This is a genomic window from Bradyrhizobium sp. Arg237L (assembly GCF_029990105.1).
Lineage (GTDB): Bacteria > Pseudomonadota > Alphaproteobacteria > Rhizobiales > Xanthobacteraceae > Bradyrhizobium.
The window spans coordinates 1-107,630 of sequence record NZ_JAQMIL010000002.1 but is presented as its reverse complement, the minus strand read 5'-3'; the positions used below and the strand labels follow the sequence as shown (position 1 = coordinate 107,630).

Here is a 107,630-nt window from a genome sequence, read left to right as displayed (position 1 = left end):
TGAAACGGCCGCGCCGAGCGCGGCAAAAATGATGAATTTGCGCATGTTCGACCTCCGGTCGTATCGATCATCATTAGAGAAGCTCGTTCGACGTTGACAAAGATCAAGCGGCCGGCCGCGCACGTGATCGTGATTGTTCGCATCGCCAGAGCGTTTTCGAGCGAAGTGGATGCCGGTTCGCGTGAAGAAAACGCGTCAAAACAATAATCTAGAGCTTCGGTTCTGATTCAATCAGAACCGAAGCTCTAGTTCGACGCCGAGCTGAGCGTGGACCGGAAGCGCAGCAGCGACAGCATTAGGAACAGCGAGGCGATGCCGGCGACGGCGAGGAATTGCGGCCACACCACGTCGAGGCCGGCGCCGCGATAGAGGATCGCCTGGGCGAAGGAGACGAAGTGCGTCGAGGGCGATGCCTGCATCACGGTCGCGAGCCAGGGCGGCATGCTCTCCAGCGGCGTGGCGCCGCCGGACAGGACGTTCATGGGCACGGCGACCAGCATGTAGAGCAGGCCAAGCTGCGGCATCGACCGCGCAACCGTGCCGAGGAACAGCCCGATGGCGGTCGCGAAGAAGAGATAGAGGATCGCTCCAAACATGAAGAGCGGGATCGAGCCGGCGATCGGTATCTTCAGCAGCAAGCGGACCACCAGATAAAGCGATAGCCCGACCGCGCCCGCAATGACGAACCCGTTGGCCCAGATCTTCGACATCGCGATCTCGAACGGGCTCAGCGGCATCACCAGGAGATGATCCATCGTGCCATGCTCGCGCTCGCGCACCAGCGCAGCACCCGCGAGGATGATCGCGAGCATGGTGACGCTCGAGATGATGCCCATGACACTGGAGAACCAGGCCGTCGTCACGTTGGGATTGAACGCGATCCTGACCGCCAGGTTGACCGGCGAGTCGGGCACGCGTTCTACCTGCGACACGAACTGGGCGATCTCGGTATTGATGATCTGTTGTGCGTAGCCCGATCCCAGGCCGGCCTGGATCATTGCGGTGGCATCGACATTGATCTGTAGTCCGGGCTGGCGCCCCGCCAAAACGTCGCGCTGGAAGTTCGGGGGAATATCGATGACGAAGGTGTATTTTCCGGTATTCATCAGGTGCTCGATATCACCCTGCGCGATCGCCACCGGCTCCTTGAAATAGGGCATCAGGAACGCATGCGTGATCCGGCGGGATAATTCCGAGTGATCTTCATCGACCACCCCGATCGAGGCATGGAACACCTCCTGCGAATTGCTTTGCGCTTGGCTGATCACGGCAAGCGAGAAGGAGTAGATCACGAACCCGAGCAGCACCCAGTCGCTGAAGAAGCTGCGCAGTTCTTTGGTGCCGAGCCAGAAGATGTTGGAGAGGGAGCGCATCGTTTCATCGCTCCTGCTTGGGGAGCAGCAGCATGCTGAGCGACGTCAGCACAGGGACAAAGACAAGGAGCATGAGGATGCTCGAACCGAGATCGGCAAGGCCCAGTCCCTTGGTGAAGGCGCCGACGCTGATCGGGCGGTAATAGCTCATCGGAAAGCAAAGCCCGATCAGCTGCGCCGATCCGGAAAGCGAAGAGACAGGCGTCATCATGCCTGAAAATTGCTGGGCCGGAAGAATGGTGAGGATCGCGGTGCCGAACAGCGCGGCTATCTGGGTCGTGCAGAAGGTCGAGATCAGCATGCCGTAGCCGGTCGTCGTGAAGACGTAGATCACCGTGCCGGCAAAGAGCGCCACGAAGCTGCCCTTCAGCGGCACGTCGAAAATGAAGACCGCCATCGCGAACATGATGATGAAATTGATCAGCGCGACGGCGACGTAAGGAAGCTGCTTGCCGACGAGGAATTCCAGCCGCGTCACCGGGGTGACGTAGAGGTTGGTGATCGAGCCAAGCTCCTTCTCGCGAACGACTGCGAGCGCCATCAGGATGGCCGGAAACAGTGCGAGCATCATTGCAAGTGTCGACGGCACCATGGCGTAGATGCTGTCAAAATCCTGGTTGTACTTGAACCGGACTTCGATATTGGCGGGCAGGGGGGAAGCCGCCTGCGTCGTGTTCAGCACGGGGTCGCTCAGATAGAGCTGGTGCATGCCCTGCAGGTAACCTCGAATGGTCGAGGCGCGAAACGGCATGGCGCCGTCGATCCATGCCGACACGTAGGCCGGCCGCCCGCGCTTGATGTCGAGGCCGAAGTTCGGGGGAATCTCGATGCTGACACTGATGTCCCCATTCTTCAGCCGGCGATCGAGATCGGTATAATCGGTCAGCGGAGGCTTTTCGAGGAAATAGGGCGATCCTCTCAGCTCCGACAGATAAGCGCGGCTTTCGGGCGTCTGATCGCGATCGAGCACGGCAAAGCTGAGATTGTTGACGTCGGCCGAAATGCCGAAGCCGAACACGATCATCAGGAGCGCGGTGCCGAACAGGGCGAACATCAGCCGGATACGATCGCGCATCAGCTCAAGGCCCTCGCGGATCGTATAGGCGAACAGCCGCCGAAAGCTGAAAAAGGAACGTCGGTTCTCGCGGCCGACCGTCTTGTCCGGCGCGGCGGTTATCGCTTGCGGCTGGTCGAGAGTCACGGTCGAGGCCGCGCCCGGCTTTTCCTGCTCGAGGAAGCTGATGAACGCATCCTCCAGGCTCTTGGCGTTTCTCGCCTTGACCAATCCGGCCGGCGTTTCGGTGGCAAGCACGCGCCCTTCGTGCATCAGCGACAGCCGATCGCAGCGCGCCGCCTCGTTCATGAAATGCGTCGAGACGAAAATCGTCATCCCTTGATTGCGCGACAGGTCGATCAGAAGCTGCCAGAACTGGTCGCGCGCCAGCGGGTCGACGCCGGAGGTGGGCTCGTCCAGGATCAAGAGGTCCGGCTTGTGGACGACAGCGACCGCAAGCGACAAACGCTGCCTGATCCCGAGCGGGAGCGAAGAGGCGAGATCATCGAGATAGTCGGCGAGGTCGCATTTCTCGATCAGCTCCGCGATGCGCGCCTCGGCAAACGCCGGAGGCAGGTGAAACAGGCGCGCGTGCAGGACGAGGTTCTGGCGAACCGTGAGTTCCCCGTAAAGGGAAAAGGATTGCGACATGTAGCCGACACGGCGGCGCGCTTCGAGATCGCCGGCGCGCAGCACCTCGCCGAAGATCAGCGCCTCGCCCTCGGAGGACGGCAGCAGCCCGGTGAGCATCTTCATCGTCGTCGTCTTGCCCGATCCGTTCGAGCCAACGAAGCCGAAGATCTCGCCGCGGCGGATCGTGAAATTCACGCGGTCGACGGCGGTGAAGTCGCCGAACCGGCAGGTCAGGTCCTTGGCAACAATGACGGGCTCGGCGTGACCGTTGAGCGGCGGACCGATCGGCTTTTCGTTGCTGGCACGCTGTCGCTGCGGGAGCAGGGCGACGAAGGCGTCTTCGATCGATTCGGTGCCGGTTTGTTGTTTGAGATCGGCGGGCGAGCCGGTCGCGAGAATCTTGCCCTCGTTCATGGCCATCAGCCAATCGAACCGCTCGGCCTCTTCCATATAGGCGGTGGCGACCAGCACGCTCATTTTCGTCGTGCGACCCCTGATACGGTCGATGAGATCCCAGAACTGGCGACGCGACAGCGGATCGACGCCGGTCGTGGGCTCGTCGAGGATCAGGAGATCTGGGTCATGGATCAGCGAGCAGCAGAGCCCGAGCTTTTGCCGCATTCCACCCGACAACTTGCTGGCCGGCCGGTCGGCGAACGGCGCAAGCCCTGTGCTTTCCAGCAGTTCATTGATGCGCCACTCGCGCTCCTTGCGCGATTGCTCGAACAGCCGGGCGAAGAACTCGACATTCTCCTTAACGCTGAGGTCGGGATAGAGATTCTTGCCGAGCCCTTGCGGCATGTAGGCGATGCGCGGACAGATCAGGGCGCGCTCGGCGGCCTTGGAGATGTCGGTGCCGAGCACGGCGACCGCGCCCTCCTGGATCTTCCGCGCGCCGGCGAGGATTGCGAGCAGGGAGGATTTGCCGACGCCGTCGGGCCCGATCAGGCCGACCAGGCGTCCGGCGGGAATGTCGGCCGATATGCTGTCGAGCGCCGTCACCGAACCGTAGCGATGGGACAGGGCGCGAACGACTGCGACCGGATCGTCGCCGTTCATGGAGCACCCTGCAGCGTCGCCGGCCATGCAATCGCGGGATCCCAGCGGACATAGGCGACACCGGGAAGGCCACTTCTGACAGCGTCCGCACGCGCAAGCAGGCGTTCCGGGTCGATGCGGACCCGGATACGGAACATCAGCTTGTCGCGCTCGGTCTTGGTCTCCACCGTCTTCGGCGTGAACTGCGCCTGGCTTGCGACAAAGGAAACCTTCGCCGGGATCGGATGATCGGGGTAGGCGTCGAGAACGATGCGTGCGTCAGCGCCGACCTTCACCTTGCCGGCTTCCGTCGTCGGCAAATAGAGGTCCATGTAGACGTAGGTCAGATCCAGCATCGTGAAGACCTTGCCGCCGGCCGCAAGGACTTCGCCGATATTGGTAAGGCGGTACTGGATCCGGCCCGCCTTCGGCGCCACCAGCGTGTTGTCAGCGATCTGCACCCTGTAGAGACCGGCATCGTGCTGAGCAGCCTCCAGCGCATGCTGCGTTTCGAGCACCCTGGCTTGCGCCGCGGCAAGCGCGCCATTGGCGGCGTCGAGCTGCTGCTTGCGCTGGTCCATCAATTCCTTGGTCGCCCAGCCATTCTTGTGCAGGTACTCGGTCCGCTGGTTTTCCTGCTCGGCCAGCGTTTTCTGCGCCTGCTGCTGGGAAAGCACGGCCTGAGCTTCTTCGATGGCGCGCTGCGCCTGCCGGCCCTGAGCAACCGATTTGGAGAGCGACTGCTCGAGATCGCGCGTATCCATCCGCGCCACGACCCGTCCGGGCGCAACCATGTCGCCGATATCGGCCAACAGCTCGTACACGCGCCCGGCATATTTCGTGCTGATGTCGATTTCATCAGCTTCGATGCGGCCATTGCCGACGCTGATGCCGACGGGCAGCGGCGGATGCGCCTGCTTCCAGATGTAATAGCCGCCGCCACCGGCGCCGAGCGCAGCGAGGAGGAGCGCCGCCGCGATCCGCAAACCGCGCCGCTTGCTGTTTCGATGGACCGGCACGGGGAGATGCGAGGCGGGCGCAGGCGAGGGCGAATGAGGCACATCGCCGGATTGCGCGCCTCCTTTGATCTCTTCGATTTGATCTTGCATCGGTCAGTGCCTTGGGTTGCAGAGCTTGTCCGCAATCTTGCACCGCCGCATCCGCGGGCTGTTGACGTAACGCAAATTCTGTCGCCGACAGTCTCGCGAGCCAGGTTCCCGAGCGACCGGCGCATCGATGCGCGCGGCAAAGTTGATTTCGCTCAACCCGCGTCACCGCGGATGCCTCATGCTCTGCCTAGCTGCGCACGGCGCGCTCTTGATCACCGAGGACAGTCTATGGCCGACAAGAAGAACGTGGTTGCCACTGAATCCGGAACAGGCACCCAAACAAGCCTCCAGACCAAAAACCGGCAGGCAGAGGAGGAGAGCAGGATCCTCGATTCGCTGGAAGACGACGAAGTTCGAGAAGCGCTGGATCTCCTCCATGCACGCGACGATGGAACGTCTGCCTCCGAAGGTTGAGGTGGAGACGGCTGCGGGTGACGTCGGTTAGAGCCGGTACAACGCGACGCACTTGATCCACGTCAACGGCTGTTGTCTTGTCGCGCGTTACGTGTTTTCATCACTTCGCTGGAGAGTTTTTTCGTGCCGCTGAGAACGATAGCCGTCTTCTTCGATCCGTCGCCTGCCGGCGAGGCGCGCGCCGACTATGCCGTCAAGCTCGCATTCCGTCACCGCGCGCATCTGGTCGGGATCTTCGTGGTGCCGTTCGGCTGGGATGGCAATCCGTCCGAATCCTTCGTTCGAGGGCAGGCCGCGGTTCGCGAACTCATTCAACGCCATACGGCGAGCGAACTGGCGGCGACAAAGGCCGCGAGCCAAAGCTTCGCGACCGTCTCCACCCGCGAGGACATCAGTTGTGAGTTTCGTTGCATCCCTCCCGGTGAAGCCAATGAGGCGTCTGCGCTGAACGCGCTTCATTCCGATCTCGTGATCGTCGGCAGTCCGCGGTCAGGCGGCCTGCCGCAAGAGTGGTCGGCGGAATCCCTGCTGCTTGCGACCGGTGTACCCGTCCTCCTGTTGCCCGAGGATTGGAGTGGGACCGCGGCCGAGCACATCGTGGTCGCCTGGAATGCGAGCCGTGAGGCGCGTCGTGCCATCAAGGATGCTCTTCCGCTGCTTGCAGCCGCGCAGTCGGTGACTGTCCTCCTGGTGGACGCCCACAGGAATGACCGGCATGGCGAAGAACCCGGCGCCGATGTAGGGCTGTATTTGTCTCGCCATGGCGTAAAGGTGGCGGTCGAGCGGATTGTGTCCAATGGCGCTTCAGTCGCTGACGCCATCCTTGGTTTTGCCGGGCGCCATAGCGGCGATCTGATCGTGGTCGGTGCTTACAGCCATGCGCGAACAAGCCAAATGATCTTCGGCGGCGTGACCCGAGCCCTATTGCGGGACGCGACCGTTCCATTGTTGATCGCGCATTGAGGAACCCGGGGCTCCTACCGCTGAAAATCGCTCATGCGGCTTCTCAGCCAGGCGAGAAAGCTGCGAGCTTTTTTCGGCAGGGGACGGTTTTTCGGCCAGACCGCATAGTGCGCCAACGGACGTTCGAGCGGTTGTTCGAAGAGCGTCACGAGCGAACCGTCGCGCAATTCGTTGCGCAGGAGGTGAAGCTGCCCTATCGCCACGCCGACCCCTTCGGTCGCGGCCTGATAGGTCAGCACGGAGCTTGGAAACGAAATCCCTGAGTCATTCAACAGATCGAGACGATCGCAGGCCATCAGCCAGTCCGCCCAATCTGTCCGCCGATAATGCGAATGCAGCATCGGCACCCGCTTCAGATCGTCGATCGAATGCAGGTTTGCCTTGCGCCGCAGAGTGGGGCTGCAAACCGGTTGGAGAAGGTCGCGAAACAGCAGCTCGCTTTCGACGCCCGGCCATTTGCCGCCGCCGAACTGGATCGCGAGATCGACCTTCTCCTTCTCGAAATCGACCGGCGCCACCGCATTGCTGATGCTGAGCCTGATGCTGGGATAGGCGGCATAGAATGAAGGCAAACGCTCGATCAGCCATTTTGCCGCAAAGGTCGTGTAGACCCGCAGTCGCAACGGCTCCGATTTGCCGCTTGCGACCAGCCGCTGCGTGACTGTTTCGATAACACGAAATGCAGGCGAAATCTGACGCTGCAGCTCCTCGCCCTCCGGCGTCAGGCGGATACCGAGCTTGTCGCGCTCAAACAGCCGAAAGCCGAAAAAATTCTCCAGCGTCTGGATCTGGCGGCTCACGGCCGGTTGTGACACGCGCAAATCGTCCGCGGCCCGAGTGAAGCTTTGCAGGCGGGCCGTCACTTCAAACACGTGCAACGGATTGAGCGGCGGGAGCATTGGACGACCATAACAAAATGTCATGACCATATAATCTATGTTCAGTTGCCGGGCAATGCTTTGGCTGGAAAACAGGCGTCGGTATCGTTCTTCATGGCCGGTTGCAGATGGATTTCAGTCTCTCAGAAGAGCAGCAGATGTTTGCGGACTCGGTGCGCCGTTTCGCCGAGGACAACCTTGCTGACGGCGCGATCGCCCGGGCGCATGACCCGCGGTTTCCGTTCGATGTGGCGCGCCTGCTGGCCGATCAGGGGCTGCTCGGCATCGCCTTTGATCCCGCCGACGGCGGTCAGGGTGGAACGCTCTTGGATTCCGTGATCGCGATCGAGCAGATTGCCTCGGTCTGCCCGCGCAGCGCCGACGTGGTACAGGCCGGCAACTTTGGGCCGATCCGCACCTTCGTGGAATATGCCAGCGCCGAGCAGAAAGCCCGCTATCTGCCCGACCTGCTCGGAGGCCGGGCCGTCATCAGCCTCGGCATGAGCGAGCCGGATGCAGGTTCCGCCGCGACCGAGATGAAGACTGCCGCAAAGGCCGACGGCGATCACTATGTGATCGACGGGAGCAAGGTGTTCGGAACCCACAGCCCGGATGCCAACCTGTTCCTGGTCTACCTGCGCTTCGGACCTGGCGTCGGAGGCATCGGCTCGGTGCTGGTGGAGCGTGGGACTCCGGGTTTCACGGTCGGCAAGGCGTCTTCGTTCATGAGCGGAGAGGAGTGGAGCCCGCTGTATTTCGAGAACTGCCGGATTCACAAGAGCAACGTTCTGCTCGGCCCCGGCGGCTTCAAGAAACAGATATCGGGCTTCAACGTTGAACGGCTGGGCAATTCGTCGCGCTCGCTCGCGCTTGGCCGCTATGCCTTCAATCTGGCGCGGGAGCACGCGCTGGTGCGCCGCCAGTTTGGGCGGCTGCTGTGCGAATTCCAAGGGTTGCAGTGGAAGTTTGCGGACATGGCGACCAAGCTCGATTCCGCGCAATTGCTGCTCTACCGCGCTGCAAGCGTCAAGGAAGGCTTGCCCTCGGCGTACCACACCGCCATGGCGAAGCTGGCCTGCAATCAGGCCGGTTTCGATGCCGCGAACGAAGCGGTGCAGATCATGGGCGGTCTCGGCTACAGCACCGAGGGGCTGGCGGAGTACTGCATGCGGCGCACGCGCGGCTGGATGATCGCCGGCGGCTCGATCGAGATCCTCAAGAACCGGATTGCCGAGGACGTTTTCGAGCGGCGTTTCGATCAGCGCGGCGTCCAGGTTCGGGCGGCCGAGTAGGGCGATGGCGGACACCGGCTTCGTTCAACCGCTGCTGGCGCCCAGAAGCATCGCGCTGGTCGGCGCCTCCGACGACAGCACCAAGACGTCGTCGCGGCCGCTGCGCTATCTGAGGCAGGCGGGATACGAAGGCACGATCTATCCTATCAATCCTCGCCGCGCGCAAATCGGGGGCGAGCGGGCATGGCCGTCATTGTCAGCGCTGCCCGCCGTCCCGGACCATGCCTTCATCCTGACGCCGACGGAGCAGGCCCTGGAGGCGGTCGAGGAATGCGCGCGCCTGGGTGTGCCCGTGGCGACGATCCTGGCGACAGGATTCTCCGAGGACCGCAACGCGGGACCTGCGCGGGTCGCGCGCCTCAAATCGCTGTGCACGGACTCGCGGCTGCGCATCCTGGGGCCATCGAGCCTTGGCGCCATCAACCTGCACCACCGTACGATCCTTACCGCCAACGCCGCGTTTGCGGAGCCGGATCTTCCGGTTGGCGGCACCTTCGTCGCCTCCCACAGCGGCAGCATGCTTGGCGGATTGATATCGCGCGGCAAGACGCGCGGCGTAGGCTTTGCGGGCCTGGTGTCGGTTGGCAACGAAATCGACCTCAGTCTGGGCGAGATATGCGCGGCGACACTCGATGACCCTGAGATCACGAGCTACATGCTGTTTCTCGAGAGCCTGCGGCACGCCGACGATCTCAGGGCGTTCGCGCTCGGCGCGGCGGCGCGCGGCAAGCCGGTCGCGGCCTACAAGCTCGGGCGTTCGCCGGTGGCGGCGGAATTGGCGCTGTCGCATACCGGCGCGCTCGCCGGCGAGGATGACGTCGCCGATGCTTTCCTGGCCGATTGCGGCATCGCCCGGGTCGAGAATTTTGAAACCCTCCTCGAGGTGTTGCCGCTGCTCGAACGCGTTCCCCTCGGCGCGACCGTGGGCCGAAGCCCTCGGGTCGGCATCCTCACCACGACCGGCGGCGGTGCGGCGATGGTGGTGGATGGACTGGCGGGCAGGGGAATTGAGGTCGTCACACCTTCGAAAGAGACCTTCGCCGCCATTGGCGCTGCCGGCGTGGCCGTGCAGCATGAGCGGATCGTCGATCTGACGCTTGCCGGAACGCGCTATGACGTCATGAAGGCCTCGCTTGAGGCGATGCTGGCGGCGCCTGAATTCGACATGGTGGTCGCAGTGACGGGATCTTCGGCGCGGTTTCAGCCCGAGCTCGCGGTAAGGCCCGTGATCGACAGTGCGGCATCCGGAAAGCCGCTTGCTGCATTCCTGGTGCCCGATGCGCCGGACGCGTTGCGTCTGCTTGCGGAAGCCGAGGTGCCGAACTTCAGGACTCCGGAAGCCTGCGCCGACGCGATCGCGGCAGCTTACAAGAGGCGCACACCGCGCGCGGCGACCCCGGCAGCTCAGCTCTCGTCCGACACGCGACAGCTCGACGAACTCGAAGCCTATGCTCTGCTGGCAGGCCTTGGAATCGACCATGCGCCGAGCGTGTCGCTTCCGGCCGACGGATCGAAGCTGGATCTGCCGTTCTCCTATCCCGTCGCGGTCAAGGCGCTCTCCGCCGAGATCGCGCACAAGACGAATGTCGGCGGCGTCGTGCTCAATGTGATGAACGCGGAGGAACTCAAGGCCGCGATCCTGCGCATCGCCACCTCAGTCGCCACGAACTGCCCCGGGATTGCGCTGCGGCAAGTCCTCGTCCAGCCCATGACCTCCGGTCTCGGCGAGGTCTTGCTCGGGTATCGGCGTGACCCGGACGCTGGGCCGATCGTGCTGCTCGCTGCCGGCGGCATTTACACGGAGATCTATCGCGATCGAAGCATTCGCCTCGCGCCGGTCGACCTCGCAGGCGCGAGCGAGATGATCGAGGAGCTGAGCATCTCCCGCATCTTCCAGGGCTTTCGCAACCGGCCCGTCGGTGATCTGGAGGCGCTGGCCCGCGCTATTGTCGCATTCTCGAAACTTGCCGAATATAGCGAGCGCGGCGTGATCGACGCAGAAATCAATCCCCTCATCGTCCGTCCAAAAGGAGAGGGCGTCCTGGCGATCGACGCGCTGGTGCAGCTCGCACAACAGGGAGATCGTGATGATTGAGCAATTGAAGGAGCGTGTAAACGCCGATGCCGGCCTGGTTCGCCGCGGCCGTTTCCTCTCGACCAACTTCCTGCTCGAGGTCGGCTCGACGCAGTGGCTGATAGACATCGTGGAAGGACAGGTTTCGTCGGTGACGCAAGGACCTTTCGTGATGCCCTCATGGTCGTTCGCACTGCGCGCCCCGCAGGAGGAGTGGGCGAGGTTCTGGCAGGCCGACCCGCAGCCCGGTTCGCATGACCTGATGGCGCTGATCAAGCGCCGCGTCCTGAAGGCCGAGGGGAACCTCCAGGTCTTCATGGCGAACCTTCGTTACTTCAAGGAAAGCCTCGCGAAGCTGCGGGCGGGAGTTGCAGCATGAGCGCGAGCTTTGAACCGATCGTCGGCCGCTACATGAATCTTCAACTGCTGGGCCGGCCGCACCGCCTTTACGTCGAGGAGGCCGGGCAGGGCGCGCCGCTATTGTGCCTGCACACGGCCGGTTCGGACGGCCGGCAATATCGGGCGCTGATGAATCACAAGGACATCATCGCCCGTCATCGGGTGATCGCGTTCGATATGCCCTGGCACGGGAAGTCGTCACCGCCCGCTGGCTGGCACGATGAGGAATATCAGCTCACCTCGCAGCAATACACCACCATGATCCTCGAGATCATGCAGGCGCTCGAGCTGGACAAGCCCATCGTGATGGGATGCTCGATCGGCGGACGCATCGTGCTGCATCTTGCGCTGGAGCACCCCGAACGCTTCCGCGCGATTATCGGCCTGCAGGCCGGCGCTCACGTCGACCCTTACTATGATCTCAACTTCCTGCATCGTCCCGACGTGCACGGCGGCGAAGTGTGCGCGGCGATTGTCTCCGGCCTGGTCGGACCGAAGGCGCCGGTCAAGGAACGCTGGGAAACGCTGTGGCACTACATGCAGGGCGGGCCGGGCGTCTTCAAGGGCGACCTGCATTTCTACAAGATCGACGGCGACATCCGCGAGCGCGTCGCGCAGATCGACACGTCGCGTTGTCCGTTGTTCCTGCTTTCCGGCGAGTACGACTATTCGTGCACGCCCGAGGAAACAATGGCTGTCGCCGCAAGTGTGAAGGGGGCCCAAGCCACCATCATGAAAGGCCTCGGCCATTTTCCGATGAGTGAGGACCCTCAGGCTTTCATTGGTTACCTGCTGCCCGTGCTCGAGGAAATCAGCCGGACAGCCGGCAAGGGGTAATTTGTCAGTTTCAATTAAAGGGGAGGACAAGGGCAAATGAATCTTCGTTCCATCGTGCTGGCTGTATCGACTGCTCTGGCAGCCACGCCGGCAGCGGCCGAGATTTCGGGCGGAGTCGTGAAAATCGGCGTGCTCACGGACATGTCGGGACCGTATGCCGACAATGTCGGCGCAGGCGCCGTGCTCGCCGCGAAAATGGCGGTTGAGGATTTCGGCGGCAAGGTTGCCGGCGTTCCGATCGAGGTCGTGTCTGCCGATCACCAGAACAAGGCGGACATCGGGCTTGGCATCGCACGGCGCTGGTACGACACCGAGGGTGTCGACACCATCACCGAGGTCGTGTCCTCGGCGGTCGCCCTCGCTGTTCAGCAGCTCTCGCGCGACAAGAACAAGGTCCTGCTGGCGACCGGCCCCGGAACGCCCGACCTCACGGGCAAGGCCTGCTCACCGGTCGGTATCCATTGGGCGTACGACAACTATGCACTTGCCAATGTCGCGACTGCACCGCTGGTGCATAGGGGTCTGAAGAGCTGGTACTTCCTGACTGCGGACTACAGTTTCGGACACGCCTTGGAAGCGGAGGCGGCCAAGGTGGTCACCGCGAACGGGGGCCAGGTACTCGGATCGGCCCGGGCTCCGCTCAACACCTCCGACTTCTCGTCATACCTGCTGCAGGCGCAGGCATCGAAGGCTCAGGTGGTCGGCCTCGCCAATGCCGGGGCAGATATGATGAACTCGCTCAAGCAGGCCAACGAGTTCGGTCTGACCGATGGCGGCCAGAATATCGCGGCCTTGCTCGTGAACCTTCCCGACATTCACGCTCTCGGTCTCAACAGCGCCAAAGGCCTGATGTTTGCCGACAGCTTCTATTGGGATCTCAACGACAAGACCCGCGCATGGAGCAAACGCTTCATGGAGCGCTTCAACGGCAAGGCGCCCGGCAGCCTTCAGGCGGCCGTCTACGGTGCCGTGACGCACTACCTCAAGGCGGTGGAAGTAACCAAGAGCGATGAAGGAACGGTTGTCGCACAACAGATGCGTAAGACGCCGATCAATGATTTTTACACGGTGAACGGCAGTATCCGCGAGGACGGCCGTGTGTTGCGCGACATGTACCTGCTGCAGGTGAAGCAGCCTTCGGAATCGAAATATCCGTGGGACTACTACAAGGTGCTCGCCACCGTTTCGGGTGACAAGGCGTTTCGTTCCTTGAAGGACGGCAACTGCCCGCTGCTCACCGAGAAATGAGATCGAGCGTTCGCATGGCAATGGACTATCCTGAACTGAGGCTGTTCATCGGCGGCCGATGGATCGGCCTTGACGGCCGAAGGGGCGAGCCGGTCTACAATCCGGCGACCGGAAATGTCCTGGCCGAGCTTCCGCATGCGACCGAGGCTGATCTTGACGAAGCCCTGGCTTCCGCGGCCGCGGGTTTCGACCGATGGCGGCGCACGTCGCCGGTCGAGCGGGCGCGGGTGCTGCAGCAGACATCCGCCCGGATGCTGGAGCGGCGGGACCAGATCGCGGCGCTGATCACGTTGGAACTGGGCAAACCGATCGCCGAAGCAAAGGCCGAGGTTGAGCAGGCCGCGGGGATCTTCAACTGGAATGCAGAGGAGGGGCGACGCGCCTATGGGCGGGTCATTCCGCCGCGAACGCAAGGGGCCATGCAGTTCGCTGTGCGCGAGCCGCTAGGTCCCATTGCCGCGTTCGCTTCCTGGAATGCGCCGGCAATCACGCCGTCGCGAAAGATCAGCGGCGCGCTCGCCGCCGGTTGCTCCGTCATCATCAAGGCGTCGGAAGAAACGCCGGCGACCGCACTTGCCATTGCCGCATTGCTGCAGGAGAGCGGTCTGCCGGACGGGGTGCTGAACGTCGTGTTCGGCAATCCCGCGGAGATATCGGCGAAGCTGATCGGCTCGCCGATCATTCGCGGCATAACCTTCACGGGCTCGACCTCGGTCGGCAAGCAGCTCGCATCGCTGGCGGTGCAGGGCATGAAGCGAATGACTCTGGAACTCGGCGGTCACGCGCCCGTGGTGATCTTCCAAGACGTCGATCCAGAGGCGGTGGCACTTTCTGCGGTGACGGCAAAATATCGGAACGCGGGGCAAGTGTGCACTTCACCGACGCGGTTCTACGTGCACCGCTCGATCCACGATCGCTTTGTCGCGCGTTTCACCGAGCTCGCAAGAGCCATCAAGGTCGGGAACGGCCTCGATCCGGCGACGAAGATGGGACCGCTGGCCAATGCGCGCCGGCTGGAGGCGATGGACCGTTTCCTGGATGATGCCCGCTCGCGACAGATCGCGATCCCGGTCGGCGGCAAGCGGATCGGAGGCGAGGGCTGCTTCTACAGCCCGACCTTGATCGCGAATGTCGATGAGGAGTGCCTGGTTTCGAACGTGGAGCCGTTCGGCCCGATCGCCGCAACAACCGCGTTCGACACGGCCGAAGATGCCATCCGTCTCTGCAACCGGCTCCCGTTCGGCCTTGCGTCCTACGTGATGACCAACGACATGCGCAATGCCGGCGCCATGATCGACGGCATCGAAGCCGGCAACGTCATCGTGAACCACTGGCAGGCATCGCTGCCGGAGACGCCGTTCGGGGGCTACAAGGACAGCGGCGTCGGTTCGGAAGGCGGGGTCGAAGGACTGCAGGCCTTTCAGAACATCAAATATGTGAGTGAGCATAGGCCTCCGTCATGACGGCGCGGCTCAGGTCGAGCGCAACAGGTCCGCGACAGCCCGGCGGGCGATCGCGTTTTGCTCCGGCAGGCCGATCGAAATGCGCACCCAGGTGTCGAGCGGCGGATAACTACGACCGATGTCGATGCCTTGTGCTGCGAGCGCGGACGCAACGGCTTGTTGCGGCCGGCCGGAGTCGAAGAACACGAAATTGCCCTGCGATTCCGTGAAGCGAACCTTTCGTTGCCGGAACAGCTCGTGCCAGGCATCGCGCTCGGCCGCGACCTTGGCGCGAACCGACGGCACATAGTCTGTATCTTTCAGACTGGCGTCTGCCGCGACGAGGCTGAGCCGATTGAGCCCGAAAAAGGCGCCGATGCCGAGCAGCTTCACCGATTTGGCCAGTTCGGCGGGCGCCAGCGTGTAGCCGATGGCAAGGCTGGCAAGCCCGTAGATTTTCGCGAATGTCCTGAAGACGGCGACCTGATCGCCGTCGCGGACGAGGCCGGCCACGGTTCGCTTCTCGAAATCCGGCGTGAATTCGAGATAGGCCTCATCGACGATCACGAGCGTGCGCTTGGAGAGATCGTGCACGAAGTCGATGAACTGCGCCGCCTCGCTCACCGTGCCGCTCGGATTGTGCGGATTGACGAGATAGACCGCGCGCGTCCGTCCATTGACCTTGCCGGCGATGGCCGGGAGGTCGTTCTCAAGCCGGTCGTTGAGGGGAACGCCGACGACAATGCCGCCGGCGGGCGAGACGGCATCGACCAGTGCAGTATAGCCGGGCTCGGAATAGATGAACTCGCCGCCCACACCGCCGCGGGCCGACAGATACAGGCCGAGCACGTCGAGGATCTCGCCGAGTACGATCTGCTCGGCAGCAACATTCTCGCGCGCGGCAATCGTCTGCGTCAGCTCGGTGAGTTCGTCGCCGGTATAGCGGCTGAGACCGGTGAGGTGGGCCTTGATCGCCTCCAACGCCCGGGGCGAGGGACCGAACGGATTTTCATTCAAGGAGAGGCGAATTCGATCTTGTTTCGATGCATCGGCCATGGCTGGATACAAAAGACTGCTGGTTGCGGCCGCACTGATCAGCAGCCAATCGCGTCGAGAAAGCTCCGTCAGGGTGCTGCTCCTTACGGTCGATAGCGGTCGCAACAATTGCGCCGGTCACCACCAACTATAAGCGACCATTGGGACCATCGAGAACACGTCAGGCTGCACCGTCGCGCGATTGTTACGCGCGGTGAACTTACGTTGTCTACAGTCTTGATCTCGGATACAATTCGGGGCGATTGCATGCCTTCTCTCCACGCAACACTCTCATTGTCGTGACCGACAACGAAAGGATTCTCGGATCGAACGAAAATCGACACACACCGGCGAATACAAACGCTGAGTTTATTTTTCTCCGGCGCAAACTGCTGCGAACATTTCGACCTTGAGCACACGCTAAAGGAGGCAAGAATGAAGACAGTGATTGCGTTATTGTCGACGATTTTCCTGCTGGCCGTACCTGTGACGGCGCATTCCAAATCCGTTTTTGTTGCGAAAGTTCCTAGTGTCTGGCGCACGCCCAACGGCGCAGCGTTCCTGGAATTCCGTTCCAACCCTGATCTAAATAGCGCGTGGGTGTCCGCGACCTTATGCGATAAATACGTTACTGGAGATTGGGCAGCGTCCGAATGCAAACCATACAACAGCTACAAGATTAGAGTTGCTGGCCTTGTCTACGATCGTTCGCTAGGTGCAATCCGCCTTGGCAAACATGTGTGCGCATGGGTGGAAGATGGACTTGTGCGGCCGATCTTTCGGCAGACGGGCCAGTGCAAACTCAACATAGGCTCGGTTCGTCAAGACTACAGTGATGGGTTTGAAACGTACTGGCGACCGATGGATGTGATCACCATCCAGCTAAATGATTCACCCGGCAGATAGGTCGAGCGATGCGCCTTGATCACAAGGCGCCTCCTCAGCGATGCCGTGCGGCAGAATCGTCCCGATGCACACCGCACCTTGCGGGAATACTGTCTCGCGCTCATGCAACACGACGAGAGCAAGGCGAGGGTGATACGGACCGAACGCGTTGGCGCTAGGTAAGCCTTGCTGACGTATCAAGGCCGTGTCGATCGACCAAGAATCTCGGCGAGCTGCGACGCGAAAGCCTCACCACACGGCCAGATACGTTGCCTTGGTGAGCGTTCGCCACACCGTGGGGTTTTCGGATCCCACGAATGAGAAGTTCGTCGACGCGTTGCATCGGATATCGCTTGGTATCCGCTCGCGGGCCGTCGGCCTTATCGCCCCTTGGTCGTCAGCCTGGGCCGCAATTGCTCCTTGAGTTGTATTTGGCGACCGACGGTGCGATGATGCTCGCGCTCACAGACGCGTACTCGGTTTCTGGAATTCCAGGTCGCAAGCTTTTCTTCCTTGCAGACGCATGAGCACAGCAGTGAATGCGAACCCGGTCAGCGAGATTGTTGCCTGGCACGCGACATCTCAACAAGAGGTCGTGGAGCGACTCGGCACCAGCCGGGAGAAAGGTCTCGATCCGGCTGAGGCCGCGGTCCGCCTACGGAAATACGGGCCAAACCGTCTGCCGGAAGGCAGGAAGGAGGGACCATTTGCCCGGTTTCTCGCGCAGTTCAACAACATCCTGGTCTACGTGCTGCTCGCCGCGGGATTCACCAAGTTGATGCTGAACCTCTGGGTTGACGCGGCAATCATCTTTGGTGTGGTCGTTCTCAACGCGCTGCTCGGGTTCATTCAGGAGGGCAGGGCCGAGAAAGCACTGGATTCCATCCGCAACATGCTGTCTGCGGAGGCGCGGACGGTGCGCAGTGGCGAGACCCGCATGATTGCTGCGGAGCAGCTTGTTCCGGGCGACGTCGTGCTCCTGGAGTCGGGTGACAAGATTCCCGCAGACCTGCGGCTCATCGAAGCGAAGAACCTGCGGACTGAAGAGGCCGCCCTCACTGGCGAATCGGTGCCGGCGGAGAAGGGCGTCGATGCGGTACCTGTGAACGCGACGGTCGGGGATCGCGAGAGCATGGCGTTTTCCGGCACCATGGTCACGTCCGGTCGCGCGACCGGGGTGGTCGTCTCGACCGGTAGCGAGACCGAACTCGGCCGCATCAACCAGTTGCTCGCCAATGTCAGTCCGCTCGAGACCCCGTTGCTGCGCCAGGTCAAGAAATTCGGCTACGCCATCACCGCTGCGATCGGGGTGATCAGCGTCCTGATATTCGCCTACGGAAAGTGGGTGAAGGGTATGGACTTTGTGGGGCTGTTCCAGGCCGTCGTCGGCATCGCCGTATCGCTCATTCCGGAGGGACTACCCGCGCTCATCACGATTACCCTGGCCATCGGCGTGCAGCGCATGGCGCAGCGCAACGCCATCATCCGGCGATTGCCTGCGGTCGAGACGCTCGGATCGGTGTCGCGGATTTGCTCGGACAAGACGGGCACGCTGACGCTCATGGAAATGATGGTGGTGTCCGCCGTCACGGCTGAGTCAGCATATCAAATTACAGGCGACGGTTATTCGCCGAAGGGGGAGATCAGAAAGGACGGAGAGCCCGCGGGCAGGGAGCCGGTACTCGCGCTCATGGGGCGGGTTTCGTTGCTCTGCAACGATGCGGAGCTGTTTCAGGAGGAAGGCCGTTGGAAGGTGGAGGGCGATCCGACGGAGGGCGCGCTCTATCCGTTCGCGGCCAAGCTCGGCATGGATCGGCAGGCAGAGCAGGCGGCAGCTCCGCGTATCGATGCCATTCCGTTCGAATCCGAGCACAAGTTCATGGCGACGCTCCACGAGGCTGCGAGCGGCGAGCAGGTGCTGCTGGTCAAGGGCGCCCCGGAAGTGATCCTCGATCACTGCGATCGCCAGCAGACCGCCAACGGCCAGCCGAGGCCGCTCGACCGCGAGCACTTCTTGAAACAATCAGACCGGCTTGCGGCTCAAGGCGAACGTGTGCTGGCACTGGCGTGGCTCGAGAATCCGAATGTGAAGACCGGCGGTCTCACCGCGGCCGACTTGCCGCGGACGCTCGTCTTGCTCGGCCTGATCGGCTTGCTGGATCCGCCGCGCAAAGAGGCCATCGAGGCTGTGAAGGAGTGCCACGGCGGTGGCATCCGGGTCACCATGATCACGGGCGATCACAAGATCACCGCCGCGGCCATCGCCAAGATGCTTGGTCTCGGTGACGGGAAGACGGCGATCACGGGCGCCGAGATCGAGGGTATGGACACCGCGACGTTGCAGGAACGCGTTCGCGCCGTTGATGTCTTCGCGCGTGCAAGCCCTGAACACAAGCTGCGCCTTGTGAAGGCCATTCAGGCCAACAACCAAATCGTGGCAATGACAGGCGATGGCGTAAACGATGCGCCTTCGCTCAAGAAAGCCGACATCGGCGTTGCGATGGGTATCAAAGGCACCGAGGTAACGAAGGAAGCAGCCGGGATGATCCTGGCCGACGACAACTTCGCCTCGATCTCGGCAGCGGTGAAAGAGGGACGCACGGTCTACAACAATATCGAGAAGGCCATGCTTTTCTTGTTGCCGACCAACGTCGCGCAGGCGCTGGTGATTGCGTCGGCAATCTTTCTTGGCTTCACCATGCCGATCACCGCCCCGCAAGTGCTCTGGGTCAATATGGTGACTTCGGTTGCGCTTGGCCTGGTCATCTCCTTCGAGCCGCACGAGATCGATGTGATGCAGCGGCCTCCGCGCGCGGCGGACCGCCCGATCGTCACCGGCTTCGGGATTTGGCGGATCGTCTTTGTTGGTTTGGCGCTCCTTGCCTACACCCTGCTGGCGTTCTTCTGGATGAAGGGCCAGGGCGCTTCGGACGGATTGGCGCGGACGGTCGCCGTCAATGCCATCACGATTGGCCAGGTGTTCTATCTCTTGAACAGCCGCTATCTGCTCGACTCGTCGCTCGACCTCAAGGCGCACATGGGCAATCAGTACTTGCCGCTCGGCATTATTGCCGTGGTGATCCTGCAACTGATCTTCACCTACACACCACCGTTCCAGGCGATGTTCGGCAACGAAGCTATCCCGTTATGGGTCTGGCCCTGGCTGCTGGCAGGCGGTTTGGTGTTCTTCCTCGTCGTTGAGGCTGAGAAGCTGATCATTCGCTCGTCGGGTTCGTTGCGGGAGGTTGTCGTCGCTGCCGAAGCCGGCAACTGATCGCAGAGCCTTGGACAAGGGCGTCAGGCTTCGCGCGCAAGCTCCGTACGCGCGGCCGCCACCTCCTTCTTCTGCTCCGCGCTCAGCGTCGGGTATGCAAGGTCAAGCTGCTCGACCGTCTCCACGATCGCCGCGGCGACGACAAGCCGGGTGAACCACCTGTTGTCGGCCGGCACCACATACCACGGCGCGTGCTGCGAAGCCGTGGCCCGGATCGCATCTTCAAATGAGCGCATGTAGTCGCGCCAGAACTTGCGCTCATGGACGTCCGAAGGAGAGAACTTCCAGTTCTTCTCCGCGTTGTCGAGGCGCTTCATAAAACGCTTCTTCTGTTCCTCGCGCGACACGTTCAGGAAAAACTTGAGGATGACCACGCCCTGCCGGGTCAGGTAGTCTTCGAAACGCGCGATGTCGGCGAGCCGTTCGTCCCAGATGCGCTTGCCCATGAACTGCGGAGGCAATTTCTGTCGCTTCAGGATATCCTCGTGCACACGCACAACGAGGACCTCCTCGTAGTAGGAGCGGTTGAATATGCCGATCTTCCCACGCTCGGGCAGACGCCTGACGTAGCGCCACAGGAAGTCGTGGTCGAGCTCCTCTTGCGATGGCTGCTTGAACGAGGAGACCTGACAGCCTTGCGGATTGACCCCCGACATGACGTGTTTGATCGTGCTGTCCTTGCCAGCAGCATCCATGGCCTGGAAGACGAGCAGCAGCGACCAGCGGTCCTGGGCATACAGCATGTCCTGTTCTTCTGCGAGCCACTGAGTGCCGCGTTGAAGGAGGTCGGCTGCTTCACCCTTGTCCATCTTCAGGGTGCGCGTATCACCGGGGTCGAAATCCTTCAGTTGAAAGCCCTTGCCGTTAGTGACGCGGAACGGGTGGGTGTACTTCTGGATTTGGTCGAGAATCTCTTTTCTCGGCATAGCGAGACCTCCCATTTGTGAAGAGACAAACTCGCTCGGTCGCTTAGACGCCGCGAGATTTGAGTCAGAAACCGCGCGTAACGTCCTCACTTTATCATAGCAACAATGCTTGCCGACCCAGCGGCGTGAAGTTTACTGGATTCCTGCACGCGTTCAGCAAGAATTGGCAGCGGGCTCGGGTTTCCTGATCCGATTATTGCATTGCTCGAATTCAGCTTGATCGGAGCAAGATTGAGAACTCGTCTGCTTCCGTGCTTTACGAAGAAGTCTGTAGTAGTGGTCGACCCAGGGCAGGGTAGGACCATGGCTGAGTACCTCCCGCCCCAGCCAGCCGCCGCCTCAACGCAAGATGGTTTGACAATCCGATTGTGTCAGCGATCTTCGGGGCTTATGCACTGAACGGGCCGACCGCGATCAATCTCGCATTCGGCCCGCCGCGTTGCCACTGGGAACTTGGTCGTATCCTCTCGCACGCGGTGCGCCCCGCACTTTGTCGATCAAAACAAGCCGTTCGCTTGGAAGGAAACTCGCCGTGACAGAATCGAAAGCCGTCATCATCGACCGGCATCCAGGCCGCTCCACCCAAACCATCGGGATTGCGCGAGAGCTTGGCACCGATCCGGATCTGATCCACGAGCCGTCGGTTGGCGTGGTCGGCACCAAAGGCGACAGCCAGTGCTACATGGGTGTGACGGCGAAGGTCGATGCCATCCACGCCAGTCTCAAGAGCCGCATCGGCAGGGACGCGGGCCAGTTGAAGCTGCGCCTGGTCCAACCGGAATACACGATCGCGACGTCGGACGGTATCCGCAACGGCACCCGCGAAATGCGCTATTCGCTGATCGGGCGTGAGGTCACTCACGATGCGCTCTGCGAGCATTTGAGCGCGACCGGTCTCCGCGGTACCATCGCCGTCGTAGCCTGTGACAAGCCGCCGGTCGGCACGCTGGCGGCGCTGCTCGAGCACAATCAGCCGGCGATCATCATGTCGGATGGGCCGATCCATCCCGGTACCGACCCGAACACCGGCGAGAAGCTCGACATCGTCAGTGCCTATCAGGTCGCCGGCAACCCAGACGCCGAATACCGCCATCACATCGCCTGTCATGCCTGCCCCGGATACGGTAGCTGCGGCGGCATGTTCACCTACAACACCATGCAGACATTCATTGGCGTCGTCGGCATGCAGCCGCTGCACATGGTGGCGCCACCGTCCGACGATCCCCGCCGGCTCAAGGAATTCCCGGGCCAGCTGGTCGACTACCTCGCGCAAATGATCGCGAAGGACCTGAAGCCGCGCGACATCGTGGTTCGCGATTCCATCCGAAACGCCGTCATCGTCGCAATGGCGGTCGGCGGTTCGACCAATGTCACCCTGCATGCGCCGGAGATCGCGCGCGCCGCAGGCTTTGCGGACTTCTGGAAAGAGGTGATGACGCCGGCCGAGTTCAATCATCTGTCGCAGTATGTCGTTCCGGTCCTCACCGACGCCCGCCCGTATGGCAAGTATTCGATGGTCGACATCGACCAGGTTGGCGGCGTGCAGGTGATCGTGCGCGAACTGCTGGAGGCCGGGCTTCTCAACGGCGACGTGATGGCCTGCACGGGCGAAACGCTGGCGCAGCAGGTCAAGCGCCTCGGCACTAAGGCCGTCGATGGCACGGTGATCTATCCCGTCGCCAAGCCTTATAAGCCGACCGGAGGCCTGCGGGTTCTCGGCGGCAATTTGTCGCCGGAATTCTCGGCGATCCTGAAGCTTGCCGGCGTCGAAGGCGGACTGGAAAACAATCTGTTCCGCGGCAAGGCGCGCGTGTTCGAAGGCGAGCTGGGCCTGCTTGACGCGCTCGACAAGACGCCCGGGCGATCCCAGAACAACGACATGATCATCGTGCGCTACGAGGGGCCGAGCGGCGCTCCGGGCATGCCGGAGATGCTTGACCCGACCTCGCGCATCACCACGCTGTGCCGCGAGCGGGGAATCGTGGTGGCGCTGATGACCGACGCGCGGTTCTCCGGCGGATCGGTCGGCCTTGTCATCGGCCATGTCGGCCCTGAAGCGGCCCTTGGCGGACCAATCGCTCTCGTTCAGGACGGTGACGAGATCGTCGCGGACTTGAACAAGAACGAGCTCAACTGCACGGAGCTGTCGGATCCTGCCGTTCTCAGGCAGCGCAAAGCCGCATGGGACAAGGTGGTGGCGGATAACGGCGGCATCCACCCGAATTGCGGTGACGCGGATACGCGCCTGTTGCACCGCGCGCGGCTCACCGCCGTTCCTGCCACTCGCGGCGGCGGCCTGCATCCGAATCGCGAGGTCTGGGTGCGCCAGCCGCGCGAAGCAAAGCCGTCGGGTTTTGTGCCGACGAACAAGCACCGGCCGGAGACGAAAAAGGCATTCTAGGAACGGCGGCTGGCGCCGATGATCGAAATGCCAGCACCGACCGCAGGCAAAGTGCCCGGAGGTCGGAAGTGGTAAAGTAGAATGCGGGCACGTCCATGACCGGCGCGCATTCGATTTGGCAATTCCCAATCTGCTGCTGAGCAAGCACGACCTCGGCAACGAGCTGAACAAGATTCGCTGGGAACTGGGGAGGGCTGTCGGTCGGAAAATGCGGCGTCACGCCTGAGCGCTGACTATTGTCCCGGGTACCTTTATGGCCACGCTGGAAGGCATGGATGACCGTGCCGAGGCAATCATGGAGATATTTGAAACAGCGCCAAACCACAAACAAGGGATCGAGACTATCGCCTATACGAAATTCGCATAAGGTATATTATGGAATATTTTTATATCCAATCAGATCAAAGATTTAGGCGAACTTCCTGATGGAAATGCCGATTTGCTGCGTCAGCGCCAAGCCTCCCGTCACGCGATCCGGAGCGAGCGTTTCGGCCCGTCCGCATGTGAGCATCCAGCCGTGCGCTGCCCTGTCTGAAAGCTCATATTGCCGCGGGCTCCAGACGCTGCAATAAGCGCCGGCGAGATCGCTTGCCGATCCGCGGCACGGAAAACAACAAGCCTCATAAAGGGAGCAAACCAGATGAGCTTTTCACGACGCGCGCTACTGAAGGCATCGGCTGCCTCGGCCGTCCTGGGCGGCCTTGGCGCGCCATTGGTGGCCCGCGCGCAAGCCGCCGAATTCACCTACAAATACGCCAACAATCTCCCGGAGAGCCATCCCATGAACGTCCGCGCCCGCGAGATGGCGGCGGCGATCAAGACCGAGACCAATGGCCGCTTCGACCTGCAGGTTTTCCCCAACAACCAGCTCGGTTCCGATACCGACGTGCTGAGCCAGATCCGTTCCGGCGGCGTCGAGTTTTTCACGCTGTCCGGCCTGATCCTGTCGACGCTGGTGCCGGCGGCATCCATCAACGGCATCGGCTTCGCGTTCCCAGACTATGACACGGTCTGGAAGGCCATGGACGGCGGGCTGGGCGCCTATGTCCGCGGCGAGATCAAGAAGGCCGGCCTCGAGGTGATGGAAAAGATCTGGGATAACGGGTTCCGCCAGACCACGTCCTCGACCAAGCCGATCAACGGGCCGGAGGATTACAAGGGCTTCAAGATCCGCGTGCCGGTCTCGCCATTGTGGACTTCGATGTTCAAGGCGTTCGACGCCGCCCCCGCCTCGATCAATTTCAGCGAGGTCTATTCGGCGCTGCAGACCAAGATCGTCGAGGGCCAGGAGAACCCGCTGGCGATCATCTCGACCGCCAAGCTCTACGAGGTGCAGAAGTACTGCTCGCTGACCAACCACATGTGGGACGGCTTCTGGTTCCTGGCCAACCGCCGCGCCTGGGAGAAGCTGCCGGAGGATGTCCGCACCATCGTCGCCAAGAACGTCAATGCGGCCGCCGTCAACGAGCGCGCCGACGTCGCCAAGCTGAACGCCAGCCTGCAGCAAGAATTGGCCGGCAAGGGTCTCGTCTTCAACCAGCCGGGCATTACGCCGTTCCGCGACAAACTGCGCACCGCGGGCTTCTATGCTGAATGGAAGGGCAAGTATGGCGACCAGGCCTGGGAGCTCCTGGAGAAATCCGTCGGCAAGCTGTCGTAACCGCACAGCGTGCCAACACAATAATCTCTAGTGCAGGGGGCCGTCATGGCTCATGCCGAACTGAGCGAGATCATGGCCGGCGAGGCGGATCACTCCCCTCGCCGCCGTTCGTTCACGGAATCGGTCGAACACGCGCTCGGATGGCTGGTCGAGATCCCGGCGGCGCTATTGGTCGTGGCCGAGATCGTGATCCTGTTCGCCGGCGTGGTGGCTCGCTATGCGCTGCACAGCCCGCTGATCTGGTCGGACGAACTGGCCTCGATCCTGTTCCTGTGGCTGGCGATGCTGGGCGCTGCGGTCGCGTTCCGCCGCGCCGAGCACATGCGAATGACCGCAATTGTCGCCAATGCACCTCCGGCGCTGCGGTCCTATCTCGATCTCGTCGCGACCGCCGCGGCGCTGGCGTTCCTGCTCTTGATCGCCTGGCCGTCCTACGAATACGCCTACGAGGAAAGCTACATCACGACGCCGGCGCTGCAGATCCTCAATAGCTGGCGGGCGGCGGCGCTGCCGACCGGGATCGGCCTGATGGCGCTGTTCGCACTGCTGCGGCTTGCCCGCGCCGCCAATGTGCGGACGGTGCTGGCCGCAATCGCATCCGTGGCGGCGGTGATCGCCGTGTTCTGGCTGCTCAAGGGCGCCTTGCGGCCGCTCGGCAATCTCAATCTCATCATCTTCTTTGTCGGCGTCACCGGTTTTTCGGTCTTTGCCGGCGTGCCGATCGCATTCGCCTTCGGGCTTGCGACCTACGGCTATCTGGCGCTGACCACTGGCACGCCGCTGATGGTGCTGGTCGGCCGCATGGACGAGGGCATGAGCCATCTGATCCTGTTGTCGGTGCCGCTGTTCGTCTTCCTGGGGCTTCTGATCGAGATGACCGGCATGGCGCGGGCGATGGTCGCCTTCCTGGCGAGCCTGCTCGGCCACGTCCGCGGCGGCCTGCATTACGTGCTGGTCGGCGCGATGTACCTGGTCTCGGGTATTTCCGGCTCCAAGGCGGCCGACATGGCTGCCGTCGCGCCAGTGCTGTTTCCGGAGATGAAGGCGCGCGGCGCCCGGCCCGGCGATCTCGTCGCCCTGCTCTCCGCCACCGGCGCGCAGACCGAAACCATCCCGCCGAGCCTCGTGCTGATCACCATCGGCTCGGTCACCGGCGTTTCGATTGCCGCGCTGTTCACCGGCGGCCTGCTGCCAGGCGTGGTGCTGGCGATCACGCTGTCCGCGCTGGTCTGGTGGCGCTACCGCAAGGAGGACTTGCGGCATGTGAAAAAGGCGAGCGGCGCCGAGATTGGGCGGACGCTCATCATCGCCCTGCCCGCGCTGGCGCTGCCTTTCGTGATCCGTTACGCGGTGATCGAGGGCATCGCCACCGCGACGGAAGTCTCCACGATCGGCATCGTCTATGCCTTTATCGTCGGCTTCTTCATCTATGGCCTCTTGATCTACCGCAATTTCGACTGGCGGCGACTCGTGCCAATGCTGGTCGAGACGGCGTGCCTGTCGGGGGCGATCCTCCTGATCATCGGCACGGCGACCGGGATGGCCTGGGGGCTCACCCAGTCCGGCTTCTCCCGGGCGCTCGCTGCCGCCATGACCGGCCTGCCTGGCGGCTCGGCGAGCTTCATCGCGGTGTCGATCCTGGCCTTCGTGATCCTCGGCAGCGTGCTCGAGGGGATACCGGCGATCGTGCTGTTCGGGCCATTGTTGTTCCCGATCGCGCGCGCCGTCGGCGTCCACGAGGTGCACTATGCCATGATCATCATCCTGGCGATGGGCATCGGATTGTTCGCACCGCCCTTCGGCGTCGGCTATTATGCCGCCTGCGCCATCGGGCGCGTCGATCCGGCGCAAGGCATCAGACCGATCTGGGGCTATCTTCTGGCGCTGATGGTTGGCCTGATCATCGTCGCGGTCTTCCCGTGGATTTCCATCGGGTTCTTGTGAGACTTTAATCTTTAATGGGATCGAGCCATGAGCGCAGCCCAGAACCAGTACAATATCGGATTGGACAAGACGCCGGCCAACTACGTGCCGCTGACGCCATTGAGCTTCCTGGCACGTTCGGCCGCCATCTATCCCGACCATGTCAGTACCGTCTATGAAGGCCGCAGCTTCACCTGGGCCGAGACCTATGACCGCTGCCGGCGCTTCGCGTCCTATCTCGCCAGCCGCGGCATCGGGGTCGGCGATACCGTTGCGGCGATGCTGCCGAACATCCCCGCGATGAACGAACTGCACTTCGCGGTGCCGATGACCGGCGCGGTCTTGAATACGCTGAACATCCGGCTCGACGCGCCGTCGATCGCATTCCAGCTCGCTCATGGCGGCGCCAGGATCATCCTGGTCGATCCGGAATTTTCGGGCGTCATCGCCGATGTGCTGGCGCAGATGAAAGGCCCAAAACCCTTCGTGATCGACGTAGATGATGCATCGTTCGATGGCGGCCAGCGTATCGGCGAGATCGAATACGAAGCGGCGCTCGCGCTGGGCGCCCCCAATTTTGTCGAGCGTCGGCCTGACGACGAATGGGAAGCGATCGCGCTGAGCTACACGTCGGGGACCACGGGCAACCCCAAAGGCGTCGTGACCCATCACCGCGGCGCCTATCTCAATGCCGTCAGCAACATCCTGGCCGGCAATCTCGGCCAGCATCCGGTCTATCTCTGGACGCTGCCGATGTTCCACTGCAACGGCTGGTGCTTCCCCTGGACCCTGGCGGCTGCGGCCGGCGTCAACGTCTGCCTCCGCAAGGTCGAGCCCACCAGAATCTTCGAGCTGATCGCAAAACACGGCGTCACCCACATGTGCGGCGCGCCGATCGTCTACAACGTGCTGATCAATGCGCCGGACGCGCCGAAGGATGAGCGCGCAAGGCCCGTGATCGGATTGATCGCAGGCGCCGCCCCGCCGGTCGCCGTGCTCGAAGGCGCCGAGCGGATCGGCATCAAACTCACCCATGTCTATGGCCTGACCGAGGTCTATGGCCCCGCCTCCGTCTGCGCCGAGCAGCCCGGCTGGGACGAATTGCCCGCCCCGCAGCGCGCGCAGATGAAGCGGCGGCAGGGCGTGCCCTACCCGCTCGAAGAGGCCGTCACCGTGCTCGATCCCAGCACGATGCAGCCCGTGCCGCGCGACGCCGAGACCATCGGCGAAGTCATGTTCCGCGGCAACATCGTGATGAAGGGCTATCTGAAGAACGAGAAGGCGACGCGTGAAGCCTTCGCCGGCGGCTGGTTCCACACCGGCGATCTCGGCGTGCTCGACCAGCATGGCTACGTCATCATCAAGGATCGCTCCAAGGACATCATCATCTCCGGCGGCGAGAACGTGTCCTCGGTCGAGGTCGAGGACATCCTCTACAAGCATCCCGCCGTGCTGTTTGCGGCCGTGGTCGCAAAGCCCGATCCGAAATGGGGCGAAGTGCCCTGCGCCTTTGTCGAGCTGAAGGAAGGTGCGACTGCCACCGAAGCCGAGATCATCGCCTTCTGCCGCGATCAGGTGTCCGGCTTCAAGACGCCGAAGGCGGTCGTGTTCGGCCCGATTCCGAAGACCTCGACCGGCAAGATCCAGAAATTCATGCTGCGCGACCAGGTCGGATCGGCAAAGGCGATCACGGCGTAACTGTCGAACGCCCACCACGGCGTCATTGCGAGCGCAGCGAAGCAATCCACGTCTCCGCTTGCACCCGTGGCTGGATGGATTGCTTCGCTGCGCTCGCAATGACGGTGGAGGCGTGGCGCCGATTTCGTAGGGTGGGCAAAGCGAAGCGTGCCCACCATCCGCACTCCGCAAGAAGTGGTGGGCACGCTTCGCTTTGCCCACCCTACGGCAGCTTGTCCAACACCAGCCGCATCCCGTCGTACCCCGGCACCACGCCGGCGGGCAGCTTTTGCCGCAACGCCTCATAGTCGAGGTCGGCGTGCATGTTGGTGATGACGGCACGCTTCGGCTTGAAGCGGTCGATCCATGACAGCGCGTCGGCCACGCTGAAATGGCTGGAATGCGTCACATAGCGCAATCCGTCGACGATCCAGAGATCGAGGTTCTCCAGCGCCGGCCAGCTTTCCTTGGGAATGTCGTGCAGATCGGGCGTGTAGGCGGCATTGCCGACGCGAAAGCCGAGTGCGGGAATCCTGCCGTGCTGGACCAGGAAGGCGGAAAGCTTGACCGGACCGCCCTTCCCTTCGGTGGTGTGGCTCTCGCCCGCCTCGATGCCGTGACGCGTCAGGATCGGCGGATAGTCGCTGCCCTCAGGCGAGATGAAGCAATAGGAGAACCGCGCCATGATGTCTTTGGCGGTCGACTGATTGAAGTAGACCGGAATGCGCCGGCGCTGGTGCATCACCACCGAGCGGAGGTCGTCGATGCCATGGGTCTGGTCGGCGTGCTCATGAGTGAGAAAGACCGCGTCGATGTGATCGACATTGGCGTCGATCAGTTGCTCGCGCAGGTCGGGCGAAGTGTCGACCACGATCCGCGTGGTGCCATGCGCGCCGTTGCGCTCGACCAGCAGAGAGCAGCGGCGGCGGCGGTTCTTCGGATTGTTCGGATCGCAGGCGCCCCAGCCGAGCGCCGGGCGCGGCACGCCGGCGGAGGAGCCGCAGCCCAAAATCGTCAACGTGATCGTCATGCCGCCTCTTTCGGAGCCGGCACTTTCGAGAACAGCCGGAAGAAGTTTTCGGTGGTCTGCCGCGAGATGTCTTCCAGCGAAATGCCGCGCGTTTCGGCGAGGACCTTGGCGACCTCGACCACGTAGGAAGGCTCGTTGCGTTTGCCGCGGAATTTGCCGGGCGCGAGATACGGCGAGTCGGTCTCGACCATGATGCGATCGTCAGGCAGTTCGGCCGCGAGCGCTCGCAAGGCCTCCGATTTCTTGAAGGTCAGGATTCCCGTGAAGGAGATCGACAGACCAAGCGAGATCGCTTTCATCGCGAGCTCACGCCCGCCGGTGTAGCAATGCAGCACCGCCTTGAACGGTCCCTTCGCCACCTCGTCTTCCAGGATGCGGCCGCAATCCTCGTCCGCCTCGCGGGTATGGATCACGAGCGGCAGGCCGGTCGAGCGCGCAGCCGCAATATGTGCGCGAAAGCCGCGCTCCTGCGCCTCGCGCGAACCGTGCTGGTAGAAGTAGTCGAGCCCGGCTTCGCCGAGCGCCACGACCTTCGGATGCCTGGTCAGCTCGATCAGTTCGGCCGGCGGAATGCCGTCTTCCTGGTCGGCCTCATGCGGATGCGTGCCAACCGAGCAATAGACGTTCGGAAAGCGCTCGGCGATCGCAAGCAGCGCATCGAGCCGCCGGACCCGGGTCGAGATCGTGACCATACGCCCCACGCCCGCGCTTTCGGCCCGCGCGACGATGGCGTCGAGATCCTCGGCAAAATCCGGAAAATCCAGGTGGCAATGGCTGTCGACCAGCATGTTCTTCCAACCGCTCAATCGGCCTTTGGTTCGACGTAGCGCGGGAACACGCCGACCGGCGGCGGCAATTGGACGCCCGGCTTGAGCCGCTCGCCAAAGGCAGCGAATTGGCGAGACGTCTGATCATCCCTGGGGATGCCCAGACTGTCGAGCAGCTTGGCCGAGGCTTCCGGCATCACCGGCTGCGTCAGGATCGCGATCTGGCGCACGACTTCCGCGGTCACATACAACACCGTCTTCTGCCTGGCAGGATCGGTCTTGGCCAGCGCCCACGGCGCCTCGCCCGCGAAGTAGCGGTTGGCTTCGGCCACCACGGCCCACACCGCGTTCAGCCATTGATGGATCTGCTGGGTCGCCATCGCATGTCGCGAGGCCTCCAGCATGTTATCTGCCTGCGCCAGGATCGCCTTGTCGTTATCGGAGAACTCGCCGGGCTCCGGCAGCACGCCGCCGAGCTGCTTGGCGATCATCGACAGCGAACGCTGCGCCAAATTGCCGAGATCGTTGGCGAGGTCGGCATTGATGCGCGCGACGATGGCCTCGTGGCTGTAGTTGCCGTCCTGTCCGAAGGGTACCTCGCGCAGGAAGAAGTAGCGAAGCTGGTCGACGCCGTATTGGTCGGCGAAGTCGAAGGGATCGACGACATTGCCGACCGACTTCGACATCTTCTCTCCCCTGCTGAACAGGAAGCCGTGGGCATAGACGCGCTTCTGGACGGGGACGCCGGCCGACATCAGGAAGGCCGGCCAGTACACCGCGTGGAAGCGGATGATGTCCTTGCCGATGATGTGCACGTCCGCCGGCCAGTAGCGCCAGTTCGGATCGGCCTCGTCGGGAAAGCCGACACCGGTGATGTAGTTGGTGAGCGCGTCGACCCAGACATACATCACGTGCTCGGGATCGTTGGGCACCTTGACACCCCAGTCGAAGGTGGTGCGCGAGATCGAAAGATCCCTCAGCCCGCTCCTGACGAAGCTCATGACTTCATTGCGGCGCGAGTCAGGCCCGATGAAATCGGGCTGGCTTTCGTAGAGATGAAGCAGCCTGTCCTGGTACGCCGACAGCTTGAAGAAGTAGCTCTTCTCCTCGACCCACTCGACCGGCGTGCCCTGTGGGCCGCGGCGGACATTGTCCTCGCCGACGACGGTTTCGTCCTCGGCGTAGTAGGCCTCGTCGCGCACCGAATACCAGCCGGCATAGGTGTCGATATAGATATCGCCATTCTGCTGCATGCGATTCCAGATCGACTGCACCGAGCGGTGATGCGCCGGTTCGGAGGTGCGGATGAAGCGGTCGAACGAGACATTCAGCCGCTCGTCCATCTCCTTGAAGCGGGCGGCGTTGCGGGTGGCGAGCTCGGCCGGGGTCAGTCCCTCGCCTTGCGCGGTCTGGATCATCTTCTGGCCGTGCTCGTCGGTGCCGGTCAGAAAGAACACGTCCTTGCCGTCGAGCCGCTGGAAGCGCGCCAGCGCATCCGTCGCGATCGCCTCGTAGGCATGGCCGATATGCGGCTGACCGTTCGGATAGGCGATCGCAGTCGTGATGTAGAACAGGTTGCCCCGAGCGGTCGGTGCAGGCGCGAGGTTAGCGGCGGGAGCGGCTTGCGCCGGCTTCGGCTTTGGCTTCGGCGCCTTCTTCACCACCGGCGCGGGCGCGAGTGTGCTGGCCTGCTCCGGAGCAGAAATCGGCTTTTCCGGCGCAGCCTTCTTCGCGGTCTTTGCGGATTTTTTCGCGGTCTTCTTGGTCTTGGCAGTCGCTTTCTTGGTAGTTGCCTTCTTGGCAATTGCCTTCTTGCCCGCGGCTTTCTTGACTGCCGTTTTCTGCTTGGCAGCTTTCTTCTTGGCAGCCTTCTTCACGGCCTTCTTGGCCGTCTTTTTCGCCTTCTTCGCAGGGGCCTTCTTCTTCGCGCGCGTCTTCACCGCGGCCTCGGCGGCGCGGCGTGCTGCCTTCTTCGTCTTTTTCTTCTTCGAAGCTTTCCGGGCCACAACGAATTCCTCAAGGTGCAGTTCAAGCGAAAATGATCGGGATTGGTGAAACGGCGGATTACCGCACGGCTTCCGCGAGCATCGAAAACACCGAGAATACCAGCGGTTTGCGTTCCAGATTGTATGCTTCGGTATCGCGCGCGGCGAGGACGATCTTTTCCCATACCTCCGCCAGCCGTGCAAGGCGCGGCAGATTGGCGTTGGGATCGCCCGTGCGCAGCTTGTCGCTGATCCAGCGTTCGACGCCCTCGATAAAAGCCGCGAGCGCCACGCGATCGCTGAGGCCGAGCGCATCACCGAGCGCATGCAGTTCACGCGGATCGACCTGCGGCAATGTCGCAAGCAGGGCTGCGGTCTTCTGCTGCAGCTTCAGCGCGTCGCCGCCAAGCAGGTTCAGCGCCCGCGCCACGCTGCCCTCCGCCGCCGCGGCGGCCTCGAGCAGCGCCGGATCGTCGGGTGCCATTTCGGTGGCCGCGGAAGCGGCGCGGATCACGTCGTCGGTATCAAGCGGCCTGAGCAGCAATTTGCGGCAGCGGGACAGGATCGTCGGCAGCACCCGCGACGGCGCGTGGGTGACCAGCAGGAACAGCGATTGCTGCGGCGGCTCCTCGAGAATCTTCAGGAGCGCATTGGCGGCATTCGGATTGAGTTCATCGACGGTGTCCACGATGCACACGCGCCAGCCCTCGACCGCCGCCGTCGAGCCGAAGAACGAGATGGTTTCGCGCGTCTCATCGACCGTGATCACCGTCCGCAGCACGCCGCGGTCGTTGAGCCCGCGCTCCAGCACCAACAGCCCGCCATGGGCGCCCGCCGCGACCTGCCTTGCCACCGGTTCGTGCGGATCGACCGCCAGCGTCTCCGCCTGCTGCACGGAAGGCGCGAGCGGATGGCGGTGCGCCAGCACGAAGCGCGCCATGCGATAGGCCAGCGTCGCCTTGCCGATGCCCGCCGCGCCGCCGATCAGCCAGGCGTGCGGAATGCGGCCCGAGCGATAGGCCGCGAGCAGCGCTGTCTCCGCCTCGCGATGCCCGAAGAAATCGGGCGTCTCGCGCGGATGCCGAACCGCGAGTTCCTGCTCGACCTTGCGCGCGCTCATGCGTGGCTCGCCGCCGGAAATGCCGTGAGGAGATGCTCGCGCAGCACATTCCAGATGCGCTCGGCGACCGCATCGGCGTCGGCATCGGCATCGATCAGCACGCAGCGCTGAGGATCTTCGATCGCGAGTTGCTTGTAGGCCTCGCGCAAATCCTGATGGAACTGGACGTCCTCGGACTCAAAGCGATCGGGGGCCGCATTGCCGCGGCGCGCCGCCGCCCGCTTCAGGCCGACTTCCACGGGCACGTCGAGGATGTAGGTGAGGTCCGGCTTGAGGTCGCCGATGGTGACGCGCTGCATGGCGCTGACGAGGCCGGGCGGCACCTGCCCGAGCCGGCCCTGATAGACCCGCGTCGAATCGAAGAAGCGGTCGCACAGCACCCAGATGCCCTGGTTCAGCGCCGGCAGGATCACAGTGCGGACATGGTCGTCGCGCGCGGCCGCGAACAGCAGCGTCTCGGCGTCGGGCCCGAGCAGCTTGCCCATGCCCGACAGCAGCAGATGGCGGATGATCTCGGCGCCCGGCGAGCCGCCGGGCTCGCGGGTGACGATGGTGCGCAGCTTGGTCCCGTTCAGCCGCTCGGCGAGCCGCTTGATCTGGGTGGATTTTCCGGACCCCTCGCCGCCTTCGAACGTGATGAAGCGCCCGCGCAAGGATGATCGCTTGACCTTAGCCTTTGCCATGTCAGAGCTTCTCGACGCCCGCGCGGAACATGCCGATGACCAGCTCCTGGGCGCCGTCGAGCGCCCGGCGCACAGTCGATCCCGTGCCGATCGCGTCCGCCGCGTAGACCGGCGTTTCCACGGCAAGATTGCCGCTCCGCCAGACCCTGACGACGCCGATCTGTTGCCCAGCCTGGATCGGCGCCCGCACCGGGCCGCTATAGACCACGCGCGCGAGCAGCTTCTCATTGCCGTTCTTCGACACCATCACCTTGATCGGTTCGGGGCTCGTCAGCTTCACCGAACGGCTTTCCCCGCCGAACACCCGGGCGTAACCGATGGTCTGGTTGGCGGCGATCAGCGTGCGGGTCTCGAAGCTGCGGAAGCCCCATTCCAGCATCTTCTTGGCCTCGCTCGCACGGTCATCGGCGTCCTCCAGCCCGTTGACCACCACGATCAGCCGCGTGTCGTTCTGCACGGCCGAGCCGACCATGCCGTAGCCGCCCTCCTTGGTGTAGCCGGTCTTGAGGCCATCGGCGCCGTTCAGCGAGTTCAGCAGCGGATTGCGGTTGAGCTGGCGGATCTTGTTCCAGGTGAATTCCTTCTCGCCGAACAGTTTGTACATGTCGGGATAGGTCAGGATGATGTAGCGCGCGAGCTTCGCCAGCTCGCGGACGGTCATCTTGTTGCCGGGGTCGGGCAGGCCGTTGGAATTGGCGAAGGTCGATTTGATCAGCCCCAGCTCCCGGGCGCGCTTGGTCATGACGTTGGCAGCGAACTCGCCCTCGCTGCCGGCGATGCCTTCGGCAAGCGCGATGCAGGAATCGTTGCCACTCTGGATGATCGCCCCGTGCAGGAGGTCGTCGACCGACACCTTGCTATGGATGGCGGCGAACATCGTCGAGCTGCCGGAGGGCGCCCCGCCCCGTCGCCAGGCGTACTCGCTGATCCGATATTCGTCGGTCAGCTTGATGTCGCCCTTCTTGAGGGCGTTGAAGACGACTTCCGCCGTCATCAGCTTCATCATGCTCGAGGGGGCGCGGAGCTCGTCGGCGTTCTTCTCGAACAGCACGCTGCCCGAGGACGCCTCGATCAGGATCGCGGTCGGCGCGTCGCCGTCAAAGCCGCCCTCCTCCTTCTTGGCGCCCTGCACGCTGTTGTTGGCGGCATAGACCGCGGTGCCAAAGCCGATCGCAAGCGCGACCGCAGCCGCCGTCAGCGCGCACCAAGGTGAACACCAGGGCCGGCGCGCCAGGAAAGCGGATCGAGAAGCAGCGATCATCGGCGATGTCCTGAAACGGGGGCCTTCTACCAGTTGGAAGTACCGCAAACAACTGAGGTTTTGGCCGCAAGGCCGAAGCCGGCGCGCCTCTTCCGCAGTGAAAATGATCCTATCGCGCAAGCCGCGCCGGTTCCTTGAAGCAAATCCGGCAAAGACGGCGGAAACGCGTACGCCTGAAGGGCTCGAAGCTGCAGCCGGCGCTGATCAGCTTTCTTAAGATAAGCGCGTGAAGCCGTTGATTTTAGTACAGCCCGCGGCCGCTCAGCACTTCCGCCGGACCGCGCGGATCGATCGGGACATAGGCCGAGCTGGCATCGGTTTCATAGCGGCCATTGGCGTCATACGACACCTGCCGCAGATTCCCGGTGCCCCGCCCGCGCCCACGGCCGGAGGCGGACATCTCCGAGGTCGCATTGGTCGAGGCGTAATCGGCCGACGTATTGCCCAGCGAATAGGGCCGTCCCTCCGGCAGCGGAACTTCGCCGCGGATGTGGCCGGCCGAGGACGACATGTCAGGCACGAACGGCCTGGCCGAGGCGATCCGGACCGCGGACGGCGATGGCGCTGGGGCGCCCGTCCGCAGTGTCGCCATCAACTGGCGGTCGTCGGAGCCCTCCAGCGGCGCCCGCCCGACATATTCGACGCGGACGCGGGCGATGCCATTGCCTTTGAACTCAAGCAGTTCGGCGGCTTTGTTCGAGACGTCGATGAGGCGGTTGCCATGATAGGGACCGCGGTCGTTGACGCGCACGATCAGCGACTTGCCGTTCCGCAAATTCGTCACCCGCGCATAGCAGGGCATGGGCAGTGTCGGGTGTGCGGCGGTCAGCGAGGCCATGTCGAACACTTCGCCATTGGCGGTCAGCCGGCCGTGGAAATCATTGCCATACCAGGAGGCGAGCCCCTCGGCGTGGTAGTTGGCGTCTTCCTCGGGCACATACATGCGCCCGGCCACCGTGTAGGGCTTGCCGATCCGGTAGGTGCCGCCACCCTTCGGTACTGGTTCGCCGAAGGCGACCACGCGCGGGCTTGCGGAAACGCCGTATTTCGGATCGACGCGGCTCGCGAACTTGTTCGAGGAGGCGCAGTTGGCGAGCACAAGGCAGGTCGCGACCGCAGCCGCACTCCGCGCCATCGCCCGAATCGGATATTGCCGCTTCCCCATCGACCCCAACTACCACGCTACCGGACGCGTGCCCACTTGCGAGGCCCTTCGCGTCACTGATCCCCAAGATGCGGCCCACCTTCCGCATCAAAACGTGAGGATATCGCAACCGGAACGCGGCGGAAATGGGGAGAGCCGTACCATGGTAAATTCTCAGTTGCGCCCTCCCCGGCATTCTACGGGCGAAAGCTGTCCCGCTTTCACACATCTGTTGCAGCAAATCATCACTTCACGGCAGATCGCAGCGTTGCCCGCAGGATTCTTTTGACTGTGCAAGGCCGCAGTCGTTCTCTCCCTCGTGCGCAGGGGGCGCAAAGGAAGTTCTGAAATGATCGAGACGGTTACGGCGGTGATGGGCCTGGTGAGCGCGGGGATCTTTCTGGCCCATGCCTATGAGGGTTTTCGCACCCGGGCGTAAAGCCCAACGCGAAATGGAAAGACGCATCACCTCTTTCCCGAAAGGTAAGTTCGTAAAGCTTTAATAGATTCGGAAGAGCATCGGAGTGTAGCAGGTGCATCATGCGCAAACACGACTTGGTCTCCGACGGATTCCTGACCCTCACAGCAGCAAGCTTCGTGCTGCTGTGCTCAAGCCTGCTGGCCTTCGCGCTGAGCTAGGCTAAGGCCACGCCTCCCCGGGGCATTCCGGGCTGATCGTGCTGCGCTCTCGTTTCGAGGAGCGCGGCCTTGGGATTGCAGTTTTCGCACAGTTTTTTTGATCTCGCCTTCTCTGCGCGGCGCTAATGGCAGTCGCCAGACCGTCCTTGATCTTTGGCTCCCGGCCAGAGACGAGCTGCCAAGCCCCTTAGCGGGGCTTCCACGCATTCCTCCACGCCATAAAGACCTTCGCTCTCTTGATCTCGCGCGCCGATTGGGCTTTGGGTATGGCAGGTTTGGGGGAATTCCAATGCGTAAGTTGTCGATTGTGGCGCTGTGCGCCACGCTGGCGGGTTGTGTCTCGGCTGGCGAAACGGTTTCATTCAAGACGTCGAACCCGCAGCAGCAGGCCTTGATGCGCGATGGTCAGCCCGCGCTCGTGTCGCGGCAGAAGAATTCGCTGGTGCTGGTCCGTCCGGCGGCGCGGCAGCTTCAGGCCAACGGGCGACCTGTATTCGTGGTCGGCATCAACAATCTCGGGCGCCAGCCGGTCGACTTCCGCGTAGCCCAAGTCGAGGCCGTCCAGCATGTTGGCGGACAGGATTTCGGCATGCAGGTCGTCACCTACGAGATGCTGGTCCAGGAGGAGAAGAACCGCCAAGTAGCGGCCGCTATCTTCACCGGTCTTGCTGCCGCCGGTAATTCGTATAGCGCCTCACAGGCTGGCTATGGTCACTATACGACGCGTTCCGGTCGCACCGGCACTTTCTACAGTCCGACCGCTGCAGCGATCGCCCAGGGCAACGCTGCGGCACAGAACGAGGCGATGATCGAAGCCACGATCGAAACTGGCCAGCGCAATATGGCTGCGCTGGAACAAGCCGTCATCAAGGACAATACTCTGATGTCCGGTGAATGGTACGGCGGCCAGCTGCACTTGGCGCCACCGACCGATCAGGGCGGCACAGCGAAGACCTACACCATCGTCATCACCGTTGGCACCGAGCGCCATGTGATCGATATCTCGCAAGGGCCAGCGGGCGTCTGATCCCTTTTGAGCCTGAAACATCTGTCGAATTTTGATCCCAGCATCTCCTCGGATTCCATCCCATCGCAGCCCGTACCACGCAGTTGGGTAGTAAATGCGGTAGTACGGAGCTTGGCGAACTTGAGATGGATCACGGCGTCGCGCCATCGTAGGGCCACTTACGCATAGCCGCGCACCAGCTCGTTGGCGCTGGTTCGAGAAAGAAGTGTTGGCGCTGTTGCGGGGTGAGGCAGCGCGGCACCTCAGCCTTGACGCGATCAACCAAAGTCTGAACTTCTGGTAATGCCTCCCACAGCCGCGCGGTTTTGTCGTCGGAACTGGTTAGGATGCGGCCGCCGTCGGGCGCGAACACCGCGCTTGTAAGCACTTCGGTGTGGCCCACAAGGATGGCGAGCGGCTTGCACCCGTCGCCGACGATCGACCAGGCCGTCAACGGCGGCTACGCTTGGCTCGAGATCAGGTGCTCGCGCTGCAAGACGCCCCGTAGCGTCGACCCCGCCCTGCCCCACGCGGCGACCACGGCCATCCACGACCTTGCCAGCCGGCTGCGCTGCGTGAAATGCGCGAAGGCAGGAAAGCGACCGCCGGCGGAGTTCCGTTCAACAGCTTCGCTGAATACGCGCCAGAGCCAAACCCTGAGGGCCGCGAGATCTCCGAGGTGCTGCGGGAGTTCATTGAGAGCCATTCCGGCCGGCCGAACGGCGTCCAACTGGCGCTGCCGCTGCGCATGTGATCCGGCGAGGCTTAGAACTGGTCCTGCACGCGACGGAACGCGGGATGATCCCGGTTTTTCGACCTGTGTTCAGTTGTAAAGTATACTGTACGCAACCCTCAGATAAATGATATATTACTGCAATAAATCGGGAGGAATAAATGGACAAAGATCATATTGACGAGCTGATCGAATTGGGCAGCAAGACGAAAAGTATAGAGAGAGTACAAGACATCGCCGCTAAGGCGATGGAGAGGGCAGGTTTGGGATACACAATGCACAACGCTTGTGCCGCAACACTAAGCGCTTTTCTCGATGAATCCGGTATTGACGTTCCAATGACATTGGGTGCGGGCAAACTCGCGATGCGACTGGGCGGCAATGACAGAGGCAGCCGTCATTGGAAACGCATTCGAGTTGGAGAGCAACGGGCAGGTGATGTCGGCGTCACATTCGACAATACATCACCAGCCGGCGCAGATCACGTTTACCTAGTGGTCGAGCGTGTTGACTCTGACAAAATGGTTATCGCAGACAACCAAGCTCCTAAGCCCCACACACGTTATGCTAGCGGCCGCGGCAGAACAGCCACAGAATATTTCCTAAGAGCGCCTGACGAAGATCAAAGGGACGAGAGACTTACGATCGCCGGTATCGGCGATGAGGACTTCTATCCATGGGATGACGAAGACACAAACCAGCTTCGAGAACCTTTTGAAGACGATGGTACACCGTCACGTAAAAAGACTGTTTCAAAAAAGAAGGACGAAATCGGCGAAAAGAGGGCTCCTAATTACCGCAGCCTGGTTCCGGACGGATTTTTCTCGTCGAATCCATTTGATCGGACCAAGCCAGTGCCGATCCGGTGTAATAACCCAGGGGCGATTAATGGAGCAACCTGGGAAGAGCGCTCTCCTGGATACGTGGACACGGTTGAAACGACCCCAGGTAACAAGACGACGATTTTTGAGGCGCCTGAGTATGGCGTTGCTGTCTGGTGGGAATTGCTACGGCGATATGCTGCAAGTGGCGTCACGACAGTCGGCGGGATCATAAATCGCTATGGAGGGGGCCAAGATTACTCAAACTATATAAGATTTGTGGAGCGGAAAACCGGTTTTGAAGAGGGACACAAGATTCCGCTCGATGACGATGCGACGCTCTTAGCCTTCGGAAAGGCGATGTTCCAATATGAGGCGGGACGACCAACACCATTAAATGATGATCAGATTGTTTATGGATTACGGCTTGCCCGTACCGACGACGGCGCCATCTCATAGGTTGTGCGGCAGGCAGAGCAACTGGACCGGGTGCTGAAGGCAGAGCAGAAGAGGAAGGCAATACGCAAGAAGTTGCAGTGGCGGTGATTAGAGCGGTATAGCGACCTTGTAAAGCATCATCACTATACCGGCGATCATCGTCCACCATTGCTGCTCATCGCGGCTTCGTCTTTGACGAAGGCGACGGCCCGATCGCCAGTTTATCGCAGCAATCGAAGAGGCGGCGAAACCCGCCGCCTAGCTAACCGGCCGGCGAGCTCCTCGCCGGCCTTTTTCCTTTCCGCATCACCATTGAATAGGAGCGCCGACAGTGCGCCAATTCCAAACGCTCGTTCGAACTCAGCTAGGCCGCCAGCCACATGCTGGCCGCCAGGGTTCACCCGAAAGTCGTCCAAGAGCGGCTTGGACACTCGTCGATCGCGATCACCATGGACATCTACAGCCACCTGATGCCGAATATGCAAAGCGAGGCCGCATCAGCGGTTGACGGGGCGTTGCGAGCCGCCATAAACAATCGCGACGACAAAGGGTAGTAAATCGGTAGTACGTCCACGGTACGTTCTGCGCGCAATGCGAGAAAGTCTATAGATTTCAACGCTTGGAAGGGTGGCCGAGTGGTTTAAGGCACCGGTCTTGAAATGCGCCCGCCGTGTTTTCGCCCTGTGTCGGTTGGTTCTATCCTGTTGCAATTTCCAACAGATTTTTCTTGCTCGTATCCCGGCTAGTCCAGCGAATTACCTCTAGTCACGGGCAGTTTGGGTCCAAAATTGGGTCCGGGAAGAATGATGATTTCCGGACATGAGCAAGGAATTTGAACTGGCGAGGCTGGCGATCGTTCGCGCCGTTATGGCCGGCGATATTGATGAAGCTCGCGGCTTCGCGTGGGCTCACCGAATTTACCCGCTTCGCTCCACGCCGCTCGAGGAGGCGTTCGCCGACGACTTCCATGTAAGCCGCGAAAAGGTAGACGAGGTCTTGAGGCTCGTCGATAGCGGCTGGCGCAAGAAGAATCTTGTAACATTCTACGACCTCGAAGGAGTTGGTAGCGAGGGAGTCGGGCTTGCGCGGATGGATCTCGTAGCCGTGTTGCGCACGGCGTACTTGGATCGTCGTTTCCATGATGATGTTTGGCGTAAGCTCGTCGAGCCGGGCAGCGGCCCCGTCGAATCGCAGGGATTGGCCGATAAATTTTCAGTCGAAGACGACATCAGCTATTGATGCTGGGCTGCAGTCCCCCATCACGATCTCCACCCTCGTTCCGGAGAGGCTCCATGGCAGAATACAAGGCCGGCCCGCGAAAGCGCGAGCCAACTCGCCCCGGAAAGATCCTGGCGTCCGCGCTGAAGGCGACGGACCTGACCGCGAATTCAGCGGCGCCGCGGATCGGCACGTCCAAGATGACACTCGGCCGGATCATCAACGGTGAGGCACCGGTGACGACCGAGATGGCGCTGCGGCTCGGCCGGTTCTTCGGCAACGGCGCCAAGCTGTGGCTGAACATGCAGGCCAACTACGACCTCTGGCACGCCGAGCAGAAGTGACCCCGCCCCGACCTGAGGCATAATCGGCCGCTTCAGCGGGAAGAGGAGTGACGGCATGACCGTGCGGAAGGCCGACAATTTGCTTCGGGGCGACCGGACGCCTGCTTACATCGGGCGCGAGACCGGTGCGGCAGAATTGCAGATATCGCCGGACACCTGGGACCAATGGGTGAAGGAGGGGCGCCTGCCCCCGCCCTGCGATGCTTTCCCGCCAGGAACGCCCCGCTGGCGCTGGGAGGATGTCGACCGTAAACTGTCCGGGAGGGCGGCACCGGCGGACACTATCGAAGTGGCCATGCAGGGCGCCGCGAACTTTGGCAAGCGCAAAAGGAAGCTGGGCCGCCGCTCATGACCGAGTATCACCCAGTTTGATCCAGTCGGAATTTGCGGCAGTTTTCTTTCGCTCCAGTTTCAGTCAAGCTGGCGTCTGGTTTCGTGTAGTTTGGGTCCGAATTTGGGTCCAGAAATTGGGCGGGAGCGTCGAGATGAAGACCTTTGTTCTTGGTCAGAAATGGCCCGATGAACTGGCCAGCAAGGACAATGTGTATTGGATTGGCGTGAGCACACCCGGATTCATGCTTCTGGGCGCCGAATGCAAGACGCTTCACGAACTCGAAGCCGTGGCCAGGCAACTCCACGAAGATCTTGACCGGGTGATCGCAGAGGCTCGCGAAAAACTGCAGCCGGATCCTGCTCCGCAGGGCTTTCAGACTCGCGTTACGGAAATGCGGACTCCGCCCAAAAAATCTTAGCCCTTGATACCCATGTGAAACCCTCGCGGGCTTTATGGCCGGGAGCCGCTTCCCTCGGGATCGGCTTGGCTCCCCAAAGAGAAGGCCCGCCGGCGTGAACCGGCGGGCCGACTTGCTCAACGCGCGCTGAGCAAAGGATACCAAACCAAGATTGCCTCACAATCCCGGATCAGGCGTCGGTAGTGCGAACGTTGGCGGGACATGTCGCCATTTACGTGCTCGAGGGCCGCAAGCTTTGCTCGAAAAAACGCTAACTCGGATTCGATGTGTTCAACCATCACTGGTCCTTTTCATCACGAATCGCGCAAGGGGTAGCCGCTCCCTTGCGCAGCGTATCACGAATGCGCGCCCAGACTCATGGCCTACATCCATCGGCTTCGAGATCGCGATCGTCGCCGCGCTCGACGCCGACGCCGCACAAGCTCGGCTCATAGTCGGAGTCGTCGACTTCGAAGTCGCTACTGTCGCCCTGCCCCCAGACGGCCTGGTGCATCGAATCGCTGGATCCGAGGCTGGGCTCGAACTCGTCGCCGGAATGCTCGTCGTCGACATCCGGCTCAAGATCAGCGTCCGGCTCGAAGTCCTCGTCGACGAGGCCATCGCCGAACCGTTCGGCGAGCATTTTGTCGATGTCACTTTCCTCGATACCGAACTCGGTCTCATCAAGGAATGCCAGAAGTCGCTCGATCTGGTCCGCGGCCTCGTTGCGGGCTTGCCTGAGCGTTGCGATCGCGTCCCGGACCTCCTGAGGGAGGCCGGCTTCAACGAACGCTGGAAAGCGCTCGTAGGGCTCTAGGTGGGGATTGCTGAAAGGATAGTTCATGGTGGTTCTCTGGGATTGCCGGCGTTCTGAGGGCCGGTTGCCAGCGGACAGCACTGGCGCCGGGAGTCTCAGAACATGGCCAGAGACCATGCGTGGCGGCCTTCCCCGGAAGGGTCTTGTATAGCCGTCACACTCCCGGCATAGTGATGCCGTTCGCGCCGACGGCTTGTCGGCACGCTGTCTGGTTCGCTGGCGCGTTGATCCCGGCAAGGATCGCCCTGCCAACGCTCTGGGTGCTAACGGCCCGGCAAGGCCGTTTCGCGGGAGTTCTGAGGCTCCGCTACTATCCCACCACTGATTTGGTAAAAAATCCATCCCCTTCCGGGGGCGCTTCGGCGCGTCCCTACCCTCGGTGGACAACGGGGACGGCCGACGCATGCCTATCGACCCCTCGGCGATCGTGGGCCACCTCTAATTCATCATGACCGGGAAAGCCCCATACACCCAAAAAATGCTCGAGCGCGCGATCCGGGCCGCCCTTGCCGCTGGCTTGAAGGTGGTCGGCGTTCGGCCGGATGGCACCGTGCTGACCGAGATGCCCGGCGACGATCGCCACAGATTGACGCGCGATCCGCGACTACGCGACGCTCGGGAAAAGTTCGGCTATGTCGGCTCAGGGCGCTCCCGCCCCATCGTGGACGGAGGAGATTCTGGACGGTGATCCGATAACAGTCGAGCGCCTCGATCAGGCGCTGTTGCTGGTTGCCTATTTCATGGAGCGCGACGGGCCCGTTTACGCGCCGCTTTACGAGAGATTAGAACGCGAGCTCGAGGTCCTGAAGCGCACCGAGGCGACAGTGGAGCGCGCGCACCAGCGCTTGCTGGCCGCGACCGTGAAGCAATTGGCCGAGGTCGGGATCGATCGGAAGCGGATTGCAGATCCCCGGTGATCAGGTCCGCCGGCGGGGCAAGAAAGATTGAGCCGATGATGAAATTTGCAAAGACGCGGCCGGAATTGTTTTGGTCGATCGTCGGGGCGGCCGTTGGCGCGATTGCGGGATTTTTTATTGGCGGTGTGGGAATAGCAGCGGGTGGCGGAGCAAGGGGCGTTTCGTCATTGGCGGTCCTGATCATCTTTGCTGCTATCGCCGGCTTGGTAGGCAACCGCCTCGGCATTGCGATTGGCCGCCGGCGCGCCCAGAAAACGGATTGAACGCTTCGATTATGCGACTCCTATTTTCAATCGCTGTGACCGCACTTGTGGTGATCGGTGCGTTCGCAGCTATTCGGTATGCCGCCGGAAACTGACCGAACACCATTGATCCGACAGAGAGTCGCTGTCAGTATCCGCATCAAAGATGCTAACGTGATCAATGGCTCATAAGCTGCAGAGGATCGCAAAACGCATCCCCCCGCTTGAACCCGCTGAACCGCGCTTTCACCAGAGGCCGCCTTGAGCGGCCTCGCTCATTTTCCTAGCGGCGAATGGATTCGCGACCTTGCTCAGCCGCAGCGCGAAACAGCGCCATCAAGCATCGTCGTCATGCGCAGACATGGATTAAGGTCGCGTAAATCGTCAGTCGTGGAATAGGACGAACGTCCCCTTGCAAGCGCCCCCAGGCTACAGGAATATTCCAGTCGGGCACTGGGGGAGGCGCATGTCAGTGGAGTGGTGGGTCGTCTTTGCGACGCTGGTAGGGCCAGTAGTGGCTGTCCAAACTCAAAAATTCATTGAGCGCGCCGGCGACCAGAGGAGTCGAAGGCAGCGAATATTCGTGGCGCTCATGGCAAACCGCGCAACTCGGCTCGCGGATGATTTCGTCAAGGCTCTCAATCTCATTGATCTCGAGTTCCTGCCTCGCGGCTGGTCCAAGCGCAAAGATCAAGCCGTAATCGATGCATGGCACGCGCTGTTGGATGATCTAAATCATGGCCCTGGGGCCGATGCGGACAAACCGACGACAATCGCTTGGAATGCCCGCTGTGACGATCGAATCGTAGAGCTTCTCGCCGCGATGTCATCAGCACTCGGCTATTCCTTCACTCGTGAGCAATTGCGCCGTGGAATCTACCATCCTCAGGGCTTCTACGAACGAGAGCAAGCTCAACTGGCGATACTCGACGGATTGCGGAAGATCCTCACCGGCCAGGGGGCATTACCGATGGCCGTAACGCAATTCCCGGCAAATCCCGATTTTGCGGCCGCGCAGCTCGAACTCATGCGCAGGGCCGCCGATGCCTACGATGAAGAAAACGGCGCGCTCAAGGTGAGGCAGGTCAGCGACGGAGGGGGAAATGGTGAGCGTGACACAGGAAAACCGCCATAAAGAATGCGACGATGCCAATGCCACGAGCGCGCTCGCCTTTTCGATCTCTGCTCGGGCGGCACTGCAGCGCGTGGCCGACAGATCTTAGCTCGAAAGCATTCTCGTGAAATCGACAAGACTTGAACACTGGGCCGCGTGGTTTGCAAAGCGAGCTTCTGACGAAGAGATTAAAGCTGCGAAGCTGACGCAAGCGTGGGCGAAAACCTTCTTCGACTTCGTAAAAAATTTGGTTCTGCTCGGCGCCCTTAAGTACTACGCCGACAAGACATCGAACGTCTATCTAATCACAGCTTATTATATATGTAGTGGCTTCCTTGTCCTGTTTTGCTTCGCGTATTGGCACATGTGGCGAATCCATTTCTTTCGCTCGATCAGCGATAACAGGCTCGCACGTCTCTGCGATGAGGTATTTCGATACTCGATCGGGGTCATGTTTCTTTTCGCCATCAACTTGGCGATCAATGACGTGGTTTCAGAGCTCACAAAGCTGCAATCGAAGTAATTCGCATTCCGGGCGTTCGCCTGTGAATAACCGGGACAAGCGCGAATTTGGCCGCTCGTACGCGTTTTGCGTGTCATGCTCTCACCCATTACGAATCGCTGGACGAGGGGCTGCGGCAAAATGCACGTGGAAGCTATAGGGCACGCCAAGCAGGCGTCAGATCTCAAGGCCGGAGACTGTTTCTTTTTTGACGAACGGAAGAAATCAACTTTTGCTATCCGCACAGCGGAGAAGCATGGTCATATGGCCTCAATCGTCTTTTCTCGCGAGGGTGAACGCACGCCCATGGCAATCGTTGGAGGGCTACCCTCCACCGTTCTGGTCGTTCGCGGTGCGCAAATTCGAACCGAACCTACGAGTCTCGCGTTCTCAAGTTCGATCCCGTTAGGCGACATCTTGGTCGTCGAAAATAGGTTCTACGTCGCTGCGGCCTTTCGACGGATCGAAGTCGTTACGGTCAATCTTCAAACCGGCCTCACTGAGGACGTCCCCTCAACCGGAGCGTATGTGCATTTCTCGCGCTGGAGCGTCGGCATACCCGACGGCCAAAGATGGATACCGGTTTTCGATTTTCCGCTTTCAGCGCACACGCAGCCGGAGGCTGCTCGATGACCGATTACATCTACGACGCCCGAGGAAACGCCGTCGGATTTATCCGCCGTCGCTATATCCACGACATGCGCGGCAACGCCATTGGTCAATTGAACGGCACGCACGTTCATAAGCTATCGGGAAACTATGTCGGCGAGCTCGATGGAGACATGGTTGTCGACAAACACATGGGCAACTTTGGCAACATTGGAAGTCCCGGCAACCCCGGCAATCCTGGTGCGCCTGGAAATCCAGGAAATCGTGGCGCTCGCGGCACAGCGTATCGCGATGTGTTTCACCGTTTGCAGGAGTGAAAAGCATGACCACCAGGCGCGCACGAACTCGATTTCGAGTTGCCGAACATGCGAGCGGGCAGCCCTTTATCGTGCTCGAACCGCTGTCGGGGGACGACCTACAATTATTCTCCAGAAGCATTGGATTCGATCTTCCTCAGAGCACTACGTTTGAGGAAGCTCAGGAAATCGCGAAGTATCTCAATAATAAGCTGGTTCAAATTGCCGAGTGGTGAAAGAACTTCGGAGACAAAAACTATGCGAGACACGTTTGAATGGATCGATGGCGCCACGCGAGACAACGATGATCTTCGACACGCTCTCTACGACCTCGGGGCACAAGTGCTCGCCAGCCAGGCGTTTGCTCTCGCTTGCGCGACGATGAAAACGATCGATGAGCATGAAGCTCGTCAGTTGGTTGAGAAGGTCGCGGGCTATCCGGGTGTGACTGGAAGACAAATGAGGCCCGGCAGCGAAACAAGAGTCGGAGACCGAGCTGCAGAAGTCGTCATTTCATTAGCGAAGGATCGGCCCGGATTTGTGAGACCGTAGCTAGCTACGTCGATTTGCTCTTTTTGACCAGCGCCTCTCCTCCCTTCGTGACGATTCCGCCAAGGAAACCACTAAACAGAAACTCGGTAAGCGCTTTGATGTCGTCTGTGTCTAGGAAATGATACTGATTCGGGAGCACTCGCCCCCGTCTTGCAGCGGTTGCACTCCACCTCCAGCCAGCCCAGCCCGCCTCTGATGCATTGGCCGATCGTCGAGGACGGCTGCGCGGGCCCGCCGTAGCCGTCCATGCGCACGGACCAGGTTTTGGCCTCTGCACGTCTACCTCCCCGAACGGCCTTCCTGAGCTGCTTCCCGGGCGGCCTGCCCCAGATGACCTCGCGCTTCTTGGTGCTCGTGGCGGCAATTGCAGCGCCGCCGGCGCCGCCAGGCAATCCGCTAGGTCTGGTCGCCGCGCGCCGGCCGCTTACCAGCCCCAGGACGGCTTTCCGGCTCGTGGCCGCCTCCTTTCCACGTCAATCCACAAGCCATAGCGGCTTGCTCTGACGACGCCCGGGCGCGATGCTTAAAGGGATGGGTACGAAGTCCAGGGAAAGCATATACGGAGCGTCTGTACGCGCCTCCGCTGAGCAGGCGGCCAAAGCTCGCAAGGACGCCGATCGGCTCGCATGCCAAGCCTGGAACATGCGCATGCTGGCGTTTCAAGGGCCAGCCCAGCCCTCGCCCGCGCTCGGCGACGCACTCAATGCCGGCTACAGCTATCTCGAGGTGAAGTGTCTCGGCTGCGAGACGCACCAGACCGTCGCGCTCGATATCGTCCGCCGGCCGAAGACAACACCGATCCACGAGCTCGAGCGCTATATGCGCTGCAAGCTGTGCTCGGAGCAGCGCGGCTATTCCTATAAGCGCAGCCACCTCATCGCCCTGCGGCCCAGGAAGATCTCCGCCCAAGATCCGCCATCGACATGGTGGCCGGGCGAACGCTAAGGACCCCTGATGTGCAATCTGTATTCGATCACTACCAACCAGGAAGCGATCCGTGCGCTGTTCCGCGTCGTCAACCGCTATGTCGGCAACCTGCCACCGATGCCCGGCGTGTTTCCCGATTATCCTGCGCCCGTTGTTCGCGAAGGCAGCGACGGCCGGGAGATGATGCTGATGCGTTGGGGCATGCCGCCTCCGCCGAGCAAGCCTGGTCCGCCCGTGACGAATATCCGCCACACCACCTCGCCCCACTGGCGCGGGTGGCTGAAGCCGGAAAACCGCTGTCTGGTCCCCTTCAACAGCTTCGCCGAGTACGCGCCGGAGCCTAACCCCGCAACGAAGAAAAAGGACGTGGTTTGGTTCGCCCTGGCCGACGAGCGGCCGCTCACCGCCTTCGCCGGGATCTGGACCGAGTTCAAAGGCGACCGCGGCACCAAGTCGAAACCGATCCCGGGCCCTCACTTGGTCTATGGATTCCTCACCACCGAGCCGAACGCGATCGTCGCGCCAATCCACTCCAAGGCGATGCCGGTGATCCTGACGACTGACGAGGAGCAGGACGTCTGGCTGCGCGCGCCGTGGGATGAGGCTAAGGCGCTGCAGCGGCCGCCGCCGGATGCCACGCTCAAGATCGTCATGCGCGGCCCCGACAAGGAAGATAGGCTCGCCGCATGAAACATGCTGAGGGACCGCTCCGTGCCTCTCCCGGATAGCGGCTAAGGCAAACCATCCTCTGCGAGAGGACCTTACCAGGGCTTTGTAAGGTTTTGTTCACGGTACGGGCTCGAATTGCGCATTACCGCTGTTGAAAACGCGCGGAGATTTGCGTCTTTGGCATTCTCCAACTTTGACCGGAACGGGATATACTGATCCACAGGGATTCCTCACATCGAGACTCATTTTGACCGCAGCCTCCCATCCATCATTTCCGAATCCGACAATCGTCGAAGTCACATGTGAAATTTCCTTCTTTAGACACTCGCAGGAGCGGCTCAGTTCGCGTTCGCTATACGGGGTCTTCGGCGACGAATTTCCGGAAATGCAGCCGCTTGTCGGAAACATGAATCTGCAGATCTTTGTGGGCCCTGCCGGCGCAGCGCCACCGGCGATACAGGCAAACCCTCCAGCGGCCACTGGCGGTCTGAGATTCGGCAACACGAGCAATGACGAGTTCGTGCAGGTAACCGGCTCAAACTTCATCTACCAACTGGTGGGCGGAAAGTATCCTGGCTGGCCCCAGCTGAAGGACAAGCTTCTTTCGAACTGGAAAAAGGCTGGAGAGGTGGTGGGTCCGGAAAAGCTCATCAAAATCGGCCTGAGATATGTAAATAGGATTGTAAAAGAGCCGAATCACAACCAAATAAGAGACTGGCTTAAAGCGTCCGATGAACTGCCTGCGTCCTTGATCGCATCTGAAGGTCCCTATTTTGCTAGGATTGAGAGTTCGCCATTGGCTGGACACCTAAAACTGATCACGGTCGGCAATCAGGACCCCACCCCAGACACCCCCGTGGGAGCGATCATTCTAGACATTGATCGGGTCTGCTTGGAAGACGACATTCCAATGGCGAACATTTCGGAAAAATTAGAACAACTGCACGAAGATATCTGGACTGCATTTGATTCGGCGAAATCTGATCTTCTGCAAGCCCGGTTAATGGGAGAGTGAATTGGCCCAGGCAGCTCAAATCAGCCGCCATGTTGAGCGCGGAACGGGACACTCAACTGTGGCGATTAGCGGCGCACCGGTCTGGGCAATCGGCGCAGCGATAATCACGTTGAGCTTGGCTCCGACCGGAGCCGGCACGAGCGCTTCAGGAAGCGAGTTCGTTCGGACCCACCAGATAACGCCATTCGAGCGCGCTTCCAGAAAGAACAGCTTTTTTGATACGGCCGCTGATTACGCCTTCGACGATTGGGATGGCGACGGGGCGACCGCGATTTCCGGTGCGGACGTTCAGACGGCCCGAGCACTGTTGGATACGCTCAATGCCCCTGAGCCGGAAATCGTCGCCGGCTCAGACGGTAGCATTTGTATGGAATGGGTTCGCCAAAGCGCGACGGGAGAAAAGAAGATTTACGTCGACGTCGGCCCCCATGGCAGGATATTGACGTTTGCTAGGTTCGGAAGCTCCGCACCAATCGAGAAGCACTTCGACGAGTATACCGCTGAAGTTGATCATCATCTTCGGGTGCTATTTAGCGTCTATTCAGCGTAGGCTAGATTGTGAACGCGGGAGATTCTGCAGCGCCCAATGATGTTTGGTTGCGTCCAATCACCAACGAGACGCACATCAAACGTTCGGTCGTTCATCACGGTCAGTTTAAGAAGTGGCTCGCGCCGCCTGACGATCCGCAGAAGCCTTGGAAGCTCGAGCTTTCAGGCCGATTGAGGTCGCTGGTCGAGAGCATCGCGGCGGATGCGCTCAAGAAAGTAAAAGCGCAGCAAGACAAGCTTGTGACTGCGAACAAGCCGGTTCCCAGTGCCCTCAGATACGTTGGCATCCTGCATTCAACCATTGAGGATATCAGGGCAATTCCCGAATTAGTTGGTGATGTTATTTACGATCCCACCGAGGATAACGCCCATGCCAACATTGTGGTAAGGGACAAAGGTCCAAACGAAATTCTGACGGTCACCGACATACTTTTGAAGCACCTCAGATTCGTCGAAGAGAGCGACGTCGCAACGCATCCAGAATTCTCGTCCTGCGCTTAGCTACGCTGCTCCAGCTTTGGTAGGCAATTGAGCCTTGAAGTTCGTCGAAGACAACCCCTACGCTGACCCGGAGAAGGCCGCGCGGCGGCTGATGGAGCTGGCGCACGCCATCGAGCCCGTGCAAGACGGACGGATCCACATCGAGAAGATCAATTATCCGTTTCTATCCCTGGACAAGGCCAAGCCGGCCGAGTACGGCGCGGGCATCAAGTTCGCGATCGAGCGCGGCAGGCTGTGGATGCACGAGAGCGGCACCTATGTGAAAATCACTCCGGCCGGGGCGGAACTCTTCGCCTAAGCATCGCGTCGACTCCGCCGATCAAGCGCGGTAGCCCTTGGCCGCCGATTGCTGTCTGTGGAGTTGCGTCATGCGTACATCCCCATCGATCGTGCCGCCCGCCGCCGACCAGGACGTCTATCTCGTCCTCGACCAGTTTGGGAACCGGCTCGGCCGCGCTTGGCGCGAGACCGACGAGGAGGACACCGATAGGGAGACCCTCCTCCGTCACTTGTTGGAAGGTCAGTACAGCAATCCTATCCGGATCGTAAGCTTCAATACCGACGAGGGCTGGTCGCGCGACGCCTCGGAGGATGTCGCCGACGAGCTGCGGCAGCGGTGCGCCGACCAGGGCGAGATCCCAACCTTTTTGGCCGGCTTCCTCGACCAATACGGACACGAGGACGGCATTCAATTGAGCCTGCCGATCCGGCTCTAGGATTCGCAATTTCCCAGCCAAAACACTATCTTACCGCCATGAGTAAGGCGTTTGAGTTTTGCCTGCCGACCCGCGCTCAGAAGGTTCCCGCCGGTCGGGACTGGCTCCACGAAATCAAGTACGACGGTTATCGGATCCGAGTAGAGCGCGACGGCTCGCGTGTCCGCTTGATCACCAGGAGCGGGCACGACTGGACGAAGCGATTCCCGTGGATCGTCGAGGCCGCGCTACAGAACCGGCAGAAGCAGTTCACCATTGATGGCGAGGCCGTCGTGCTCGGCGTCGATGGGATATCCGACTTCAACGCCCTCCACTCAGGAAGGCACAACGAGGAGGTCCAACTCTACGCCTTCGACATCTTGGCCGGTGACGGAGACGACTATCGGGCTCTTCCGCTGACGATGCGCAAATCGAACCTGGCGCGTCTGCTCGCCCGCAGGCCGGAGGGCATTTTCGCAGCACCGTTTGAGCAGGGCGAGATCGGCCCAGACCTCTTTCGGAAGGCGTGCGAATTCAAATTGGAGGGCCTCGTTTCCAAGCGCCTCGACCGGCCGTATCGGGCCGGTCCGTCACGAGACTGGATCAAAGTCAAGAACCGCAAGCATGTCGCTTTCGATCGGGTCAAGGAGAGTTTCTGATGCCCCGCGATATCTACGACCACAAGGAGTGGACCGAGATGGATATCGAGGATCTTACCGATGCCATGAACAACGGCACGCCGATCGAGATCGCTGCCGAATGGTTGTGCCGCTCCGGCAGCATCGACGATGTGGAGCGCAAGGCCCGCGAATTGAAGCTGCCGATCCGAAGGGAAAATCGATGAACACCCGCACGGACCATCAGACGATCATTACGGCGATACAGGCCGCCCGTCGCGTGCTCGCTGAGTACATAGAGCCCGGACAGCCGCGCGACGCCACTGTCACGGTCGATAGGCTGCGGGGACTGCTGGACAACCGAGACGTCGAGGCGGCGCTGAAACGCATCGACGTCCGCAACACGTTCGAGCTGGTGAGCGTCGAGACCTGACGGTCATCACTATACGGTGCGCACCGGTTGGGACACTGCTGCGGCCCTCGCCAGTATGAGGGCCTCGTACGGCGGGAGGACCTCTGAGACGAGACGATGCGCCCTTAACCCCCGGCCACAACGAAGGAATTAGTTAACTTCCTTGTCGCAGCCCTTGCTCTCGCGCCCCGGTTGCTGTTGGATGCGATCCGCTGGGGAGATTTCGTTACTATGCGCGTTCTGTGGGTGCTGGCGCTATGCGCCGTGTTGGGCGGCTGCGCCGCTTCGAGGCAAGAGGTCGTAGCTCGACTTGGACAGGAATACATCGGCCAAAACGCCGACACGCTGGTGCTCCGGTTCGGACCACCGACCAGCACATTCAAAATGAACAGCGGCCAGACCTCGTACATTTGGCAATTGACGGCCGTGACCGACATCGCCGTTGACCGCGGTATTGGTCAGGCATCGACGCGGTTCTGCAAGGTAAGCGCGATCGCGTCGCCAACCGGCATCGTCCAACAACTGGATACCGAGGACTCCAACGCCGGCTATGGTCTTCCCGGCGCCATCGGCGTTTACGGGAGCATCTGCGGTCAGCGGCTTGGGATGAGACCGCAGAGCTAGGTCCTGTTACCCGCACCCGGAAAGATGCTCACCCATGATCGCGTCGCCCTCGCCGGCTCTGCAGGTCCTCGACGGCGCGCCGCAGCTTCCGGATCTCGTCGATGTACTGCTCGAAGCGCATCTTGAAATCTTCACCGGCAGTTTCGGCGAGCAGCAGCGCCTTCGCGGCGTGAACATCGAGTGCCTCGAGCGCGAGCGAGAGGCGGTTGATCGAGGAGGAATCCGCGAGCAGCGCCCCGATGCCGATGCCGGCCTTGTCAGGCTCGCCGCGGCGCCCTTCGGCCTGCACCTTGCGGTAGCTCCAATAGGCCACCACCATCGACGTGACGCCGCCGACGCCGATCAGGGGGGCGAGCGCGGCGATCGCGTCCCATGCGGTCAAGGCCTGTGCGGTTGCCATCGTTGCAGCGCCCCCGTGTGGTAGGAATCGCGGGCACCACGAAAAATGCTGTAGCCCTCAAACGCGATGAAGACCGGAAACCACATCAGCTCGGCCGGCCATGGCCCGCCGGCGACGGCGGTCCAGAACAGGAAGCCGAGCACGATCCACCAGATCAGCCCCAGACTGGCGCCGGCGACGCGAAACAGCGGCGTGCGGCGCCAGGATCCGTTGATGTAGAGCGCGACCACGCGGACGGCGCCGATCGAGACCGACCACGCCGCCCACACGAACTCCGGCGCGATCGCGCCCAGCATGCGATGCTGCGGCAGCGACATGGTATCGCCCGGCAAGAGCAGACCGAAGCCCCAGGCGAGCATCATCGAGGCCAGCAGCCATTCGACGGAGCGGGTTTGGCTCATCGCTATCGTTCGCGCCGATTGTAGAAAATTTGCCCCACGGCCATGACGCCACCGGTGCCGAAGATGCCGCCGATGATCCAGCCGGCCCATTCGCCAACAGAGCCGTCAACAGGTGGCGTAAAGCCGTAGACGCCGAGCACCCATTTGCAGACGATCTTGTCCCACATGACGACCTTCGCCTGGTAGAACATCCAGGGAAAAGCAAAGCCGCCGACAAGGATCATCAGGAATTTGCTCTGCGAGACGGTCTTGAGAAACTCGACGCGCGTCTGACCTTCGGCAACGATCCCGGTCACCATCTGCTTTGCGACATCGACGTCGCCACCGATGCGCGCGGTCGTGATCTGCACCTTGGCGTTGTAATACGCCTGAGCGAATGCGGTGATCCCGCCGGTGATGGCGGGAATCGCTTTGAAGAAAGCTATTACAGCGGTGATGACGGTGGTCATGCTGCCCCCTTTGCGAACGACCGCAGCCGCGCTGCCAACGTGATGGCCGAGATTCCCATCAGCACGTAGCCGAGAACTTTCGGGTTTGCCTGTAGCGTGTCGGTGATGGTCTGACGCAGATCGGGATCGCCAAGCGCTGTCGCGATGGGATCGATCCACTGCAGGGCGTTGCCGATCGCCTGGAGGACGTAGGCCCACGCGATGACCGCGGACTTGCCGCACAGCACCCAGACCTTCTGCCAGAAGCCGTCGGCATCGGCGTAGAAGGCTCTGAGCGCCGGGAGGGCCTTCAGGACCGGCCGGAGAAAGAACGCATATCCGACGACGATGCCGGGGATAACGGCAAACATCCAGATCATTTCGACACCTCGACTTCGGGCGTTGGAGCGGCGGCCTCGCCGCGCAGCGGGCCGGCATCAGCCGGCGGCGGCTCGGCCTTCTTGTGCGTGAGCTTCCATGCGATGAAGATCGCGACGGCCGCTCCGACGCCGATCGCGAGCGCCACCCATGGGCTGATGCCGGCCTTGACGGCGCCGGCGGTCGTGGCGGCGCCAGTCGTGACGGCCACGGTCGCCTTCTTCGTCGTCGACGCCGGCGCCTTGCCGAACACGCGGCGCTGCGCCTCGAGCCAGTCCGCATCCGGCGCCGGATACCGCTTGCCGGCTTCGTGCCAGGCCTGCGCCTTCAGGAAGGCGATGCCCATGGCGCTGTTCAGCAGGGCATCGTTGATGGTCGTGTCCTCGGTCATCCCCGGGACGCGATCCTTCACGAACTTGATGTACGAGGCGACGGAGTTGCCGCCCGACCAAACCTTGATCGCGTCCGCGAAACGCTTGTTGCGGTAGCGGGCTGAGCGCCACAGGTCGATTTGCGCGCAGATGCCCTGCACGAACGTCGGGAAGACGGCGATCTTATTGCCCTGCCCCGTGCCATCGTTAAGAGCGACGTTGCCGGTCTCGCCCCATTTCTTCGAGATGGCATTCCCACCCCACATGGCGCCGGGGTTTTTGTATCTGATTGATGCTGGTTCAGTCATAGGCACGGCTCCTTGTTCGCCCGGATTTCCGGGGCGTTGAGGTTGGGTGTTGTTCTTGGTTGATGGTGGGAAAGTACCTTGCAGGCACCCCATGTGTGGATGGTGGAGTGCTCACCCCTCAAGGAGGGGTTGATTCTCGGAATGGTTGCAGGCTAGCTCTTGTCCATCGATCGGCTGGGGAGCCCGTCAATAAAATGTTCGGAAAACTGCGCCTGTTATTGGCGCGACCAAGCGATTTTGATTGGCATCGAAGTGTGCTGTCGCCGCTTGGCCGGCGCGATATCTACGGCAATCGGCTATCGCCTGTCGGGCAGGTCTGGCGCCGTCTCGGTTGCGACGGCAGATGGCAATACAAGCAGGATGAGGCCACCGAGCAGGACTACATCGACAACGCATGGTGACGGTGCAGGATCTCCAGCAACTACAGAACCCGCAAGATGTAGCCGGCCGCTATCGTCGGCTGGACGTTGTCATGGGCCGCGCCGCCGCCAGTGTTATTCGACGTCGCGGAACCAGAGCCAGAACCGCTGAACGAACCAGACACACCAATGACGGCCTCGCCAATGCCGACGCCAACATCAGCCGGCCTGGATCCAGCGCCCGTGATATGAACCGCCTGGTTGGTTGCCCCCGAGATCGAACCGCTTACACTTACAGAGACGCTTGATGTGATCGTGGGAATATTTGCCGCCGTGAGTGCAACGCTCTGTGCACCCCCCACCGCCCCGCGCCCCGTCGCAAATGATAGACGTCCAATCGCTGCTCCGCCCATGTTATCCATGGCGGCAACAACGCGCCCACGAAGGTCTGGTAGATTGAAGGTGCTTCCGTCGACGGCGCCATAGGTCGTACCGAACAGCGCGAACAAAGATGCGTAAACCGTCCTAGAGAGCGCCTGCCCGACCGGAAAGGCGAACGCGCTAGAGGGTGTCGTGGGCCCCCAGTAATCCATCCCGCTCCCTAGAGGAATCCCATAGGCATTGCCACCGAGGCCGTGCAGATAGAACGCCCCGTCACTGTTATTGTAGAGCGCAGTGTAGGGGGTGCCCTGGATCAGAGTATTTGACTGCAACTCCATACCGGGTGCCAGCCGTAGCGGCTTCGCCGCCAGCCCATCGACACTCAACGTCGCGTTAGCCGCATTTGTGACGTGCGGCGTGAACGCGATGATGTTGCCGCTCAGACGCGCCAGCGTGTCGTACTTGCGAAAGCTGGCGACGGCGTAGGCCGTCGCCGTGCCGCCGGTGACGATCGCGCCGGAGACATCCTGCGGAAAGGCGGAATCCGATGCCAGCCGGCTGGCGAAGATCTCCTTGGTGCCGTTGCCGAAGGTGCCCTTGCTCTCCTCGACATCGGTCAGGGTGATCTGGTTGGCGGCGCTGTAGGTGACGAGGCCGGCCCAGAACGCGACGCCCGGCTCGACGATGGTGGCGTACGTGGTGTCGCCGATCGACATGAAAGCCGAGAAGGTGTTGTAGGAATTGTCGGCCGCGCCGGCGAGCGCATAGGGGCCGTTGCCCGCGGTCGTCGATAGCTCGAGGATGCGCGCGCGAGGGCGAACGAAGGCCATCCGGGGATTCCTTGTGAGGTGGTTTTAAACGAGGGCGTCGGCGCGGAGCAGCAGGTTGTCGACCTGCTCGGCGGTCAGTCCGACGGCGCTGATCATGCCCTGCACGATCGGGTCAGTGCGCCGGATCTCGACGGCGAGGTCCCATTCTTCCTGTGCAGCAGGATTGGCCGATATCGCCGCCTTGATCGCCGGCCACTGCCCCAGCTCGTCAAAGGCCCGCTTGAGGCCGAGCTTGGTGCAGCTTTCAGGGACATGCGGCGCAGGCGGGACATACGGGTCGGGCACGTTGCCCGCAGCAAGCCACCCTTCATAATCCTGCCGATCCACGTTGCGCGGATCGTTCGGGATGAAAGCACTGTCGCTGGTGCGAACGACGATATCGGTCGCGGTCAACAGATATTCGGCCATCACAGCCTCGCATTCGCAACGTAATGGAAGCGGACAAGGTCCGGTGCGGACATGCCGGACCCAAACAAACTGAAACCGCACTCGCCCGCAGTGTCGAGAGATGCTGCCCTAATCCCCGCTACAACCGCGTTCACAGTTCCCGCAGCCCCGCCGATGTCTGGATAAAACGCGATGGTCGGGCCAGCGCGCTTCCGCACTTTGAACGGCACAGTCGGCATCTGATAAGCACCAATGCCAAAGGTAACGTAAAATTCTATGCAGTCGGCTGAAGAAACTGATCCGGCAAAAGCAGCCATGCCATAGCTCTTTTCCCAATAGCGCTGGCAGAGATGCAGCTCGGCTGCGAAGTCAGGTACCTGGAATGCTGGCGCAGCGGACCCTTCATACAAACCGACATCGAACAGCTCAAAGACATTGCCGTTGGTGCCCATGAAATTGAACTGGTTCGAGGTGCAATAGGCTGCGGAACCGATCCAAGTATTTGGCGTCGCCGTTTGAAACGATGATCCGCCCATGAGAAAAAACCGAAGATCAATCCCCTTGCCGCTGTTGGCCAGCCACGTCCCTGTGGTGTCGAGCGTCAGCGTGACAGATTTGACAACATCGGTATTGGCCTCGCCTGCACTGATCGTATATTCGGCGACATAGGATCGATTGCCCGCGCTGTTTCCAAATGCGACACAGTAGGTCCCCGCTGGGGCCTTTACTCCGAACTTCAATGTTACAGTTTTTGCGGCGGATGAGCCCGATCTCAGATCGGCAACGCGATATCCCTCGATCGCATGGATGATCTGCGCGTAGTCAGAAGATCCAACAGATGTGTCAGCACCTGTCACCGTCAGCCGCAGGCGATTTGGTGATCCGGCAGGCGTGGCGCTAGCGACCTGTCCGGCGGTCAGCGCACCAGAGGTTCCGGCCGAACAGGCAAACATATCGACGGGATAGTACGCGGACCCCGGACCAGCGACGCCACCATTTTCCTGCGACACCATCATCGCGCCATTGATGATGTAGTTTTTCTTCGGGAAGGCGAGCCCGGCCGGCAGGTCCATGAACACCTGCTTGGTGCCCGATGGCGAGAACGTGCCCTTGCTGTCGAAGACGACGCTGACCGTGATCTCGTTGGTGTTGGTATAGGTCAGGATGCCCGACTTGAAGGCGACACCCGGCTCGACCACCGCGCCGACTGTGGTATCGCCAACCGACATCGAGGCGCTGAAACGGTTGAACGAAGCGTCGACCGCGCCGGCGAGGGCGAACACGCTCTGGCTGTTCGAGGTCGACTTCTCGAGCACGCGGTCTCTTGGCTGGATGAAAGCCATCAAATCCTCTCGTCAATGCGGAATTGCTTGCCGAAGATGTCATTGACCGGGCCGAAGCTGACCGGCGTCAGGTCGGTCACCAGGCCGTAGACGGAATCGCGCGGCAGGTTGTCGCTGTCGGGGTCGACGATGAACAGCACATTGCGTCGCCGGCCCTTGACCCGATCGAGCCGCTCGATCAGGCCGTTTTTCTGCTGCAGCGAGATGAAATCGAAAGACAGGTTGAGCCGACGAAACGAGACGTCATCCCATGTCAGCGTCATGCCCGACGATGTCGACGATACCCGGCTGCGGTCGACCCATTGCCGCTCGCCGCCGCGGACAAAGTTGTAATCGAAGCTCTCGGCCAATCCGTCGGCGATGCAGCCGGCCTCGACGAAGTCGGCATCGGGATCGTCGATATCGACCCGCGTGAACTGCCACGCGGCCGGCGCCGGCAGCCGCCACACGAACGAGCCATAGGCGATGTCGAAATGCGCGTCGCCGCTGCTGATCACGCCGGTGTCGAGCACATCGGCGGCAACCCCGAGGCTGTCGCTCGAGGACAGCCGCAGACGAATGGTCGCGTTCGGCCCGCAGGTCAGTCCGCAGAGCATCACCGTGTCGGCCGGCGCCAGCGCCGTCTTGCGCAGCACGGCCCATGCGGACGGCGCCAGGGCGCGCCAGCGCTCGGAAGGATGCGGGTTCAACAGGTTCGAGGCCGGCATGGCGAGCGCCTGGCTGGACGCCACGACGCGGCCGCCGTCGGCCTGGTTGTCGACCATGATGCAGGCATTAGCCATAGGCGGCGACCTCGACACTGTCGACGCCGGCGGCCGGGTCGACGCTGATGCTGGTTTCGACCACGATCATCGAGCGCCCCTGCGACAGGTCGAACCGCGGATGCGTCACCCCGATCTCGTCGCCCATGTCACGACGCAGCGCGCGGCGCGGGACTGTCGCGCGGTAGATCGCGCGCGTTGTCTTCCACAGGGCGATCAGCCGCTCGGCCTCGGCCGTGGCGTCGGCCTCGTTCTGGAAATAGGCCTCGACCGGATCACGGTCCTGCGCAAAGGGGTGATCGGTCAGGATCGTCTGCGAGCTCGCCTCGGCCAGGCGGTACTCCTCGGCCACGAAGGCCTTGCGCGCGGCAGAGACGCCGCCGGCGAGATCGGTCTGCACGGTCCAGCAGCGCGCGTAAGGCACGCGCCAGCGCCAGCGTGGCGGCCGGTAGGCATCCGGCAGCGGCTCGCGCTTGATGTCGCCGCCGAGCATGTCGCCGCGGGCGAAGCTGGCGACCGGATTGCCTGACGGCGCGCCGAAGATGCGGACCTCGAACAGGCCGTCGAGCTTGTGGCCGCCCCAGCCGCCGATGCCGCCCATCAGCTTCTGGATCAGCGCGGCGACAGTCAGGGAGTCGTCCGGCGCGACGAAATAGCCTATTCCAGCCGGCTGCGCCGCGTTGACGGCATCGAAGGAGGCCGCGTCGAGATCTGTCGGATCGACCAGCGCCGTCCGCGTGCGCAAGGCCCAGCGGACGATGTCGGCCGTGGTCTCGATATAGCCGCCCGTGTTCTCGCCCCGCACGTCTGCTGTCACCGTGCCCGATGGCGAGGAACCAAGCTTGAATAGCCCTAGCGCCCTGCAGGTCGCATACTGCCCGGCGCTGACGCTGGCGGCCACAAGCGCCGCATAGCTAGCGACGTCGCTCCCGGCCGTGAGCTGGGCGCCGCGATCATAGACTGCGTCGATCGCCTGCACCGAACCGTCGTGCACCTGGTAGATCAAAAGGTTCGGCACCAGCAGCACCGGCGTGACGTTGAGCGCCTTACCGAGCACCAGCGGCTTGCGCTTGCCTGTCAAATCCGCTCCACCATCGGCGCCGCCGGTGCCGCCATAGACGTTCGGCTGCGCCGGCACCTCGAGCTTGTAGGAGAAATCCTCCAGGTCGATGGTGATGGCGTCGCCGTCAACGTTCCAGCCGCTCGCCGTCAGCTTCGCCAGCGGAAACGCCTCCGCATAGGCGCGGTCACGACGACCGATCTTGATCGTGATCGGACGGCCGTCGACGGCATAGGACAGCGGCAGGAAATCGTAATACGCATCCGCGTTGGAGATCACCAGCGTGCCCTTGCCGGTCGTGAACTGGCCGATGTCGGACTCCATGATCGAGCGGGTGAACTTGAAGCTCTGCAGCACGCCGCGGAACGGCTGGTTAGCCGGTGTATCCGTCGGCCGCGTCGCAAAGCCCGCCGCAGTCGAGACATAGATCTTCAGCGTCAGCGACGCATCGAGATCCATCGTCATGTCGAAATAGACGCGCAGGTCGCGGCGATCGGCCTGTAACGGCAGCGCGCTGCAGGGGGCAGATGATTCCATCAGGAGCGGTCCGTCAAAACCCAAGGCTCGATTTCGGCGAAATAGGCGATCGGCGCCTCGGCCTGCGCCAGCATCTGATCCCATGCCGTGGAGCCGCCGAAGATGACTTCGGTCGACCCGGTCGCGGACCATGTCGTCGCGAATGGCAGCGTGGCGAAAGCGGCGGTCGCTTCGCCCTCGGCAACCATGCGCGCGGCGCGCGTGCCGACATCGCTGAATGGAAAGAGGCCGAACGGCCCTCTGGCGAGCATTGGATCAGGTCTCGGTGATCGTCGAGCCCTGCACGATCACCGGGGGCACGCCCGTGGCGATCACGACCGGAGGATTGAGCGCGCCCCGGTAGAGCACCTTGCCGGCGCCGCTCGAGGCGACGCCGATGGTCGCAAACAGCGCGATCTCGCCCCCGCTCGCCGCCAGCGGGAACGTGACGTCGTCGGCGGGCGACACGACATTGCCGCCGATCACCCATCCCGTTCCGTCGCGCTCGATCGCCACACGGGCATATCCGGCATAGGCGCATTCGCTGGTCGATTGATTGCCGCCGCTCGCCGGATCCGCCGTGTGCAGGGCGAGAAAATACTGCGTGAGAGGCGATGAGGCGGCGTTGTCGGCGATGTTCGGAATCGGCGTGCCGTGGAAAATCAGCTTCAGCATATCGTTGCGGAACGTATCGCTCTTGTCCATTTGTCCCTGCCCTTCGCTCGTCAAGTGATCCGCAGCCGGAGCTGGCCGGGCGGGATCTGCAGCGGTTGACCCGTTGTGATGGTGCGCGGCAGCGAGGGCACACCGGGGCAAACCATGTTGCCGCCGACGGCCGCCTCCTCGATGCCGAAAAAGACGATCGTGCCCCAATCGGCAACCGCGGGACCGAAGGTGATCATGGTCGTGTTGACGCTGATGCCGTCCGCGTCCGCCGCGCTCATGACGCCGGCCAGCGGCTGGCGGGCATAGCCGGCCCCAGAGACCTCGAAGGCATGCGAGCCCGCCTCGCCGGGATCGCCGAGATGCGCCGACAGATACAGCCGCGGGAATGTGTAGACGGCGACGCCAGTCAGATGATCGACCAGCTTCTGGCGTCCATAGGATGTTGCGCTCATGCAGCACCTTTCTGGCTTGGCCGCCCGCCGCGCCGGCCGGCGCCCTCGGTCGCGTTGGCAACGCGATCGAGCTTACCCCCTAACACCTCAACCGCGTCCCGCAGCGCCTGCACCTGCGCCTGTGTGGCCGCTGCCTGCGCCTGGGTGAAGGTCTGGCCTAGCTGCGCGAAATACTGGCCATTGTCGTTCGCCGCCGAGCTGCGCGTCGAGGCCAACGCGTTCGCTACCGGCGAGGCCGCGGAAGGCGCTACGGAGGCCGTCGGGACCGCTGCCGATGGCGCGAAGGCGGCCGGCCCGGCCAGCGCGCCAAGGGCCGCCGTGACGGCCTGATAGATTGCCGCATATCCGTCCGACGACGCATAGAAGCCCTTGGCCTGGTCGAGCAGCGTCTGGGCGTACTGAGTGATCGACCCCAGCGCGTCGGCATCACCGCTCTGCGCCAGCGCAAGCTGGCGGTTGAAGTTCGCCTGCGCCGCGGCCAGCTGGTCCTCCGGCGACAGGATCGAGTTGGAGCCGACCTGCAGGCTTTCCAGATACTGCTGGATGGTCTTGATCGAATCCGTGACGTCGACGGTCGCCTGATGAACGACGCCGGCGAGATCCGGAAAGATGTCGATGAAATCGGCGAACTGATCGCCGACCAGGCCAGCGTCCTGAATGATCTTCTGCGCCTCGGCCGCGAACACGGCCGCGATCTGCGCGAGCATCGCGGGATCGTTCCTCAGCTCCGCGGCGTTGGCGAGATCCGTCTGGTGCTGCTTGAGCAGCCCGGCGGCATCGTTGAGATAGCCCTTGCCCTGAGCCGCGTTGAGACGCTCCTGCAGTCCCTGCGTAACCGTGTCCGTGAACTGCGCCACCAGGGCCTTGATCTGCGCCTGCGCCGCGCTATCGATGAAGCCCCTGAAATCGCCGCCGGCATTGATCAGGCCCAGCGTGTCCTTCAGGCCAGCCGCCTCGTCGTTGACGCCCTTGATCTGCTGCTGCAGCGGCGAGAGCACGTCCGCGCCGTGCGCAAACTCGGTGAGGACGCGATTGACCGATGCATTGAACGTATCGGTGAGGCTGCCGGCACCACCGTAATCCTTCGCCTTGACCGCGGCGTCGAACAGCGTCTTAAAGCTCGAATAGAGCGAGTTCAGCTCGTTTGTCAGCGGTCCGAGATCCACACCTTTAGCGGCCAAATTGAACTTGTTGACCTGATCGGCCATCTGGGCCCACTGCTTCTTGGCCTCCTCCATCTCCTTCTTGGCTTTCTGGTCGCCGGCAAAGAGAGATGCGCCGATCGCGATGATGCCCTCAACGCCGGCCTGCGCGAAATTGCCGGAGAACAGATCAGTCAGCGCCTTGTCCCCCATTTTGGAAGCGAGCTGCTCGGCTGCCACGGTAAGCGCCTCCATCGGAGACTTGGCCTGCAGCAACCCCTGCACGAAAGTTTTCGCGAAATCGAGCCCGACGTCGCGACCTTCCCTGATCGCGTTATTGACGCGTATCGCCGCCGCCTCGGACGAGGCCAGCGCGGTAGGAACGTCATTGCCGTAAATCTTCTGGAGCTGCTGCGCGATCTGCACGTCCTCGGGCGAGAGGAACGCGGTCTTGCGCGCAAAATCAATCTGCGCGGCCACCCTGACCCGCTCGAGATCGGTCGCCGCATCGGCCGCCTCGTCTCCCAAGGCGGCGATTTGAGCCTTGAGCTGCTCGGTGATCGGCCGCCCCTGCGCCTCCGCGGCGGACATCAGCTTTGCCTCGGTCCGATACTTCGCCAGCGCGCCGGCGCCGAGCCCGACGGCATCGGCATCGGCATAGAGCTGATCGATATGCTGTTTCGCCGTGGCGATAGCGCGATCGAAGGCGTCGTCGACCTCCTTGCTGCGCGCGGCGACCTTGGAGAAGCCGCCGGAGATCTGGTCGGCGCCGGCGAGGACGTCAGCCGAAAACTTCTTCCAGCTTTCGCCCTGCGCCGACCAGGCCGCCGCGGCCTTGGCCGCGCCCATGGCCGCGTCGCTGGTGTCCATGACCGGGGGCACAGATGGTTCGCCGGTGTGCATAGAGGCTGGAAAACGGTCGCGGAAGCTGCCCGCGCTCGGAGCGCCCGCGAATGGGACATCCCTCTCTCCGAGCACCTGAATGCTGGAGGAAAACACCCTGCCCGCCGCGCGCCAGAAATCGAGCGTAAACGGCGTCGCATTCCGGAAGTCCTCGAGCGCCTGTTCGGTTCCAGGCGTAATTTCAATTTTAATGCCGCCGCTCTCCGGCACGCCGGCATCGCGCAAGCGCTGCAACTGTTCATCGGCATGGGCTTGTGCCGCGGCCGCCGCCTTGGCGACGTCGATCGAGCTGATGAAATTCGACAACCGCATGATCAGATCGTCGGCATAGGGCAGCAGGCTCAACAATGCCGACTTGAGATAGAACTCCATCTGCACCGAACTCTTGCGCCATTCGCGGTCGAACTCGGCGGCCTTGTTGATGGTCTCATCGTCGATGATGGCGCCGGCCTTGCGCGCCTCATCGGTCAGGCTCACCATGGCGCCGGCGCCCTGCTCGAGGAACGGAATCCACTCCTTGGTGAAGCCGAGCATCTCGGCAATCGCCGCCTGATCGCCCGAGCTGCGGGCGCGCTTGATCAGATCGGCGGCGATGCCGAGAAGCTGGTTTTGCGAGATCAACTGGCCATTCGCATTCCGGATAGAGATGCCATTCGCCTCGAACTCCTTGGAAAGCGAATTGGCGTTGCGCTGGGCGTCATTGAGCAGTTGCGCCGACTTCTGCAGGCCGGCGGTCACTTGCGCCTCGCTGAGGCCCGCGATCTGCCCGCCGAACTGCACGCCCTGGAAGTCGGCGAGCGACAAGCCGACTTCCTTCGCCGTTCGCTGCATGTCGGCAAGCTGCTTGTTCGCCTTCACCACATGGTCGACCAGAGAATTCAGGCCGACGATCGCCGCGAGCGCGCCGGCGCCGACGGCCGCGAGCGAGGCCTCGAAATCGCCGATCGCGCCGATGCCGCGGCTGGCGGCGCGAGCCGCCCCGTCCATGGCACGTTCATAGGCGGCAGCGCCGGACGTATCGGCGTTGATAACGAACTCGGTAACGACCTGATCACTCATCCTGCTGCTCTCCGGAGCCGTCGCCCTTGTCTGCCGTCAATGAACGCAAGAACAGATCGTCCAGCTCTTCGATCGCCTCGACTTCCCATGGCGCCAGGCGCAACCCCGCGTGCCGCACGAAGGCATCGAAGTCGGGCCACTCGATCGGCGACATCGCAAAGCCGTTCGAGCCCTTGCGCCGGCGCAGGCGATGGTAGGTGCGCCACAGGTAGTCCAGCGATCTCGGCAAAGGCGGGCATCGAAGCTGCTCCTCGTACCCTGCCCGCTTCGCCTCGTTGCGGGTCCGCTTGATCAGCCCCTGCAACGTCTCGCGGTAGCTGACGCCGTCCTTGTCGACGGCGTTGAGCTGGAACGTCTTCTCCGCGAATGCCCTCAGATCGTCTCTGAGGGCGGCATAAAAGCCGCTTCACTGTTGAGATAGTCTGTCACCTGGACGAAGTAGCTCCCCAGCTCCGGCCGCAGGAACAGATCGGTCGCCGCTTCCACGGAGAACGCAATCGGCGCATCCTGCACAAACTTGAACACCGGGTTCGGCGACCAGCCGACGATGCGGCTGCAGACGCGGCGAACATTGCGCCGGCGGCGATCGGCGACGTCGTCGCCGTCGCCCTTCCACTTGCGGCCATTGACCTGCGCCATCTCGATCGCGCGCTCCTTGTCGAGCTGTTCACGCTGGAACTCGTCGCTCGCAGCGATGGTCTTGTCGTGAGCCGGACCGGCCAGCTCGATTTTCCAACCGGTCTTTTGCGTGGTGCCGGGAACACGGATTTCCAGCACGAAGCTATCGAGCGGCCGCGTGGCCGAGAGATCAAGAAAATCAGTCATCGGAGATCCTTTGTCGGAAGGTGGCCTGCGACGTCCGACAACGCCACGGGCCGATTGCGCGCGATCATCCTGTCGGGGAACATGGGGCGACGACGTTTGAACTATGGCCACGATGAGAGGCCACTCCGAGTCCGATAAAGCCGAGTTGCTGATGATCGTCAGCACGGACGTCCCAGCAGCTAGTTGGGATCGACCGGGTGCACGTCGGCACTCCGCTACGTCGAGTGTCGAGCTAGGGACGGAATAGCTGTCCTCAATTGAGAATTTCCGCTTATGGCCCCTGAGCGAGGCAGACCGACCCCTCTCATTCCGCGCTGGCAATAGACCAGATCTCTTTTCCGCGGAGTTTCAGCGGTGCTTATGAACTGCTGCGGACCTTGTCGGCAGTAAGCTCTGTTTGAAGCGAAGTGGAGTATTTTGCGTGCAGTTGATCAATCCGCTTTTTCAAACGTTCCGTCGTTTCGATGATGTGTTTGTCGAAATTTTCCGGATATACCGTGCGAGGATCAGACCTTAGAGGTTCCGGAACGTAGCCGTCTTCAGTGGGAGATGCATAAAGGTCAAAAATGAGGGTGCTTGTTGCGAACCGGTTGATAGATTCCGGCATCTGCGCCCCTTCGATCAAATGAGCTTTTCTGATAAGCAAATCGCGCATAAATTCGTTCTGCTTCGTCAACAACTGTTTGACTTTAAAGTTGATTTCAGGCGTCTTTTTCTCGAGCCATAAGTCGTAGATTTCTTGGCTCGTCGTCACGTAACCGTAGGCCGGACCGTACAGTTCTGAGAGCTGTCGCTCCCGATAGTCAAGCTCAGACCGCCACAGCACGTCCTCTCTCGCGTGTACCTGCTCTATTTTTTTCGTGATCTCCGTATTTTCACGAAGTTGCCGTTGCAGATCCACAAGATCGTGCTTGGTCGCCAAGTTTTTTGCCCGTTCCTCAAAATATCTTCTGGAAAATACCACCACGGTTGCGCCGACGAACGCGCCCAATATGGGTGACAAAACCGGCCAGTACTCTGCAGATGCCATCTGCCACTCCCCGCACTCTGAGGACAAGCGATGCTACACCGAGAGCGGGGCTTTCCGCCACGGGAAATCAACTTTCGGCTGCAATCGCGCAGATGCGGACGTGTGTGGTTTTGCGACGCTTCTCGAAGCTAAGCGGACATGATCGATCTATCCGTAATGTCCCTAACTGGCATTGGAGACCTGGATCTTGAGCATGGTCGGGTCGTAGGCGCTGCCGCGGGTGTCCTTACCGACCAGATCGGCCGGCACGCGGATGGTCTGCGTGCGGGCGCCGCCCTCCTTGTTGAGCGCCGACTTGTCGACGCCGGCAAGCGTGAAGTTCGGCACGCTGAAGGCGATGAAATCCTTGGGCTCGGCCTCGTTGTCGACCGCGAGAACGTGCAGCGAGAGCACCTCCTCGTTGGCGAAGCTTTGCACGTAGGCCAGATCCTTGCGCAACATGGCCAGGTTCATCTCCACGGCCATGTTGCCGCGGAAGACGTCCGGCGAATATTTCTGGGCGCCGGACCCGAAGGTGTCGGGCGCCGTCGGCCCGATATTCCAGCTCAGGTCGAACGACGTCAGCTCAACCAGGTCGGTCGAGCCGAGGCGCAAGGTGGCGTCGACAACGGCCATGGGTGTCGCCGTGTTCTCAGTCGGCGCCGGGAAAAACGGCGCGGCTGCGCCGGTCTTGGTCTCAAAACGCCCCGTACCGGTCCAGCCCGCCTCGAAGGTAATGATGCCGTTCGGCGTCATCGCGATCCTGCCGCTGCCGAACACGGCGTCGGTGAATAGCTCCGAACCGTCGATGTCGATTTCGTGCTCTTCCCAAGTGGCGTAGCGATCGACGAGCGCGCCTGCGGCCGGATTGATCAGCACGCGGCCAGGCCGCGTCAGCGTGAAAGCCGTATCCGGCGTGGCGTTTGCCACCAAGGTCTCGGCGACCGTCAGCGTCGACGGCGTGACGTCGACAATGCGCAGGTTCTTGCCGTTATTGCCGGCGGTCGCATGGTTGGTGAGCCGCCAGACATCGTGGACCTTGAAGCCAGCCGTGATCCACGAGCCCGCTGCAGCCACGATCGTATTCGCCGTGGTGGTGATCGACGTCAGGCCCGCGGTCGCCTCGGTGACCGTCAGATCCGCGGCGCTATAGGTGCCGCGCATGATGGCCTCGAGAATATCGTCGTAGGCGCCGAGAGCTAGCTCTCCGCCGGCCGTGCCAGAGGTTTTCTGGCTGCCATGGCGACCGCGCGAACGCTGGCCATCGCGGCGAACCTCGTTGCTCGCGGTAACGGCCTTTGTCATCGCGCCGGCATTGCCGGAGCCGGTGGTGCGGAAGATCTTCGCGCCGGTGCCGGTCGCCTGGGCGCCAAGCGCCGTCTGGAATTTATACGCGTAATAGCCGTTCGACTGACTCTGGTAGGTCACCATGCGTCCGCTCCTGATGCAGATGTTTGGAAGGGGCTTCTACTTAAGCGTTGCCGCAAAGCTCAGGCGGCAAACCGTTGCGTGATGAGCAGCGCCGGCTGCTCCTTGAGCGAGGACGCGCGCGTGTCGGCGTCCTTGCCCTCGATACGGCGGAAGGTCGTCGCGGCCGAAGCGCTGGTGAAGCGGACCGGCATATAGGTGAACTTGACGTCGATGACGTTGCCGTAGCGCGAGCGGATGATGGTTTCGGCCTGCTGGTAGACGCGGTCGGTGCCGGACACTCGCATGCGCAGGATCCCCACCTCGATTAGCCGCGCATACGGCACCGGGTTGGAGATCCCAAGCTGATCGCCCGGCTTCCATGCCGAAGCGTCCTCGACAACCTGACCGTTGAGAAACAGCAGATGGCTGGCACGATAGAGCCCGATGTGCGGATCATCGCCCGAACCGACCGGCGACAGGTCGCGCAGCGTCTGCAGGGCGAACTCCGCGAGCGCCCGCATGCTGAAGAACCAATAGGAGACGGTGACCACGGCGCCGGAAGGTCAGAGCAGGATATCGTCGTCGGACGCACCGTCCACGCCATCGACCGCGCGTTTCGCAAGCACGTTCCGCGCCGCCTGATCGGAAAAGTCCCGCTGCGCCAGCAGGCCGCTCAGCGACGTCAGGGATTCATGCTGAAGCCGGGCCTCCTCAGCCTCAATCGCCCGGATGAGATTGAGCCTAGCGCGATCCTTGGCAGCCGCGGCTGCAAAGCGGGTCTCATACGTCAGATCCCACGCATATCCTCGCGGCACACGGTCGCGGTAATAGGAGCCGTTGACGCGCGTTACTGTGATCCTGTCGAGCTGCTTCACTTCGATGCCCGGCACGTATTTCGTCTTGACCGGCATGCCTTACCCCCGATGGTAATAGTCGAACGGGATCGTTGCGGTCACCCGAAACCAGGCGCCATCGTCGTCGCCGGGACCGCCACCATCAACCTGTGGCGCCCAGGTTCGGACGTAACAGCCAGGCGAGACGTCGTCGTAAAACTTCTTCGCCCGGAAGATCTCTCCGGCAGCGATGGCAAGCAAGAAAGCGTCTTCCGTTCCGCCACCCACCGGGATGTAGACATGAATGCGGACGTGGCCATAGTAGATGTACTGTTGGCTGCCCGGCTTGCCGAATCCGCGATGGATAACGCCAGAACCCTCGGGCGCAATCAGCAGCCACGACGCGAGCAGCCCGTCGGTGCCCTTCGGCGGCCAGGGCGCGCCCGGCTCCTTATTGACCTCGGCGACGCGCGTGCGCGGGTTGCCACCGAGCACCCACTCGGCGGTGAACTTATCCTTGATGGCCTGCAAGGCCCCGGCGAAATCAGCGGGCATCAGGCGACCTTACAGATCCACATAGAGGGGTCGGCGACGTCGAGCACGGGCTTTCCGACGATGACGTAGGACGCGCCACTGTCGTCCTCGACAAAGCGGCCATCGCGGACCGGCTCGGGGATCTCACTGACCCGAACCGCAATGCGCTTGCCGGCTACGTTCGGCTTGGCCGCCAGCTCCACGCGCTCCTGCGAGGCCTCGTTGACGATGATGGTGCACGGCACGGCAGCGCCCGCGCCAGGCGCGAAGTAGTTCGCCTCGCGGCCGAACGTTTCCGCGAAGATGTCGGACATGCCGTCGAAAACGGACATTGGTGTTTGATTCCCCTGAGAGTGGGACGAACTAAATCGGACGCCCCGCGGCATCCGTGCTAAAGCCGGGGATGATCAAGATCATCATCATCATCGCGCTCCTCACCCCATTCCAGGCCTTCGCGCAAAGCGCTCCCTCGCCCAAAGAGCCTCGATCAGACCGCGAGCAGGTCAGAGCCGATCGAAATCGAGCGGCCGCGGAGGAAAAGAGCGCGCCGACAACGCGTCCCTGGGACAGAGATGCCGATGGCAAGAGACCATGGGAGAGGAATGCCCCTTCGAAGTAACTGCCCTGAAGCGGGTGAGGAACGCCCCTGAGAGAGTGGAAAAACCGACGTCCGCTTATGACCCAAAGGCGACGTGGCAAGTTGCCACTGCAATCAGGCGAAATCATAGATGTCCGGAGTACCTCGATGTAGAGGATAGCATTTTCGCATCGGTATCGCCTGCAGGATCAGGAAGGTTCTGCTTGTTCCATCAGTCCAGCGAGGCTGCGTCTTGGGCGGCCTCTGCCTTCACGGCGCTCTTCAGCGAACGGATCCATTCCGTGTCGCCCACCGATTGAGAGAGAAGCCGCGCTCCGATCATGGCCGCGAACAGAACCTTGGCTTCCTGATCGGACGACGCGCCGTTCGTACCGCGCGACTTCGCCAAGTGATCGAGAAACTGTGCGTACAGAGCCTCCGTCCCGTCCCTGTAGGACTCGCGCGAGGACTCGTCGGCGGCCTCGGCCGTCACGTGAGGAGCGAAGGCGATCATCGGACAAGCCTGATCGGCCCCTTTCTTCGTCAGATAGTAGTCGACGATGGCGGCCGACCGGACGCCCGGATCGTCGTACTTGCGTTCGCAGACCTGCCGCCAGGCGGCGGATGACTGCTCGAAGGTCAGGGAGAAGACTTGCTCGACGAGGGCGTCCTTGGACTTGAAGTGCTTGTAGAAGCCGCCAACCGTCATGTCAGCGGCGTTCATGACCTCGGCCACCGAAACGCTGTCCACACCGAACTCGCGGAAGAGGCGGGACGCGCACTTCAGGATCTTCTGCCGATTCTTCTGCGCCTGCTCCTGCGATGAGCGACCCATGTCCGTTGTTCCTTTCCGAACTCGATCGAGATCCGCGACTTTACGCCGGCCTCGGTCGTAAGAAACCGCCGTCCCGCAAGCAATCGTGACTGGCTAGAATAGATTATATATATTATCTATTTTTTTGAAAGTCTCCAAAGCCACGTTTTCGCGAAGGAACTCGACATGGCGACCACCTACGACCCCAAGATCACGGCGCTTCTCTGCATCGATTTCTACAACGATTTCCTCCATCCAGACGGCAAGCTTTGGCCTTCGGTCAAGGACGTCGCCGAGCAGGTGAACCTGCTCGACAATCTCCGTGCGATCGTCGTCGCCGCGCGGGAGGCCGGGATCAAGATCATCCATGTACCGCATCACCGCATGGAGCCCGACACCTACAAGGACTGGAAGTATCCGTCGCCCTATCAGTTGCAGGCGGCGAAGAACATGATCTTCGCCCGCGGTCAGTGGGGCGGCGAATTCCACGATGATTTCAAGCTCCGGCCGGGCGATCTCTGCTGCACGGAGCATTGGGCTTCGAGCGGCTTCCCCAATACCGACCTCGATCAACTGCTGAAGCGGCACGGCAAGGAAAAGATCATCTGCGTGGGTCTGCTCGCCAATACCTGCCTGGAGGCCACCGCCCGCATCGGCATGGAGCTTGGTTATCACGTCACCTACGTGCGCGATGCCACCGCTGCCCGCTCGCCCGAGGCGATGCATGCGGCGGTCAACATCGACGCGCCGACCTATGCCCATGAGATCGTGACGACCGCCGAACTGATCGCGGCGATCAAGGCTTCCCCGGCGGCGGCCGCGGCGTGAGAGGAAGCGACGTGACTGCCGATATCGAGACTGCGGTCCACTATCGGTACGTGGAGCCGCTGCCAACCGAAGGAGGTTTTTGAGATGCCCGTAGCCAAGATTCATGTGCACGAAGGTGCGTTCAAGGATAGCGAGCTCGCCGCAATCGGGACGGCCGTACAGGCAGCACTGGAGGAAGTGCTCTCGGTCCCGCCGGAGGACTACTTCCGCATCACGCACGTTCTTCCGAAAGGACAGTTCGTCCACACGCCGGCTTTCGTCGGCTGTACGTACAGCGATCGCTTCGTCCTCCTCGAGCTGACCTTTATCTCCGGTCGCCCGAAGGAGAAGCGCCTGGCGTTGCTCGCCGCGCTGAACCGGCTCGTCGTGGAGAAGGCCGGCGTGAGGGCGGACGACCTCGTCGTTCTGATCTATGAGATGCCCGGCGAGAATATCTCCTTCGGCCAAGGGCTCGCGCAGCGAGCGCATATCTCGACCTGAGGGGCTCCGCGCCCCGTCATGTCCGGCCGTGCAGACGAAATGATCGAATAGCTCGACAGTGTGCTGCAGTGCATGAGTCCGAAAATGGCCCATTGCCGAAACCCGCATTGAAGATCGCCACGTCAGCTCACCGGGTTAGACCGGGCGCCGCTCAGCGCGGCGTCAAATGCCGATCTTGACCCGTGACGGAAATTCGCGCGTGCGGCCCGGACTTAACTGTCTGCCCGAACAACCGTGAACGTTGATAGATTACGTCCATAGAAGATCATCGCTTCGGGACCTCGATAATCCTCCCACCGTAGCGAGATTTTTATCGCGGATTGATCTTCAAAGGTGATCGTGAAGGCTTCGGGCGTAGGAGCGCAACGCTTGCAACGATCTTCCCGATTTGATCACAGATGAGATTTCTGAATTGGTCGTGCCCGTCGCGCAAGCTTGTTTCGCCGGCGCTTACTTCCAGGCGCGAAAGAGCATTGATGGTCGGTCCGTCGAATTGCAGCTGCCAGTAATCCAACACGAAAGTGATGGCGCTCAGCTTTTCTCCAACGATGGCTTCAAATGGCTTCGACAGTTCGTTCATAGGTGCCCTATGGCTTCCGCATCCTCTTCTCTAGCATGCCACGTCTGACATCGCGGCCAAAGCCGATCTTACCCGGCACGAGAATATATCTGGCGGATGATCGTCCCAGGTCCGCCTCTGGCCCATAGCGGCCCGTTGCTTCCTGAAAGGAGTGAGGACGACGCCCCTTGAGAGGCGTAAGATCAACGAGACAAGAGCCACCTAAATCGGAGGTCGAGATGGACGATCGAACCATAGTGGCGGAACTCCAGCGCCATTGGAATGCTTCAGACGCAAACGATTTCGAAACCGAGCATGACATCTATCGGGAGGATGCCGTGCTCGACTATCCGCAGTCGGGCGAACGCATCCACGGCCGCAGGAACATTCAAGAGAGCCGATTTGTGCAGCCGAACAAGAAGCGCTTCTCCGTTCGGCGCATTGTTGGCGGCGGCGACCTCTGGGTAAGCGAATTCGTCCTGACCTATGACGGGGTACCGTCCTACGTCGTGAGCATCATGGAATTTCGTGAGGGATTGGTGGCTCACGAAACGCAGTATTTCGGCGACCGGTTCGACCCCGCACCCTCACGTGCGCATCTTGTCGAGCGCCTAGGGTAGATCGCCGAAGCGAGTGGGCCCGAAGCCACCCAAGGGGACCCGCAACTATTCGGCGACAGCTCAACATCGGCGTCAGACCAGGCCCGCCAGCGAATTGACGCCGAGCACATGGCCGCCGTCGGGGCCTTCATCCATGGCAAGTCTATGAGTATCGATCATGCGTTGCACGCGGCCCATGGCGTCGCTTCTCCGTTGAGAGGATCAATGAATGGTCGACGCGCCGGCCGCGCACTGGCGGCCGGCGGTCGTTGGCGGATTAGAGGCCGATCGCAATCCAATTGACCTTCTTCGCGAAGGTGGTCGCCGCGACGGGCGTAGGGTCGGTGCCGCCCGTGTTTTTCCAGGTCTTGACGACGATCGATCCTGCAACGGGCGCGCCGGCCTGATCGCCGATTTGCGCGGAAACCAGCATCGGATCATCTCCTGGATCGCTTTCAAACGAGGCGACCGCGGAAAGCACCTTCGAGAGGCCGGTGACGACAGTGTCGGAGGCGGTCGCCGTGGTAAGCTGGCCACCGACGACGCGCAGCCCGCCGGCAGGACCGTCGAGGCACACCTGGCCGATCGTATCGGCGGCGCCCGCATCGGCGAAGGCCGCGCCGATCGCGCGCGTGCCAGCGCCAGGCACGGTCGTGAAGTTCTTGCTGCCCGCATCCCAATAGAGACGGTCGCCCTTGGTCCAGGCGGCGCCGGTCGCCTTCGGCAGCTCGAACACCCCACCTGCACGATTCAGCACCAGGTCAGTGCCGGCCGCCGCGGCCGCCACCGCGATGCCGTAGAACGCACCCGCGACGACGAAATCGCCGCTTGCGGTATTGGCCAGCGCGGTCACCACAATGGTGTGGCCCGCCTCGAGATAATTGTTCATGCTCGTTGCTCCATCGGCCCGACGGCCGGGTTTGAAGTGTCAGAGAAAGCGTGAGGAGTGGCGCCGCGCCTCTGCGCGGCGCCGGGATTACTAGCCGCCGTTGCCGGGGTTGTAGGCGAAGCCGCGCCAGTCGATGGCCTTCGCCGCGAAGTCAAGGCGGCCCTTGATCTGGATGCCGTCGACCTCGAAGCCCTGGTGCTGTTCGATGAACACGCCCTCTTCACCCTCGAGGTACGAATACTCGATAGTGTCGACGGTCGCGGGATCGGCGACCAGCAGCCACTTGTTTCCGGGGATGCGCGCCTCCGTGATGGGATCGAGCGCGTTCTGGAACACGTTGACGTCGCTGGAAGCGGACGGCGTGACCGCCGTCACCATCTTCTGCGCTTCGACCCGCTTCGCCGTACCCGTGAGGATGAAGCGCGGCATCAGGTTGAGGTACTCGCGATCCTCGCCCTTCTTGGCAAAGCCGCGCTGGTCGCGGATCGCCTTGTCGGCAAGGCCCAGATTGGTCTCGTCGATCGGTGAAGCATCCATGAGGTTGCCGTGCTCATCAGAGAACAGCGCTTTTCCATCGCCCATGTTCGGATTGTTCAGGATGATATCGTAGACGGTCGACGATTCCAGATCGGCAGCGGCGCGGCCAACCATGGTCGGAATACGATCGAAGGCGCTCAGATCGTCGTTGATCAGCGACTGGCGGGTGATCGCGACGATACGGCCGAAGGTAGAAAGCGCGTACTGTTCGACGCCGTCGGTCAGGCCGCCGTAGCTGTACTCCTGCCCTTCCCGCACCTTTTTGAACGCCGGCGCGGCGGAGAGCTGCACCACCGATTTCGCCTTGAAGTCGGGATTGTTCGACTGGCGGCAGAAGGCCTTGAAGGTCTGCGGCGCCGCGGCGTAGGCGGCGCGGAGACGCTTGGAGGCGACATTCGCCAGCAGGTTGGCGAAATCAGACGTCGAGTGCATGCCGCCGCGGGTGCCGAGCCCGAGCAGCACGCCGGCCAATTCGAGCCGGGACAGGCCGCGAAGCCGCACGCCCTGCGTCTCTTCAATGAAGTGCCGTCCGGACTCGAGCAGCGACATGCCGCGATAGTTGCGCGCCATCTCGCGCTCCGGCGCGTTCGCCGGGATCGCCTGCGGGTTGGCACGCAACAGAACCGAGGCCTCGATCGCCGTGCGGATGGTATCGCCCTCGTCCTGGGTGATCCGAACGTGCGGGTTCTGCCGACCAGGAGCCCGCTGCGCGGCGAGATCCTGCAGGCGATCGGTCGCCTGCTCAACGGACCGGACGGCAGTGTCACCGATCACAGTGACCGAGTCCGCGGCCGTGAGGCCGAATGCCAAGGCACGCGCGTTGACGCGGCCGATGTCCGCAGCGCTCCACGCATGCGCTGCCGGCGCCGGCGGAGCGGCAGAACGCGCCTCCTCGGCCGCAATCTGCACCTGCACCCCGCTGGCCTGACGAACCAGATCGGCGTGCTCGCCTTCGATGCGGGTGACATCGGCCGCCGGCATACCATCCTTGATCTCGGCGATCTTGGCCTCGGCCCGCTGGACGAGTTCGGCGTGCTGGTTGCGGAGCGCGAGCAGCGCGGCGTTCGCCATCACCAGCGTGTGCTGATCGGCGAAAACGACAGCCGCATGCGCGGCGTCGCTAAACAGGTACGCAACAATGGCGACGACGGCGAGGACCAAGGCCGGCGCCGCCCATTTGTGGATCTTCATCTGGAAGTTTCCTTCTGAGGGTGAAACCGGGGCAAAGCGCCTTCGTCCTGCGGCCCCGGTGATGGCGCAGGCGGCTACTGAGAACGCGGGGAAAGGAACTGCGCGGCTAGCGCGACAATTTGAGCTGGCGCATACGCATGCGAGCGCGTGCAGACAGCGGACCGGCCGGCGCCGGCGGAAGATCACGGACAATGATGAGCGGATAGCGCGCCATTTGGTCCGCGCTCCGCACCTGGGCGCCGGCGTCGGCCGGCACCGCGACAAACGAGATTTCGTGCGGCGTCCACTTCGTCACGATGCGCTTTTCGACGTCCGTGACCTTTTGCGGCGCCTCGGTCCGCACTTCGTCGATCGTATAGCCGACGGACACGTTCCGGATGATCTTCTCCCGCACCATAGAGAACATGCGGTCCGCGGCTTCGTCGATTCCTGTGCTTGGAAACCGAATGAGCGCCCGCCCCTCGCTGCCGGCAATCCATGCCTTGTCGACGACACCGACCTGCGAATAGGTCGACCACATCGAATGGCTGTCGAGGGCCGGCCCGCCGGCATTGAGCCGGTCAAGGTTCACGGCGTCGCGCGAGACGGTCAGGATCTCATCGAACGGCACGGCCGAGTCCCAACCGGTCCAGCGCATACGGCGAACCGACGCGCCCGTGGTGAAGACAACCTCAACGGTCCGGCTGTCCTGGCTGACGTCGGCGATCGGCACGTCGGCGCGCGTTTGCATCGGCAGGCCATCGGGCGCGCCATTCGCTTTCTCGGGCTTCACTGGTCGTTCTCCTCTGATGTGACGACGTCCTTAGGCTTGGCCGGATCCTGGCCGCCCTTGTCCCCGGGCGCGCCCCCGCTCAACCCGGCTAGCCCCGGTGCCGCAGCGGGATTGAGTCCCGCCTCTTTCAGCTTCGGCAGCCACTCCTTGATCTCGGCGAGCAGTTCCTCCGGATCGTAGCCACGCGCTGCGACCATCTCCGCCCAGGACTCGAGCCCGAGCGCGAGCTCGCCGGCCGCAGCCTTGAGATCATCGGCCGGATTTACCCAGGGGCGCTTCGGCATGGCGTGCTTGGCCGGCGTGTCCGGAGAGACCTGCAGGCCACGGGCGGCGGCGGCGCGCATCACCCGGCCCCAGGCCGGCCGGCAGATCTGGGGCACGGCCATGTGCCACTGGATCTGGTCGAGCCCCGCCCAGAAATCGATCTTGCCCTCGCGCATTGATGTGAAGTTCACGTTCCGCAGGTTGCCGGTCAGCGTCGCGAACGGAAGGCCGATGCCGGCGGCGAATGCATACTGCTGCCGCTCCATGTTGCCGTCGTCGGGCGCCTCTGGCGGCTTGGCCGGGGTGATGTCGCCCTCGCCTTCGACGTAGGCGATCATGCCCGGCGAGATTTTCTCAATGCGCCGGTTCTTGTTGTCGCTCGATTGATCGGCGGCTTGCGCCACACCTGTCATCGCCGTGCCGCCGCGCCGCACGAATACGGTGAAGCACGCCGCGATCTTGCGGCGGACGAGATCGGCTTCCTCCGCGTCGGCGACATCGCGAAAGCGCAACATGCTCGACGCCAGCCATGGCACGCCGGTCACCTGGCCTGCACGATCGACGCGGAACACGTGGTCGCAGAATTCCGCCGGCACGCGCTCCGATTTGAAGTTGGCGCGGCGGATCATGGAGACCTCGCCCGGATGCGTCGGGAACAGCCAATAGGCGACGCGCCGGCCATAGCTGTCATATTCGACGCCGTGAATCACGACGTTGCCGCGGCCGTTGTCGAGGATCTCGGTTTTCGTGGTGTCGAGGAAATCGTGCTCGAGCACCTCGCATTGCAACGGGACCTTGAGCCCCATGTCGGACGGCCGAGGATACCAGCGGAGGAACGCGGCGCCGCCCTCGAACACTTCGCCGATCAGAGACGCCTGGATGCCATAGTAGTCGGTTAGTCCCTCCGGATCGCAGTTGTCGGCAAAGGCGTTGAAGGCATCCTGTGCGACCTGCTTCGCGCGCTTGCCCTTGACAGCTGCGCGCGGGACGATGCCGGGACCGATCAGGTGCGCCTTCCATTTGCGCTTGCCGTTGATGGCCCATTCGTTGTTCCGGCACAGATCCCGAGACCGCGCCACGATGGTCTTGAGCGCCGGCGCCAGTTCGGCGTTCGCCGAGGAACCTGTTACGCGCCAGCCCTCGGTGCGACGATCGCGGCGAGCCGCGTCATAAGCGCGCGCGGACATCCGCGCCTGCTCGAGGCTCGCCTTGGCATGCAGTCGCCGCAAGCCCCACTCAGGGAACGCCGCGGCGAGACCGCGCTCGAGGAGATTGAGATCCATCAGTCCCGCCCGAAGACAGCCAGGGTCGACGGCGTGTTGCGCGTCGACGACGTGCCAGCCAGATCGGCCTCGGCGAACGCCAGCGCCTTCAGCATCTGGTCGATCGACTGATAGGTGACTGCGCCGGAATCGTACTCGACACGCTGCACGCCTTTAGCGATTGCTTTCTTGAGCCGATCGACATCGGCTTGCGTCAGGGCTGCCATCAGAACTTCACCTCATAGCCATCGAGCCAGCCTTGCGTGGTGTCGCTGGGCTCTTGCTGCTCGCCTCGTTCCTCCGCCTTGCGCCTGGCGATCGCAGCCTGAGCATCCTTGGCGTCGATCGCCGGCGCGGCCGCGCGCGGCGTGAACAATGACGGTTCGGACAACTCGGGCGGCAAGCCGCGCGCAATCGCCAGCGCCGCCCATTGCTCCGGCGTGGTCGAGGACACGCCGAGATATTCGGCCAGCGCCATGTTGCCGACGCGGCAATCGTGGAAGTGGTTTTCCCGGATCTTCACCCATTGCTGGGTGACGGTCCGGCCGCGATACTTCACATCCTCGAGCTGCTCGCCGGTCAGTTGCTTGAAGTAGACCTCGTCGCACCAGTCGCCGAAATGGCAGTAGCTGTCGGGCGCGATCGGCTCGGCCGGCGGCCCCGGAATCTCCTGCCGCAGGTCGCTGTAGAACGAGGCCTTGAGCGGCCACGTTCCGATACCCCAGACCTTGGCGCCCTGGCGGATCTTCTTGCCGTCGAGGTCGATATCGACCAGCGTCGGCTGACCAAGGGCTGGGCGCCCCCATCCGGGAAGTCCCTTCGTCGCCAGGATCAGGTCGCGCCCGGTGTCCGGATGCGGCCGCTGGTTGGCGCGCGCGAAGGCATAGACGACGTTCGCACGGAAACCGGAATCGATGCCGAGCGCATCGATCTTGCGCATGCGACCGAAGGCGTCCGGAAACTCCCGATCGATGGTTTCCTTCTTCAACTGCTGGAAGACGGCGCCGGTCGCCTGCGACGTATCCCCGTCGATGTACAGCGCCTCGACGCACCAGGTCTCGCGGTTCGGCGCAATCGCCATCACCTCGAGCCAGAGGCCGCGCATCTGCACGTCGGCGAAGGCGACCAGGATCAAGCCCTGAGGTGGCACATGGCCGCGCTTGAGATGCTTCTCGACGCGCGCCAGCAGTTTCTCGTGATCCGGCGCGTCGCCGCGATACTTGTGCGGCAGCGCCAGCACCAGGTTGTTATAGGCCTTCTTCTCGATTTCGGATTTCGCGCCAAGGCGGTCCTCCGCGATCGCCTCATAGCTCATCATCATCGAGATGAACGCATCGATGTGAAAGCCCGGGTGATCGGTCACCTCGGGATGCTTCGCGACCCAGCGAGCGCCGGACGATGGCTTGATGGCGATCACGCGCTCGGACTCGGTGATCAGATGCCCGCACCGGCATTCGTATTTGGTCCTGTGCGGATGCTTGTCGTCGACCCGGAGGAATTCATCCTGGTGCACGAACGGCTGCCGGCACTCCGGACAGATGCAGTTCCAGAAACGCTGATCGGATCGGCGGAACGAACGGTCGATACGGCAATGGCCGTCGCCCTCGCCGAGCTCATCGCCGCTGTCGACTTCGGGTGTCGAGATCTCGAGGATCTTCCAGCTCTTGGTACGCCGGAACGCTGTGAAGCGGCCAAAGAACAAATCCTCGGGATCGCCATACCCGGGAATGTCCTGCCACTTCGACACTTCGTCCTTCACGCCCTTGCGGACCGTCTTCGACGACAGATCCATCACCGCGTTGGCGTTGGCAAGCGCGAGGTAGCCGCCGGAGAATTTCTTCTCATAGGTGGTTGACCCGGCAGAGGAGCGTGAGGTCTGCGGCAGGATCACGGTCCGCTTGATCTTCTTGTGCCAGGCATCGATCAGCGGCTGCAGCTTCTGCGAATTGAGATCGCGCAGCGCGTCGATGTTCGGCATGCCGTAGAGGATGTTCGCCGGCTCGCGATCGGCGATGTACAGGCACCAGCCGAGCGCCAGGATCGAGGCGCCGGTCTGCTGTGCCTTACGGACTGTGACCAAGTTGCAGGGATGGTCGTCGGACAGACAGTCGGCGATCTCAGGCAGGTACGGCGCGCCATCGGCGCTCCAGAGCTCGCCGGCGTGCTCACCGTCGACCAGCACCAGATTTTCTGTCAGCCACTTCGAGAACGGCACCGGCACTGGGGGACGGATGGAATCGCCGAGCGAGCGAGCGACCAGCTCACGCGCGTTGCGATAGGCAGGCACATTCAGCGCCGGCGCGTTCATGCTGATGCCTCGGTGCCGGCGCCGGTGTGGCCGCGCTTGGAGTTGACGGCGACGGATTCCAGGGCGTCGGCGATTTCGGTCTTGAGATCGAACGAGATCTTCTTCACCAAGACACGCAAGCCATGCACGCCATCCTTGCCGACGGCCGCTGCCATCTCGTCGCAATGGCTCAACAGGCGGTCGACCACACGCGTGATCGCGCCGCCGCACTCGCTGAGCGCCGCCGCGAGCTCCGCCGCCTCGACCAGCTCGCCCTTGTCCTGGGCGAGACGGATGCGCGCACGCTCGGCATCGATCCAGATCTTCTGCCGGAGCCCTTCGTCATAGGTCTCGCTGGACTTCACGGAAGCGGTCGACGAAGCGGCGGCCGTCGCCTGCGCCTTCGACGGATCGCCGTAGCGGCCACGAAGCTCATCGAACTGGGCGACGTTCACCGCGGACACACGCCCCTGCCCGTCGCGCTCGACAACGAGGCCGTGCTGGTCGACGAGCTGCTTGACCTTGCGCGAGATCGCCGGCTTCGACACACCGTCACGCTTCGCGATCTCGGCAATGCTGAGCATTACGGCCCGCGGCGGGGCGTTAACGTCTGAAACGGCTGCCGTTAACATCGTTAACCGTGAAATCTGACCTGATCGACTGGAAAAATCCCGGGATGGACTGACCTGCGATGCTTGGGACGCGGGGAAGGACCCAAGACCCCCTACCCCACGCCAAAAAGAAAGGGCCGCTTGCGTTGGCCACAAGCGGCCCTAGTCGCTGCGTATTCCATCTCACATACCCAAAACGAAAACGCCCGCGCGGCGGGTGCCGGCGGGCGCAGTGATACGTTCAAGCTGAAGCCTGCTCAGGCCGCACTCTCTTCCAGGCCCAGCTTGCGGCGGCGCTCTCGTTCCCTACGCCGGCGCCGGTTGGTCTTCGCCAAGAACTTCGCGAACAATGCTATGGCCTGCGGCGAGTTGAGCGTGTCAACGGGCCTATCGCCATCGAAGATCGCGAACGTTTTGTTGGGAGGCGGCGGGCTGTCGTCATCTATCGCCAGCGTATTCGTAGAATTACCCAAAACCGGGTGTTTCGGTAACATCCAAATTTCATCCGGATTACGCAACAAGACCTTGTTGTTGCTAAGATTTGTGGAAATAGCCTGAAAGACCGCGCCGAGACGGCGGTAGGCTGTCATTTTCACCAGACCGACATCCCGGCACCACTTCGCGAATGAGAGGTTGGACGTCTGGCATCTGGCCCAGACCCAGACCAGCCGACGGCAGTCCTCGTCCTGGATAATTGCGGCGGTCCACGTGAGGACCTCGATGTATCGGCTGATCGCGGCCGCCGAGGGCGGGATCCGCCGCATCCGCATTTCGCGCTCTTCGGCGAGCCGCTTGGTGCCCCACCCGTTCATGTCCTCGAAGCTATGAACATACCCAGGCCAGTAGCCGGATTTACCGGCCACGCCCCCGCGCGGCATGCGGCGCTCGGTGTCGGTGGCTTCAATGAAGCGAGCTCGAACGATATCCGATGTCATAGCAGCTTTCCTTGGTCATTGAGGTCGAAGGTCTGGCTCAAGTGCGCGTACAACATCGTCGCGATCGCCGGCCGCGGCTGCGCGGCCCGTCTGTTGGCCTTGGCACGGGCCCGCATGTCCGAGAGGTCGGCGCGGTCCATCGCGTCCAGCCAGTCCGTGGTTGCGGTCCATGTGGGGTGCGCCAGCACGATATCCGAGATCGCCCACATTGTCGGCGCGACGAGCTCAAGACCGTTATTCTCGGTCTCGACGATGGACCGCAGCACGATGGTGAGGTGCGCGGGGCCGTACTCGGCGAGAATCCTCTCCATCGTCCGCACGGCGCAAGTCTCCCCCACCCCCCGACGTTTTGTCGTCGGGATGATCTGGATGCCGAGATCGGCGCAAATCTGGGTGAGCCGCGGCGTCATTACTTCGGCTCCTGGCTTCTGGACAGCATCCGTTTGGCTATTGCCGAATTGATGCCGATCGGACACGCCGACCCTGAAATCATTGTGGTTTTCGCGGACTTTCTCCCGCCGAGTGTCGCCCTTTTCTTGCGACTCTTCTCCGAGCTCTCGCCGACCTTTCTCTGAGTTCTCGCCGACTTGCTGCAACGATTCCCTCCTCGGTCGTGGAACGATCGTTGACGTGTCGTGGAACGATCCCGGTCAAGTCGTTGAACGATCGTTGATGTCGGATGTAGCGTTTTCAGTAGGTTGACCGTTTTTTCGGGCCTGTTTCGCTTCGGCTGCAACCTGACAAGCGCGAGATTTCCGAGCAGGCTGCGCACGGCTTTTGTCACGACCGGTTGGTTATGAATCCTACGGGGCCGCGTCGTCAACGATCTGAAGAAAACCTATCAACGATCACTGGACTCGATCAGTAGAGCATCTCGTCGACGACGCGACCGCGCCCTCTATCCACAATGGACAGTGTCGATCCTTTCTTGCTTCACGGTCTCGCGTCATCTTTCACCATCTCTCCGCTGATCCTCTTGTTTTCGTCCCTTACCTTGAGTTCAGAGCTTGGAGTGGGGCGTAGCTTGCCCGTCGCCGGACAAGCTATGTTTCCTCTTACCTTCGAGACGAGGCTTCTCGGAGACATAGTCGGATCAACACAACCTTGATCAGGTCAGCCGGGGTTACGTTGTCGGCTTTACGTGCACTTGCATCGCAACGGGACGTTGGCGCGTCGCGGATCCGATCGCTTCGCGCCTATCTGAGGGTCGGCGCCAGCCGTTGCCCTCTCCTGAGCCGGTCACCGACCGGCCCTCTATCGTCATCGCCGGTTCATCACCGGGTTCGGTCCCTCCAGGTCGCGCCCCGGATGAGGTTTCTCGCTCCAAACGGTCATCGCCTGATGAGGTTTCGACCTATGCCCGCGCACACCGCGCGAGTCGCACGCGGGTACGTCAGGCGGCCCGGCGAGCCGTCTGGTGATGGGTTTGAATGGCGCGGGTGGCCGCCCTGCGATCGGGGAATAGGCCGATCAGCATCCGGTCGGAGGTGAGCGCAGCAACCTGTCGGGGCTCATCAACCAGGAAACCCAGCAGTCGCTGGCCGTCGCAAACGCTGGCCTCTGATTCCGCAGTAGTGTAGTCTTTTGCCCGTGCACATCCGCTGGTCTTAGGGTCAGCAAGACCGCCTCCGGAGATCCGACCGGGGGCGGTTTTTTTCTTGGTGCCGGCGCTCATTTCAGCACCTCTGCGAGCCGCTCGTTTTCCATGGCCTCCAATTTTGCGGCGATGCCTTTCGGAATGTGCATGCGGTTGCCGTCGCGCCCAATGATCACGTCGTCGGGCAACTCCATGATTTTGAATCGGTGCTCGCCGGACTCGCGCAATATGGCCGCGACGAGATTGAGACAGTTTCGGCGCACGACCTCGATGACGGTATCCGGGGCACCGTTCTCGCCTTGCTGGCGGATCACGACGTCGGCGAAGTTTTTGCCGAGGTGAACGGCGATCGCGGTCTGGCGGGGAATGGCAACGGCCTCCTCGTTCCAGTCGAAGGGGGCTCCGCGAATAACTGCGGCCGTGTCGAACTTGTCGCGTGTCGCCTTTGGCACGTGCATGCCATCGGCGATCAACTCGTTCTCGTCGAATCCGACATCGACGATCCTGTACCGGTGCTCTCCGGCTTCACGCAAAATCGCGCTGCCGAGGTCGACGGCGTAGTTTGGCCGGACGCTGATGAGGCGATCCTTGCCGTCTGGGTTCTTCTGACGAATCACGGCATCGCCGCGCTCGTTCCGGTAGACCGCGACGGCCCGCTGCTCCGACAGAACGACGCTGTCGCCGGTGTCCCAATCGAAGCTCATTTGCGCACCTCGACACGGAAGGTGCTTGCAACCGATTCGCCGTCGTCGTATTTGGAAGTTCCAGGAGCCAACCAGCCCTGAACTGTGCGATTTGCCCTGCCGTTCGCCGCGGCGGGGTTTTTCATTTCTGGCATCGTCTTTCGTCCTCCTTAGTGCACTGCAAAAGAGGCCGGTGCGGCCCATTGCAGCGCGATGTTCGGGTTCATGAGGTGTTGCGCCAGGATGGCATCGACGGCGCCACGCCGGGTCTTGTGGACGCCGATGACCGCCGCGTCAGGACCGCGGGCGACCCATTTTCGGGGAATTCGCTCGATCGTCCCGAGGATCATGTAGCCGAGGGAAATGGGCTGATATCGATCGCCGCTCATCGCAGGCCCAACTTTTCCCTAAGCGGCGCCGTCAGGATGGCCTTCTTTTTCCCGAACTCGATCACCTGGATCTCACCTCGCCGGATGGCTTCGTAAACGCCGCTTCGCGTTAGTGGAAAGATGCGTGATCTATGCAGTTCGTCTGGCGTGATGGTGAACCTATCGAGCAATTCCTTGATTTCAGCCTGCGTCACAAGCAGTCCTCCGAATAGTGTTGCGATGGCACTATTCGTAAACTGATTTGCCCGTATCCACAATAGTGTTGCTGGACAACTACTATTCCGGCTTGTAGCCTGTGGTTATGTCCAGTCTCAAAGCCTTCCTTCCCAAGCTCTCAGAGATTATCGGTATTTCCGCCGACGCGCTCTACAGCCGGCAACGGGCGCTTGTTCAGCTGGGTGTGCTAAATGCCAAGCCTGGACGCGGCCCCGGTAGTGGTGCGCCGCTCGAGGCTCACAATCTCGCGGCTCTGCTGTTGGCGCTGCTGTGCGCTGACAGCCTTCAAGAGACTGACGATAAGGTTCGGCTTCTCTGCGAAGCTCGTCCGACGGACGTGAAGAAGTGTCGACTAACCGGCGCGACAACGCTCCAGGAAGCGGTCGCGATGCTACTCACGAATCCAGAATTGCTAAAGAAGATTGACGGTATTTCGGTCCACCAAGGCCCGCTATTCCCTCAACATTCATTGCCTCATCTGAATTGGTACGCCGCGATCTACTATGCCCGAGGCACAATGGTCTCGAGCTTTGAGGCAAAACAGCAGCGGGCGGATCTGCTTCCCGCTGTCCGCATTCAGCTTAGCACTGACCATGCAACTCTCACGCGGATCGCGCACGCATTCGCCGAGGAGACCGCACAATGACCGACAAAAATGCCCGTCATTCAAAGCGCTCCTACGGAGACGGCAGCATCGATCAGCGTGGTGAGGACGTTTACAGATTGCGCTATCGTGTCGACGGCCGGCGCTTCACGAAGACGTTCAAGGGCAAACTCACCGACGCTCGCAAGGAACTTAGGCGCCTCCTTCGGGAGGGCGATACCGGCGACCATGTCGAGCCCAGCAAGCTTACGGTTGGGCAATGGATCGACACGTGGATCGCGGCCGGCGCGCCGGGCCGCCGGAAGAAGAAGGTCGGCCAAAAGACCTTGGAGCGGTACGAAGAACTGCTGCGGGTGCACGTGAAACCTAAGCTTGGCGCGATCCGCCTCCAGAAGCTTCAAGCAACGGAGGTTGACCGCCTCTACACTCATCTCGATGAGCTCGTCGATGAGAGCGGCGATCGTCAAATCGCTCCGATGACGCTGCACCATGTGCACGTCGTGCTAAATTCCTGTCTGTCGACCGCGGAGCGAAAGGGTCTGATCCTCGCCAATCCCATGCGACGCGTCGAGCAAGTCCCGAATCCCCAAGAGCAGATCCTCGATGACGAAGAGGCCGATGCTGATGACATCGGCGAGGGCCTGGACGACGTCGAGTTGGCCCGACTCATCGCCGGCTTTGAGCGGTCCAGCCTGTACCCCGTGGTCGTGCTCGCCGCTGCCACTGGCGCGCGCCGCAACGAGCTCTTGGCGCTTCGCTGGATCAATCTCGATATCGACAAAAAGACGCTCCGGATAGAGCGCGCATGGGAACAGACCAAGAAGTTCGGCCTCAGGCTCAAGCCGCCCAAGACCAAGCGCGGGCTGCGCACCATCGAGCTTGATGATGCGACCCTAACCATGCTGCTCAAGGAGAAGGAACGGCATCAGCGGATTATTGCCGGCATCCCTGACGGCCCTCACGTCGACCTTTCCCTGATCAAGCTGCCTGCCGGCGCCCTGATGTTCCCGGCGGTCCCTGAACCGGGCGAGGACTTCGATTTCACCAAGCCGCGCAACCCGCGCAACTTCTCCAAGGAGTTCGCCCGCCGGGCAGACCATCTCAGGGAGCAAGCCCGCAAGGCCGAACTGCCCAGCTTCGCCAAGACGCGGTTTCACGACCTGCGCGGCATCCATTCAACCGCCCTCCTCGATGCCGGCATCCCGGTTCATACGGTGGCTCAGCGCATTGGTGACGACCCGGCGGTCCTGCTTCGGAACTACGCCAAGCGGAAGCGGTCGAAGAAGGCCAATCAGTCAGTCGCGGCCGCGATCGCGGCAATCGCATCGGGTTTTCTTGGGAAATAAGCTGCCTTGGGTCCAACTTGGGTCCACGTTCGCATTGCGTTCGATCAGACCTTACGGTAAGTGATTGAAATTACTGATCTGGAAGGGTGGCCGAGTGGTTTAAGGCACCGGTCTTGAAAACCGGCGTGCCCGCAAGGGTACCGTGGGTTCGAATCCCACCCCTTCCGCCAGTCAAGGCCAAAAAGCCAATAATTTCAGTATTTTTCGGTTTCGACTCACCCAAAGCAACTAACCAAACCATTTTAACCACAGGGGGGAGCGTCGTGGGCGAGATATTTGCGAGGGTGAGCCCGGAAAAAGGGCGTCGAACTAGTTGACGAGCGGGCGGCGAAACTTGAGGGCGTCGGAGCGATGACGCCTACTTGACGCGTGGGATGCTTGCGCTCGCTGTGACCCTGCCCGGTCCAAATCCTCCCAAGGTCGGCGTTCTTGGTGGAGACGCACACTTGCCTATTGTGAAATGGGAGGTCGGAGCCTCGGTCTTCACCGGGTGGCCGGTGCTAAGTCTCACGATGCCCTCGGGTATCCAATTGACGTTTGAACTCTGGCCTGACGGTGCGAAGCAATCGGGAGCGGCCTTGCAGTCGCGGGGGGCAAGGAACTCCCCCTGAGCGTTCGAGCGGCACCGTCCACTAGCTTTAAGTGTGCAGGATTAGATCATGCCAAAGGCAGGTGCACGAAAGATATACAAAGGGGCTTTAGCGGAGCCTATCCCTGAATGGACCGTGCTGACAGAACCGACCGACGACGAGCTTTGCAAGCTGCACGACGAAAAAATGAGGGCGCCGTTTGTTCACTACAAACTCGATCCCACAGACGCGTTTGAATTCGATCCTGTCAAAACCGCGATTGCTTGGTCCAAACTCGCGTGGCATTTGGCCTAGGGATCATGTTCCCGGCTTCAGTGTGCCACCACGAAAGCGCGGCAAACCTGCGACGTTGACTGACGAAAATGTATCACTCGCCATGCATGTCGAACTCTTAAAGCGCCGAGACGGATTGTCTGACCGAAAAGCAATTGCGCCCATGATCCTGCCGCCCCAGATGACTTCCCGCTTCTTGGTGCTTGGGCCGCTGCTACGTTGGCCAATGATCCCTGCGGTACTTTGGTCCGCTTGCTCAGGGCGGTTATGGCGGATAGGTTCGCGCCGTCATGAGCGATACCCTCAAAAATCTCATCAGCGCCGCAGCCCCTCCTATACGGAGGCTAAGACAGCACCGAAACGACCTGCTTACTCGGGTTGCAGTGCTTGAGTCTGAATGTTCGCGCCTCAAAATCACTCGCGATGACCTACAAACTAGAGTCACTCAGTTGGAGGATGAACTCAAACTGTGCTGGCTGCGTCACCGCCCTCGCGAGCATTCGGCGTCTGTCATTGCAACATCGGGACAGTCGCAACACCGTTCGAGCACGGATTTCATAGAGCGCATCATCCGGTCCTATCGCGCCGCGATAGCCACGGGAGATAAAGGATCCCCGACTTCGATGTGGGAGGGTCCTCTCGCCGAGATAAAACACAAGGAACATTCGACCTTATTAGACGGCGACGTTAACGTCGTCGGCGAGATGCTGCACAACCCAACTCATTCAATGTTGTGCTACGGTTTCGACGAACTAATGTTGTTTGTAGAAGGCAGAACGGACCCGGCCTCTGCACTGGTTAAGACGTCAGAATGGCTCTACGACAACCTACGCAGGCTCGCCGAATCCGTTGGTGCGATCCGTCTCGCGAACCCAGAGAACTATGGTCACCACAGCGACCTGGATCCAGGTATTGAAAATATCCTTTCGAAGCTAGACGATCATTTCGGTGTACGCGTGGCCTTCCCTAATCCTTATGCCGGCGAGGTAGGTCTAGCCACATCACGCGGCATTGTGAGTTACCGGACTATTCAGGCGATCTATCAAGCATGGCGTGCGGTCAACCTCGCGACAACTCCTCGGGTACTGGAGATAGGCCCCGGCCTCGGTCGTACAGCGTTTTATCTCAAGCTGTTCGGGGTTGGGGATTACGTTGGAATAGACATCCCGCTGTCGAATGTTGCACAAGCCCATTTCCTCGGAACTACGCTAGGCGAGAGTACCGTTCGCCTCCATGGTGAAAAACGCGACGGATTTCAAATCGTACCAGATAGAGTCCTGACCGAGTTGGAGGGGCATTTCGATGTTGTGCTTAATGCAGACTCGCTCACTGAAATCGACCGCGCAACTGCAACAACGTATTGGCGTTTCATTGAGAAGCGATGCGGCGTCCTTTTATCGATCAATCACGAAGACAATCCGTTTACCGTTCGTGATCTCTACAGTGGCAACACATTGCGAGTTGAGCGATACCCGTACTGGATGCGTCGCGGTTACGTTGAAGAAGTCGTGAGGTTTAAAGCATAGTGTCAACGAAGAGAGCGCCAGAAGAAGTACTCGCGATGACATCATGGGCCTTCACGAGAGGATTCGGCGAGAATGGTTTTGAACCAGGACGCCGCCGAGACGTGGTTCGAGGAGAATGATCCCGAAGGCGTTGCATTCTGTCGGCAATATCGCCGGCCCGCTTCATGTCCCGTCCCGCTCAAAGCGGGTCAATTGCGCCGATAGAGCGACGACGAGAGTTGCTGTATCGTTGCCTGCCATGATGTGCGCCTAATTCGGCTGCCCGCTCGGCTTTTCAGCTTGCAGGAACGAAAGTTTCGCTGGATCCGCTTCTAGTGCGCGCTCTTGGCCTCGAAGAATGTTCTCGGCGACCGTGAAGGAGCGCACGGACACTGCGTGAGCATCCCTGATCCACTGCTCGAGCAGTTCCCGGGAAAAACAGTTCATGTCGATCAGCTCAGTCGATGCCGAACGTATAGCTCGAACGGTTGGATCGCGCTGGCGTTGCCGATGTTCTTTACGAACTGGTCTAGCCAGGCGTTGCCCCAATTTCTCGGCATCGGCTTTTGGGGTCAATATCCGTGTTGCGCGGTCGCCGTGCCGACGCTGTTGCCGGTGCCGTGGTCGATATTATCGACCGAACTTGCGCCGTTGGTGTAGCGCGCAATTTCAAATGTCACCCCCTCCCGCGAACTGAAATCACAGCCGAATGCCGCCGATCGGCCTGGATTGCTCGTCCGGCCATTCCGGACGCCGATACCGCCGCCCATAGACGGCCTCGTGATACCGCCGAGGATAGACCATCGTCGGGTCTTGCACTGCCAGATTGTCACTCTGCTGACGTGGGCCTGCGGCCTAGCCCTCTGTGGTCCGAACCGTTACGGCGAGTTGAAGCGGGCCGTCCGTGGCGTCAGCGACAAGGTGCTGATCCAGCAACTGAAGGAACTGGAGGCCGACGATGTCGTCAAACGGACCGACTATAAGGAAGTCCCGCCGCGCCTGGATTACGCGCTCACCCCGCTTGGCCGCAGCCTCGCTGAAGCGCTCGTGCCGCTGTGCACTTGGGGAAGCGAGAACATGGCCGAGGTCTCGCGCATCTTCGCCGAGCGCGATGCCTGGCGGAATGGCAAAGCTTCGTAGCCGGCAGCCACACGATCTCGCAATTGTGCCCTAAAGGCTTAAACGGACGACCGCTTTCGGGATCGTCGTGAGCGTTGCGCAACGGATGAGCCCCTGCGTTACCGGCGATAGAGGATCATCCCGGCGTGATGCAGAACATCGTCGATGAATTCGCCGTCAGCGGTGAAGCCAGTATCATCCCAATATTCGATGTGCGTGCCGGTCACTTCGTAACGCCCCTCGTAGGCACGCTCGCGCGTCCCTCGCGCTTCAACGTAGCGGCCGTTCGGCAGAAGTTCGTGACGGATGTGGCCGTTCTGCGTAACCCAGAGGCCGACATAGGGGTGGTGATTGGCTTTCAATTCTGTTTCCTCGGCCCGCACGGGTGCGATCAGGAGCGTTGTCGCGATCATGGCTGCAAAGGCGCGCTGCATGGCCGAACTCCTCATTTCATACGTGTGTGTTGAGTTGGGACCGGGCGGCCGCTCCGCGTCGGAGGACACGAAGCGACTGGCCCAGGCGAGGTTCATTATGGCCGCCTATTGCTGGCGCGGCTCGTTGTTGTCGACGACCTGCTGATAGGCGACGAGATCGAGAAAGGCTTCAGCCTCGACGACAGACCCGTCCTTCATCTTGAATATCCACACGAACCGATTGCGGTACGGCGCTCCCGAGGTCGTGGTGGCCGAAGCGTCGAAGCGGATGATGACCCTGTCGCCTCTGGCCCAGATGTGGTGCACGACAGGCTTGAGCGGAGTCGCGAGACGGCTCACGAGGGGGACCGAGGCACGGTCGACGAAATCCTTGAGGCCGCGATAGGTGCCGGCAACGGGGCCGGAGCCATGGATTGTCCATGTCACATCGGGGGCCAGGAGGTCGGCAAAGACGTTGCCGCCCGCAGTCCATCCCTCGAAAGCCTTACGCACGGAGGCTTCATTCCGCGCCTCGATGTTGGAATCCGGCGGCTCGTCCGGCATCAGTTGCTCGATGCGGTCGGTCGGATGGTAATTTCGGTTGTGTCCACGCTCGGCGGAGCCTCGATCAGTTGCCGGACAGCGCGCGCGATGTCGGCGGGCTGAAGCGCGATCGCCCGATAGCGTTCCATCACAGCCACGGTCTCCGCATGGGTGATGGTCGAGGCGAGTTCACTCTCCACGACGCCGGGGTTGACGCAGGTGACGCGGATGTTCGTGCTCTCCTGACGCAACCCGTCCGAGATCGCGCGAACCGCGAACTTCGTTGCACAATAAACGGCGGCCGTCGGCACGACCGCGAGCGCGCCGATGGAGCCGATATTGATGATCTGGCCGCTGCCCTGCGCCTCCATGATCGGCAAGACAGCGCCGATGCCCCAGAGCACGCCCTTGATGTTGACATCGACCATGCGCTCCCATTCGTCCAGCTTGCCGGCGGCAAGCGGCGAGAGCGGCATCACGCCTGCATTGTTTATGAGAACGTCGATGCGCCCCCACTCTTCCATCGCCGCCTGAGCGAAGCCGGTCATGGAATGGCGGTCGGTCACGTCGAGCAGCCGGGTTTGGGCGATCCCGCCGGCTCCTGTGATGTTACCGGCGATGGCTTCGATGCGGTTCAGCCGGCGGGCGCCCAGCAGCACCTTTGCACCGGCTCCGCCAAGCTCTCTGGCGATGCCCTCGCCGATCCCGCTGGAGGCGCCGGTGATTAGAATAACCTTGTCCATATCGTGCTCCCTGCTCGCATTCGGAGCCAAGATGGACGTTCGTCGCTGTTGCTGGTATCTATCGAGTGTTTGACTGGATGGTTAGCAGCGCTGGACAATGAAGATTGACCTCAACCTGCTGCCGCTCTTCCTCGCCGTCGCGGAAGAACACAACTTCCGTGCTGCCGCCGATCGCCTGGGCGTGACCCGTTCGGCTGTCAGCCAGGGAGTGCGGCGGCTTGAAGATGCCTTTGGCACGAGCCTCGTCACGCGCACGACCCGCTCGGCGCGCCTGACGGAAGCTGGGGAGCGTCTGCGCGAGGCACTGTCCCAACCCATCTCGGATATCGCCACGGCGCTTGACTACGTGGCCGCAGAGAATGCGCCACGCGGGCTGCTGCGCATCGCCGTCACCTCGATTGCCGAGCGGTTCCTTTCAGGCCCCCTCATCGCATCCTTCGCCGCGGCTCATCCTGGTGTCACGATCGATGTCACGGTCACGGACGAAGAGTTCGATATCGTCGCCGCCGGCTACGATGCGGGCGTCAGGTTGGGCGAAGTGATCGAGCAAGACATGATCGCGGTTCCCCTGACAGGCGATCAGCGCGAAGCAGTCGTGGCAGCTCCCGCCTATCTCGCAGCCCACGGCGCGCCGACGCATCCACGCGAACTGGTCCATCATCGCTGCATCGGCTGGCGCCCTGCGCCGCACGTCGCGCCCTACCGCTGGGAGTTTGAAGAGAACGGCATTCCCTTCGACCTGGCGGTCGAACCCCAGATCACCACGAACGACTTGCGCTTGATGCTTCGCGCGGCACTCTGCGGGGCGGGTATCACCTTTGCGACGGAGGAAACCTTCCATCCATTCGTGAAGACGGGCGAACTCGTCCCGCTACTAGAAGAATTCCTACCGCCGTTTCCCGGCTTTTTTCTCTACTTCCCTCAGCGTCGCAACATGGCGCCCAAAATGCGCGCTTTGATCGAGCATGTGCGGCAGTGGCGATAGCGGCGTGTCCCGCAGCCACCTGGTCGCGCGGCGGCCGAAGAAGATCTCCGCCTGTTCGGAAACTGCCGTGCGAACTTGATATCCAAGAAGTCAGTGCAACGGATATGATTAAAAGTCGACGTCGATGCTGTACGGAAATCACGAAGCGAAAAGACGGCTACGCTAGGTGCATGTCCGAGGATTAGGATGCATCCGACAGATCCGCCCGTTGCTGGAGCGCGACTCGATCCTCCTGTAGCCATGTTCAGTGGCCCGGGCCATCAGGATACTTTGTGGTCCGATGTGAAAGGAAGTGTCGCCCACTCAAAGATGATCAGATGGGCGGGCGGAACTGCGGCGACTCACGCGATCATAAAGGTCTCAGGCGCGGCCGAAGTCCGAACGCGTTTGTTCGAGCTGCATTTCTCGTGGAATTCTGGCGTTGCCGAAGCCGAAGCCAAATCGGGCAAGCGGTTTTGGGCTTACAAAAATAGACCGCGCTATGGCCTCGTATTGCCGCCCGGAACGGGCGTGGAATTCAGAATCCAAGAGAAATCGAACTACCGCTTTCTCGCAATGGAGTTTGAACCCGCCTATCTCCTGAGAGTTGCTGAACTCGGGCATCTCAGTACGCTGGAGTTTATCGAGACCTGGGAGTATGACGACCACCTCACCTGGAATCTGGCAGAGGCTATCTTCGAAGAGTGTGAGAGCGAAGCACGACAAGGTCTTCTCTATTCGGAGACTGCAGTCACCTTGCTCGCTCTGCAGGCCGCCCGTAATCTTTCGAATCATGCGAGCCAGATAAAGTTGCTTAGGCGCGGTGGGCTTCCGCCAGCGATCCTTCGTCGAGCATGTGAGTACATGGTCAGCCGCTTGAGTGACGACATATCGCTTTCCGAAATCGCAAGTGCGATTGGGCTGTCGCCCGGACACTTTGCATTTGCGTTCAAGCAATCGATGGGAATTGCTCCTCACGCCTGGTTGCGCCGGCACCGGATCGACACAGGAAAGGCGTTGCTGCGCAACCGCGATCTGAGCGTGTCCGTGATTGCCGCCAGCGTTGGCTTCGCCAATCAAAGCTCCTTTGGGGCCGCCTTCCGGAAGGAGACCGGCCAGACGCCGACCGCCTGGCGGCGGCTGCGTTGGTTGTGATCATCTGCAGCGAGACGATGGTCGACTGATTTTTCTTGATCTGATCTGTCGGCACTGCCGGTGACGCATTGCCGATGCGGCAGGCGTCTCTCGCAGCTTCAATGCAATCCATTCCACCGAAATCACATCTCCGTGGCCTGCCGCACGGTACGCGGGGCTCCTCACACGGCAGAATTCTCGCGCCGGATTTCCTTTCGTCCAAAACGTGGACGTTTCTCACCAGAGCAAGATGAAAGAGCGGCTGTGGCCCGACAGACACTTTCGTCATGAGATGCAAGGTCCATTTCCGAGATGTGGAATGCAAGAGCCACCAGGCCGCGCTCAGGCGAGGGCAGCCGTCAAATATCGCGATGCGTATTGGTGCCATGAAGCAATGGAGAATAGACGATGCAGCAATTTGCCCGTGTACTTACAGATAAGGGTGCCGTTCCCGTAATTATAGAAGGGGATGAGCATCTCGATTTGCGCCCGATCGTGTCCGACATCAACCCGGACGCAATAGCCGGTGGCGCCTTGATCGGAGTAGATACGTCCCGTCTTTCTCCCGTCGTCGGCGACTTCACCTACTTGGCGCCGATCAATGGCATTCGGCAGATCGCGGCGACGGGCTTCAACTACAGGAAGCACGTCGAGGAATTCAAGATGAAGCCGCCCACCGAGCCCGAGGTGTTCCTGAAGGCGATCACCTCGCTGACCGGACCGTTCGATCCGATCTTCCGTGGCCCCAATCAGAGCGTAAAGCTCGACTGGGAGGTGGAACTGGCGATCGTGGTTGGGCGCGAGGCGCGGGATATCGTGGTGGCCAAGGCGGCCGACTACATCGTCGGCTACGTCTGTTTGAATGACATCTCTGATCGCGCGACACAGGTCGATGAGGAAGGTCAACAACATCTGGTGCGCGCCAAGTCGCGGCCCAGCTATTCCCCGATAGGGCCATATCTGGCGACCGGCATCGACGGGATGAAGCTCGATGTCTGGACCAAGCTGAACGGGGACTATGAGCAGCGCGGCAACACCAGCGACATGCTGTTTGGGGTCCACGAGATGCTCGCCTATTTCTCGTCTCATATGACATTGCTCCCCGGGGATATCCTGGCGACCGGCACGCCACCTGGCGTCGGCTTTGGCAAGAACCGCTTTATGGCGGTAGGTGACGTGCTGGAATGCGGTATCACCAATCTCGGCGCGCAGCGGCACGAGATCCGGAGCTAAATACTAAATAGGCTCGCCGGTCGTCGTCCCGGCTTGCAAGACCGTCGGCGGCCGCATCCGCCGACGCAGTGTGGTCAGCGCAAGACGCTCCGAGTCAGACCACGGCGCCTCTGTACGGGCCTGGCTCGGGCCAGCCTGCCATCAGCGCAGGTCGGCTCGAAGCTCGCGCACGCCGCGTCCCAGGCGTTCGCGCAGGAGCGTCCGCAACGTCGCTCCGTCGACGTAACCGACCTCGGCCGCGATGGCGTCGAGGTCGAGACCGCTGCCGTGGAGGAGAGATTGCGCGCGCTCGACCCGGAGGTCCTGGAAGTAGGAAAGCGGCGATTTGCCGAGCACTGCTTCGCAGCGACGTTGCAAGGTCCGTGCACTCGTCGCCAGTGCGCTGGCGGCGTCCTGCAGCGAGAACCCTGTCTTGAGATGGTCGCGCGCCCATTTCTCGAAACGCAGAATGAGAGGATCTGCCTGCGCCAAATGATTGGGGATGATGTAGGGCGCTTGCGAGGAGCGTATGTCGGCGAGCAAATAGCGGGAGACGACGGTTGCCAGTTCCGGGCTGGCCTTGCGGATCAGCCAGAGGGCGAGATCGAGGTGCCCCATCGCGGCGCCCGCCGTAACCCCTCTATCTGAGGGCACCAGCATACGGGTCTCGTCGAGCAGGACATTGGGATAGCGTTGCCGGAACAGCGGCGCGAGCCACCAGGTCGTCGTCGCTTCCCGATGATCGAGCAGTCCGGTCTCTGCCAGAAGGAACGTCCCGATGCAGGACGCGCCGATCTGCGCGCCCTCGGCGTGCCATTTCAGCAGTTGCGCCTTGGCCTTCCTTACATCCGCTCGCTCGAGCGCTGGGATCAACTGCTCCGGCATCCCTGTGTTCAGGGCCGGCACGATCACCCAGTCCGGCTTGAAGTCCGGCGTCACGGCCCGCACGGGTACTGCCAGTCCCTGACCGGTCCGGACCTTCTTCCGCACGCCGACGATGGACACGTCGAAATGAGAGGTTCCTCCTGAGAACTTATTGGCCAGCCTGAATGCGTCGAGCATGACCGTGAGCCCGGAGTCGAACAGTCCCTCAAGTGCGAGCACCGCGATGCGCATGGCGTAAATGACTCTAAAGTTGGCATTTACGACAGCACCAGTTTCGCGATCCGCTAGCTAGATTCAACCTCGTTAGAAATCACTCAGACGAGGAGTTCACCCATGAAAGTGCTTGCTATTGGCGCGATCACGAAGCCGCCCACCGACGAACAACGGCAGCGGATCATGCCGAAGGAGGTGCCCGACACCCTCAGGCTCTACCTCGACGGCAAGATCGATCAGTTCTGGTTCCGCAAGGACAAGGTAGGCGTGGTCTTTCTGATGAACGCCGAGTCGGTCGACGAAGCCAAGGCGGCAACGGACCAGCTCCCGCTGACCAAGGGCGGCTTCATGACCTTCGAGCACATCCCCGTGGGCCCGCTCGCTCCGCTGGGCTTCCTGATCCAGGGCAAGTAAGCGCTGGAGGCGCCGTCGATATGACCCCCACCCCCGTCCTCATCGGCGGCGCCACAGGTGCCACCGGAAGCATCGCTGCGAAGCGCTTTCTGGAAAAGGGCTTTCGCGTCCGCGCCCTCGTCCACAACGACGACGAGCGCGCCCACAGGCTCCAAGCCCTCGGCGCAGAGATCTTCGTCGGCGATGTCCTCGACTTCCGCGCCGTCCGGCGCGCGTTCGAGGGCATGAAGCGCGCCTACTTTGTCTATCCCCTCGATGCGATCGCCGAGATGCATCACGACGGGCAGATGGCCGAAACGAACGACGTGGTCGAGAAGATCACCGGCCGCAAGCCGCAATCGGTCGCCGAGTTCGTCGAGAAGCATCGGGCGGCCTTTCAATAAGACCGGCCGCGCCACAAGTCTTTGACAAGCGGGCGTCCCCCGAGTTGGACGCAGTCGAACAGAGAAGCGCATGAGGAAAGGACAATGAAAATGACCAAGACGAAAATCACGCTCGCTTCCGGCCTCGCTGCGTTGATCATCTGCCTGACGAGTGTAGGTATCGGACACGCGCAGCTCGCAGCCCCGCCGACGCCCACTACACGAATCCTTGCGATCGGCACCGTGAATCCCGGTGTCGATCTTGCGGCCGTACGCGCGATCCTCCCGACGGAAGTCCGGGAGACCGTGAAGCTTTACTTGGACGGCAAGATTGACCAATGGTATTCGCTTCAGGGACGTGCCGGCGTGGCGTTCATATTAAACGTCACGGATCCCGCAGCCGCCCATGAGATGCTTGAAAAGCTGCCTTTGGGCCAAGCCCATCTCATGAGCTTCGAGTTGATTCCGCTTGGTCCGCTCAACCCCCTTCGTCAGTTGCAATGACAACCGGTTCTCCCAATCACGGAGGTTGGGCAGTTCCGGAGTGCCAACGCTCTGGAGCCGACCAAGCCCCCGGCAAGGGCTCTTGGCAGGAGTTTCCCTCGCTCCACGACTATCCAACATCGATCGTCCTGGATCAGAGGCAGATGCTCAGAATTTTCAGACGACAGGCCTCCACGGCGCGAGATTTGGGCTTGGCAACCGTCGCCTGCTTTGAGCTTTTCGGCGAGTTCTTCGCCACCTTGGGACGTTCATAGTCGCCGGCAATCACCATGGCCCAATAGGTGCGCCCGGTGGTCGAACTCTTGACACTGGCGACGCCAACGCGCGAGGCGTTGTGCAACAGGAGATTTCGTCGATGTCCCGACGAATTAATCCATTGGTCGAGTGTCTTTGGGAAGCTGTCATAGCCGTAGGCGATGTTTTCGGCCGCCCGGCCCGCGCCGGATGGGTGGACGCGCGAGTTGAAGGGGCCGAGGACGTCGTGGTCGAGTTTGTCCTTTGACGCCATCGCCGCGGCTTGCTCGTGCGCAATTCGCGTGAGTGTCGCATCCAGCACCACTCGCCCTTCCCCGTGCTGGGCGCGATAGCCGGAGATCATGGCCGCGGGAGACTCCGCTTGAGCAAGCACTGGGTAACAGCAAGCGGCAAGCCAAAGGCAGAGTGAAACCAGGGATCTCATCGATGTTCCCAAATCAGTCTTCTGGAGCGATAAAGAGATCGGATAAATCCGTAAGTCATTGATTTTGTTATTTCGGACTGCGCTTTACCCCCAACTTGATCTTGGGAACGCGGTGTCGATACGCGCTAAGGCGGGCGCCAGCAAGGCGCTCGCGAAGGCCGTTGGACGGCGGGAACACCATCCAATCGCCGGGGTCGAAATGCCCCTTCCCCAGAACAAAAATCAAAAATATCAATGCATTATCAGGAAAGGATCCTGAATATACGTCCACCGCTGCTTCCGACCAGCTTGCGGCAAGATTTCCGCGCGACACTAAAATTAAGCAAAATGGAACCGTATTTTGCTCAATTGTGTTGGGTTGCATTCACCACTGCGGGAGGCGACTAGAATGACGGATGAGCAGCTAGCTCTTCAGGCCGTTCGTGATGCCCAGGGCATACTTGAAGAATATTTGCAGCCGCGACCGCGCAATAACGAGCGCGTCATCCTTGATAGATTGGTGGAAGTATTGGAGCGGCCCGACCTTCTTGTCGCCGTCAACCGGATGCAGCGCGGCCTGTAGCCGCGTCGTCGCCCGCCCCTGCGGCCTCACTGGCCTGCGCAAGCGCCAGCCAATCGGCTGCGAGCGTCAGCCAGGCATCTTCGTCCACCGGACAGCGAGCTTCTGCCGCCCGGTCCTTGCATTCCTGGGCTAGCTGACGAAACCGGACCAAATCTTCCCTCATGCCAGAGCTACGCTCCAACTGAGCAAAAGTTGCAGAGGGCTGCTGACGATTAACGATACACCGGACGGTCCCGCCCTATTCCCGCGCCGGGATCAAATAAGTTTTCTTTGGCGTCATACCCTTGTGGCATACGCGTTGCACTTCAATGGGTACTGGGGATTTCAGGGGCCCAGTATGAGACAGGGCGCCGCCGGGACAGTGTATTTCAAGCCCGGCGGCGTACCTTTCTGAGGCATGTTGAACACGGCCGAAAGCAGGCTTGGCGAAGCGCTCTGCCTCTCGACTACGGCCCGCCGGGACCGACGGATGCAAGCACTTGCCCCGGCCAGGGATTGCGGCCGTCCCTGAGCCACAGCAGCGTGTCGGTCCAGAAGCCGGCCGCGTGACCGTCGTGGAAGAGATTGAAATGGCCGATCGTCTTGCGACCGTAGTCGGATGGCTCGATCAGCACGGCCGTGCGCGATGCGCCGGTGTAGTAGCCGAGCGTGCGGCGGATCGCGGGCACGGTGCCGAGTTCGTCGTCCGACACGGCAACCGCAAGGATCGGCGCCGTCACCGCTGCCATCCGTGAGAGCACGGCCCGCCTCTCGCCGCGCGGATGGCTGTGCTCGAAGCGTCGCCCGCGGAAACTCCATTCATTGGCGACGCCGGCGGGCAGATCCTCCAGCCAGCCGAGCCTGCGGCCGGGGAAGTAGCCGCAGAGCGCCGTCATGATGGGCATGGCGACATGCCATTTGAGGAACAGGCCGGCCCGCCGGCGCGGCGCATAGTCGCCCCACCAGGCATACTGCGCGCCGACCGTCAGCATCCGCTCGATCAAGCCGGCGCTTTCGGCGAGCCCCGGCAGGAAACCGCCGATGCTGTGGCCGACAACGATGAGGCGGGCCTGTGGCCGACGTTCGTGCATGAAGCAAAGCGCCGCCTCGAAATCGAGTTCGCCCCAGTCACGCCAGCGATAGCCACAGCTTCGCAAGCGGGACGGCCGCGAAGCGCCGATGCCGCGATAGTCATAGGTGAGGACATCGAAGCCGTGGTTCGCCAGGAAGCATGCATAGCGGTGGTAGTAGCGCGCAGCCACCCCCGTTGCCGCATTGACGATGATGCTGCCGGCGGAGCGGCGGGCTGGCGCAAGCCACAAATGGCCGCCAATCGTTACGCCATCCCGGCAGGAAATCGTGACTTCTATCCCATCCTCAATCGATATGCGCAACGCCACCTTGGTCATGTGCGCGACGATAAGAGGTGGGCGGCGTTGTGTATATTCACTGGTTAGTATACATCAAGCCATGAGCGAGACTGGCCGTTCGACGCGCGAGCGCATCCTTCAAGCCGCCGGCAAGTTGTTCTACGGCGAGGGCATCCGCGCCGTCAGCGTCGATGCGGTGGCGGAGAAGGCCGGCCTCACCAAGCGGACGCTCTACTATCATTTCCGCAGCAAGGACGATCTGATCGCGGCCTATCTCGAGATCCGCGACCAGCCAAATCTCGCTTTGTTCAAGCGCTGGTTTGCCGAGGCCGATGGTGACGTGGCCGCCAAGGTGGAAGCGATCTTTCGCAATCTGGCGCGGTCGGCACGCCATTCCAAATGGAAGGGTTGCGGCTTCCTGCGCACCTCGGTCGAACTGGTCAACCTGCCCGGTCATCCGGCGATGGTGATCGGCCGCGCGCACAAGAAACGCGTCGAAGACTGGCTTTGCTCCGTCTTCGAAGATGCGGTCGCCTCGCGGGAAGCGCGGCAGCTTGCGCGGCAGGTCATCCTGCTATTGGACGGCGCGTTTGCCGTCGTCCTGCTGCATCGGGATCCAAGCTACATGGAAACCGCTGGAGCAGCGGCCGCCCGTCTGGTTCGCGGGCTGATGCCGACGCCGCGCAAGTCAATCAAGGTTGCCAAGGTCCGGCGCACCATCCGGCCCCGGACTGGCTGACGTGCGATCGAGTGTTCCCGCCACCCAGCGCGCAACCGACGGACCGACGAACAGCAGCAGGATCACGCGCACGGTCTGCAGCGCCATGACGAAGGACGTGTCGACCTTGGTCGAGGCGGCGATGATCGCGGCGGCATCGATGCCGCCGGGGCTGGTGGCGAGATAGGCGGTCAGCGGATCGACGTGCAGGAACTCCACCAACAGCCACGCCAGCAGGCCGCAAAACGCCATCAGGATCGCGGTTGCGCCGATGCTCTGTGGCAGCGCGCGAGCCGCGGTCGCCAGCACGTCGCGCGTGAAGCGCAAGCCCGTGTTCCAGCCGATCAGCGTGTAGGTTGCAATCAGCACCAGTGGCGGCAGCTCGATCTTCACCCAGCCAAGCACGTTGAACACCGCTCCGAGAACGAGAGGACCAAGGAGCACGCCGGCCGGCATCCGTGCGGCAAGACCAGCTCCGACGAGCGCGATGGCCGCGGTGGCACCGAGGTTCGTCAGGTCGACCGGCGGAAAAAGCCCGGCACTGAAACGCCCGCCACCGCCGTGCGCAAACCATAGCGCCACCACCGAGGCCGCCGCGGCGACCAGCACGACGCGCAGATACTGCATGAAAGCAACGAGTCGGAAATCGGCGCCATGGGCCTCGGCCATCACCATCATCACCGTGGCGGCGCCCGGCAGCATGCCCCACACCGCCGTGGTGCCGGGGATGATGCGCAAGCGGCTCATGGTCCAGCCGATCAGAGCGCTTGCGCCGACCGAAAGCGCTACGGTGGCGAGGATGATCGGCCAGTAGCGCACGAAGCCGCTGATGATTGCCGGCGTGATCGATTGCGCGACGAGGCAGCCAATAATTGCCTGGGCGGCGACGATCAGCAGGCGGGGCACCCTCACCGCCCCTCCGCCCATCTGCACCAGCGCGGCCGCGGCCAGCGGCCCCAGCAGCAAGGCGGCAGGCAGCCTCACCCACTGCAGCACGCCGGCGAGCAGGAGCGAGGCTGCGAACAGCACCGCCCAGCGGACGGTGACCGGCAGCGGTTGGAGCGGGAGATAGGCTTGCGGTTCGCTCACCGCTGCAGCTCGATCTCGGCCGCTTTTGCCACGCGGCCAAGCCGCGGGAAAATGTGCTCGAAGGCAAAGGCATGCATGTCGGCCGAACGACCGGCGCTCGCGTCTTCCGCCAGCACGACCTCATAGCCATGCTCATGCGCGGAACGCGCGGTCGATTCGACGCCCATATTGGTAGCGATGCCACCAATCACCACGGTGGTCACGCCGCGCCGGCGGAGCTGCAGATCGAGCTCCGTGCCGTAGAATGCGCCCCATTGCCGCTTGGTGATCCTGATATCCGACGGTTCGGCGAGGCCATCGGCCAGCTCCGACCAGCCCTCGGGAAAGCCGCCGGGCGGCGCTTGCATCGGTTGGTCGACCGGCGCCTTCAGCGCGTCGCTGAAGTCGGGCGAGAAGGCGACGTTGACGAGGACGACCGGCGCCTTGGCCGCGCGGAAGTGCCGGGCCAGCTCCTGTCCCCGGGCAAGGACGGCCGCACCGGAATGGGGCTCGGTCGGCAGGCCGACGATGCCTTTTTGAAGGTCGATCAGGATCAATGCCGTGGTCGCAGCGGGCAGGATGAGCATGGGATGTCCTTTCGCCAGATGGCAGCCTCCCCACCTGTTGCCGGGCGCGTGGGGAGCGGTTAAATACTTGAGGGAAAGCTCAAGCACGCACTACTCTATTTGAGGATATCCTCAACTTTGTCAAGTCAGGACCGCAAACCGCTCCAGCCGCAGCGCGAGGTCGGCCGTCAGCGCGTCGCCGAGCTCATGCATGCTGCGGCCGAGGTGATTCAGGAACGGGGCTTCGAGGCCGCGACCATGGCGGAGATCGCCGCACGGGCGGACGCCAAGATCGGCTCACTCTATCGCTTCTTTCCGAACAAGGACGCTGTCGCCGACGCCTTGATGCAGCACTATGCCGAGGTGCTGCGGGCGGAATACGACGCGATCCTCGCCCGCGCCGCCGACGCCAGTCCGGAGCAACTGGCCGACATCCTCATCGATCTCCTGGCCAAGCTCTATCCGCAGATCCGCGCAGTCACCGCGTTCTTGGATTCCCGCACCGACTGGACCGAGATCCGCCTTCGCTTCCGCAGCCAGACACTCGCCGGGATCAAGATAGCGCTGAAGCGTTGCGCGCCCGGCCTCGACGAGCACGAGGCCGAGGACATCGCCGCGGTCGTGCTCAACAACATGAAGACGATGGTCGGCATGACCATGAAGGACGCGCCAACGACCCCCGGCGCGCCCGAGCAGCTAAGATTGATGAACCGCCTCTATCTCGCCGCCAGGCTCGCGCCCGGCAGGCCGGCTGGATAGCCGTATCGGCTGCGAACAGCGGATGCATCGGAAGGCGGATCGTTGCCGCTTTCGTGAAAAACAGTGCGCATTTTGGGAAGCCTACTGCGGCCAACTTCTGCATTGCCGGCCGCGCTCGTGTTGCTCGAACACACGGTCGGAGCGGAGGATATCCGATGCGACTTGCTCTTTGCTTGGGCGTGCTGATCATGCTGTGCGCCGACGCGGCGACGGTGCGTCGCGTCAGACATCCCGAGCGGCACTTTCGTCTCGAACAGCCCGTTGTCCCGCCCCCACCCAAAGGATTCGCCGTGCCCGGCTGGACCGACGAGGAGACGCGACAATGGATCGACGGCGCCTCCGGCCCCAAAGGTTAGTGAACAGGGCTAGTGAACACGTGCCTGGCACGCCGTAGTAGCCAAGCTCCGCGCGGAATGTTACGCGACAATGATGGCGGCGGTCCCGGATGCACAGGTGAGCACAAGCAAGACAGGAAAGCTCGGCTTCCTGCCTCGCCTTGAATCGCTGCGCGGCATCGCAGCCGTCTCGGTCGTCGGCTATCACATGACGAGCCAGTTCACCGACACCTACGTCACGGGCATGGCGCCGGTCGTGATGTTCTTCGTGCTCAGCGGTTTCGTGCTGGCGCGCTCGCTGCAGAACAATCCGAACCCGATCACGTTTCTGCGACATCGCCTGTTCCGGCTGTTCCCCGCGGCGATCGCGGTGGTCGCTCTGCTGACGCTGCTGCACCATCAATACGGCTTCTATGTCGGCTACGAGGGGAAATTCGATCCGCTCAACGTCGTGCTCAACGCGATCATGGTCCGCCATGACATCAACGGCGTGATGTGGTCGATGACGGTCGAGTGCTTCGCGACGCCGGTCATCCTGCTGTCGGTCTGGATTTTCCAGCGCTTCGGCCCGCAGCCGCTCATGGTGTCGATCACAGTCCTGTTCGGGCTCTCCTTCTGGGGCGCCTATGTGCATTTGCTTGGGGGCATTTCCAACCTCGCGCCGCTCTACGCCTTCGTCGCCGGCATTCTCCTGCAGATGCAGGGCGAGCGGACGGCCGAGCGGCTCCGCTCGGCCGCTGCCTGGACCCTGTCGATGGCGGCCATCGCCTTGTTCTGCTTCTGCGGATCACAGAAACAAACCGCGCCGATCATCGCGCTGGAAACCTTGAGCTCCTCGCTGCTGGTGCTGCTGGTCGCCTTTCGAAGCTCGATCGGCCTCTTTGCCGTTCTCGATCTCCGTCCGGTCCGTTTCTACGGCCGTATCTCTTACAGCTTCTATCTGCTTCACCCGATCGGCATGTGGCTCGCCGCCCGGCTGCTCGATGCGAGGGGACTGCCGGTCCTGCTCGCGATATCAGTGATGACGATTGTAGCGGTCGCGCTGACGACGCCGATGGCCTGGCTCTCCTGGCGCTATATCGAGAAACCCTTCATTGCCCTGGGCCGGCGGCTGGCCACGAAACAGCCCTCGCCGGCGAGCGCGATCGAACCTAGACAGCAGCAATTGCTGTCGCTCGCTCCGATCTCAGGGAAGGATCTCGAGTGAGGCGATCTTGTCGCCATCGAGCCCGAAGAAGTATCTGAGATCGATCGGACTACCGGGAAAGTCGCCGACTACATGCGCTGTGACGACGATCTTCCCGTCGCGTTCCTCTACAGCGAACGGCTCGCTCGTATAGTTGTATTTGGTCGATGCATCGGCCTTCCACTGCGCGATGGCCGCGCGCCCCTCGTGCTTGCGCCCTTCATCCTTCACGACGCCGCGTTCGCTGAAGCATTGCGCGATGGCATCGCCATCGCGGCTGTCGGCGGCAAAGTAAGCGGCAACTGGGCCCGGCAGATCGAGAGACATCGGATTTCCTTTCCTTTTGCGCGTCGGGAACGACGCGGTCGTGGATCGCGATTGCGTAGCCGGAAAGGTGTTTGTAGCTTCGCCAAACCGCAAGAACGCACGAAAAGGTAAGGTACTGACTTTTGGGTAAGGTTGAGTACACAGCCGCGAGCGCCGCCGAGGGCGTGGAGAAGGCGTTCAGGATGCTGGATGGCCGGTGGAAGCTCGTGATCCTCTTCCACCTGTTTAGCGGCAAATTGCTGCGCTTCTGTGACCTCGCGCGGGCGATCCCGGGGATCTCGCAGAAGATGCTGATCCAGCAACTGCGCCAGATGGAGAATGACGGCATCGTGCGTCGCATCGTCCATCACCAGGTGCCGCCGAAGGTCGAATACGGCCTGACCGATTGGGGACAATCCTTGTGTCCGGCGCTCGATGGGCTGCTCACCTGGGCCGAGCAGCGCCCGCCTGCGCCACCGCTAGACGCTGGTAGAAATGAATGAGGATATCTGGACGGCCCGGAGCAGAACGCCCCAGTTGTTCGGGTGCACCCCGTCGTGGGTGAGAGCCCGATAGTTGGTTTTGCTGACCCCTCCTGAGTTGAAGAGATCAAGACATGGGACGCGGTTTATTTCCGCTACGCGCAGCATTGCGCCGATGTAATCGCGAAGAAAATATCCGAGCTTGTTCGGATGTACATCGCTGTCGCGATCGTCTTGGGTTGGCAACCACCAGGGCGTGATGAGAAAGATCCGCGCCGTCGGGCAAGAATTCCGCAGGAGCCTGATCGAATGATTGAGCGCCCCTTTGAAGGTGTCGCTGCCGACATCATCGTCCGATCCGATCGGGCGGTCATAGCGGAAGTCGTTGGCGCCGTACTCCAGGGCAATGTGGGTGACGCTCGGAAGGTTCATCGCTCGCAGGTTACCAAGGGACGAGTCACGGACCGGTTCTCCGGTTCGTTTTTGTGCAGACCAATCGCCCGAGGAAATCGCGTTGGCGATCGCGTAAAGTGAAACAGGGTTGAGCGACGGCAATTTATGTTGACCGGCGGACGAACCCGGAAAGGCGCCATTGATGGCGAACATTCCAAGCCGCTCACCTATGAGGCTTGGTGTGGCTCCGCCATGGGTTGAGCCGGTGCCCGCGCTGATGCTGGTCCCGAGCTGAAGATAACAGCCGCCGCGCATGGTATTCCGGCTGCCAGCCCAAAAGGCTGTGCCCAAACCTACCGCGCCTATTCCGAATGTCTTAAGAAAAGCCCGCCGCTCCATAGGCCGGCTCTCTATCATCCATAACCGGCTCGGGGCAACCGCGCCCCTCACTCTCCGTCATTGCGAGCGCAGCGAAGCAATGACGATGTGGATGCAACGGGTGCGACAAATCAACCCGTCGGGCAAATCACCAAAAGTCTGTCCATCCCTCGCGCGAAAAACATTCCGCTTTCGCCGTCGGGCAAATCAGTGATTTAACTCCGCGCGTCTCACGGCGGATGAGGGGCGGCTCGCGATCGTCACGA

Annotated in this window: 128 protein-coding genes, 1 tRNA gene and 2 pseudogenes (1 of these 131 running past the window's edge); 63 read left to right on the top strand and 68 right to left on the bottom strand. The window is 61.8% G+C overall.

The window, feature by feature from the left end; translation table 11 throughout:
- The 4 genes from OZ411_RS01690 to OZ411_RS01675 form a co-directional block, all read right to left on the bottom strand.
- Positions 1-45 carry the start of a hypothetical protein gene (locus OZ411_RS01690; RefSeq protein ID WP_130578449.1) on the bottom strand. The gene continues 297 nt to the left of window position 1, outside the view, so 45 of the gene's 342 nt are visible here — the first part of the coding sequence; its start codon is at positions 43-45; the stop codon falls past the left edge of the window.
- 200 nt (positions 46-245) lie between these two features.
- On the bottom strand, positions 246-1,373 hold the full coding sequence (locus OZ411_RS01685) for an ABC transporter permease (RefSeq protein WP_282526537.1): 1,128 nt from the start codon (positions 1,371-1,373) through the stop codon (positions 246-248).
- A 4-nt stretch (positions 1,374-1,377) separates the two neighbouring features.
- Complete coding sequence (rbbA, locus tag OZ411_RS01680; protein ID WP_282526536.1) at positions 1,378-4,119, bottom strand: ribosome-associated ATPase/putative transporter RbbA; 2,742 nt, start codon at positions 4,117-4,119, stop codon at positions 1,378-1,380.
- Positions 4,116-5,207, bottom strand: a complete 1,092-nt coding sequence (locus OZ411_RS01675) for an HlyD family efflux transporter periplasmic adaptor subunit (RefSeq protein WP_282526535.1) — start codon at positions 5,205-5,207, stop codon at positions 4,116-4,118. The genes rbbA and OZ411_RS01675 overlap by 4 nt, the downstream gene beginning before the upstream one ends.
- A gap of 228 nt (positions 5,208-5,435) precedes the next feature.
- On the opposite strand from OZ411_RS01675, the gene OZ411_RS01670 reads away from it, so the two are divergent.
- Both OZ411_RS01670 and OZ411_RS01665 read left to right on the top strand, forming a co-directional pair.
- Positions 5,436-5,621, top strand: coding sequence for a hypothetical protein (locus tag OZ411_RS01670; protein ID WP_282526534.1), 186 nt, complete (start codon positions 5,436-5,438; stop codon positions 5,619-5,621).
- A gap of 123 nt (positions 5,622-5,744) precedes the next feature.
- Positions 5,745-6,584, top strand: a complete 840-nt coding sequence (locus OZ411_RS01665; RefSeq protein ID WP_282526533.1) for a universal stress protein — start codon at positions 5,745-5,747, stop codon at positions 6,582-6,584.
- A gap of 14 nt (positions 6,585-6,598) precedes the next feature.
- On the opposite strand, the gene OZ411_RS01660 is transcribed toward OZ411_RS01665, so the two are convergent.
- Positions 6,599-7,483: a LysR substrate-binding domain-containing protein gene (locus OZ411_RS01660; RefSeq protein WP_282526532.1), complete on the bottom strand. Its 885-nt coding sequence runs from the start codon at positions 7,481-7,483 to the stop codon at positions 6,599-6,601.
- 107 nt (positions 7,484-7,590) lie between these two features.
- Between OZ411_RS01660 and OZ411_RS01655 the strand changes: the two genes are divergently transcribed.
- From OZ411_RS01655 to OZ411_RS01630, 6 genes are read left to right on the top strand one after another with little or no spacing between them, the layout of a single operon-like run.
- Complete coding sequence (locus OZ411_RS01655) at positions 7,591-8,754, top strand: acyl-CoA dehydrogenase family protein (RefSeq protein ID WP_282526531.1); 1,164 nt, start codon at positions 7,591-7,593, stop codon at positions 8,752-8,754.
- A gap of 4 nt (positions 8,755-8,758) precedes the next feature.
- The gene (locus tag OZ411_RS01650; protein WP_282526530.1) at positions 8,759-10,849 is read left to right on the top strand and encodes an acetate--CoA ligase family protein; all 2,091 of its coding nucleotides are present in this window, start codon (positions 8,759-8,761) and stop codon (positions 10,847-10,849) included.
- Positions 10,842-11,207 carry a hypothetical protein gene (locus tag OZ411_RS01645; protein WP_282526529.1) on the top strand — a complete coding sequence of 122 codons (366 nt, stop codon included), beginning with the start codon at positions 10,842-10,844 and terminating at the stop codon, positions 11,205-11,207. The genes OZ411_RS01650 and OZ411_RS01645 overlap by 8 nt, the downstream gene beginning before the upstream one ends.
- The gene (locus tag OZ411_RS01640; RefSeq protein ID WP_282526528.1) at positions 11,204-12,064 is read left to right on the top strand and encodes an alpha/beta hydrolase; all 861 of its coding nucleotides are present in this window, start codon (positions 11,204-11,206) and stop codon (positions 12,062-12,064) included. Before OZ411_RS01645 ends, OZ411_RS01640 begins: the two co-directional genes overlap by 4 nt.
- Positions 12,065-12,100: 36 nt before the next feature.
- Positions 12,101-13,312 carry an ABC transporter substrate-binding protein gene (locus tag OZ411_RS01635; RefSeq protein ID WP_282526527.1) on the top strand — a complete coding sequence of 404 codons (1,212 nt, stop codon included), beginning with the start codon at positions 12,101-12,103 and terminating at the stop codon, positions 13,310-13,312.
- A 14-nt stretch (positions 13,313-13,326) separates the two neighbouring features.
- The gene (locus OZ411_RS01630; RefSeq protein WP_282526526.1) at positions 13,327-14,775 is read left to right on the top strand and encodes an NAD-dependent succinate-semialdehyde dehydrogenase; all 1,449 of its coding nucleotides are present in this window, start codon (positions 13,327-13,329) and stop codon (positions 14,773-14,775) included.
- A gap of 9 nt (positions 14,776-14,784) precedes the next feature.
- Here the strand turns inward: OZ411_RS01630 and OZ411_RS01625 are convergent, their stop codons facing one another.
- Entirely contained in the window at positions 14,785-15,810 is a 1,026-nt protein-coding gene (locus tag OZ411_RS01625) for a histidinol-phosphate transaminase (protein WP_282526525.1), read from the bottom strand.
- A 414-nt stretch (positions 15,811-16,224) separates the two neighbouring features.
- On the opposite strand from OZ411_RS01625, the gene OZ411_RS01620 reads away from it, so the two are divergent.
- Complete coding sequence (locus OZ411_RS01620) at positions 16,225-16,695, top strand: hypothetical protein (protein WP_282526524.1); 471 nt, start codon at positions 16,225-16,227, stop codon at positions 16,693-16,695.
- 502 nt (positions 16,696-17,197) lie between these two features.
- Positions 17,198-19,948, top strand: coding sequence for an HAD-IC family P-type ATPase (locus tag OZ411_RS01615; RefSeq protein ID WP_282526523.1), 2,751 nt, complete (start codon positions 17,198-17,200; stop codon positions 19,946-19,948).
- A gap of 23 nt (positions 19,949-19,971) precedes the next feature.
- Here the strand turns inward: OZ411_RS01615 and OZ411_RS01610 are convergent, their stop codons facing one another.
- Entirely contained in the window at positions 19,972-20,874 is a 903-nt protein-coding gene (locus OZ411_RS01610; protein ID WP_282526522.1) for a polyphosphate kinase 2 family protein, read from the bottom strand.
- Between the two features lie 532 nt (positions 20,875-21,406).
- Between OZ411_RS01610 and OZ411_RS01605 the strand changes: the two genes are divergently transcribed.
- From OZ411_RS01605 to OZ411_RS01590, 4 genes are all read left to right on the top strand, one after another.
- Entirely contained in the window at positions 21,407-23,275 is a 1,869-nt protein-coding gene (locus OZ411_RS01605) for a dihydroxy-acid dehydratase (protein ID WP_282526521.1), read from the top strand.
- A gap of 640 nt (positions 23,276-23,915) precedes the next feature.
- Positions 23,916-24,935 (top strand): TRAP transporter substrate-binding protein, encoded by a 1,020-nt coding sequence (locus OZ411_RS01600; protein ID WP_282526520.1) that lies wholly within the window; start codon positions 23,916-23,918, stop codon positions 24,933-24,935.
- A gap of 45 nt (positions 24,936-24,980) precedes the next feature.
- Positions 24,981-26,879 (top strand): TRAP transporter large permease subunit, encoded by a 1,899-nt coding sequence (locus OZ411_RS01595; RefSeq protein ID WP_282526519.1) that lies wholly within the window; start codon positions 24,981-24,983, stop codon positions 26,877-26,879.
- Between the two features lie 27 nt (positions 26,880-26,906).
- Complete coding sequence (locus tag OZ411_RS01590; protein ID WP_282526518.1) at positions 26,907-28,556, top strand: acyl-CoA synthetase; 1,650 nt, start codon at positions 26,907-26,909, stop codon at positions 28,554-28,556.
- A gap of 202 nt (positions 28,557-28,758) precedes the next feature.
- Here OZ411_RS01590 and OZ411_RS01585 read toward each other — a convergent pair whose 3' ends face one another.
- The 7 genes from OZ411_RS01585 to OZ411_RS01555 all read right to left on the bottom strand — a co-directional run bounded on the left by OZ411_RS01585 (position 28,759) and on the right by OZ411_RS01555 (position 36,516).
- Complete coding sequence (locus tag OZ411_RS01585) at positions 28,759-29,565, bottom strand: MBL fold metallo-hydrolase (protein WP_130580282.1); 807 nt, start codon at positions 29,563-29,565, stop codon at positions 28,759-28,761.
- Positions 29,562-30,353 carry a TatD family hydrolase gene (locus OZ411_RS01580; RefSeq protein ID WP_282526596.1) on the bottom strand — a complete coding sequence of 264 codons (792 nt, stop codon included), beginning with the start codon at positions 30,351-30,353 and terminating at the stop codon, positions 29,562-29,564. Before OZ411_RS01580 ends, OZ411_RS01585 begins: the two co-directional genes overlap by 4 nt.
- A gap of 14 nt (positions 30,354-30,367) precedes the next feature.
- A complete protein-coding gene (gene metG / locus OZ411_RS01575) occupies positions 30,368-32,338 on the bottom strand; it encodes a methionine--tRNA ligase (RefSeq protein WP_282526517.1) in 1,971 nt (656 codons plus the stop codon).
- Positions 32,339-32,396: 58 nt separating this feature from the next.
- Positions 32,397-33,437 (bottom strand): DNA polymerase III subunit delta', encoded by a 1,041-nt coding sequence (locus OZ411_RS01570; RefSeq protein ID WP_282526516.1) that lies wholly within the window; start codon positions 33,435-33,437, stop codon positions 32,397-32,399.
- The gene (gene tmk / locus OZ411_RS01565; protein WP_282526515.1) at positions 33,434-34,120 is read right to left on the bottom strand and encodes a dTMP kinase; all 687 of its coding nucleotides are present in this window, start codon (positions 34,118-34,120) and stop codon (positions 33,434-33,436) included. The genes OZ411_RS01570 and tmk overlap by 4 nt, the downstream gene beginning before the upstream one ends.
- Before the next feature lies 1 nt (position 34,121).
- Complete coding sequence (locus OZ411_RS01560; RefSeq protein WP_282526514.1) at positions 34,122-35,381, bottom strand: D-alanyl-D-alanine carboxypeptidase family protein; 1,260 nt, start codon at positions 35,379-35,381, stop codon at positions 34,122-34,124.
- Between the two features lie 241 nt (positions 35,382-35,622).
- Positions 35,623-36,516 carry a septal ring lytic transglycosylase RlpA family protein gene (locus OZ411_RS01555; RefSeq protein ID WP_282526513.1) on the bottom strand — a complete coding sequence of 298 codons (894 nt, stop codon included), beginning with the start codon at positions 36,514-36,516 and terminating at the stop codon, positions 35,623-35,625.
- Between the two features lie 937 nt (positions 36,517-37,453).
- Between OZ411_RS01555 and OZ411_RS01550 the strand changes: the two genes are divergently transcribed.
- Positions 37,454-38,191, top strand: coding sequence for a hypothetical protein (locus tag OZ411_RS01550; RefSeq protein ID WP_282526512.1), 738 nt, complete (start codon positions 37,454-37,456; stop codon positions 38,189-38,191).
- Between the two features lie 130 nt (positions 38,192-38,321).
- On the opposite strand, the gene OZ411_RS01545 is transcribed toward OZ411_RS01550, so the two are convergent.
- Positions 38,322-38,543 (bottom strand): hypothetical protein, encoded by a 222-nt coding sequence (locus OZ411_RS01545; RefSeq protein ID WP_282526595.1) that lies wholly within the window; start codon positions 38,541-38,543, stop codon positions 38,322-38,324.
- Between the two features lie 46 nt (positions 38,544-38,589).
- Here OZ411_RS01545 and OZ411_RS01540 point away from each other — a divergent pair.
- The 8 genes and pseudogenes from OZ411_RS01540 to OZ411_RS01505 all read left to right on the top strand — a co-directional run.
- Positions 38,590-38,781 (top strand): annotated as a pseudogene (locus OZ411_RS01540) (hypothetical protein); the annotation flags it as partial.
- Entirely contained in the window at positions 38,751-38,924 is a 174-nt protein-coding gene (locus tag OZ411_RS01535) for a hypothetical protein (protein WP_282526601.1), read from the top strand. The pseudogene OZ411_RS01540 and the gene OZ411_RS01535, both read left to right, overlap by 31 nt.
- Before the next feature lie 140 nt (positions 38,925-39,064).
- Positions 39,065-40,183, top strand: a complete 1,119-nt coding sequence (locus OZ411_RS01530) for a hypothetical protein (RefSeq protein ID WP_282526511.1) — start codon at positions 39,065-39,067, stop codon at positions 40,181-40,183.
- 359 nt (positions 40,184-40,542) lie between these two features.
- Entirely contained in the window at positions 40,543-40,716 is a 174-nt protein-coding gene (locus tag OZ411_RS01525) for a hypothetical protein (protein ID WP_165421234.1), read from the top strand.
- 265 nt (positions 40,717-40,981) lie between these two features.
- Positions 40,982-41,401, top strand: a complete 420-nt coding sequence (locus tag OZ411_RS01520; RefSeq protein WP_282526510.1) for a hypothetical protein — start codon at positions 40,982-40,984, stop codon at positions 41,399-41,401.
- Positions 41,402-41,454: 53 nt separating this feature from the next.
- Positions 41,455-41,724, top strand: coding sequence for a HigA family addiction module antitoxin (locus OZ411_RS01515; RefSeq protein ID WP_282526509.1), 270 nt, complete (start codon positions 41,455-41,457; stop codon positions 41,722-41,724).
- 55 nt (positions 41,725-41,779) lie between these two features.
- Positions 41,780-42,076 carry a hypothetical protein gene (locus tag OZ411_RS01510; protein WP_282526508.1) on the top strand — a complete coding sequence of 99 codons (297 nt, stop codon included), beginning with the start codon at positions 41,780-41,782 and terminating at the stop codon, positions 42,074-42,076.
- A 133-nt stretch (positions 42,077-42,209) separates the two neighbouring features.
- The gene (locus OZ411_RS01505) at positions 42,210-42,476 is read left to right on the top strand and encodes a hypothetical protein (protein WP_282526507.1); all 267 of its coding nucleotides are present in this window, start codon (positions 42,210-42,212) and stop codon (positions 42,474-42,476) included.
- 355 nt (positions 42,477-42,831) lie between these two features.
- On the opposite strand, the gene OZ411_RS01500 is transcribed toward OZ411_RS01505, so the two are convergent.
- Positions 42,832-43,389, bottom strand: coding sequence for a hypothetical protein (locus tag OZ411_RS01500; RefSeq protein WP_282526506.1), 558 nt, complete (start codon positions 43,387-43,389; stop codon positions 42,832-42,834).
- 515 nt (positions 43,390-43,904) lie between these two features.
- Here OZ411_RS01500 and OZ411_RS01495 point away from each other — a divergent pair.
- The 7 genes from OZ411_RS01495 (at position 43,905) to OZ411_RS01465 (ending at position 47,504) form a co-directional block, all read left to right on the top strand.
- Positions 43,905-44,189, top strand: a complete 285-nt coding sequence (locus tag OZ411_RS01495) for a hypothetical protein (protein ID WP_282526505.1) — start codon at positions 43,905-43,907, stop codon at positions 44,187-44,189.
- Between the two features lie 38 nt (positions 44,190-44,227).
- A complete protein-coding gene (locus OZ411_RS01490) occupies positions 44,228-44,452 on the top strand; it encodes a hypothetical protein (protein WP_282526504.1) in 225 nt (74 codons plus the stop codon).
- Positions 44,453-44,897: 445 nt separating this feature from the next.
- Entirely contained in the window at positions 44,898-45,566 is a 669-nt protein-coding gene (locus OZ411_RS01485; RefSeq protein ID WP_282526503.1) for a DUF6680 family protein, read from the top strand.
- A 622-nt stretch (positions 45,567-46,188) separates the two neighbouring features.
- Positions 46,189-46,680: a hypothetical protein gene (locus OZ411_RS01480; RefSeq protein WP_282526502.1), complete on the top strand. Its 492-nt coding sequence runs from the start codon at positions 46,189-46,191 to the stop codon at positions 46,678-46,680.
- Positions 46,677-46,973: a collagen-like protein gene (locus tag OZ411_RS01475; protein ID WP_282526501.1), complete on the top strand. Its 297-nt coding sequence runs from the start codon at positions 46,677-46,679 to the stop codon at positions 46,971-46,973. The genes OZ411_RS01480 and OZ411_RS01475 overlap by 4 nt, the downstream gene beginning before the upstream one ends.
- Positions 46,974-46,978: 5 nt before the next feature.
- On the top strand, positions 46,979-47,188 hold the full coding sequence (locus OZ411_RS01470) for a hypothetical protein (protein ID WP_282526500.1): 210 nt from the start codon (positions 46,979-46,981) through the stop codon (positions 47,186-47,188).
- A 22-nt stretch (positions 47,189-47,210) separates the two neighbouring features.
- The gene (locus tag OZ411_RS01465; protein WP_282526499.1) at positions 47,211-47,504 is read left to right on the top strand and encodes a hypothetical protein; all 294 of its coding nucleotides are present in this window, start codon (positions 47,211-47,213) and stop codon (positions 47,502-47,504) included.
- Positions 47,505-47,635: 131 nt separating this feature from the next.
- Here the strand turns inward: OZ411_RS01465 and OZ411_RS01460 are convergent.
- Positions 47,636-47,836: pseudogene (locus tag OZ411_RS01460) on the bottom strand (hypothetical protein); the annotation flags it as partial.
- A 199-nt stretch (positions 47,837-48,035) separates the two neighbouring features.
- Between OZ411_RS01460 and OZ411_RS01455 the strand changes: the two are divergent.
- The 11 genes from OZ411_RS01455 (at position 48,036) to OZ411_RS01405 (ending at position 53,513) form a co-directional block, all read left to right on the top strand.
- Positions 48,036-48,449: a hypothetical protein gene (locus tag OZ411_RS01455; RefSeq protein WP_282526498.1), complete on the top strand. Its 414-nt coding sequence runs from the start codon at positions 48,036-48,038 to the stop codon at positions 48,447-48,449.
- Positions 48,450-48,458: 9 nt separating this feature from the next.
- A complete protein-coding gene (locus OZ411_RS01450; RefSeq protein WP_282526497.1) occupies positions 48,459-49,121 on the top strand; it encodes an SOS response-associated peptidase in 663 nt (220 codons plus the stop codon).
- A gap of 226 nt (positions 49,122-49,347) precedes the next feature.
- Positions 49,348-50,115 (top strand): TIGR04255 family protein, encoded by a 768-nt coding sequence (locus tag OZ411_RS01445; RefSeq protein ID WP_282526496.1) that lies wholly within the window; start codon positions 49,348-49,350, stop codon positions 50,113-50,115.
- Position 50,116: 1 nt separating this feature from the next.
- Complete coding sequence (locus OZ411_RS01440) at positions 50,117-50,665, top strand: hypothetical protein (protein ID WP_282526495.1); 549 nt, start codon at positions 50,117-50,119, stop codon at positions 50,663-50,665.
- Positions 50,666-50,673: 8 nt separating this feature from the next.
- Entirely contained in the window at positions 50,674-51,165 is a 492-nt protein-coding gene (locus OZ411_RS01435; protein ID WP_282526494.1) for a hypothetical protein, read from the top strand.
- 34 nt (positions 51,166-51,199) lie between these two features.
- Positions 51,200-51,463 carry a hypothetical protein gene (locus tag OZ411_RS01430; protein WP_282526493.1) on the top strand — a complete coding sequence of 88 codons (264 nt, stop codon included), beginning with the start codon at positions 51,200-51,202 and terminating at the stop codon, positions 51,461-51,463.
- Positions 51,464-51,533: 70 nt separating this feature from the next.
- A complete protein-coding gene (locus OZ411_RS01425; RefSeq protein ID WP_282526492.1) occupies positions 51,534-51,881 on the top strand; it encodes a hypothetical protein in 348 nt (115 codons plus the stop codon).
- 38 nt (positions 51,882-51,919) lie between these two features.
- On the top strand, positions 51,920-52,519 hold the full coding sequence (locus tag OZ411_RS01420; protein ID WP_282526491.1) for an RNA ligase family protein: 600 nt from the start codon (positions 51,920-51,922) through the stop codon (positions 52,517-52,519).
- The gene (locus OZ411_RS01415; protein ID WP_282526490.1) at positions 52,519-52,704 is read left to right on the top strand and encodes a hypothetical protein; all 186 of its coding nucleotides are present in this window, start codon (positions 52,519-52,521) and stop codon (positions 52,702-52,704) included. The genes OZ411_RS01420 and OZ411_RS01415 overlap by 1 nt, the downstream gene beginning before the upstream one ends.
- Entirely contained in the window at positions 52,701-52,910 is a 210-nt protein-coding gene (locus OZ411_RS01410) for a hypothetical protein (RefSeq protein ID WP_282526489.1), read from the top strand. Before OZ411_RS01415 ends, OZ411_RS01410 begins: the two co-directional genes overlap by 4 nt.
- A gap of 171 nt (positions 52,911-53,081) precedes the next feature.
- Complete coding sequence (locus OZ411_RS01405) at positions 53,082-53,513, top strand: hypothetical protein (protein ID WP_282526488.1); 432 nt, start codon at positions 53,082-53,084, stop codon at positions 53,511-53,513.
- A gap of 28 nt (positions 53,514-53,541) precedes the next feature.
- On the opposite strand, the gene OZ411_RS01400 is transcribed toward OZ411_RS01405, so the two are convergent.
- The 5 genes from OZ411_RS01400 to OZ411_RS01380 are packed head-to-tail and all read right to left on the bottom strand — an operon-like array spanning position 53,542 to position 55,799.
- Complete coding sequence (locus OZ411_RS01400; RefSeq protein ID WP_282526487.1) at positions 53,542-53,913, bottom strand: hypothetical protein; 372 nt, start codon at positions 53,911-53,913, stop codon at positions 53,542-53,544.
- Complete coding sequence (locus tag OZ411_RS01395) at positions 53,892-54,314, bottom strand: hypothetical protein (protein WP_282526486.1); 423 nt, start codon at positions 54,312-54,314, stop codon at positions 53,892-53,894. The genes OZ411_RS01400 and OZ411_RS01395 overlap by 22 nt, the downstream gene beginning before the upstream one ends.
- Positions 54,315-54,316: 2 nt before the next feature.
- Positions 54,317-54,763 carry a hypothetical protein gene (locus OZ411_RS01390; RefSeq protein WP_282526485.1) on the bottom strand — a complete coding sequence of 149 codons (447 nt, stop codon included), beginning with the start codon at positions 54,761-54,763 and terminating at the stop codon, positions 54,317-54,319.
- On the bottom strand, positions 54,760-55,122 hold the full coding sequence (locus OZ411_RS01385) for a hypothetical protein (protein ID WP_282526484.1): 363 nt from the start codon (positions 55,120-55,122) through the stop codon (positions 54,760-54,762). Before OZ411_RS01385 ends, OZ411_RS01390 begins: the two co-directional genes overlap by 4 nt.
- Entirely contained in the window at positions 55,119-55,799 is a 681-nt protein-coding gene (locus tag OZ411_RS01380; protein WP_282526483.1) for a hypothetical protein, read from the bottom strand. The genes OZ411_RS01385 and OZ411_RS01380 overlap by 4 nt, the downstream gene beginning before the upstream one ends.
- Before the next feature lie 194 nt (positions 55,800-55,993).
- Between OZ411_RS01380 and OZ411_RS01375 the strand changes: the two genes are divergently transcribed.
- Positions 55,994-56,200 (top strand): hypothetical protein, encoded by a 207-nt coding sequence (locus OZ411_RS01375; RefSeq protein ID WP_282526482.1) that lies wholly within the window; start codon positions 55,994-55,996, stop codon positions 56,198-56,200.
- A 20-nt stretch (positions 56,201-56,220) separates the two neighbouring features.
- Here OZ411_RS01375 and OZ411_RS01370 read toward each other — a convergent pair whose 3' ends face one another.
- From OZ411_RS01370 to OZ411_RS01285, 18 genes are all read right to left on the bottom strand, one after another.
- A complete protein-coding gene (locus tag OZ411_RS01370; protein ID WP_282526481.1) occupies positions 56,221-57,369 on the bottom strand; it encodes a tail fiber protein in 1,149 nt (382 codons plus the stop codon).
- A gap of 24 nt (positions 57,370-57,393) precedes the next feature.
- Complete coding sequence (locus OZ411_RS01365; RefSeq protein ID WP_282526480.1) at positions 57,394-57,777, bottom strand: hypothetical protein; 384 nt, start codon at positions 57,775-57,777, stop codon at positions 57,394-57,396.
- Positions 57,777-59,099, bottom strand: a complete 1,323-nt coding sequence (locus OZ411_RS01360; RefSeq protein ID WP_282526479.1) for a hypothetical protein — start codon at positions 59,097-59,099, stop codon at positions 57,777-57,779. Before OZ411_RS01360 ends, OZ411_RS01365 begins: the two co-directional genes overlap by 1 nt.
- Positions 59,099-59,881 carry a hypothetical protein gene (locus OZ411_RS01355; RefSeq protein ID WP_282526478.1) on the bottom strand — a complete coding sequence of 261 codons (783 nt, stop codon included), beginning with the start codon at positions 59,879-59,881 and terminating at the stop codon, positions 59,099-59,101. Before OZ411_RS01355 ends, OZ411_RS01360 begins: the two co-directional genes overlap by 1 nt.
- Entirely contained in the window at positions 59,874-61,457 is a 1,584-nt protein-coding gene (locus OZ411_RS01350; protein ID WP_282526477.1) for a hypothetical protein, read from the bottom strand. The genes OZ411_RS01355 and OZ411_RS01350 overlap by 8 nt, the downstream gene beginning before the upstream one ends.
- Positions 61,457-61,708, bottom strand: coding sequence for a hypothetical protein (locus tag OZ411_RS01345; RefSeq protein ID WP_282526476.1), 252 nt, complete (start codon positions 61,706-61,708; stop codon positions 61,457-61,459). The genes OZ411_RS01350 and OZ411_RS01345 overlap by 1 nt, the downstream gene beginning before the upstream one ends.
- Before the next feature lie 4 nt (positions 61,709-61,712).
- Positions 61,713-62,141 (bottom strand): hypothetical protein, encoded by a 429-nt coding sequence (locus tag OZ411_RS01340; RefSeq protein WP_282526475.1) that lies wholly within the window; start codon positions 62,139-62,141, stop codon positions 61,713-61,715.
- Positions 62,142-62,161: 20 nt separating this feature from the next.
- Entirely contained in the window at positions 62,162-62,554 is a 393-nt protein-coding gene (locus OZ411_RS01335) for a hypothetical protein (RefSeq protein ID WP_282526474.1), read from the bottom strand.
- On the bottom strand, positions 62,551-65,658 hold the full coding sequence (locus OZ411_RS01330; RefSeq protein WP_282526473.1) for a hypothetical protein: 3,108 nt from the start codon (positions 65,656-65,658) through the stop codon (positions 62,551-62,553). Before OZ411_RS01330 ends, OZ411_RS01335 begins: the two co-directional genes overlap by 4 nt.
- Positions 65,651-65,962 carry a hypothetical protein gene (locus tag OZ411_RS01325; RefSeq protein ID WP_282526472.1) on the bottom strand — a complete coding sequence of 104 codons (312 nt, stop codon included), beginning with the start codon at positions 65,960-65,962 and terminating at the stop codon, positions 65,651-65,653. Before OZ411_RS01325 ends, OZ411_RS01330 begins: the two co-directional genes overlap by 8 nt.
- A 68-nt stretch (positions 65,963-66,030) precedes the next feature.
- The gene (locus tag OZ411_RS01320; RefSeq protein WP_282526471.1) at positions 66,031-66,648 is read right to left on the bottom strand and encodes a hypothetical protein; all 618 of its coding nucleotides are present in this window, start codon (positions 66,646-66,648) and stop codon (positions 66,031-66,033) included.
- Positions 66,649-66,841: 193 nt separating this feature from the next.
- Positions 66,842-67,513 carry a hypothetical protein gene (locus OZ411_RS01315; RefSeq protein ID WP_282526470.1) on the bottom strand — a complete coding sequence of 224 codons (672 nt, stop codon included), beginning with the start codon at positions 67,511-67,513 and terminating at the stop codon, positions 66,842-66,844.
- A 162-nt stretch (positions 67,514-67,675) separates the two neighbouring features.
- Complete coding sequence (locus OZ411_RS01310; RefSeq protein ID WP_282526469.1) at positions 67,676-68,923, bottom strand: phage tail tube protein; 1,248 nt, start codon at positions 68,921-68,923, stop codon at positions 67,676-67,678.
- 59 nt (positions 68,924-68,982) lie between these two features.
- The gene (locus OZ411_RS01305; protein WP_282526468.1) at positions 68,983-69,453 is read right to left on the bottom strand and encodes a hypothetical protein; all 471 of its coding nucleotides are present in this window, start codon (positions 69,451-69,453) and stop codon (positions 68,983-68,985) included.
- Between the two features lie 12 nt (positions 69,454-69,465).
- A complete protein-coding gene (locus OZ411_RS01300) occupies positions 69,466-69,813 on the bottom strand; it encodes a hypothetical protein (RefSeq protein ID WP_282526467.1) in 348 nt (115 codons plus the stop codon).
- Between the two features lie 3 nt (positions 69,814-69,816).
- The gene (locus OZ411_RS01295) at positions 69,817-70,290 is read right to left on the bottom strand and encodes a hypothetical protein (RefSeq protein ID WP_282526466.1); all 474 of its coding nucleotides are present in this window, start codon (positions 70,288-70,290) and stop codon (positions 69,817-69,819) included.
- Positions 70,290-70,601 (bottom strand): hypothetical protein, encoded by a 312-nt coding sequence (locus OZ411_RS01290; protein WP_282526465.1) that lies wholly within the window; start codon positions 70,599-70,601, stop codon positions 70,290-70,292. Before OZ411_RS01290 ends, OZ411_RS01295 begins: the two co-directional genes overlap by 1 nt.
- A gap of 477 nt (positions 70,602-71,078) precedes the next feature.
- Positions 71,079-71,681 carry a TetR/AcrR family transcriptional regulator gene (locus tag OZ411_RS01285; RefSeq protein WP_028167736.1) on the bottom strand — a complete coding sequence of 201 codons (603 nt, stop codon included), beginning with the start codon at positions 71,679-71,681 and terminating at the stop codon, positions 71,079-71,081.
- Positions 71,682-71,846: 165 nt separating this feature from the next.
- Between OZ411_RS01285 and OZ411_RS01280 the strand changes: the two genes are divergently transcribed.
- Both OZ411_RS01280 and OZ411_RS01275 read left to right on the top strand, forming a co-directional pair.
- On the top strand, positions 71,847-72,488 hold the full coding sequence (locus OZ411_RS01280; RefSeq protein WP_028167737.1) for an isochorismatase family cysteine hydrolase: 642 nt from the start codon (positions 71,847-71,849) through the stop codon (positions 72,486-72,488).
- An 84-nt stretch (positions 72,489-72,572) separates the two neighbouring features.
- Complete coding sequence (locus tag OZ411_RS01275; RefSeq protein ID WP_028167738.1) at positions 72,573-72,968, top strand: tautomerase family protein; 396 nt, start codon at positions 72,573-72,575, stop codon at positions 72,966-72,968.
- A gap of 310 nt (positions 72,969-73,278) precedes the next feature.
- Here the strand turns inward: OZ411_RS01275 and OZ411_RS01270 are convergent, their stop codons facing one another.
- Positions 73,279-73,548: a hypothetical protein gene (locus OZ411_RS01270; RefSeq protein WP_282526464.1), complete on the bottom strand. Its 270-nt coding sequence runs from the start codon at positions 73,546-73,548 to the stop codon at positions 73,279-73,281.
- 218 nt (positions 73,549-73,766) lie between these two features.
- Between OZ411_RS01270 and OZ411_RS01265 the strand changes: the two genes are divergently transcribed.
- A complete protein-coding gene (locus OZ411_RS01265; protein WP_282526463.1) occupies positions 73,767-74,147 on the top strand; it encodes a nuclear transport factor 2 family protein in 381 nt (126 codons plus the stop codon).
- 256 nt (positions 74,148-74,403) lie between these two features.
- On the opposite strand, the gene OZ411_RS01260 is transcribed toward OZ411_RS01265, so the two are convergent.
- The 14 genes from OZ411_RS01260 to OZ411_RS01195 all read right to left on the bottom strand — a co-directional run bounded on the left by OZ411_RS01260 (position 74,404) and on the right by OZ411_RS01195 (position 85,737).
- Complete coding sequence (locus OZ411_RS01260; protein WP_282526462.1) at positions 74,404-75,015, bottom strand: DUF2190 family protein; 612 nt, start codon at positions 75,013-75,015, stop codon at positions 74,404-74,406.
- Between the two features lie 90 nt (positions 75,016-75,105).
- On the bottom strand, positions 75,106-76,743 hold the full coding sequence (locus OZ411_RS01255; protein WP_282526461.1) for a hypothetical protein: 1,638 nt from the start codon (positions 76,741-76,743) through the stop codon (positions 75,106-75,108).
- A 106-nt stretch (positions 76,744-76,849) separates the two neighbouring features.
- Positions 76,850-77,515 (bottom strand): HK97 family phage prohead protease, encoded by a 666-nt coding sequence (locus tag OZ411_RS01250; RefSeq protein WP_282526460.1) that lies wholly within the window; start codon positions 77,513-77,515, stop codon positions 76,850-76,852.
- Positions 77,512-79,062, bottom strand: coding sequence for a phage portal protein (locus OZ411_RS01245; protein ID WP_282526459.1), 1,551 nt, complete (start codon positions 79,060-79,062; stop codon positions 77,512-77,514). The genes OZ411_RS01250 and OZ411_RS01245 overlap by 4 nt, the downstream gene beginning before the upstream one ends.
- A complete protein-coding gene (locus OZ411_RS01240; RefSeq protein WP_282526458.1) occupies positions 79,062-79,268 on the bottom strand; it encodes a hypothetical protein in 207 nt (68 codons plus the stop codon). Before OZ411_RS01240 ends, OZ411_RS01245 begins: the two co-directional genes overlap by 1 nt.
- Positions 79,268-81,349, bottom strand: a complete 2,082-nt coding sequence (locus OZ411_RS01235; RefSeq protein WP_282526457.1) for a terminase gpA endonuclease subunit — start codon at positions 81,347-81,349, stop codon at positions 79,268-79,270. The genes OZ411_RS01240 and OZ411_RS01235 overlap by 1 nt, the downstream gene beginning before the upstream one ends.
- The gene (locus tag OZ411_RS01230; protein WP_282526456.1) at positions 81,346-81,912 is read right to left on the bottom strand and encodes a helix-turn-helix domain-containing protein; all 567 of its coding nucleotides are present in this window, start codon (positions 81,910-81,912) and stop codon (positions 81,346-81,348) included. The genes OZ411_RS01235 and OZ411_RS01230 overlap by 4 nt, the downstream gene beginning before the upstream one ends.
- 284 nt (positions 81,913-82,196) lie before the next feature.
- Complete coding sequence (locus OZ411_RS01225) at positions 82,197-82,874, bottom strand: DUF6362 family protein (RefSeq protein ID WP_282526455.1); 678 nt, start codon at positions 82,872-82,874, stop codon at positions 82,197-82,199.
- Positions 82,871-83,470 carry a hypothetical protein gene (locus tag OZ411_RS01220; RefSeq protein WP_282526454.1) on the bottom strand — a complete coding sequence of 200 codons (600 nt, stop codon included), beginning with the start codon at positions 83,468-83,470 and terminating at the stop codon, positions 82,871-82,873. The genes OZ411_RS01225 and OZ411_RS01220 overlap by 4 nt, the downstream gene beginning before the upstream one ends.
- 797 nt (positions 83,471-84,267) lie before the next feature.
- On the bottom strand, positions 84,268-84,549 hold the full coding sequence (locus OZ411_RS01215) for a hypothetical protein (RefSeq protein ID WP_282526453.1): 282 nt from the start codon (positions 84,547-84,549) through the stop codon (positions 84,268-84,270).
- Positions 84,546-85,175: a hypothetical protein gene (locus OZ411_RS01210; protein WP_282526452.1), complete on the bottom strand. Its 630-nt coding sequence runs from the start codon at positions 85,173-85,175 to the stop codon at positions 84,546-84,548. The genes OZ411_RS01215 and OZ411_RS01210 overlap by 4 nt, the downstream gene beginning before the upstream one ends.
- The gene (locus OZ411_RS01205) at positions 85,172-85,309 is read right to left on the bottom strand and encodes a hypothetical protein (protein ID WP_282526451.1); all 138 of its coding nucleotides are present in this window, start codon (positions 85,307-85,309) and stop codon (positions 85,172-85,174) included. The genes OZ411_RS01210 and OZ411_RS01205 overlap by 4 nt, the downstream gene beginning before the upstream one ends.
- Positions 85,310-85,324: 15 nt before the next feature.
- Entirely contained in the window at positions 85,325-85,543 is a 219-nt protein-coding gene (locus tag OZ411_RS01200) for a hypothetical protein (RefSeq protein WP_282526450.1), read from the bottom strand.
- On the bottom strand, positions 85,540-85,737 hold the full coding sequence (locus tag OZ411_RS01195; RefSeq protein WP_282526449.1) for a hypothetical protein: 198 nt from the start codon (positions 85,735-85,737) through the stop codon (positions 85,540-85,542). Before OZ411_RS01195 ends, OZ411_RS01200 begins: the two co-directional genes overlap by 4 nt.
- 107 nt (positions 85,738-85,844) lie before the next feature.
- On the opposite strand from OZ411_RS01195, the gene OZ411_RS01190 reads away from it, so the two are divergent.
- The 5 genes from OZ411_RS01190 to OZ411_RS01170 all read left to right on the top strand — a co-directional run bounded on the left by OZ411_RS01190 (position 85,845) and on the right by OZ411_RS01170 (position 90,098).
- On the top strand, positions 85,845-86,405 hold the full coding sequence (locus tag OZ411_RS01190; protein ID WP_282526448.1) for a hypothetical protein: 561 nt from the start codon (positions 85,845-85,847) through the stop codon (positions 86,403-86,405).
- Positions 86,402-87,709, top strand: a complete 1,308-nt coding sequence (locus OZ411_RS01185) for a site-specific integrase (protein WP_282526447.1) — start codon at positions 86,402-86,404, stop codon at positions 87,707-87,709. Before OZ411_RS01190 ends, OZ411_RS01185 begins: the two co-directional genes overlap by 4 nt.
- 80 nt (positions 87,710-87,789) lie before the next feature.
- A tRNA-Ser gene (locus OZ411_RS01180) sits at positions 87,790-87,879 on the top strand.
- Positions 87,880-88,368: 489 nt separating this feature from the next.
- Positions 88,369-88,593: a hypothetical protein gene (locus tag OZ411_RS01175; RefSeq protein WP_282526446.1), complete on the top strand. Its 225-nt coding sequence runs from the start codon at positions 88,369-88,371 to the stop codon at positions 88,591-88,593.
- Between the two features lie 428 nt (positions 88,594-89,021).
- A complete protein-coding gene (locus OZ411_RS01170; RefSeq protein ID WP_282526445.1) occupies positions 89,022-90,098 on the top strand; it encodes a hypothetical protein in 1,077 nt (358 codons plus the stop codon).
- Between the two features lie 249 nt (positions 90,099-90,347).
- Here the strand turns inward: OZ411_RS01170 and OZ411_RS01165 are convergent, their stop codons facing one another.
- Both OZ411_RS01165 and OZ411_RS01160 read right to left on the bottom strand, forming a co-directional pair.
- The gene (locus tag OZ411_RS01165; RefSeq protein WP_282526444.1) at positions 90,348-90,653 is read right to left on the bottom strand and encodes a hypothetical protein; all 306 of its coding nucleotides are present in this window, start codon (positions 90,651-90,653) and stop codon (positions 90,348-90,350) included.
- Complete coding sequence (locus tag OZ411_RS01160) at positions 90,650-90,847, bottom strand: hypothetical protein (protein ID WP_165421549.1); 198 nt, start codon at positions 90,845-90,847, stop codon at positions 90,650-90,652. The genes OZ411_RS01165 and OZ411_RS01160 overlap by 4 nt, the downstream gene beginning before the upstream one ends.
- A gap of 10 nt (positions 90,848-90,857) precedes the next feature.
- On the opposite strand from OZ411_RS01160, the gene OZ411_RS01155 reads away from it, so the two are divergent.
- Positions 90,858-91,217 carry a helix-turn-helix domain-containing protein gene (locus OZ411_RS01155; protein ID WP_282526443.1) on the top strand — a complete coding sequence of 120 codons (360 nt, stop codon included), beginning with the start codon at positions 90,858-90,860 and terminating at the stop codon, positions 91,215-91,217.
- Between the two features lie 98 nt (positions 91,218-91,315).
- Here OZ411_RS01155 and OZ411_RS01150 read toward each other — a convergent pair whose 3' ends face one another.
- From OZ411_RS01150 to OZ411_RS01140, 3 genes are all read right to left on the bottom strand, one after another.
- Entirely contained in the window at positions 91,316-91,645 is a 330-nt protein-coding gene (locus tag OZ411_RS01150; RefSeq protein ID WP_130584000.1) for an Atu4866 domain-containing protein, read from the bottom strand.
- 90 nt (positions 91,646-91,735) lie between these two features.
- Positions 91,736-92,173, bottom strand: a complete 438-nt coding sequence (locus OZ411_RS01145) for a nuclear transport factor 2 family protein (RefSeq protein ID WP_282526442.1) — start codon at positions 92,171-92,173, stop codon at positions 91,736-91,738.
- A complete protein-coding gene (locus tag OZ411_RS01140; protein ID WP_282526441.1) occupies positions 92,173-92,895 on the bottom strand; it encodes an SDR family oxidoreductase in 723 nt (240 codons plus the stop codon). The genes OZ411_RS01145 and OZ411_RS01140 overlap by 1 nt, the downstream gene beginning before the upstream one ends.
- 97 nt (positions 92,896-92,992) lie before the next feature.
- Between OZ411_RS01140 and OZ411_RS01135 the strand changes: the two genes are divergently transcribed.
- The 3 genes from OZ411_RS01135 (at position 92,993) to OZ411_RS01125 (ending at position 96,226) form a co-directional block, all read left to right on the top strand.
- Positions 92,993-93,880 carry a LysR family transcriptional regulator gene (locus tag OZ411_RS01135; protein WP_282526440.1) on the top strand — a complete coding sequence of 296 codons (888 nt, stop codon included), beginning with the start codon at positions 92,993-92,995 and terminating at the stop codon, positions 93,878-93,880.
- Positions 93,881-94,066: 186 nt separating this feature from the next.
- Entirely contained in the window at positions 94,067-95,014 is a 948-nt protein-coding gene (locus OZ411_RS01130) for an AraC family transcriptional regulator (RefSeq protein WP_282526439.1), read from the top strand.
- Positions 95,015-95,401: 387 nt separating this feature from the next.
- A complete protein-coding gene (locus OZ411_RS01125; protein WP_282526438.1) occupies positions 95,402-96,226 on the top strand; it encodes a fumarylacetoacetate hydrolase family protein in 825 nt (274 codons plus the stop codon).
- 141 nt (positions 96,227-96,367) lie between these two features.
- On the opposite strand, the gene OZ411_RS01120 is transcribed toward OZ411_RS01125, so the two are convergent.
- Entirely contained in the window at positions 96,368-97,321 is a 954-nt protein-coding gene (locus tag OZ411_RS01120) for a helix-turn-helix domain-containing protein (protein ID WP_282526437.1), read from the bottom strand.
- 102 nt (positions 97,322-97,423) lie between these two features.
- Here OZ411_RS01120 and OZ411_RS01115 point away from each other — a divergent pair, with 102 nt between their 5' ends.
- The 3 genes from OZ411_RS01115 (at position 97,424) to OZ411_RS01105 (ending at position 98,583) form a co-directional block, all read left to right on the top strand.
- Positions 97,424-97,717: a hypothetical protein gene (locus OZ411_RS01115; protein WP_282526436.1), complete on the top strand. Its 294-nt coding sequence runs from the start codon at positions 97,424-97,426 to the stop codon at positions 97,715-97,717.
- Between the two features lie 20 nt (positions 97,718-97,737).
- Positions 97,738-98,100 carry an NmrA family NAD(P)-binding protein gene (locus tag OZ411_RS01110; protein WP_282526435.1) on the top strand — a complete coding sequence of 121 codons (363 nt, stop codon included), beginning with the start codon at positions 97,738-97,740 and terminating at the stop codon, positions 98,098-98,100.
- 84 nt (positions 98,101-98,184) lie between these two features.
- The gene (locus tag OZ411_RS01105) at positions 98,185-98,583 is read left to right on the top strand and encodes a hypothetical protein (protein WP_282526434.1); all 399 of its coding nucleotides are present in this window, start codon (positions 98,185-98,187) and stop codon (positions 98,581-98,583) included.
- A gap of 133 nt (positions 98,584-98,716) precedes the next feature.
- On the opposite strand, the gene OZ411_RS01100 is transcribed toward OZ411_RS01105, so the two are convergent.
- Positions 98,717-99,262: a CAP domain-containing protein gene (locus tag OZ411_RS01100; RefSeq protein ID WP_282526594.1), complete on the bottom strand. Its 546-nt coding sequence runs from the start codon at positions 99,260-99,262 to the stop codon at positions 98,717-98,719.
- Positions 99,263-99,329: 67 nt separating this feature from the next.
- Positions 99,330-99,626, bottom strand: coding sequence for a hypothetical protein (locus OZ411_RS01095; RefSeq protein WP_282526433.1), 297 nt, complete (start codon positions 99,624-99,626; stop codon positions 99,330-99,332).
- A gap of 24 nt (positions 99,627-99,650) precedes the next feature.
- Here OZ411_RS01095 and OZ411_RS01090 point away from each other — a divergent pair, with 24 nt between their 5' ends.
- Positions 99,651-99,824 (top strand): hypothetical protein, encoded by a 174-nt coding sequence (locus OZ411_RS01090; protein WP_282526432.1) that lies wholly within the window; start codon positions 99,651-99,653, stop codon positions 99,822-99,824.
- A gap of 446 nt (positions 99,825-100,270) precedes the next feature.
- On the opposite strand, the gene OZ411_RS01085 is transcribed toward OZ411_RS01090, so the two are convergent.
- Positions 100,271-101,212, bottom strand: coding sequence for an alpha/beta fold hydrolase (locus OZ411_RS01085; RefSeq protein ID WP_282526431.1), 942 nt, complete (start codon positions 101,210-101,212; stop codon positions 100,271-100,273).
- 61 nt (positions 101,213-101,273) lie between these two features.
- Here OZ411_RS01085 and OZ411_RS01080 point away from each other — a divergent pair, with 61 nt between their 5' ends.
- On the top strand, positions 101,274-101,912 hold the full coding sequence (locus OZ411_RS01080; protein WP_282526430.1) for a TetR/AcrR family transcriptional regulator: 639 nt from the start codon (positions 101,274-101,276) through the stop codon (positions 101,910-101,912).
- Here the strand turns inward: OZ411_RS01080 and OZ411_RS01075 are convergent.
- Positions 101,862-102,980: an AbrB family transcriptional regulator gene (locus OZ411_RS01075; RefSeq protein ID WP_282526429.1), complete on the bottom strand. Its 1,119-nt coding sequence runs from the start codon at positions 102,978-102,980 to the stop codon at positions 101,862-101,864. The genes OZ411_RS01080 and OZ411_RS01075 overlap by 51 nt on opposite strands.
- Positions 102,977-103,546, bottom strand: coding sequence for a hydrolase (locus tag OZ411_RS01070; RefSeq protein WP_282526428.1), 570 nt, complete (start codon positions 103,544-103,546; stop codon positions 102,977-102,979). The genes OZ411_RS01075 and OZ411_RS01070 overlap by 4 nt, the downstream gene beginning before the upstream one ends.
- A 117-nt stretch (positions 103,547-103,663) precedes the next feature.
- Between OZ411_RS01070 and OZ411_RS01065 the strand changes: the two genes are divergently transcribed.
- The 3 genes from OZ411_RS01065 (at position 103,664) to OZ411_RS01055 (ending at position 105,826) form a co-directional block, all read left to right on the top strand.
- Positions 103,664-104,284 carry a TetR/AcrR family transcriptional regulator gene (locus OZ411_RS01065; protein WP_282526427.1) on the top strand — a complete coding sequence of 207 codons (621 nt, stop codon included), beginning with the start codon at positions 103,664-103,666 and terminating at the stop codon, positions 104,282-104,284.
- 155 nt (positions 104,285-104,439) lie between these two features.
- The gene (locus OZ411_RS01060) at positions 104,440-104,640 is read left to right on the top strand and encodes a hypothetical protein (RefSeq protein WP_282526426.1); all 201 of its coding nucleotides are present in this window, start codon (positions 104,440-104,442) and stop codon (positions 104,638-104,640) included.
- Between the two features lie 97 nt (positions 104,641-104,737).
- Positions 104,738-105,826: an acyltransferase gene (locus OZ411_RS01055; RefSeq protein ID WP_282526425.1), complete on the top strand. Its 1,089-nt coding sequence runs from the start codon at positions 104,738-104,740 to the stop codon at positions 105,824-105,826.
- Here the strand turns inward: OZ411_RS01055 and OZ411_RS01050 are convergent.
- Positions 105,806-106,132: a nuclear transport factor 2 family protein gene (locus OZ411_RS01050; RefSeq protein ID WP_130583916.1), complete on the bottom strand. Its 327-nt coding sequence runs from the start codon at positions 106,130-106,132 to the stop codon at positions 105,806-105,808. The two genes, OZ411_RS01055 and OZ411_RS01050, sit on opposite strands and share 21 nt — an antisense overlap.
- A 182-nt stretch (positions 106,133-106,314) precedes the next feature.
- On the opposite strand from OZ411_RS01050, the gene OZ411_RS01045 reads away from it, so the two are divergent.
- Positions 106,315-106,614: a winged helix-turn-helix transcriptional regulator gene (locus OZ411_RS01045; protein ID WP_282526593.1), complete on the top strand. Its 300-nt coding sequence runs from the start codon at positions 106,315-106,317 to the stop codon at positions 106,612-106,614.
- Here the strand turns inward: OZ411_RS01045 and OZ411_RS01040 are convergent.
- Positions 106,591-107,301 carry a GDSL-type esterase/lipase family protein gene (locus tag OZ411_RS01040; protein WP_282526592.1) on the bottom strand — a complete coding sequence of 237 codons (711 nt, stop codon included), beginning with the start codon at positions 107,299-107,301 and terminating at the stop codon, positions 106,591-106,593. The two genes, OZ411_RS01045 and OZ411_RS01040, sit on opposite strands and share 24 nt — an antisense overlap.
- Positions 107,302-107,630 lie beyond the last annotated feature (329 nt).

What these genes read in the sequence shown, in the direction of transcription:
- OZ411_RS01355 (WP_282526478.1), bottom strand. Translation starts at nt 59,881, where the DNA reads ATGGCTAATGCCTGCATCATGGTCGACAACCAGGCCGACGGCGGCCGC.
- OZ411_RS01265 (WP_282526463.1), top strand. Translation starts at nt 73,767, where the DNA reads ATGGACGATCGAACCATAGTGGCGGAACTCCAGCGCCATTGGAATGCT.
- OZ411_RS01590 (WP_282526518.1), top strand. Translation starts at nt 26,907, where the DNA reads ATGAGCGCAGCCCAGAACCAGTACAATATCGGATTGGACAAGACGCCG.
- OZ411_RS01570 (WP_282526516.1), bottom strand. Translation starts at nt 33,437, where the DNA reads ATGAGCGCGCGCAAGGTCGAGCAGGAACTCGCGGTTCGGCATCCGCGC.
- OZ411_RS01130 (WP_282526439.1), top strand. Translation starts at nt 94,067, where the DNA reads ATGCATCCGACAGATCCGCCCGTTGCTGGAGCGCGACTCGATCCTCCT.
- OZ411_RS01215 (WP_282526453.1), bottom strand. Translation starts at nt 84,549, where the DNA reads ATGAGCGCCGGCACCAAGAAAAAAACCGCCCCCGGTCGGATCTCCGGA.
- OZ411_RS01625 (WP_282526525.1), bottom strand. Translation starts at nt 15,810, where the DNA reads ATGGCCGATGCATCGAAACAAGATCGAATTCGCCTCTCCTTGAATGAA.
- OZ411_RS01660 (WP_282526532.1), bottom strand. Translation starts at nt 7,483, where the DNA reads ATGCTCCCGCCGCTCAATCCGTTGCACGTGTTTGAAGTGACGGCCCGC.
- OZ411_RS01115 (WP_282526436.1), top strand. Translation starts at nt 97,424, where the DNA reads ATGAAAGTGCTTGCTATTGGCGCGATCACGAAGCCGCCCACCGACGAA.
- OZ411_RS01085 (WP_282526431.1), bottom strand. Translation starts at nt 101,212, where the DNA reads ATGACCAAGGTGGCGTTGCGCATATCGATTGAGGATGGGATAGAAGTC.
- OZ411_RS01125 (WP_282526438.1), top strand. Translation starts at nt 95,402, where the DNA reads ATGCAGCAATTTGCCCGTGTACTTACAGATAAGGGTGCCGTTCCCGTA.
- OZ411_RS01645 (WP_282526529.1), top strand. Translation starts at nt 10,842, where the DNA reads ATGATTGAGCAATTGAAGGAGCGTGTAAACGCCGATGCCGGCCTGGTT.
- OZ411_RS01070 (WP_282526428.1), bottom strand. Translation starts at nt 103,546, where the DNA reads ATGCTCATCCTGCCCGCTGCGACCACGGCATTGATCCTGATCGACCTT.
- OZ411_RS01360 (WP_282526479.1), bottom strand. Translation starts at nt 59,099, where the DNA reads ATGGCTTTCATCCAGCCAAGAGACCGCGTGCTCGAGAAGTCGACCTCG.
- rbbA (WP_282526536.1), bottom strand. Translation starts at nt 4,119, where the DNA reads ATGAACGGCGACGATCCGGTCGCAGTCGTTCGCGCCCTGTCCCATCGC.
- OZ411_RS01295 (WP_282526466.1), bottom strand. Translation starts at nt 70,290, where the DNA reads ATGCCCGCTGATTTCGCCGGGGCCTTGCAGGCCATCAAGGATAAGTTC.
- OZ411_RS01040 (WP_282526592.1), bottom strand. Translation starts at nt 107,301, where the DNA reads ATGCGCGGCGGCTGTTATCTTCAGCTCGGGACCAGCATCAGCGCGGGC.
- OZ411_RS01425 (WP_282526492.1), top strand. Translation starts at nt 51,534, where the DNA reads ATGCGTACATCCCCATCGATCGTGCCGCCCGCCGCCGACCAGGACGTC.
- OZ411_RS01415 (WP_282526490.1), top strand. Translation starts at nt 52,519, where the DNA reads ATGCCCCGCGATATCTACGACCACAAGGAGTGGACCGAGATGGATATC.
- OZ411_RS01270 (WP_282526464.1), bottom strand. Translation starts at nt 73,548, where the DNA reads ATGAACGAACTGTCGAAGCCATTTGAAGCCATCGTTGGAGAAAAGCTG.
- OZ411_RS01390 (WP_282526485.1), bottom strand. Translation starts at nt 54,763, where the DNA reads ATGACCACCGTCATCACCGCTGTAATAGCTTTCTTCAAAGCGATTCCC.
- OZ411_RS01140 (WP_282526441.1), bottom strand. Translation starts at nt 92,895, where the DNA reads ATGGACAAGGTTATTCTAATCACCGGCGCCTCCAGCGGGATCGGCGAG.
- OZ411_RS01595 (WP_282526519.1), top strand. Translation starts at nt 24,981, where the DNA reads ATGGCTCATGCCGAACTGAGCGAGATCATGGCCGGCGAGGCGGATCAC.
- OZ411_RS01470 (WP_282526500.1), top strand. Translation starts at nt 46,979, where the DNA reads ATGACCACCAGGCGCGCACGAACTCGATTTCGAGTTGCCGAACATGCG.
- OZ411_RS01185 (WP_282526447.1), top strand. Translation starts at nt 86,402, where the DNA reads ATGACCGACAAAAATGCCCGTCATTCAAAGCGCTCCTACGGAGACGGC.
- OZ411_RS01145 (WP_282526442.1), bottom strand. Translation starts at nt 92,173, where the DNA reads ATGCCGGACGAGCCGCCGGATTCCAACATCGAGGCGCGGAATGAAGCC.
- OZ411_RS01555 (WP_282526513.1), bottom strand. Translation starts at nt 36,516, where the DNA reads ATGGCGCGGAGTGCGGCTGCGGTCGCGACCTGCCTTGTGCTCGCCAAC.
- OZ411_RS01535 (WP_282526601.1), top strand. Translation starts at nt 38,751, where the DNA reads ATGCGCGAAGGCAGGAAAGCGACCGCCGGCGGAGTTCCGTTCAACAGC.
- OZ411_RS01610 (WP_282526522.1), bottom strand. Translation starts at nt 20,874, where the DNA reads ATGCCGAGAAAAGAGATTCTCGACCAAATCCAGAAGTACACCCACCCG.
- OZ411_RS01505 (WP_282526507.1), top strand. Translation starts at nt 42,210, where the DNA reads ATGAAGACCTTTGTTCTTGGTCAGAAATGGCCCGATGAACTGGCCAGC.
- OZ411_RS01330 (WP_282526473.1), bottom strand. Translation starts at nt 65,658, where the DNA reads ATGAGTGATCAGGTCGTTACCGAGTTCGTTATCAACGCCGATACGTCC.
- OZ411_RS01240 (WP_282526458.1), bottom strand. Translation starts at nt 79,268, where the DNA reads ATGGCAGCCCTGACGCAAGCCGATGTCGATCGGCTCAAGAAAGCAATC.
- OZ411_RS01510 (WP_282526508.1), top strand. Translation starts at nt 41,780, where the DNA reads ATGACCGTGCGGAAGGCCGACAATTTGCTTCGGGGCGACCGGACGCCT.
- OZ411_RS01260 (WP_282526462.1), bottom strand. Translation starts at nt 75,015, where the DNA reads ATGAACAATTATCTCGAGGCGGGCCACACCATTGTGGTGACCGCGCTG.
- OZ411_RS01670 (WP_282526534.1), top strand. Translation starts at nt 5,436, where the DNA reads ATGGCCGACAAGAAGAACGTGGTTGCCACTGAATCCGGAACAGGCACC.
- OZ411_RS01300 (WP_282526467.1), bottom strand. Translation starts at nt 69,813, where the DNA reads ATGCCGGTCAAGACGAAATACGTGCCGGGCATCGAAGTGAAGCAGCTC.
- OZ411_RS01285 (WP_028167736.1), bottom strand. Translation starts at nt 71,681, where the DNA reads ATGGGTCGCTCATCGCAGGAGCAGGCGCAGAAGAATCGGCAGAAGATC.
- OZ411_RS01090 (WP_282526432.1), top strand. Translation starts at nt 99,651, where the DNA reads ATGACGGATGAGCAGCTAGCTCTTCAGGCCGTTCGTGATGCCCAGGGC.
- OZ411_RS01635 (WP_282526527.1), top strand. Translation starts at nt 12,101, where the DNA reads ATGAATCTTCGTTCCATCGTGCTGGCTGTATCGACTGCTCTGGCAGCC.
- OZ411_RS01060 (WP_282526426.1), top strand. Translation starts at nt 104,440, where the DNA reads ATGCGACTTGCTCTTTGCTTGGGCGTGCTGATCATGCTGTGCGCCGAC.
- OZ411_RS01500 (WP_282526506.1), bottom strand. Translation starts at nt 43,389, where the DNA reads ATGGTCTCTGGCCATGTTCTGAGACTCCCGGCGCCAGTGCTGTCCGCT.
- tmk (WP_282526515.1), bottom strand. Translation starts at nt 34,120, where the DNA reads ATGGCAAAGGCTAAGGTCAAGCGATCATCCTTGCGCGGGCGCTTCATC.
- OZ411_RS01225 (WP_282526455.1), bottom strand. Translation starts at nt 82,874, where the DNA reads ATGACATCGGATATCGTTCGAGCTCGCTTCATTGAAGCCACCGACACC.
- OZ411_RS01550 (WP_282526512.1), top strand. Translation starts at nt 37,454, where the DNA reads ATGCGTAAGTTGTCGATTGTGGCGCTGTGCGCCACGCTGGCGGGTTGT.
- OZ411_RS01110 (WP_282526435.1), top strand. Translation starts at nt 97,738, where the DNA reads ATGACCCCCACCCCCGTCCTCATCGGCGGCGCCACAGGTGCCACCGGA.
- OZ411_RS01465 (WP_282526499.1), top strand. Translation starts at nt 47,211, where the DNA reads ATGCGAGACACGTTTGAATGGATCGATGGCGCCACGCGAGACAACGAT.
- OZ411_RS01530 (WP_282526511.1), top strand. Translation starts at nt 39,065, where the DNA reads ATGGACAAAGATCATATTGACGAGCTGATCGAATTGGGCAGCAAGACG.
- OZ411_RS01615 (WP_282526523.1), top strand. Translation starts at nt 17,198, where the DNA reads ATGAGCACAGCAGTGAATGCGAACCCGGTCAGCGAGATTGTTGCCTGG.
- OZ411_RS01335 (WP_282526474.1), bottom strand. Translation starts at nt 62,554, where the DNA reads ATGAGCGCAACATCCTATGGACGCCAGAAGCTGGTCGATCATCTGACT.
- OZ411_RS01190 (WP_282526448.1), top strand. Translation starts at nt 85,845, where the DNA reads ATGTCCAGTCTCAAAGCCTTCCTTCCCAAGCTCTCAGAGATTATCGGT.
- OZ411_RS01600 (WP_282526520.1), top strand. Translation starts at nt 23,916, where the DNA reads ATGAGCTTTTCACGACGCGCGCTACTGAAGGCATCGGCTGCCTCGGCC.
- OZ411_RS01210 (WP_282526452.1), bottom strand. Translation starts at nt 85,175, where the DNA reads ATGAGCTTCGATTGGGACACCGGCGACAGCGTCGTTCTGTCGGAGCAG.
- OZ411_RS01315 (WP_282526470.1), bottom strand. Translation starts at nt 67,513, where the DNA reads ATGGCATCTGCAGAGTACTGGCCGGTTTTGTCACCCATATTGGGCGCG.
- OZ411_RS01340 (WP_282526475.1), bottom strand. Translation starts at nt 62,141, where the DNA reads ATGGACAAGAGCGATACGTTCCGCAACGATATGCTGAAGCTGATTTTC.
- OZ411_RS01245 (WP_282526459.1), bottom strand. Translation starts at nt 79,062, where the DNA reads ATGGATCTCAATCTCCTCGAGCGCGGTCTCGCCGCGGCGTTCCCTGAG.
- OZ411_RS01235 (WP_282526457.1), bottom strand. Translation starts at nt 81,349, where the DNA reads ATGAACGCGCCGGCGCTGAATGTGCCTGCCTATCGCAACGCGCGTGAG.
- OZ411_RS01485 (WP_282526503.1), top strand. Translation starts at nt 44,898, where the DNA reads ATGTCAGTGGAGTGGTGGGTCGTCTTTGCGACGCTGGTAGGGCCAGTA.
- OZ411_RS01160 (WP_165421549.1), bottom strand. Translation starts at nt 90,847, where the DNA reads ATGGGCGGCGGTATCGGCGTCCGGAATGGCCGGACGAGCAATCCAGGC.
- OZ411_RS01380 (WP_282526483.1), bottom strand. Translation starts at nt 55,799, where the DNA reads ATGACTGAACCAGCATCAATCAGATACAAAAACCCCGGCGCCATGTGG.
- OZ411_RS01580 (WP_282526596.1), bottom strand. Translation starts at nt 30,353, where the DNA reads ATGCTGGTCGACAGCCATTGCCACCTGGATTTTCCGGATTTTGCCGAG.
- OZ411_RS01370 (WP_282526481.1), bottom strand. Translation starts at nt 57,369, where the DNA reads ATGGCCTTCGTTCGCCCTCGCGCGCGCATCCTCGAGCTATCGACGACC.
- OZ411_RS01365 (WP_282526480.1), bottom strand. Translation starts at nt 57,777, where the DNA reads ATGGCCGAATATCTGTTGACCGCGACCGATATCGTCGTTCGCACCAGC.
- OZ411_RS01490 (WP_282526504.1), top strand. Translation starts at nt 44,228, where the DNA reads ATGAAATTTGCAAAGACGCGGCCGGAATTGTTTTGGTCGATCGTCGGG.
- OZ411_RS01685 (WP_282526537.1), bottom strand. Translation starts at nt 1,373, where the DNA reads ATGCGCTCCCTCTCCAACATCTTCTGGCTCGGCACCAAAGAACTGCGC.
- OZ411_RS01080 (WP_282526430.1), top strand. Translation starts at nt 101,274, where the DNA reads ATGAGCGAGACTGGCCGTTCGACGCGCGAGCGCATCCTTCAAGCCGCC.
- OZ411_RS01350 (WP_282526477.1), bottom strand. Translation starts at nt 61,457, where the DNA reads ATGGAATCATCTGCCCCCTGCAGCGCGCTGCCGTTACAGGCCGATCGC.
- OZ411_RS01655 (WP_282526531.1), top strand. Translation starts at nt 7,591, where the DNA reads ATGGATTTCAGTCTCTCAGAAGAGCAGCAGATGTTTGCGGACTCGGTG.
- OZ411_RS01290 (WP_282526465.1), bottom strand. Translation starts at nt 70,601, where the DNA reads ATGTCCGTTTTCGACGGCATGTCCGACATCTTCGCGGAAACGTTCGGC.
- OZ411_RS01450 (WP_282526497.1), top strand. Translation starts at nt 48,459, where the DNA reads ATGTGCAATCTGTATTCGATCACTACCAACCAGGAAGCGATCCGTGCG.
- OZ411_RS01400 (WP_282526487.1), bottom strand. Translation starts at nt 53,913, where the DNA reads ATGGCAACCGCACAGGCCTTGACCGCATGGGACGCGATCGCCGCGCTC.
- OZ411_RS01205 (WP_282526451.1), bottom strand. Translation starts at nt 85,309, where the DNA reads ATGCCAGAAATGAAAAACCCCGCCGCGGCGAACGGCAGGGCAAATCGC.
- OZ411_RS01480 (WP_282526502.1), top strand. Translation starts at nt 46,189, where the DNA reads ATGCACGTGGAAGCTATAGGGCACGCCAAGCAGGCGTCAGATCTCAAG.
- OZ411_RS01105 (WP_282526434.1), top strand. Translation starts at nt 98,185, where the DNA reads ATGAAAATGACCAAGACGAAAATCACGCTCGCTTCCGGCCTCGCTGCG.
- OZ411_RS01120 (WP_282526437.1), bottom strand. Translation starts at nt 97,321, where the DNA reads ATGCGCATCGCGGTGCTCGCACTTGAGGGACTGTTCGACTCCGGGCTC.
- OZ411_RS01495 (WP_282526505.1), top strand. Translation starts at nt 43,905, where the DNA reads ATGTCGGCTCAGGGCGCTCCCGCCCCATCGTGGACGGAGGAGATTCTG.
- OZ411_RS01520 (WP_282526510.1), top strand. Translation starts at nt 40,982, where the DNA reads ATGAGCAAGGAATTTGAACTGGCGAGGCTGGCGATCGTTCGCGCCGTT.
- OZ411_RS01310 (WP_282526469.1), bottom strand. Translation starts at nt 68,923, where the DNA reads ATGGTGACCTACCAGAGTCAGTCGAACGGCTATTACGCGTATAAATTC.
- OZ411_RS01560 (WP_282526514.1), bottom strand. Translation starts at nt 35,381, where the DNA reads ATGATCGCTGCTTCTCGATCCGCTTTCCTGGCGCGCCGGCCCTGGTGT.
- OZ411_RS01280 (WP_028167737.1), top strand. Translation starts at nt 71,847, where the DNA reads ATGGCGACCACCTACGACCCCAAGATCACGGCGCTTCTCTGCATCGAT.
- OZ411_RS01525 (WP_165421234.1), top strand. Translation starts at nt 40,543, where the DNA reads ATGCTGGCCGCCAGGGTTCACCCGAAAGTCGTCCAAGAGCGGCTTGGA.
- OZ411_RS01230 (WP_282526456.1), bottom strand. Translation starts at nt 81,912, where the DNA reads ATGCTCAGCATTGCCGAGATCGCGAAGCGTGACGGTGTGTCGAAGCCG.
- OZ411_RS01650 (WP_282526530.1), top strand. Translation starts at nt 8,759, where the DNA reads ATGGCGGACACCGGCTTCGTTCAACCGCTGCTGGCGCCCAGAAGCATC.
- OZ411_RS01045 (WP_282526593.1), top strand. Translation starts at nt 106,315, where the DNA reads ATGCTGGATGGCCGGTGGAAGCTCGTGATCCTCTTCCACCTGTTTAGC.
- OZ411_RS01620 (WP_282526524.1), top strand. Translation starts at nt 16,225, where the DNA reads ATGAAGACAGTGATTGCGTTATTGTCGACGATTTTCCTGCTGGCCGTA.
- OZ411_RS01475 (WP_282526501.1), top strand. Translation starts at nt 46,677, where the DNA reads ATGACCGATTACATCTACGACGCCCGAGGAAACGCCGTCGGATTTATC.
- OZ411_RS01420 (WP_282526491.1), top strand. Translation starts at nt 51,920, where the DNA reads ATGAGTAAGGCGTTTGAGTTTTGCCTGCCGACCCGCGCTCAGAAGGTT.
- OZ411_RS01640 (WP_282526528.1), top strand. Translation starts at nt 11,204, where the DNA reads ATGAGCGCGAGCTTTGAACCGATCGTCGGCCGCTACATGAATCTTCAA.
- OZ411_RS01385 (WP_282526484.1), bottom strand. Translation starts at nt 55,122, where the DNA reads ATGATCTGGATGTTTGCCGTTATCCCCGGCATCGTCGTCGGATATGCG.
- OZ411_RS01095 (WP_282526433.1), bottom strand. Translation starts at nt 99,626, where the DNA reads ATGCAACCCAACACAATTGAGCAAAATACGGTTCCATTTTGCTTAATT.
- OZ411_RS01375 (WP_282526482.1), top strand. Translation starts at nt 55,994, where the DNA reads ATGTTCGGAAAACTGCGCCTGTTATTGGCGCGACCAAGCGATTTTGAT.
- OZ411_RS01455 (WP_282526498.1), top strand. Translation starts at nt 48,036, where the DNA reads ATGGGTACGAAGTCCAGGGAAAGCATATACGGAGCGTCTGTACGCGCC.
- OZ411_RS01200 (WP_282526450.1), bottom strand. Translation starts at nt 85,543, where the DNA reads ATGAGCGGCGATCGATATCAGCCCATTTCCCTCGGCTACATGATCCTC.
- OZ411_RS01630 (WP_282526526.1), top strand. Translation starts at nt 13,327, where the DNA reads ATGGCAATGGACTATCCTGAACTGAGGCTGTTCATCGGCGGCCGATGG.
- OZ411_RS01175 (WP_282526446.1), top strand. Translation starts at nt 88,369, where the DNA reads ATGCCAAAGGCAGGTGCACGAAAGATATACAAAGGGGCTTTAGCGGAG.
- OZ411_RS01515 (WP_282526509.1), top strand. Translation starts at nt 41,455, where the DNA reads ATGGCAGAATACAAGGCCGGCCCGCGAAAGCGCGAGCCAACTCGCCCC.
- OZ411_RS01345 (WP_282526476.1), bottom strand. Translation starts at nt 61,708, where the DNA reads ATGCTCGCCAGAGGGCCGTTCGGCCTCTTTCCATTCAGCGATGTCGGC.
- OZ411_RS01150 (WP_130584000.1), bottom strand. Translation starts at nt 91,645, where the DNA reads ATGAGGAGTTCGGCCATGCAGCGCGCCTTTGCAGCCATGATCGCGACA.
- OZ411_RS01135 (WP_282526440.1), top strand. Translation starts at nt 92,993, where the DNA reads ATGAAGATTGACCTCAACCTGCTGCCGCTCTTCCTCGCCGTCGCGGAA.
- OZ411_RS01100 (WP_282526594.1), bottom strand. Translation starts at nt 99,262, where the DNA reads ATGAGATCCCTGGTTTCACTCTGCCTTTGGCTTGCCGCTTGCTGTTAC.
- OZ411_RS01410 (WP_282526489.1), top strand. Translation starts at nt 52,701, where the DNA reads ATGAACACCCGCACGGACCATCAGACGATCATTACGGCGATACAGGCC.
- OZ411_RS01585 (WP_130580282.1), bottom strand. Translation starts at nt 29,565, where the DNA reads ATGACGATCACGTTGACGATTTTGGGCTGCGGCTCCTCCGCCGGCGTG.
- OZ411_RS01675 (WP_282526535.1), bottom strand. Translation starts at nt 5,207, where the DNA reads ATGCAAGATCAAATCGAAGAGATCAAAGGAGGCGCGCAATCCGGCGAT.
- OZ411_RS01050 (WP_130583916.1), bottom strand. Translation starts at nt 106,132, where the DNA reads ATGTCTCTCGATCTGCCGGGCCCAGTTGCCGCTTACTTTGCCGCCGAC.
- OZ411_RS01395 (WP_282526486.1), bottom strand. Translation starts at nt 54,314, where the DNA reads ATGAGCCAAACCCGCTCCGTCGAATGGCTGCTGGCCTCGATGATGCTC.
- OZ411_RS01275 (WP_028167738.1), top strand. Translation starts at nt 72,573, where the DNA reads ATGCCCGTAGCCAAGATTCATGTGCACGAAGGTGCGTTCAAGGATAGC.
- OZ411_RS01255 (WP_282526461.1), bottom strand. Translation starts at nt 76,743, where the DNA reads ATGAAGATCCACAAATGGGCGGCGCCGGCCTTGGTCCTCGCCGTCGTC.